The sequence below is a fragment of the Actinoallomurus vinaceus genome (genome assembly GCF_039542055.1).
Classification (GTDB): domain Bacteria; phylum Actinomycetota; class Actinomycetes; order Streptosporangiales; family Streptosporangiaceae; genus Actinoallomurus; species Actinoallomurus vinaceus.
On record NZ_BAABHK010000001.1, the window covers coordinates 1,123,659 to 1,239,001 of the forward strand.

At 71.9% G+C, this 115,343-nt stretch carries 104 protein-coding genes and 1 tRNA gene (2 of these 105 cut by a window edge); 68 read left to right on the forward strand and 37 right to left on the reverse strand.

Features of this window, described 5'->3' with window-relative positions:
- Positions 1–405: the 3' portion of a dihydroxyacetone kinase subunit DhaK gene (gene dhaK / locus ABEA24_RS05235; RefSeq protein ID WP_345429458.1), read on the forward strand. The gene continues 591 nt to the left of window position 1, outside the view; only the last 405 of its 996 coding nucleotides appear in the window; its start codon lies beyond the left edge, outside the window; the stop codon is at positions 403–405.
- Positions 393–1,016 carry a dihydroxyacetone kinase subunit DhaL gene (gene dhaL, locus ABEA24_RS05240; RefSeq protein ID WP_345429459.1) on the forward strand — a complete coding sequence of 208 codons (624 nt, stop codon included), beginning with the start codon at positions 393–395 and terminating at the stop codon, positions 1,014–1,016. Before dhaK ends, dhaL begins: the two co-directional genes overlap by 13 nt.
- 181 nt (positions 1,017–1,197) lie before the next feature.
- Here the strand turns inward: dhaL and ABEA24_RS05245 are convergent, their stop codons facing one another.
- Positions 1,198–1,869, reverse strand: coding sequence for a choice-of-anchor C family protein (locus tag ABEA24_RS05245; RefSeq protein WP_345429460.1), 672 nt, complete (start codon positions 1,867–1,869; stop codon positions 1,198–1,200).
- Between the two features lie 506 nt (positions 1,870–2,375).
- Between ABEA24_RS05245 and ABEA24_RS05250 the strand changes: the two genes are divergently transcribed.
- The 7 genes from ABEA24_RS05250 to icmB all read left to right on the forward strand — a co-directional run bounded on the left by ABEA24_RS05250 (position 2,376) and on the right by icmB (position 9,725).
- The gene (locus ABEA24_RS05250; protein WP_345429461.1) at positions 2,376–3,545 is read left to right on the forward strand and encodes a monodechloroaminopyrrolnitrin synthase PrnB family protein; all 1,170 of its coding nucleotides are present in this window, start codon (positions 2,376–2,378) and stop codon (positions 3,543–3,545) included.
- Between the two features lie 193 nt (positions 3,546–3,738).
- On the forward strand, positions 3,739–4,350 hold the full coding sequence (locus ABEA24_RS05255; protein ID WP_345429462.1) for a MerR family transcriptional regulator: 612 nt from the start codon (positions 3,739–3,741) through the stop codon (positions 4,348–4,350).
- A 91-nt stretch (positions 4,351–4,441) separates the two neighbouring features.
- The gene (dhaM, locus tag ABEA24_RS05260) at positions 4,442–4,861 is read left to right on the forward strand and encodes a dihydroxyacetone kinase phosphoryl donor subunit DhaM (protein ID WP_345429463.1); all 420 of its coding nucleotides are present in this window, start codon (positions 4,442–4,444) and stop codon (positions 4,859–4,861) included.
- Between the two features lie 206 nt (positions 4,862–5,067).
- Positions 5,068–7,377 carry a DNA helicase PcrA gene (pcrA, locus tag ABEA24_RS05265; RefSeq protein WP_345429619.1) on the forward strand — a complete coding sequence of 770 codons (2,310 nt, stop codon included), beginning with the start codon at positions 5,068–5,070 and terminating at the stop codon, positions 7,375–7,377.
- 111 nt (positions 7,378–7,488) lie between these two features.
- Positions 7,489–8,940, forward strand: coding sequence for a right-handed parallel beta-helix repeat-containing protein (locus ABEA24_RS05270; protein WP_345429464.1), 1,452 nt, complete (start codon positions 7,489–7,491; stop codon positions 8,938–8,940).
- A gap of 45 nt (positions 8,941–8,985) precedes the next feature.
- A complete protein-coding gene (locus ABEA24_RS05275; RefSeq protein ID WP_345429465.1) occupies positions 8,986–9,288 on the forward strand; it encodes a hypothetical protein in 303 nt (100 codons plus the stop codon).
- 38 nt (positions 9,289–9,326) lie between these two features.
- Positions 9,327–9,725, forward strand: coding sequence for a coenzyme B12-dependent isobutyryl CoA mutase small subunit (gene icmB / locus ABEA24_RS05280; RefSeq protein WP_345429466.1), 399 nt, complete (start codon positions 9,327–9,329; stop codon positions 9,723–9,725).
- Between the two features lie 63 nt (positions 9,726–9,788).
- On the opposite strand, the gene ABEA24_RS05285 is transcribed toward icmB, so the two are convergent.
- On the reverse strand, positions 9,789–11,168 hold the full coding sequence (locus ABEA24_RS05285) for a glycoside hydrolase family 15 protein (protein ID WP_345429467.1): 1,380 nt from the start codon (positions 11,166–11,168) through the stop codon (positions 9,789–9,791).
- Between the two features lie 248 nt (positions 11,169–11,416).
- On the opposite strand from ABEA24_RS05285, the gene sucC reads away from it, so the two are divergent.
- The 3 genes from sucC (at position 11,417) to ABEA24_RS05300 (ending at position 15,156) form a co-directional block, all read left to right on the forward strand.
- Positions 11,417–12,607: an ADP-forming succinate--CoA ligase subunit beta gene (gene sucC, locus ABEA24_RS05290; RefSeq protein WP_345429468.1), complete on the forward strand. Its 1,191-nt coding sequence runs from the start codon at positions 11,417–11,419 to the stop codon at positions 12,605–12,607.
- 1 nt (position 12,608) lies between these two features.
- Complete coding sequence (gene sucD, locus ABEA24_RS05295; RefSeq protein ID WP_345429469.1) at positions 12,609–13,493, forward strand: succinate--CoA ligase subunit alpha; 885 nt, start codon at positions 12,609–12,611, stop codon at positions 13,491–13,493.
- Positions 13,494–13,749: 256 nt separating this feature from the next.
- On the forward strand, positions 13,750–15,156 hold the full coding sequence (locus ABEA24_RS05300; RefSeq protein WP_345429470.1) for a cell division protein PerM: 1,407 nt from the start codon (positions 13,750–13,752) through the stop codon (positions 15,154–15,156).
- 40 nt (positions 15,157–15,196) lie between these two features.
- Here the strand turns inward: ABEA24_RS05300 and ABEA24_RS05305 are convergent, their stop codons facing one another.
- Positions 15,197–15,745, reverse strand: a complete 549-nt coding sequence (locus ABEA24_RS05305; protein WP_345429471.1) for a hypothetical protein — start codon at positions 15,743–15,745, stop codon at positions 15,197–15,199.
- 85 nt (positions 15,746–15,830) lie between these two features.
- Between ABEA24_RS05305 and purN the strand changes: the two genes are divergently transcribed.
- The 4 genes from purN to ABEA24_RS05325 are packed head-to-tail and all read left to right on the forward strand — an operon-like array spanning position 15,831 to position 19,106.
- Positions 15,831–16,436, forward strand: coding sequence for a phosphoribosylglycinamide formyltransferase (purN, locus tag ABEA24_RS05310; protein WP_345429472.1), 606 nt, complete (start codon positions 15,831–15,833; stop codon positions 16,434–16,436).
- The gene (purH, locus tag ABEA24_RS05315) at positions 16,433–17,983 is read left to right on the forward strand and encodes a bifunctional phosphoribosylaminoimidazolecarboxamide formyltransferase/IMP cyclohydrolase (protein WP_345429473.1); all 1,551 of its coding nucleotides are present in this window, start codon (positions 16,433–16,435) and stop codon (positions 17,981–17,983) included. The genes purN and purH overlap by 4 nt, the downstream gene beginning before the upstream one ends.
- A 56-nt stretch (positions 17,984–18,039) precedes the next feature.
- The gene (locus tag ABEA24_RS05320) at positions 18,040–18,228 is read left to right on the forward strand and encodes a hypothetical protein (protein WP_345429474.1); all 189 of its coding nucleotides are present in this window, start codon (positions 18,040–18,042) and stop codon (positions 18,226–18,228) included.
- Between the two features lie 26 nt (positions 18,229–18,254).
- The gene (locus ABEA24_RS05325) at positions 18,255–19,106 is read left to right on the forward strand and encodes a bifunctional methylenetetrahydrofolate dehydrogenase/methenyltetrahydrofolate cyclohydrolase (protein WP_345429475.1); all 852 of its coding nucleotides are present in this window, start codon (positions 18,255–18,257) and stop codon (positions 19,104–19,106) included.
- Between the two features lie 105 nt (positions 19,107–19,211).
- Here the strand turns inward: ABEA24_RS05325 and ABEA24_RS05330 are convergent, their stop codons facing one another.
- Positions 19,212–19,928 (reverse strand): FHA domain-containing protein, encoded by a 717-nt coding sequence (locus ABEA24_RS05330; protein WP_345429476.1) that lies wholly within the window; start codon positions 19,926–19,928, stop codon positions 19,212–19,214.
- Between the two features lie 169 nt (positions 19,929–20,097).
- Between ABEA24_RS05330 and ABEA24_RS05335 the strand changes: the two genes are divergently transcribed.
- The 5 genes from ABEA24_RS05335 to ABEA24_RS05355 all read left to right on the forward strand — a co-directional run bounded on the left by ABEA24_RS05335 (position 20,098) and on the right by ABEA24_RS05355 (position 25,946).
- Positions 20,098–21,219, forward strand: coding sequence for a citrate/2-methylcitrate synthase (locus tag ABEA24_RS05335; RefSeq protein ID WP_345429477.1), 1,122 nt, complete (start codon positions 20,098–20,100; stop codon positions 21,217–21,219).
- 34 nt (positions 21,220–21,253) lie between these two features.
- Complete coding sequence (locus ABEA24_RS05340; protein ID WP_345429478.1) at positions 21,254–21,652, forward strand: DUF3017 domain-containing protein; 399 nt, start codon at positions 21,254–21,256, stop codon at positions 21,650–21,652.
- A gap of 314 nt (positions 21,653–21,966) precedes the next feature.
- A complete protein-coding gene (locus ABEA24_RS05345) occupies positions 21,967–24,189 on the forward strand; it encodes an NADP-dependent isocitrate dehydrogenase (protein WP_345429479.1) in 2,223 nt (740 codons plus the stop codon).
- Positions 24,190–24,556: 367 nt separating this feature from the next.
- Entirely contained in the window at positions 24,557–25,546 is a 990-nt protein-coding gene (locus ABEA24_RS05350) for a malate dehydrogenase (RefSeq protein WP_345429480.1), read from the forward strand.
- Between the two features lie 244 nt (positions 25,547–25,790).
- Positions 25,791–25,946, forward strand: a complete 156-nt coding sequence (locus ABEA24_RS05355) for a hypothetical protein (RefSeq protein WP_345429481.1) — start codon at positions 25,791–25,793, stop codon at positions 25,944–25,946.
- Between the two features lie 75 nt (positions 25,947–26,021).
- On the opposite strand, the gene ABEA24_RS05360 is transcribed toward ABEA24_RS05355, so the two are convergent.
- Positions 26,022–26,690 carry a type 1 glutamine amidotransferase domain-containing protein gene (locus ABEA24_RS05360; RefSeq protein WP_345429482.1) on the reverse strand — a complete coding sequence of 223 codons (669 nt, stop codon included), beginning with the start codon at positions 26,688–26,690 and terminating at the stop codon, positions 26,022–26,024.
- Positions 26,691–26,797: 107 nt separating this feature from the next.
- Between ABEA24_RS05360 and ABEA24_RS05365 the strand changes: the two genes are divergently transcribed.
- Positions 26,798–27,658: a LysR family transcriptional regulator gene (locus ABEA24_RS05365; RefSeq protein WP_345429483.1), complete on the forward strand. Its 861-nt coding sequence runs from the start codon at positions 26,798–26,800 to the stop codon at positions 27,656–27,658.
- A 27-nt stretch (positions 27,659–27,685) separates the two neighbouring features.
- Here the strand turns inward: ABEA24_RS05365 and ABEA24_RS05370 are convergent, their stop codons facing one another.
- The 3 genes from ABEA24_RS05370 to ABEA24_RS05380 all read right to left on the reverse strand — a co-directional run bounded on the left by ABEA24_RS05370 (position 27,686) and on the right by ABEA24_RS05380 (position 30,456).
- Positions 27,686–28,045: a hypothetical protein gene (locus tag ABEA24_RS05370; protein WP_345429484.1), complete on the reverse strand. Its 360-nt coding sequence runs from the start codon at positions 28,043–28,045 to the stop codon at positions 27,686–27,688.
- A gap of 159 nt (positions 28,046–28,204) precedes the next feature.
- Positions 28,205–29,314, reverse strand: coding sequence for a galactokinase (galK, locus tag ABEA24_RS05375; protein ID WP_345429620.1), 1,110 nt, complete (start codon positions 29,312–29,314; stop codon positions 28,205–28,207).
- Positions 29,315–29,325: 11 nt separating this feature from the next.
- Positions 29,326–30,456, reverse strand: coding sequence for an ROK family protein (locus tag ABEA24_RS05380; RefSeq protein ID WP_345429485.1), 1,131 nt, complete (start codon positions 30,454–30,456; stop codon positions 29,326–29,328).
- A gap of 85 nt (positions 30,457–30,541) precedes the next feature.
- Between ABEA24_RS05380 and ABEA24_RS05385 the strand changes: the two genes are divergently transcribed.
- Together ABEA24_RS05385 and ABEA24_RS05390 are read left to right on the forward strand one after the other, a co-directional pair.
- Positions 30,542–31,810 carry a Gfo/Idh/MocA family protein gene (locus ABEA24_RS05385; RefSeq protein ID WP_345429486.1) on the forward strand — a complete coding sequence of 423 codons (1,269 nt, stop codon included), beginning with the start codon at positions 30,542–30,544 and terminating at the stop codon, positions 31,808–31,810.
- A gap of 38 nt (positions 31,811–31,848) precedes the next feature.
- Positions 31,849–33,111 (forward strand): ABC transporter substrate-binding protein, encoded by a 1,263-nt coding sequence (locus tag ABEA24_RS05390; RefSeq protein ID WP_345429487.1) that lies wholly within the window; start codon positions 31,849–31,851, stop codon positions 33,109–33,111.
- Positions 33,112–33,170: 59 nt separating this feature from the next.
- Here ABEA24_RS05390 and galE read toward each other — a convergent pair whose 3' ends face one another.
- A complete protein-coding gene (gene galE, locus ABEA24_RS05395; protein WP_345429488.1) occupies positions 33,171–34,118 on the reverse strand; it encodes a UDP-glucose 4-epimerase GalE in 948 nt (315 codons plus the stop codon).
- A gap of 113 nt (positions 34,119–34,231) precedes the next feature.
- Here galE and ABEA24_RS05400 point away from each other — a divergent pair, with 113 nt between their 5' ends.
- The 4 genes from ABEA24_RS05400 to ABEA24_RS05415 are packed head-to-tail and all read left to right on the forward strand — an operon-like array spanning position 34,232 to position 38,082.
- Positions 34,232–35,521, forward strand: a complete 1,290-nt coding sequence (locus ABEA24_RS05400; protein WP_345429489.1) for a hemolysin family protein — start codon at positions 34,232–34,234, stop codon at positions 35,519–35,521.
- Positions 35,522–35,533: 12 nt separating this feature from the next.
- Positions 35,534–36,562, forward strand: coding sequence for a tryptophan--tRNA ligase (trpS, locus tag ABEA24_RS05405; RefSeq protein ID WP_345429490.1), 1,029 nt, complete (start codon positions 35,534–35,536; stop codon positions 36,560–36,562).
- Positions 36,555–37,097: a 2'-5' RNA ligase family protein gene (locus ABEA24_RS05410; protein ID WP_345429491.1), complete on the forward strand. Its 543-nt coding sequence runs from the start codon at positions 36,555–36,557 to the stop codon at positions 37,095–37,097. Before trpS ends, ABEA24_RS05410 begins: the two co-directional genes overlap by 8 nt.
- A 49-nt stretch (positions 37,098–37,146) precedes the next feature.
- Positions 37,147–38,082, forward strand: coding sequence for a YihY/virulence factor BrkB family protein (locus ABEA24_RS05415; RefSeq protein WP_345429492.1), 936 nt, complete (start codon positions 37,147–37,149; stop codon positions 38,080–38,082).
- Between the two features lie 91 nt (positions 38,083–38,173).
- Here ABEA24_RS05415 and ABEA24_RS05420 read toward each other — a convergent pair whose 3' ends face one another.
- Entirely contained in the window at positions 38,174–39,946 is a 1,773-nt protein-coding gene (locus ABEA24_RS05420; RefSeq protein ID WP_345429493.1) for a D-alanyl-D-alanine carboxypeptidase family protein, read from the reverse strand.
- 67 nt (positions 39,947–40,013) lie between these two features.
- On the opposite strand from ABEA24_RS05420, the gene ABEA24_RS05425 reads away from it, so the two are divergent.
- The 11 genes from ABEA24_RS05425 to ABEA24_RS05475 all read left to right on the forward strand — a co-directional run bounded on the left by ABEA24_RS05425 (position 40,014) and on the right by ABEA24_RS05475 (position 52,589).
- Positions 40,014–40,151: a hypothetical protein gene (locus tag ABEA24_RS05425; protein WP_345429494.1), complete on the forward strand. Its 138-nt coding sequence runs from the start codon at positions 40,014–40,016 to the stop codon at positions 40,149–40,151.
- Between the two features lie 202 nt (positions 40,152–40,353).
- On the forward strand, positions 40,354–41,967 hold the full coding sequence (locus tag ABEA24_RS05430; protein ID WP_345429495.1) for an acyl-CoA mutase large subunit family protein: 1,614 nt from the start codon (positions 40,354–40,356) through the stop codon (positions 41,965–41,967).
- 151 nt (positions 41,968–42,118) lie between these two features.
- Positions 42,119–42,898, forward strand: a complete 780-nt coding sequence (locus ABEA24_RS05435) for a maleylpyruvate isomerase family mycothiol-dependent enzyme (protein ID WP_345429496.1) — start codon at positions 42,119–42,121, stop codon at positions 42,896–42,898.
- A 275-nt stretch (positions 42,899–43,173) separates the two neighbouring features.
- Positions 43,174–44,340: a glutamate--cysteine ligase gene (locus tag ABEA24_RS05440; RefSeq protein ID WP_345429497.1), complete on the forward strand. Its 1,167-nt coding sequence runs from the start codon at positions 43,174–43,176 to the stop codon at positions 44,338–44,340.
- 19 nt (positions 44,341–44,359) lie between these two features.
- Complete coding sequence (locus ABEA24_RS05445; RefSeq protein WP_345429498.1) at positions 44,360–45,589, forward strand: amidohydrolase; 1,230 nt, start codon at positions 44,360–44,362, stop codon at positions 45,587–45,589.
- Between the two features lie 291 nt (positions 45,590–45,880).
- Complete coding sequence (locus ABEA24_RS05450) at positions 45,881–46,927, forward strand: BMP family lipoprotein (RefSeq protein WP_345429499.1); 1,047 nt, start codon at positions 45,881–45,883, stop codon at positions 46,925–46,927.
- 75 nt (positions 46,928–47,002) lie between these two features.
- Positions 47,003–48,523: an ABC transporter ATP-binding protein gene (locus tag ABEA24_RS05455; protein WP_345429500.1), complete on the forward strand. Its 1,521-nt coding sequence runs from the start codon at positions 47,003–47,005 to the stop codon at positions 48,521–48,523.
- Positions 48,520–49,614 (forward strand): ABC transporter permease, encoded by a 1,095-nt coding sequence (locus tag ABEA24_RS05460; RefSeq protein WP_345429501.1) that lies wholly within the window; start codon positions 48,520–48,522, stop codon positions 49,612–49,614. Before ABEA24_RS05455 ends, ABEA24_RS05460 begins: the two co-directional genes overlap by 4 nt.
- 43 nt (positions 49,615–49,657) lie before the next feature.
- Positions 49,658–50,914 (forward strand): ABC transporter permease, encoded by a 1,257-nt coding sequence (locus ABEA24_RS05465; RefSeq protein WP_425551151.1) that lies wholly within the window; start codon positions 49,658–49,660, stop codon positions 50,912–50,914.
- Positions 50,914–51,312, forward strand: coding sequence for a cytidine deaminase (locus ABEA24_RS05470; protein WP_345429504.1), 399 nt, complete (start codon positions 50,914–50,916; stop codon positions 51,310–51,312). Before ABEA24_RS05465 ends, ABEA24_RS05470 begins: the two co-directional genes overlap by 1 nt.
- A complete protein-coding gene (locus ABEA24_RS05475; RefSeq protein WP_345429505.1) occupies positions 51,309–52,589 on the forward strand; it encodes a thymidine phosphorylase in 1,281 nt (426 codons plus the stop codon). The genes ABEA24_RS05470 and ABEA24_RS05475 overlap by 4 nt, the downstream gene beginning before the upstream one ends.
- A gap of 22 nt (positions 52,590–52,611) precedes the next feature.
- Here the strand turns inward: ABEA24_RS05475 and ABEA24_RS05480 are convergent, their stop codons facing one another.
- The gene (locus tag ABEA24_RS05480; protein WP_345429506.1) at positions 52,612–52,902 is read right to left on the reverse strand and encodes a DUF4190 domain-containing protein; all 291 of its coding nucleotides are present in this window, start codon (positions 52,900–52,902) and stop codon (positions 52,612–52,614) included.
- Positions 52,903–53,032: 130 nt separating this feature from the next.
- Here ABEA24_RS05480 and ABEA24_RS05485 point away from each other — a divergent pair, with 130 nt between their 5' ends.
- The 3 genes from ABEA24_RS05485 to ABEA24_RS05495 all read left to right on the forward strand — a co-directional run bounded on the left by ABEA24_RS05485 (position 53,033) and on the right by ABEA24_RS05495 (position 56,684).
- A complete protein-coding gene (locus tag ABEA24_RS05485; protein WP_345429508.1) occupies positions 53,033–54,901 on the forward strand; it encodes a Xaa-Pro dipeptidyl-peptidase in 1,869 nt (622 codons plus the stop codon).
- 83 nt (positions 54,902–54,984) lie between these two features.
- Positions 54,985–56,070, forward strand: a complete 1,086-nt coding sequence (locus tag ABEA24_RS05490) for an adenosine deaminase (protein ID WP_345429509.1) — start codon at positions 54,985–54,987, stop codon at positions 56,068–56,070.
- Complete coding sequence (locus ABEA24_RS05495) at positions 56,052–56,684, forward strand: PH domain-containing protein (RefSeq protein ID WP_345429510.1); 633 nt, start codon at positions 56,052–56,054, stop codon at positions 56,682–56,684. Before ABEA24_RS05490 ends, ABEA24_RS05495 begins: the two co-directional genes overlap by 19 nt.
- Positions 56,685–56,710: 26 nt before the next feature.
- On the opposite strand, the gene ABEA24_RS05500 is transcribed toward ABEA24_RS05495, so the two are convergent.
- From ABEA24_RS05500 to ABEA24_RS05510, 3 genes are all read right to left on the reverse strand, one after another.
- Positions 56,711–56,872 carry a hypothetical protein gene (locus tag ABEA24_RS05500; protein ID WP_345429511.1) on the reverse strand — a complete coding sequence of 54 codons (162 nt, stop codon included), beginning with the start codon at positions 56,870–56,872 and terminating at the stop codon, positions 56,711–56,713.
- A 204-nt stretch (positions 56,873–57,076) separates the two neighbouring features.
- The gene (locus ABEA24_RS05505) at positions 57,077–58,474 is read right to left on the reverse strand and encodes an RNA-guided endonuclease InsQ/TnpB family protein (RefSeq protein WP_345429512.1); all 1,398 of its coding nucleotides are present in this window, start codon (positions 58,472–58,474) and stop codon (positions 57,077–57,079) included.
- A gap of 214 nt (positions 58,475–58,688) precedes the next feature.
- Complete coding sequence (locus ABEA24_RS05510) at positions 58,689–58,874, reverse strand: hypothetical protein (protein ID WP_345429513.1); 186 nt, start codon at positions 58,872–58,874, stop codon at positions 58,689–58,691.
- 34 nt (positions 58,875–58,908) lie between these two features.
- Here ABEA24_RS05510 and ABEA24_RS05515 point away from each other — a divergent pair, with 34 nt between their 5' ends.
- The gene (locus ABEA24_RS05515; RefSeq protein WP_345429514.1) at positions 58,909–59,871 is read left to right on the forward strand and encodes an NAD(P)H-dependent flavin oxidoreductase; all 963 of its coding nucleotides are present in this window, start codon (positions 58,909–58,911) and stop codon (positions 59,869–59,871) included.
- 367 nt (positions 59,872–60,238) lie between these two features.
- Here ABEA24_RS05515 and ABEA24_RS05520 read toward each other — a convergent pair.
- The 6 genes from ABEA24_RS05520 to ABEA24_RS05545 form a co-directional block, all read right to left on the reverse strand.
- A tRNA-Gly gene (locus ABEA24_RS05520) sits at positions 60,239–60,311 on the reverse strand.
- A 30-nt stretch (positions 60,312–60,341) separates the two neighbouring features.
- Positions 60,342–60,983, reverse strand: a complete 642-nt coding sequence (locus ABEA24_RS05525) for a response regulator (protein WP_345429515.1) — start codon at positions 60,981–60,983, stop codon at positions 60,342–60,344.
- A gap of 52 nt (positions 60,984–61,035) precedes the next feature.
- Positions 61,036–62,307, reverse strand: a complete 1,272-nt coding sequence (locus ABEA24_RS05530) for a sensor histidine kinase (RefSeq protein WP_345429516.1) — start codon at positions 62,305–62,307, stop codon at positions 61,036–61,038.
- A 92-nt stretch (positions 62,308–62,399) separates the two neighbouring features.
- Positions 62,400–64,049: a phospho-sugar mutase gene (locus ABEA24_RS05535; protein ID WP_345429517.1), complete on the reverse strand. Its 1,650-nt coding sequence runs from the start codon at positions 64,047–64,049 to the stop codon at positions 62,400–62,402.
- 49 nt (positions 64,050–64,098) lie between these two features.
- Complete coding sequence (locus tag ABEA24_RS05540) at positions 64,099–64,899, reverse strand: purine-nucleoside phosphorylase (RefSeq protein WP_345429518.1); 801 nt, start codon at positions 64,897–64,899, stop codon at positions 64,099–64,101.
- 139 nt (positions 64,900–65,038) lie between these two features.
- Positions 65,039–65,491 carry a gamma-glutamylcyclotransferase family protein gene (locus tag ABEA24_RS05545; protein WP_345429519.1) on the reverse strand — a complete coding sequence of 151 codons (453 nt, stop codon included), beginning with the start codon at positions 65,489–65,491 and terminating at the stop codon, positions 65,039–65,041.
- A 70-nt stretch (positions 65,492–65,561) separates the two neighbouring features.
- Here ABEA24_RS05545 and ABEA24_RS05550 point away from each other — a divergent pair, with 70 nt between their 5' ends.
- Positions 65,562–66,947, forward strand: a complete 1,386-nt coding sequence (locus tag ABEA24_RS05550; RefSeq protein WP_345429520.1) for an NAD(P)H-quinone dehydrogenase — start codon at positions 65,562–65,564, stop codon at positions 66,945–66,947.
- A 295-nt stretch (positions 66,948–67,242) separates the two neighbouring features.
- The gene (locus tag ABEA24_RS05555; protein WP_345429521.1) at positions 67,243–68,571 is read left to right on the forward strand and encodes an aminopeptidase P family protein; all 1,329 of its coding nucleotides are present in this window, start codon (positions 67,243–67,245) and stop codon (positions 68,569–68,571) included.
- On the opposite strand, the gene ABEA24_RS05560 is transcribed toward ABEA24_RS05555, so the two are convergent.
- The 12 genes from ABEA24_RS05560 to ABEA24_RS05615 all read right to left on the reverse strand — a co-directional run bounded on the left by ABEA24_RS05560 (position 68,572) and on the right by ABEA24_RS05615 (position 81,423).
- Complete coding sequence (locus ABEA24_RS05560; RefSeq protein WP_345429522.1) at positions 68,572–69,324, reverse strand: GntR family transcriptional regulator; 753 nt, start codon at positions 69,322–69,324, stop codon at positions 68,572–68,574.
- Between the two features lie 16 nt (positions 69,325–69,340).
- Entirely contained in the window at positions 69,341–70,144 is an 804-nt protein-coding gene (gene trpA / locus ABEA24_RS05565; RefSeq protein ID WP_345429523.1) for a tryptophan synthase subunit alpha, read from the reverse strand.
- Positions 70,141–71,358 carry a tryptophan synthase subunit beta gene (gene trpB, locus ABEA24_RS05570; protein ID WP_425551142.1) on the reverse strand — a complete coding sequence of 406 codons (1,218 nt, stop codon included), beginning with the start codon at positions 71,356–71,358 and terminating at the stop codon, positions 70,141–70,143. The genes trpA and trpB overlap by 4 nt, the downstream gene beginning before the upstream one ends.
- A 191-nt stretch (positions 71,359–71,549) precedes the next feature.
- Positions 71,550–71,891 carry a DUF5313 family protein gene (locus ABEA24_RS05575; protein ID WP_345429622.1) on the reverse strand — a complete coding sequence of 114 codons (342 nt, stop codon included), beginning with the start codon at positions 71,889–71,891 and terminating at the stop codon, positions 71,550–71,552.
- A gap of 12 nt (positions 71,892–71,903) precedes the next feature.
- Positions 71,904–73,235: a hypothetical protein gene (locus tag ABEA24_RS05580; RefSeq protein ID WP_345429524.1), complete on the reverse strand. Its 1,332-nt coding sequence runs from the start codon at positions 73,233–73,235 to the stop codon at positions 71,904–71,906.
- A gap of 48 nt (positions 73,236–73,283) precedes the next feature.
- Positions 73,284–74,465 carry a hypothetical protein gene (locus tag ABEA24_RS05585; RefSeq protein ID WP_345429525.1) on the reverse strand — a complete coding sequence of 394 codons (1,182 nt, stop codon included), beginning with the start codon at positions 74,463–74,465 and terminating at the stop codon, positions 73,284–73,286.
- Positions 74,458–75,579, reverse strand: a complete 1,122-nt coding sequence (locus ABEA24_RS05590; RefSeq protein WP_345429526.1) for a hypothetical protein — start codon at positions 75,577–75,579, stop codon at positions 74,458–74,460. Before ABEA24_RS05590 ends, ABEA24_RS05585 begins: the two co-directional genes overlap by 8 nt.
- Entirely contained in the window at positions 75,569–76,783 is a 1,215-nt protein-coding gene (locus tag ABEA24_RS05595) for a hypothetical protein (protein ID WP_345429527.1), read from the reverse strand. The genes ABEA24_RS05590 and ABEA24_RS05595 overlap by 11 nt, the downstream gene beginning before the upstream one ends.
- Positions 76,732–77,577, reverse strand: a complete 846-nt coding sequence (locus tag ABEA24_RS05600) for a hypothetical protein (protein WP_345429528.1) — start codon at positions 77,575–77,577, stop codon at positions 76,732–76,734. Before ABEA24_RS05600 ends, ABEA24_RS05595 begins: the two co-directional genes overlap by 52 nt.
- An 81-nt stretch (positions 77,578–77,658) precedes the next feature.
- Complete coding sequence (locus ABEA24_RS05605; RefSeq protein WP_345429529.1) at positions 77,659–79,419, reverse strand: acetyl/propionyl/methylcrotonyl-CoA carboxylase subunit alpha; 1,761 nt, start codon at positions 79,417–79,419, stop codon at positions 77,659–77,661.
- A 130-nt stretch (positions 79,420–79,549) separates the two neighbouring features.
- A complete protein-coding gene (locus ABEA24_RS05610; RefSeq protein ID WP_345429530.1) occupies positions 79,550–80,275 on the reverse strand; it encodes a class I SAM-dependent methyltransferase in 726 nt (241 codons plus the stop codon).
- A gap of 122 nt (positions 80,276–80,397) precedes the next feature.
- On the reverse strand, positions 80,398–81,423 hold the full coding sequence (locus ABEA24_RS05615) for an NADP-dependent oxidoreductase (protein WP_345429531.1): 1,026 nt from the start codon (positions 81,421–81,423) through the stop codon (positions 80,398–80,400).
- A 295-nt stretch (positions 81,424–81,718) separates the two neighbouring features.
- Between ABEA24_RS05615 and ABEA24_RS05620 the strand changes: the two genes are divergently transcribed.
- Both ABEA24_RS05620 and ABEA24_RS05625 read left to right on the forward strand, forming a co-directional pair.
- Positions 81,719–82,978 carry an MFS transporter gene (locus ABEA24_RS05620; protein WP_345429532.1) on the forward strand — a complete coding sequence of 420 codons (1,260 nt, stop codon included), beginning with the start codon at positions 81,719–81,721 and terminating at the stop codon, positions 82,976–82,978.
- Positions 82,979–83,371: 393 nt separating this feature from the next.
- Positions 83,372–83,641: a WXG100 family type VII secretion target gene (locus tag ABEA24_RS05625; RefSeq protein ID WP_345429533.1), complete on the forward strand. Its 270-nt coding sequence runs from the start codon at positions 83,372–83,374 to the stop codon at positions 83,639–83,641.
- Between the two features lie 308 nt (positions 83,642–83,949).
- On the opposite strand, the gene ABEA24_RS05630 is transcribed toward ABEA24_RS05625, so the two are convergent.
- Positions 83,950–88,200, reverse strand: a complete 4,251-nt coding sequence (locus ABEA24_RS05630; protein WP_345429534.1) for a type VII secretion EssC family protein — start codon at positions 88,198–88,200, stop codon at positions 83,950–83,952.
- 437 nt (positions 88,201–88,637) lie between these two features.
- Between ABEA24_RS05630 and ABEA24_RS05635 the strand changes: the two genes are divergently transcribed.
- The 10 genes from ABEA24_RS05635 (at position 88,638) to ABEA24_RS05680 (ending at position 98,679) form a co-directional block, all read left to right on the forward strand.
- A complete protein-coding gene (locus tag ABEA24_RS05635) occupies positions 88,638–89,501 on the forward strand; it encodes a CpaB family protein (protein ID WP_345429535.1) in 864 nt (287 codons plus the stop codon).
- Positions 89,501–90,403: a hypothetical protein gene (locus ABEA24_RS05640; RefSeq protein ID WP_345429536.1), complete on the forward strand. Its 903-nt coding sequence runs from the start codon at positions 89,501–89,503 to the stop codon at positions 90,401–90,403. The genes ABEA24_RS05635 and ABEA24_RS05640 overlap by 1 nt, the downstream gene beginning before the upstream one ends.
- A complete protein-coding gene (locus tag ABEA24_RS05645) occupies positions 90,384–91,685 on the forward strand; it encodes a TadA family conjugal transfer-associated ATPase (RefSeq protein ID WP_345429537.1) in 1,302 nt (433 codons plus the stop codon). The genes ABEA24_RS05640 and ABEA24_RS05645 overlap by 20 nt, the downstream gene beginning before the upstream one ends.
- Positions 91,682–92,647 (forward strand): type II secretion system F family protein, encoded by a 966-nt coding sequence (locus ABEA24_RS05650; protein ID WP_345429538.1) that lies wholly within the window; start codon positions 91,682–91,684, stop codon positions 92,645–92,647. The genes ABEA24_RS05645 and ABEA24_RS05650 overlap by 4 nt, the downstream gene beginning before the upstream one ends.
- Positions 92,644–93,558: a type II secretion system F family protein gene (locus ABEA24_RS05655; RefSeq protein ID WP_345429539.1), complete on the forward strand. Its 915-nt coding sequence runs from the start codon at positions 92,644–92,646 to the stop codon at positions 93,556–93,558. Before ABEA24_RS05650 ends, ABEA24_RS05655 begins: the two co-directional genes overlap by 4 nt.
- A gap of 40 nt (positions 93,559–93,598) precedes the next feature.
- The gene (locus tag ABEA24_RS05660) at positions 93,599–93,820 is read left to right on the forward strand and encodes a Flp family type IVb pilin (protein WP_345429540.1); all 222 of its coding nucleotides are present in this window, start codon (positions 93,599–93,601) and stop codon (positions 93,818–93,820) included.
- Positions 93,821–93,827: 7 nt separating this feature from the next.
- Positions 93,828–94,250 (forward strand): TadE/TadG family type IV pilus assembly protein, encoded by a 423-nt coding sequence (locus ABEA24_RS05665; RefSeq protein WP_345429541.1) that lies wholly within the window; start codon positions 93,828–93,830, stop codon positions 94,248–94,250.
- A gap of 287 nt (positions 94,251–94,537) precedes the next feature.
- Positions 94,538–94,963 carry a TadE family protein gene (locus tag ABEA24_RS05670; RefSeq protein WP_345429542.1) on the forward strand — a complete coding sequence of 142 codons (426 nt, stop codon included), beginning with the start codon at positions 94,538–94,540 and terminating at the stop codon, positions 94,961–94,963.
- Entirely contained in the window at positions 94,960–95,400 is a 441-nt protein-coding gene (locus ABEA24_RS05675) for a TadE/TadG family type IV pilus assembly protein (protein ID WP_345429543.1), read from the forward strand. The genes ABEA24_RS05670 and ABEA24_RS05675 overlap by 4 nt, the downstream gene beginning before the upstream one ends.
- Positions 95,401–95,586: 186 nt before the next feature.
- Entirely contained in the window at positions 95,587–98,679 is a 3,093-nt protein-coding gene (locus ABEA24_RS05680) for a hypothetical protein (RefSeq protein WP_345429544.1), read from the forward strand.
- 179 nt (positions 98,680–98,858) lie between these two features.
- Here the strand turns inward: ABEA24_RS05680 and ABEA24_RS05685 are convergent, their stop codons facing one another.
- Positions 98,859–99,482, reverse strand: a complete 624-nt coding sequence (locus ABEA24_RS05685; protein ID WP_345429545.1) for a TetR-like C-terminal domain-containing protein — start codon at positions 99,480–99,482, stop codon at positions 98,859–98,861.
- Between the two features lie 69 nt (positions 99,483–99,551).
- Here ABEA24_RS05685 and ABEA24_RS05690 point away from each other — a divergent pair, with 69 nt between their 5' ends.
- Positions 99,552–100,886 carry an alpha/beta fold hydrolase gene (locus tag ABEA24_RS05690; protein WP_345429546.1) on the forward strand — a complete coding sequence of 445 codons (1,335 nt, stop codon included), beginning with the start codon at positions 99,552–99,554 and terminating at the stop codon, positions 100,884–100,886.
- 67 nt (positions 100,887–100,953) lie between these two features.
- Here ABEA24_RS05690 and ABEA24_RS05695 read toward each other — a convergent pair whose 3' ends face one another.
- The 3 genes from ABEA24_RS05695 to ABEA24_RS05705 form a co-directional block, all read right to left on the reverse strand.
- Positions 100,954–102,153, reverse strand: coding sequence for a YncE family protein (locus tag ABEA24_RS05695; RefSeq protein WP_345429547.1), 1,200 nt, complete (start codon positions 102,151–102,153; stop codon positions 100,954–100,956).
- 148 nt (positions 102,154–102,301) lie between these two features.
- The gene (locus tag ABEA24_RS05700; protein WP_345429548.1) at positions 102,302–102,517 is read right to left on the reverse strand and encodes an acyl-CoA carboxylase subunit epsilon; all 216 of its coding nucleotides are present in this window, start codon (positions 102,515–102,517) and stop codon (positions 102,302–102,304) included.
- Positions 102,518–102,527: 10 nt separating this feature from the next.
- Positions 102,528–104,132 carry an acyl-CoA carboxylase subunit beta gene (locus ABEA24_RS05705; protein WP_345429549.1) on the reverse strand — a complete coding sequence of 535 codons (1,605 nt, stop codon included), beginning with the start codon at positions 104,130–104,132 and terminating at the stop codon, positions 102,528–102,530.
- Between the two features lie 164 nt (positions 104,133–104,296).
- Between ABEA24_RS05705 and ABEA24_RS05710 the strand changes: the two genes are divergently transcribed.
- The 10 genes from ABEA24_RS05710 to ABEA24_RS05755 form a co-directional block, all read left to right on the forward strand.
- The gene (locus tag ABEA24_RS05710; RefSeq protein WP_345429623.1) at positions 104,297–106,873 is read left to right on the forward strand and encodes a phosphoenolpyruvate carboxylase; all 2,577 of its coding nucleotides are present in this window, start codon (positions 104,297–104,299) and stop codon (positions 106,871–106,873) included.
- A 47-nt stretch (positions 106,874–106,920) separates the two neighbouring features.
- Complete coding sequence (locus ABEA24_RS05715) at positions 106,921–107,364, forward strand: GNAT family N-acetyltransferase (RefSeq protein ID WP_345429550.1); 444 nt, start codon at positions 106,921–106,923, stop codon at positions 107,362–107,364.
- Positions 107,365–107,436: 72 nt separating this feature from the next.
- Positions 107,437–108,405 (forward strand): NYN domain-containing protein, encoded by a 969-nt coding sequence (locus tag ABEA24_RS05720; RefSeq protein ID WP_345429551.1) that lies wholly within the window; start codon positions 107,437–107,439, stop codon positions 108,403–108,405.
- A 77-nt stretch (positions 108,406–108,482) separates the two neighbouring features.
- On the forward strand, positions 108,483–109,328 hold the full coding sequence (locus ABEA24_RS05725) for a biotin--[acetyl-CoA-carboxylase] ligase (RefSeq protein WP_345429552.1): 846 nt from the start codon (positions 108,483–108,485) through the stop codon (positions 109,326–109,328).
- A 213-nt stretch (positions 109,329–109,541) separates the two neighbouring features.
- Complete coding sequence (locus ABEA24_RS05730; protein WP_345429553.1) at positions 109,542–109,802, forward strand: hypothetical protein; 261 nt, start codon at positions 109,542–109,544, stop codon at positions 109,800–109,802.
- 73 nt (positions 109,803–109,875) lie between these two features.
- Positions 109,876–112,422 (forward strand): FtsK/SpoIIIE domain-containing protein, encoded by a 2,547-nt coding sequence (locus tag ABEA24_RS05735; RefSeq protein WP_345429554.1) that lies wholly within the window; start codon positions 109,876–109,878, stop codon positions 112,420–112,422.
- Entirely contained in the window at positions 112,419–113,051 is a 633-nt protein-coding gene (locus ABEA24_RS05740; protein ID WP_345429555.1) for a hypothetical protein, read from the forward strand. Before ABEA24_RS05735 ends, ABEA24_RS05740 begins: the two co-directional genes overlap by 4 nt.
- Before the next feature lie 52 nt (positions 113,052–113,103).
- The gene (locus ABEA24_RS05745; protein WP_345429556.1) at positions 113,104–113,613 is read left to right on the forward strand and encodes a PH domain-containing protein; all 510 of its coding nucleotides are present in this window, start codon (positions 113,104–113,106) and stop codon (positions 113,611–113,613) included.
- On the forward strand, positions 113,614–114,594 hold the full coding sequence (locus ABEA24_RS05750) for an adenylate/guanylate cyclase domain-containing protein (protein ID WP_345429557.1): 981 nt from the start codon (positions 113,614–113,616) through the stop codon (positions 114,592–114,594).
- Between the two features lie 215 nt (positions 114,595–114,809).
- On the forward strand, positions 114,810–115,343 hold the 5' end (the start) of the coding sequence (locus tag ABEA24_RS05755; protein WP_345429558.1) for an RNA degradosome polyphosphate kinase. 1,536 nt of this gene lie beyond the right edge of the window; the window shows 534 of its 2,070 coding nt (coding positions 1–534); the start codon lies at positions 114,810–114,812; the stop codon falls past the right edge of the window.

Genomic DNA, 115,343 nt, shown 5'->3' on the forward strand with positions numbered 1-115,343 from the left:
GCCGCCGGGCGCCCGACGTTCGAACTCGGCGACGACGAGATGGAGCTGGGCATCGGCATCCACGGCGAGCCCGGCCGGGAGCGCACCAAACTCCGCCCCGCCCCGGAGATCGTCGACGTGGCGCTGTCGGCGATCAACGACGACATGCCACTGTCCGGGTCCGAGGTGCTCGTCATGGTCAACGGCATGGGCGGCACGCCGCTCATGGAGCTGTACGGCGCGTACGCGGCCGCGGCCGAATGGCTCGGCGGGCACGGCGTGACGGTGGCGCGCTCGCTCGTCGGCAACTATGTGACCAGCCTGGAGATGGCCGGCGTCATGGTCTCGGTCCTGCGGCTGACGCCCCAGCTCACCGAGCTGTGGGACGCGCCGGTGGAGACGCCCGGCCTGCGGTGGGGACGCTGATGGACCTGCGCCGCTGGATGGAACGCTTCGCCGAACTGGTCGCGGCGGACGCCGACCGCCTCACGAGGCTCGACGCCGCGATCGGGGACGGAGACCACGGCGCCAACCTCAACCGCGGCCTGCGGGCGGCGGTCGAGGCCCTCGGCCCCGACCTGCCGCCCGGCAAGGTGCTGATGACCGCCGGCCGGGCACTCGTGTCCAAGACCGGCGGGGCGTCCGGGCCGCTGTACGGCGGCGCGCTGCGCCGGGCGGGCAAGGCCCTCGGCGACACCGCCGACGTGGACGCCCCCGCTCTCGGCACGGCCCTGCAGGCCGCCCTGGACGCCGTACGGGAGCTGGGCAAGGCCGTCGAAGGGGACAAGACGATGGTCGACGCCCTCGCCCCCGCGGTGGAGGCGTACGGGGCCGCCGCCGGAGACGGGGTGGCGACCGCCGCGCAGGCGGCCCTGGAAGCCGCGGAGAAGGGCGCTGAGGCGACGGTACCGATGCAGGCGCGCAAGGGCCGGGCCAGCTACCTCGGACCCCGCAGCGTCGGCCACCTGGACCCCGGGGCCGCCTCCACCGTCCTGCTGTTCCGCGCCCTCGCCGAAGTGGCCGGCGACGCAGCCTGAGGAGAACGCCCGGGAAGACCTCCCGGCGCGGCCGCCGTACGGGCGCCCGCGGGGACGGCGAAAGGCGTCGCCGGGCGACCGTTCGTGCCCGCCGACGCCTTACACCGAAATGACCTGGGTCCGGTTTGACGCACCTACGACCGGGGTCCCTGCCCGGTCGGCGTGCTCATGACCGAGGGACCTATTCGGCGCCTTGTACGCCGCATCCGCAGCGGTCGACTCCGACGTCGTCGATGACCGGGCCGAAGGCGGTATTCGTGGTGCTGGTGAACTGTACGGTGGTGGACACGCCGGTCGCGCGGAATGTCACCGCCCTCGTGACATATCCCATGTTGGCGATGGTGTGGCCGGTGACGTCGAAGGAGAAGTTCTGGGCGAGAGCACCGTTGATGAAGACCTGTCCGGTCTTCACCGCGGGCGGGCCCTGCGGATTTCCGGCGAGTGAATAGATCACCTCGTATCGTACGCCCGGGCGCGTGCTGAAGGTCTGGATGACCCCGCCGGCGGCACCGCCGCTCAGGTCCAGCGACTGGCGTCCGTCCGCGGCCTGCCAGAAGCCGGCTCCGATCAGGTCGACGCTTGCGCCGGTCACCCGCCACGGCCCGATGAACTGTCCTCCGGCGAAGGTCTGGAAGGTCCCCGGCCTCACCACCGGCGTCTCGAAGCTGCCGTTCGCCAGCCCGGACGTCGCACTTGCCGGCGCCGCCGCGAAGGCCGCCGCCCCGGCCATCGCGCCCGCGAGCCCGATGCCGGCGAAGAGCCGCCGCCCCGTACCGGCGGGAGCGGGCCGGTGCCCGCGGGGACGCGGTGTACCCGAGAAACGGCGGTCGGCAGCAGATATGTCGACAGTCATGGTCTTCCTCCGGTTGTGCGATTCTTCGTGCCCTGGCGGGTGGGTCACCCATTCCAGTTCTCGCCGCAATGGATCGGTTGACGACCGTTCGCATCGAGCGGGCGACTCCAAGTAATCATCGAAAAGCCGTCCGGTCCAGAAAGGACATGCGCTTTCTCCGCCGCCCGATCGCGGCGGCCAAATGCGACCCGAAGGAATGATTTCCGTTATGCCGCGTCGTAATTCCGCTAACGCGTTCGCGTTTACGGAACCGGAATCCGAAAAATCCCGCCCGTCTCCGCAGTGGCGCCTCAGGCGGTGACCGACAGAGCCTGAGCGGGATGCCGGCGCCGGGTTATGGACCGGTGGAGAAGGCCTCTTTTGGACCTGTTCGCCGGGCCGTTACGGGCGCCAGGGTGGAGCGTGCGCCGCGAGGCCCGGTGAGGTGTCGGCGGCGCGGTGACCGTGCGGGCGCGGCGTGAGGATCCGCCGCGACCTGCCTCTTTTCCGAACCGCGGAGGCCGGTCGTGGAAGAAGTGATCAACGAGTTGGACCGATGGCTCAGGCACGAGTTCGTCGACCTCAACACCGAGCTGGAAGAGGCGTACTTCGCGGCGCGAAGTGAGATCCTCGACGGCCCTGACCTCGACAAGACCAAACAGGCGATCCTGGAGGACGGCGGGACGCTGATCGCCCGGGTCGCCGGCACCGGCCGGATCCCGGGCGACGCCCGGGAGAGATACCGGCTCCTCGGCGCCGTCGGCTTCTACCTGGCGGCCTGCCGCAGGCACGAGGTGGGCGCCGACGGAGAGCCCCTCACGACCGCGTGGTCGCTCGCGAACCGGCTCGGCTCGTCGCTCGGCGTCGCCCCCAGATTCGTGTTCGCGCACCAGTCGATCCACAATCCGGCGGTCCGCGGCACGTTCCTGACCTTCACCTCGCTCCCCGACGAGGAGGTGTTCATCCGGGGCAACGCGCTGGCGGTCCTGGCCTACCAGCGGGCGGCCGACGCCCTGCGGCGGATCCCGCCGATGGGGGTCTCGAGCCCGATGGCGACATACCTGTTCGAACAGGCGCGGGCGGCGCTCGACGACGTGCTGCGGTTCAACCAGGCGCTCGGCGGCGAACTCGACGCAGACCGGTTCTTCCTCAACATCCGCCCGTACTTCAAGACCTACCGCGTCGGCACGGTGGAGTATCGGGGCGCCAACGCCGGTGACTTCGCCGCGATCAACGAGATCGACCTGCTGCTCGGGCTGTCTGACGCCACGGACCCCTTCTACCAGCACGTCCTCGCCGAGAAGTACCCCTACGTCCCGCCCGAGGACCAAGGCCCCCTGCGGGCCGCCGCCCTCGCCGAACCGCTGCTCGAGGCCTTCCTCCGCGAGGCGGCGACGGGACCGGCCGGCGAGCGGCTCCGGCGGAACGGGGGGCTGTTCCTCGCGGTCTGCCGGGCGCACGCGGCCGCGTACACCTACCACCACCACCGCCTGGTCAAGCCGTTCCTCGAACGTCCGGCCGAGGACGCGCCCCAGGACCGTCGGGAGGGCATGACGGCCAGCGGGCCGCCCCTCGACGTCGTGATCGGCGGCCTCGCGCGGCTGAGCGACCTCCGCGCGGCCCGCGACCGGGCGGGCCTGGCGACCGCCCGAGCCGCCCTGGATCGGCTCCAGGCCCTCCTGGCGGCCGGTGCGTGAGGTGGGCCGCGGTTAAGCGACCTTCGGGCGGCCCGTGACCGGGCGGGTCTGATGACCGCCCGAGCCGCCCTGGATCGACTCCTGGCGGCCTGTCCTTGACGCGATCCGGCGGCGCTACCTGGTCGACGCGGCGCCGGGCCGTTCGAACGCGAGCCTTGCACCTGACGCGACGTCACGGCCTAGCGTCCGGAGCATGACGCCGACAGAGACGGGTCCGGACCGGCCGCTGTCCGTGGGAGAGCTGGCCCGAAGCACCGGGCTGACCGTACGGGCCCTGCACCACTACGACCGGCTCGGCCTGCTCTCGCCCGCCCGGGACGGCGCGGGGCGGCGGTGCTACGGCCCGGCCGAGGTCCGGCGTCTGCACCGGATCCTCGCCCTGCGGGGATTCGGGCTGTCGCTGGCCGAGATCGCCGAAGTGCTCGACGGGGCGGGAACCGATCTGCGGGGGCTGCTGCGCCGGCAGCTCGAACAGACCGAGGAACGCATCGCGGCGGCCCAGCGGCTCCGCCGGACCCTGCTGCGCGTCATCGACGCGCTGGCCCCGGACGACGAGGGGGCCGGCCCGTCGGCCGAGGAACTCGTCGAACTGATCGAAGGGATGGTCGCGATGGACCGCAGATTGACACCCGAGCAGCTCGAGCAGATGACGCGGCAGCGAGAAGAGGTGATGGCCAGGCTGACCACGGCCGAGGTCGAGGAGCTCCAGCGGCAGCGGGCCGAGGCGGCGGCCATGCTCAGCCCGGAGGAACTCGAGAGAATGCGGCAGCAGCGCCAGAGCCTCCTCCCGGACGGCACCGTCTGACCGAGTGCGTGGCCGTGCGGGTGCCTGACGGAGCACCGTCGGGGCGGGGTGCTGTGCACCAGATACCGATATATGCGGCAACATCGGGTCCATGAGCACCGTGGGAATCGTGCTGATCTCGCACAGCCGGGCGCTGGCCGAGGGGGCCGCCGAACTCGCCGCCCAGATGGGCGTCGGCGAGGTCACCGTACGGCCCGCCGGAGGCGACGGCGAGGGCGGACTGGGCACCAGCATCGACCTGGTCGAGCGGGCCGTACGGGAGGCCGACGGCGGCGCCGGGGTCGTGCTGATCGCCGACCTCGGCTCCTCGGTGCTGACCGCCCGGACGTACCTGGAGGATCTCGAGGACACCCGCGCCGGCAGTCCCGGCGAGTCCGAGACGGACATCGTGCTGGCCGACGCGCCCTTCGTCGAGGGCGCCGTCGCGGCGGCCTCGGCGTCGGCCGGGGGAGCCGACGTCGCCGCCGTCGCCCGCGCGGCCTACGAGGCGTACGACTTCCGCAAGACCTGACGCCCACCCCGCGCGGTGGCGCACGACCTCCGCGCGAGACCCACGACGCGTACGACTTCCGAAAGACGTGACACCCACGCGGTGGCGTTCGATCTCCGGAGCCCGTCGGCAGCGCACGACCTCGCGAAACGCGGTGTCCAGTGGGGCCGGATGGGCGCATCGGACTCGCAGTGTCCGCGTCAGGGAATACCCTTCCTTGAGTGTCGATGCTCGTAAGCCACCCTCTCCTTGACGGCCTCAACGACGCCCAGCGCGCGGCGGTCGCCCATCAGGGCGGTCCGCTGCTGATCGTCGCGGGTGCGGGGTCGGGTAAGACCCGGGTCCTCACCCACCGCATCGCCTACCTGCTCGGGGAACGGGGCGTACAGCCCGGTGAGATCCTCGCGATCACGTTCACCAACAAGGCCGCCGGGGAGATGAAGGAGCGCGTCGACGCGCTTGTCGGGCCGCGGTCACGGGCGATGTGGGTGATGACGTTCCACTCCGCCTGCGTGCGGATCCTGCGCCGGGAGGCGAAGCGGCTCGGCTTCCCGTCCGGCTTCTCGATCTACGACCAGGCCGACTCGCAGCGGCTGATGGCGCTGGTCTGCCGCGAGCTCGACCTGGATTCCAAGCGTTACCCGCCGCGGAGCTTCTCCGCCCAGGTCTCCAACCTGAAGAACGAGCTGATCGACTACGAGACCTTCCGCGGTCAGGCCTCGACGCACATGGAGAAGACCCTCGCCGAGGCGTACGAGACCTACCAGACCCGGCTGCGGCAGGCCGGGGCGATGGACTTCGACGACCTGATCATGACGACGGTCAACCTGCTGCAGGCCTTCCCCGACGTCGCCGAGCACTACCGGCGGCGGTTCCGGCACGTCATGGTCGACGAGTACCAGGACACCAACCACGCGCAGTACGTCCTGGTCCGCGAGCTGGTCGGGCAGCCCGGCGACGAGGACGACCTGCCGCCCGCCGAGCTGTGCGTGGTCGGTGACGCCGACCAGTCGATCTACGCCTTCCGCGGCGCGACGATCCGCAACATCCTGGAGTTCGAGCGCGACTACCCGGACGCGGCCGTCATCCTGCTCGAGCAGAACTACCGCTCGACCCAGACGATCCTGTCGGCGGCCAACGCGGTGATCGAGCGCAACGCCGACCGCAAGCCCAAGCGCCTGTGGTCCGACCAGGGCGAGGGCCCGAAGGTCGCCGGATACGTCGCCGACAACGAGCACGACGAGGCGGCCTTCGTCGCCCAGGAGATCGACCGGCTCAGCGACGAGGAGGGCGTCGCGGCCGGGGACGTGGCGGTGTTCTACCGCACCAACGCCCAGTCGCGTGTCTTCGAAGAGGTCTTCATCCGGGTCGGCCTGCCGTACAAGGTCGTCGGCGGTGTCCGGTTCTACGAGCGCAAGGAGATCCGCGACCTGCTCGCCTACCTCCGGGTGCTCGCCAACCCCGAGGACGCCGTCAGCCTCCGCCGCATCCTCAACGTTCCGAAGCGGGGCATCGGTGACCGGGCCGAGGCGTGCGTGGAGGTCCTCGCCGGCCGCGAGCGCGTCTCGTTCTGGCAGGCGCTGCGCCGCGCCGAGGAGGCCCCCGGCATCGCCACCCGCTCGCTGAAGCAGATCAAGGACTTCGTCGCGCTCCTGGACGAGCTGGGCGAGATGGTCGACACCGCGACGCCGACCGAGCTGATCGAGGCGATCCTGACCAGGAGTGGCTACCTCGCGGAGCTGGAGGCCTCCCGCGACCCGCAGGACGAGACCCGCATCGAGAACCTCCGCGAGCTGGAGTCGGTGGCGGCCGAGTTCGAGGAGCGCCTCGCCGCCGGGGTGGCCGCCCCGGCCGCCCCGGCCGATGACGAGGAGGAGGCCGCGGCGCCCACCGGTGCCGAGGGACGCCTCGTCGAGTTCCTGGAGCAGGTGGCGCTGGTCGCCGACGCCGACCAGATCCCCGGCGGGGAGGCGGGCGTCGTGCCGCCCAGCGACCGTGGCCAGGAGGGCGTCGTGACGCTGATGACGCTGCACACCGCCAAGGGCCTGGAGTTCCCGGTCGTGTTCCTCACCGGGATGGAGGACGGCGTCTTCCCCCACCTGCGCTCGCTCGGCGACGCCAAGCAGCTGGAGGAGGAGCGGCGGCTCGCGTACGTCGGCATCACCCGCGCCCGGCAGCGGCTCTACGTCTCCCGCGCGACGATGCGCAGCTCGTGGGGCGCCCCCTCGTACAACCCGCCGTCGCGGTTCCTCTCCGAGATCCCCGACAAGCTCGTCGAGTGGAAGGGCGGCGGTCAGGGTGCGCAGGCCACCCCGGCCATGGCGTCGCTCGCCCAGCGGCCGGGGGTGCGCTCACCGGGCAACCGCGCGGTGCCCGCTCTGTCCGCCGGTGACCGGGTTTCCCATGACTCGTTCGGCCTCGGTACGGTCGTGGCGGTCGACGGGGCCGGGGAGAAGGCCGCGGCGACCGTCGACTTCGGCGGCGAGTACGGGGTCAAGCGTTTCGTCCTCCGGTACGCACCGATCGAGAAGCTGTAAAAAAAGTTCACGGCTTTCGTGGCCGGATGCGGGCGTCGACATGAGACGCGTGGACCTGCATGATGCACGTGGGGAGCACTGCGGCCCGTTGGGAGGAAAATGGGGCGGTTCGTGCGGCGTCTCCTTGTCGCGGTCGTGTCCGCGCTGAGCACGGCCGTTCTCACGTCATCGGTCCTGGCGTCGCCCGCCGCGGCCTCCGCCTACCGGCCGGTCGCGCCTCCGGCCGGCACGTACCACGTGCCCGCCTACCGGCCGGCTCCGGCCACGCCGAGGCTGGTCGTCTGCAAACCGGGCGAGAACCTCACCGGCGTGGCGCAGCAACTGGCCGGGGAGTGCGCCTACCACGACATCCAGGCGGCCGTCGACGCCGTCCGGCAGCGCGGCACGACGATCTACGTCCTGCCGGGCACCTACCAGGAGCGGCCGAGTCTGGCCACCCCGTCCAAACCGTGCAGCGCGCTCGCCGGCCAGGCCACCCTGTCGTACGAGCAGCAGCGGGCCTGCCCGCACCTGCGGAACCTGATCAGCGTCTCCGGGCTGGGCGACCTCCAGATCGAGGGCGTCGGCGCCGGGGTCGTCGTCGAGGGCGACAAGCCGATCGGCATCCGCGCCGACCGCGCCGACGGCTTCTACCTGCGCAACATCACGGTCAAGGGCTTCGCCGAGGACGGCGTCGCCGTCGTCGAGACCGACGGATTCGTCCTCGACCGGGTCGCCGCGCTGAACGACCGCGAGCACGGAATCGCGGCGTACGGCACCGACCACGGAGTGATCGCCGACTGCGAGGCGGCCGGCAACGGTGACGCGGGCATCGCCACGGCCTCCGCCTCCGACCAGCGCGGTAATCGGCTGTCCGTGGAGATCCGCGGCTGCCGCTCCCACGGCAACCTCGTCGGCTACTCCGGGACGGCCGGCGACTCGGTGTACGTCCACGACAACGAGTTCTCCGGCAACGCCACCGGTGCGGTGCTCGACAGCAGCGTGCAGGCGGTGGGCATGCCGCAGAACCACGCGATGTTCGTCGCCAACCGGGTGTTCGGCAACAACGCCGACCCCTACCGTGACTGCGGGACGAAGTGCCCGGCACGGGCGGTCCCGGTCGGCACCGGCATGCTGCTGGCGGGCGGCGACGAGAACACCTACGCGAGCAACTTCGTCTACGACAACTGGCGCTACGGCATCGCGCAGCACTGGATCCCGGCGAGCCGCCGGGGCGAGACCGACCCCGCCAAGCAGCGGGACACCTCGCACGGCAACCGGTACGTCGGCAACCTGATGGGCGTGACGCCCTCCGGCGGGCGCGCGCCGAACGGCGTCGACTTCTGGTGGGACGAACAGGGCGACGGCAACTGCTGGCAGAACAACGCCTCCTCGTGGGGACGGCCGCGCAGCGACCCGGCGGTACTGCCGGACTGCGACCACCCCTCCGCCGGCGGCCCGTACGCCCAGCAGGGCAACCCCGCCAAGACCTCCGTGGTGACGGCCTGCGCCACCTACACGCCTCGCCGCCGAGACCCGAAGGGCTGCACCTGGCTCACCACGCCGCCGCGCCCCGCCGCCTGATCCGCCGGCACCCGCCCGCGAACCCCAGGAGCGGCGTGCGGTCTGGTGGACGGCCGGTTGTGCGCGGTGACGACGCGGCCGCCCGCCGAGGCCGCGATCCTGGTCACCGGCGCCACCGGAAACGTCGGCCGTGAGCTCGTCCGGGAGCGCAGCCAGGTTCGGCGCAGTCCATCGGACGGCCGCCGGAGAGCGTGCGGTGTGTCGGGCGGCGGCACGTCGAAGCCGGCCAGGAAGCTCGGCGTCGCGCCGCCGCCCGCGGCGCATCGTCCACGTTTGACGGCGGTCCGCCGGGTGCCGTACCAGGCCGGAGCGCGGGGCCGTCGGCGCGGCCGCGCGTGGTACGACTAACCTGCGGAACATCTCATGCACCCCGGTAGGAGGCAGTAATGGCGGGTCCGATCCGCGTCGTCATCGCCAAGCCCGGTCTCGACGGTCATGATCGCGGCGCGAAGGTCGTCGCCCGTGCGCTGCGCGACGCCGGCATGGAGGTCATCTACACCGGGCTGCACCAGACCCCCGAGCAGATCGTCGAGGCGGCGCTGCAGGAGGACGCCGACGGCATCGGGCTGTCCATCCTGTCCGGCGCGCACATGACGCTGTGCGCCAAGGTCCTGGAGCTGCTCAAGGACCGCGACGCCCTCGACATCACCGCCTTCGTCGGCGGCATCATCCCCGACGCCGACATCCCCGAGCTGGAGAAGCTCGGCGTCGCGAAGGTCTTCACGCCCGGCGCGACCACCCACGAGATCGTCGATTGGGTCCGCGCCAACGTCGGCGAGGACTGAGCGTGACGATGTAGAGGAGCGCCTTCCGCTCCGGCGGCGGCGCGCGGGATGGGCGCCGACCGCTCAGCTCGGCGGGACGGGCAGGGGAGAGGCCTCGGCCGCGAGCGCCAGGACGACCAGCGACGAGGTCCAGCCGAGCGGGGCGACCCCGGCCTGGTTGCCGTGGTCGTCGACCTTCTCCGGGAAGGACCCCAGCGAGGTCCGGTGCGTGATCAGCCAGCCGAGCCAGTCCCGTACGCCCTTGGTGTCGCCGGTCGCCGCGGCCTCGAGCGCGAACAGGCCCGTCTCTGGGGTCCACGCGGCGCTGGCGCCGAACACCTCGCCGGGCACCGCCCCGCCGTACGGCAGCCGCAGCCGGTCCCGGATCCGGGCCACCGCGGACAGTACGCCCGGCGCGGGTGTCCCGAACGGCGGGGCCAGGAAGGCGACGGAGGCGTCCACCGCGCCGCCGCGGATCGGTGACCGCGGATAGCCGTACGGTGCGAACCGCCGCTCGATGCCGGCGGCCAGCCGGTCGGCGGCCCGGTCCCAGCGCTGCGCCGCGTCGGCGTCGCCACGGGCGCCGGCCAGTGCGGCGGCGGCCCGCAACCCGGCCAGCATGGGCGCGCAGACGCCGAGCGTCGCCGCGTGCGGCGCCTGCTCCCGCGACGGGCTGCGCTCCCAGTAGTCCGGCGACGGCGGCGGCAGGCCGTCGGCGCGCAGGGCGGACGCCGACCGGTTGGCCGCACGGCGGACCATCGGCCACAGCGTGTCCAGATTGGCCGCCGCCGGGTCCTTCTCGTACAGGAACCAGGTCGCCCACAGCACCCAGCCGAGGCTGTCGAGCTGGACCTCCCGGCCGTCCGCGACGGCCGTGCCGTCGGGCAGGTACCGGGCGGCCCACAGTCCCGTCGGGGCCTGGGCGCGGGCGAGGAAGTACAGCACCCGCTGGGCGTCGCCGCCGTGACCGGTGGCGGCGAACGCCGCCGCGGTGAACGCGCCGTCGCGCGGCCACACGTAGTTCCACGCGCCGTACCAGGACGCGGTGGAGGCGCCGTTCGGCAGCGTCAGCATGCGCAGGTCGAGCAGGGCGCGGCCGGCCGCCTCGCGCTCCTCGGCCGTGCGGCCGGGCACCGCGCCCGAGGCCAGCCACGCCTGGTCGGAGCGCACCGCGTCGGCCACCCGGGGATCGTCGCGGCGCAGCGTCTCCGGCGCCCGCCCGCCGAACGGGATCAGCCGCGCCCTGCCGTCCGGGAGCAGCAGGACGGCGCTGCCCGGGATGTACGCCGCGCCCGCCGCCTCATCCGGGGTGACCGCGACGCGGGCGAACGGCCAGCCCGTGCCGATCAGGCCGGGGCTGCGCCATGGCGGGTCGCCGGCCCGGGGCAGGGTCGCGGCGCAGGTCGCGCTGAGCGCGGCCACGATGAGGAGGAGGGCGACGCGGCGCACCCTCCGTGCCGTCATCCGCGTCACCGGCGCACCCCCCGTACCCTGTCGTGTCTCACCGACGGCTCCTGCAATCCTTGGCGTTCCAGTACACCAAAGCCTGACGGCCACTTTGACGACATCAGTTCCTTACCCGCCCGTCATCTACCGAACGGGCTCCGCCGGACCCACGGCCCGGCGTGTACGCCGGAAGGACTAGGCTGCCTGGTCGGAGCGGACCGCTGGACGCGGTCGTTATCTGTCGATCCCGTTAAGGACGGACCCCCGTGGACCTGTTCGAACATCAGGCGAAGGAGCTCTTCGCGGAGTACGGCGTCCCGGTCCCCACCGGCAAGATCGCCACGACGCCGGAGGAGGCCCGCGCGATCGCCGAGGAGTTCGCCGCGGCCGGCACCTCGCGCGTCGTCGTCAAGGCGCAGGTGAAGACCGGCGGCCGTGGCAAGGCCGGCGGCGTGAAGGTGGCCGACTCACCCGCCGACGCCGAGGAGAAGGCGCGGCAGATCCTCGGCATGGACATCAAGGGCCACACGGTCCACAAGGTCCTCGTCGAAGAGGCCAGCGCCATCGCCCAGGAGTACTACTTCTCTTTCCTGCTCGACCGCGCGAACCGGACGTTCCTGTCGATCTGCTCGGTCGAGGGCGGCATGGAGATCGAGGAGGTCGCCGCGACCAACCCGGACGCGGTGGCCAAGGTGGCGATCTCGGCGCTGGCCGGTGTCGACCGGGCCAAGGCCCGTGAGATCGCGAGCGCCGGGCGGCTGCCGGCCGAGGCCCTGGAGGGCGCGGCCGAGCTCATCGAGCGGCTGTGGGCCGCCTTCGTCGACGAGGACGCCACCCTGGTCGAGGTGAACCCGCTGATCCTCACGGCGGACGGCCGGGTCATGGCCCTCGACGGCAAGGTCACCCTCGACGACAACGCGACCTTCCGCCAGGCGGAGCACGCGGCGCTGGAGGACAAGGCCGCGACCGACCCGCTCGAGGCGAAGGCCAAGGAGAAGGACCTCAACTACGTCAAGCTCGACGGCAGCGTCGGCATCATCGGCAACGGCGCGGGCCTGGTCATGTCCACGCTCGACGTCGTCGCCTACGCGGGCGAGCAGTACGGCGGGCAGAAGCCGGCCAACTTCCTCGACATCGGCGGTGGCGCCTCGGCCGAGGTCATGGCCAACGGCATGGAGATCGTGCTCGGTGACCCCAGCGTCAAGAGCGTCTTCATCAACGTGTTCGGCGGCATCACCTCCGGTGACGCCGTCGCGAACGGCATCGTCCAGGCCGTCAAGCTCCTGGGCGACCGCGGCGAGACCGTCGACCGGCCGATCGTCGTCCGGCTCGACGGGAACAACGCAGAAGAGGGCCGGCGCATCCTCAATGAGGCCGCGATCCCGGTCATCGAGCAGGTAGAGACGATGGACGAAGCGGCGCGTCGTGCCGCCGAGCTGGCCGCGCAGGGGGCATGAGATGGCGATCTGGCTGACCGAGAACAGCAAGGTCATCGTCCAGGGGATGACCGGCGGCGAGGGCTCCAAGCACACCGCCCGCATGCTGCGCGCCGGCACGAACGTCGTCGGCGGCGTCAACGCCCGCAAGGCCGGGCAGACCGTCACGCACGAGGGCCGGAACCTGCCGGTGTTCGGCACCGTCGCCGAGGCGATGGAGCAGACCGGCGCGGACGTGTCCGTGGTCTTCGTGCCGCCGAAGTTCACCAAGGACGCCGTCGTCGAGGCCATCGACGCGGAGATCCCGCTGTGCATCGTGATCACCGAGGGCATCCCGGTGCACGACAGCACCTGGGCCTGGGCGCACGCGGTCGAGAAGGGCGGCAAGACCCGCATCATCGGCCCCAACTGCCCCGGCATCGCCTCGCCGGGCAAGTCGAACGCCGGCATCATCCCGGCCGACATCACCACGCCCGGCCGCATCGGCCTGGTCAGCAAGTCGGGCACGCTGACCTACCAGATGATGTACGAGCTGCGGGACATCGGCTTCTCGACGTGCGTCGGCATCGGCGGTGACCCGGTCATCGGCACCACGCACATCGACGCCCTCGAGGCGTTCCAGGCCGACCCCGAGACCGACGCCATCGTGATGATCGGTGAGATCGGCGGTGACGCCGAGGAGCGCGCGGCCGCGTACATCGAGCAGCACGTCACCAAGCCGGTCGTCGGGTACGTCGCGGGCTTCACCGCGCCCGAGGGCAAGACGATGGGCCACGCCGGCGCGATCGTCTCCGGCTCGTCCGGCACCGCCCAGGCCAAGAAGGAGGCCCTGGAGAAGGTCGGCGTCCGGGTCGGCAAGACCCCGAGCGAGACCGCCCGCCTCATGCGCGACATCATGTCCGCCTGATCCACGGGCACTCACCGAAGACGCTCTGCCGGGGTTTCCCGGCACGGGCGTCTTCGCGTGTGTGCCGCCCTCCGGCTTCGCGTGTGTCCATCCATCGGCCGCGTGTGCGTCCAGCCTCCGACTCGGCGGGTGACCCGGGACATTTCGGGCGGCAGGGAAGGGCGACACGCCGGGCGGGTGCACGAGATCGCCGGTGCGGCGCTGCCAGCATGGTGAGGCCGTGGACCGCGAGCGAGTGAGGATCGGTGAGCGCCCCATGTCCACCACCGAGCACGGCGAGCCGGATCTGGACGACGAGGACTTCGACGACCTGGACGAGGTCGAACCGCCCCTGGTGGCCGACCCCGTCACCCGGCCGCTCGCCGTCACCGGCATCGTCGCCGCGGTGTGGTCGGCGGGCATCGGCCTGACCGTGCTCACCACGATCACGCTGATCGGCTGGATCGCCGCGCCGCGCAGCGCGCTCGGCACCGGCCTGCCGGGCGTCTTCCGTACGGCGGTCGGGTTCTGGCTCGTGTCCCACCACGCGGGGTTCACGGCACCGCACGGCCGGGTGGGGCTGCTGCCGCTCGGGCTGATGGTGCTGCCCGGCACGCTGCTGTTCCGCGGCGGTGGATGGATCGCGCGGACCGGGCGGGTCCGTGGCCGTTACCGGATCGGCGTCGTACACGCCGCGCTGGCCCTGGCCGTCCCGTACGCGGTGCTGTCAGGGCTGCTCGCCCTCGCGGCGCGCTCGTCGGTCGTACGGCCGTCGGCGTGGCAGGCGCTGCTGCTGTGCTTCCTCCTGGCCCTGTGCGCCGGAGGCCTCGGGGCGGCGCGCGCCCTCGTTTCGACGACCAACCGCGCCCCCTGGGTGGCGATGCTCGGGCTGCTGCCCCGGCGCGCCCGCTCGGTGGCCGCCGGGGCCACCGGAGCGACCGCCGTGCTGCTCGGCTCCGGGATCCTGATCTTCCTGGCCTCCCTGCTGTACCACCTGCCGCAGGCCAAGAACCTCTTCGACGTCCTCAAGCCGGGCGTGGTCGGGGGCATCCTGGTGTTCCTCATCGGACTCGTCTACCTGCCCAACGCGGCGCTGTGGGCGGTCGCGTACGCGGTGGGCCCGGGTTTCTCGGTGGGGGCGGGTACGAGCGTGTCGCCGTCCGGCGTGTTCGTCGGCATGATCCCGGCGTTCCCGCCGCTCGCCGCGCTTCCGGAGCCGGGACCGGCGCCGATCATCTCGTTGTTCGCACTGGCCGTGCCGTTCATCGCCGGCGCCGTCGGCGGCGTCTTCACGATCCGGTACCTGCCCACGTCGACGACCGAGGCGGCGCCGCTGTGGGGGTTCGTGTCCGGGGTGCTGACCGCCGGCGTGATCGCCTTCCTGGCGGCGCTGTCGGGCGGGCCGCTCGGCGGCGGGCGGATGGCCGTCATGGGGCCCTCCGCGTGGCAGACCGGGCTCCTGGCCGCGCTGGAGGTGGGCGTCTCGGCCGCGATCGCCGCCTGGATCGCCAACTGGCGGGTGTTGCGGCGCGTTCCGCCCGCCGAGGCCGCCCCGGCCGACGAGCCGGAGACCGAGGAGGTCGAGTTCGAGGACCCGGAGCCGGTGCTGGCGTCGATCGACGAGCCCTCGCTGCCCGAGGGGGTCATCCCGATCGACGAGCGGCGCAGGAGGCAGCCGCGCTGACGGGTGCGCTCCTGCGGTCGGCGGGCGTCGAACGACCGGCTCAGAACCAGGAGTCGTACCGGTGCAGCGAGTCCTTCGGCATGTGCAGTCGGCGCTCGATCTTCGGGAAGTACGTGTTCTGGCAGGTCTGCTTGTCGTCGACGGTGAGGGCCGACTCGCGGCACTTCGTGTAGCCGCTCAGCTCGTTCCACATCACGGCGGTCAGCACGATCGAGAAGGCGCAGAAGACCAGCCCGATCGAACCGAGGACCGCGCCGGCGATCGCGCCCGGCGCCGGGGCCAGCACCCGCCGGGCCCGCTTGCGGGACCGCACGCCCGTGACCACCGCCGCGACGGACAGCAGCAGCCCGGCGGGGAGGAACAGGAACGTCAGCACGAGCCCCGAGATGCCCAGGATCAGCGCGCGCGGGCCGCCGCGCTCGGGCGCGGTCGGCGGCAGCGGCGGCCGGGACGGAGGCTCGGGACGCTGCGTCTCCGGCCCGGCCTGATCGCGGCCTGACGCGTCGTCACTCGCGGGGCGCATGACGGGCGGCGACTCGGGGAGCTGCGTCTGCGGCCCGGCCTGGTCGGGGCCTGGCGCGTCACTCACTGGTCCTCCTGGTGTCGGCTGAGCCGAGCCGAGCGGCGGCCGATAGGCTGGTACACCCGCCCACCAGTCGTTCCTGGGAGTCACGGTGTCCGCCCGGCTCGTCGTCCTCGTCTCCGGTGCGGGGACCAACCTACAAGCGCTGCTCGACGCGTGTGTCGATCCAGCTTATGGCGCTCGGATCACTGCCGTGGGCGCTGATCGCGACGACATCGAGGGGCTGCGGCGTGCCGAGCGCGCCGGTGTGCCGACCTTCGTCGTCCGACTCAAAGACCATCCGACGCGGGACGCGTGGGATGCCGCGCTGACCGGCGCGGTCGACGCGTACGCTCCTGACCTGGTCGTCTCCGCCGGCTTCATGAAGATCCTCGGCAAGCGGTTCCTCGATCGCTTCGCCGGCCGGGTCATCAACACGCACCCCGCGCTGCTGCCGTCCTTCCCCGGCACGCACGGCGCGCGCGAGGCGCTGGAGTACGGCGTGAAGGTGGCCGGCTGCACCGCGCACTTCGTGGACGCCGGGGTCGACACCGGCCCGATCGTCGCCCAGGAGGCCGTTCCCGTCCTGGACGACGACGACGAGGATTCGCTGCACGAGCGGATCAAGGCGGTCGAACGCCCGCTGCTCGTGCGGACCGTGGGCCGTCTGGTCCGCGAGGGATGGACCATCGAGAACAGGAAAGTGAGGATCGGGTGACCCGCATCGCGATCAAGCGGGCGCTGATCAGCGTCTATGACAAGACCGGTCTCGAAGGGCTCGCCAAGGGCCTTCACCAGGCCAGCGTGGAGATCGTCTCGACCGGGTCGACCGCCGCCCGGATCGCCGAGGCGGGCGTCCCGGTCATGAAGGTCGAGAAGCTCACCGGCTTTCCCGAGTGCCTCGACGGCCGCGTCAAGACCCTGCACCCGAAGGTGCACGCCGGGCTCCTCGCCGACCGCCGCAACCCGGACCACGTCCAGCAGCTCGAGGACCTGCACGTCGAGCCGTTCGACCTGCTGATCTCCAACCTGTACCCGTTCCGGGAGACGGTCGCCTCCGGCGCCACCCCGGACGAGATCGTCGAGCAGATCGACATCGGCGGCCCGGCCATGGTGCGCGCCGCCGCCAAGAACCACCAGAGCGTCGCGGTGGTCGTCGACCCGACCGCGTACGACCAGGTCCTGGAGGCCGTCCGGCGCGGCGGGTTCGAGCTGGAGCAGCGCAAGCGGCTCGCGGCGGCGGCCTACGCCCACACCGCGGCGTACGACGTGGCCGTGGCGTCGTGGTTCGCGAGCGCGTACGCGCCGGACAGCGACGCCCGCTGGCCGGACGTCATCGGCGCGGTCCGGACCCGCAAGGCCGTCCTGCGCTACGGCGAGAACCCGCACCAGGAGGCGGCGCTCTACACCGACGGCGAGGGCGGCCTGGCCGGTGCCGAGCAGCTGCACGGCAAGGAGATGTCCTACAACAACTACGTCGACGCCGACGCGGCCCGCCGCGCCGCGTACGACTTCGCCGAGCCGTGCGTCGCGATCATCAAGCACGCCAACCCGTGCGGCATCGCGATCGGCGCCGACATCGCCGAGGCGCACCGCAAGGCGCACGCCTGCGACCCGGTCTCGGCGTACGGCGGCGTGATCTCCACCAACCGGCCGGTCTCGGCCGAGATGGCACGCCAGCTCGCCGACATCTTCACCGAGGTGATCGTCGCCCCCGGGTTCGACGAGGAGGCCCTGGCGCTGCTCACGGCCAAGAAGAAGAACCTCCGGCTGCTGGTCTGCCCGGAGGGCCCGGCCGGTCAGGTCGACACCCGGCAGATCGACGGCGGGCTGCTCGCCCAGACGCGGGACCGGATCGACGCCCCCGGCGACGACCCGACGACGTGGGAGCTCAGGACGGGTGAGCCCGCCGACGAGGCCACGCTCCGCGACCTGGCGTTCGCCTGGCGGGCCTGCCGGTCGGTGAAGTCCAACGCCATCCTGCTCGCCGCCGACGGCGCGACCGTCGGCGTCGGGATGGGCCAGGTCAACCGGGTCGACTCCGCGCGCCTCGCGGTCTCGCGGGCCGGCGACCGCACCACCGGGGCGGTGGGCGCCTCCGACGCCTTCTTCCCCTTCGCGGACGGTCTGCAAGTGCTCGTGGACGCCGGAGTCACGGCTATTGTCGAACCCGGCGGGTCCATCCACGACGAAGAGGTGATCGAGGCGGCCGCCAAGGCCGGTATCACCCTCTACTTCACCGGGGTCCGCCACTTCTTCCACTGACCCCATCAGGTCGCCGGGGCCCCGTCCCCGGCGACCGCAGCCCCCAGGGAGACATCGTGCCCAACGGGTTCCTCGAGTTCAGCGTGGCCGTCATCGCCCGGAGCGCGGCGCTCACCGACCAGGTCCGTCCGCTGATCGGCCTCGTCGCCGCCGTGCTGGCCGCCGTTCTCGCGGGGTCCGCGAGCTGGCACGTCACCGACCGCGTCGTCGCCTGGCGGCAGCGGGCCGACCAGGACGAGCTGTAGGTTTCCCACGCTGAGAGGATTGACCCGTGAGCGCACGAATTCTCGACGGCAAGGCGACCGCCGCGGCGATCCGCGCGGAGCTGAAGGTACGCATCGACGCGTTGCGCGAGCGGGGGATCGTCCCCGGTCTGGGCACCGTGCTCGTCGGCGAGGACCCGGGGAGCATGGCGTACGTCGCGGGCAAGCACCGCGACTGCGCCGAGGTGGGGATCGCCAGCATCCGGCGTGACCTCCCGGCGACCGCCACCCAGGCCGAGGTCGAGGCGGTCGTCGACGAGCTCAACGCCGACCCGGCGTGCACCGGCTACATCGTCCAGCTGCCGCTCCCGAAGGGCCTGGACGAGCAGCGGGTCCTCGAGCGCATCGACCCGACCAAGGACGCCGACGGCCTGCACCCGGTCAACCTCGGGCGTCTCGTCCTGATGCAGCCCGGGGCGCTGCCGTGCACCCCGCGCGGCATCGTCGAGCTGCTGCGCCGCCACGACGTGCCCCTGCGGGGCGCCGACGTGACGGTCATCGGCCGGGGCATCACGGTGGGCCGCGCGCTGGGCCTGCTGCTCACGCGCCGGTCGGAGAACGCCACCGTCACCACCTGCCACACCGGGACGAAGGACCTCGCCGCGCACACCCGCGAGGCCGACATCATCGTGGTGGCCGCCGGCGTTCCGGGCCTGCTCACCGCGGACATGGTCAAGCCCGGCGCGGCCGTGCTCGACGTCGGCATCACGCGCACCGACGAGGGCCTCGTCGGCGACGTCCACCCCGGCGTCCGCGAGGTCGCCGCCTGGGTCGCGCCGATGCCCGGGGGAGTGGGTCCCATGACCCGGGCGATGCTCCTGGCCAACGTCGTCGAGGCCGCGGAGAAGTCCGCGATCTGAGGCTTCCCCGCACGGGCGTGTTCGGTCCCGGCGCGCACCGCAGTTGCGGGCCGCCGGGCCGTACGGCTTCTTCCCAGAGCGGGCTCGTGGGCTCTTCTCGCGACGTCAGCTGGCGCGGCGTCCCGGAGCGGTCGGCTGGCCGGGAGCGGTCGGCTGACGCGGCTGCGGGGGCGTGCCCGGCCGGGTGGCCTCCGGGCGACGGGCCGGCTCCGGCGGTCGGCCGCCCTGGGGCGGCACGTGGACCGGCGGCAGCGGGCGGACCAGCCCGAGCGCGATGACCTCGTTCGCGAGCCGGGTGCGGCGGTTGGCGCCCTCCGGGATGCGGAACTTCTGGTACAGCCGCAGCAGGTGCTGCTTGACCGCCGCCTCCGTCACCACCAGATCGGTGGCGATCTCCCGGGCCGTGGCCGGCGCGACGAACGCCTCGTCGGACAGGGCGGGGCGGCACAGCGCCGTCAGCACGTCGATCTCGCGACGCGTCAGCTCCGGGGCGACGGCACGGCGCAACTCGACGTCCGGGTCGACGTCCTCGCGCGGTATGCCGCCCATCCGGCAGCGTGCCGCGCCGAAGCTCACCACGTCACCGTCCTCGAGCACACGGCGCGCGATCGGCCGCCCGTTCACCCGCGTGCCGTTGCGCGACAGTCCGAGGTCCACGACGTAGACGTACGGACCACGGCGGACCAGTTCGGCGTGCAACCGCGAGACGCTCGGTTCGTCGAGGCGTATGTCAACGCCACGACCTCGCCCGATCGTCGTGACCTCGGAGCGCAGTGGCAGTACCGTGCCGGTTTCTTCGATCCGTATGTACGGGCCCTCCACAGCGGTCCCTCCAGTAGTTAGCGACCCCTGTCTGCCTGGTTACCCGGACCGGCCATGGTCACACCCGCCTACCGGTGGGTAGGACCGAGTACACCGGAGATTACGGGACATCCGACCCGTCCGGAAGGGGCCACCAAGACCGCTGGGACGGGGAAGGAGTGAGGGGCCCATGAGCACGCCGTCGAAGGGACTCGCCGATGTCGTCGCCGCCTCCACCGCGCTCAGCGACATCGACGGCGCACGCGGCCTCCTGTCCTACCGGGGGTACGACATCCACGACCTGGCAGGGAGAATCTCCTTTGAGGAGTGCGTGCATCTCCTCCATTACGGGTCGCTGCCCGACCTCGCCGCGCTCACGGCCATGGAGGACGGCCTGGCCGAGGGCAGGGCGCTCGGCGGCCTCGTCACCGGCGCTCTCGACGACGTCGCGCGGAGCCAGACGCCGATGGAGGCGCTGCGGACGCTCGTCTCCCTGTCCAGCGCGGACGACCCCGACGCCGGCAGCAACGAGCGGGCCGCCGACCTGCGCAAAGCGGCGCGGCTGACGGGCCGGCAGCCCGTCCTCGTGGCGTGCTACCACGCCGCCCGCCGCGGAGCGACCGTCCCCGACCCCGACCCCGCCCTCGGCGTCGCCGGCACCTTCCTGCTCCAGCTCACCGGACGGCATCCGCCCCGCCGCGACGTGGAGATCTTCGACGAGTGCCTGGTCCTGCACGCCGACCACACGATGAACGCCTCCACCTTCGCCGCCCGCGTCTGCGCGGCGACCCTGTCGGACATGCACTCGGCGATCGTCGCCGCGATCGGCACACTGAAGGGCCCCCTGCACGGCGGCGCCAACGAACAGGTCATGCGCATGCTGGAGACCATCGGCAGCGCCGACGAGGCGCCGCCGGCCGTACGGGCCCGGCTCGACGCCGGGCAGAAGATCCCTGGTTTCGGACATCGCGTCTACAAGACCGAGGATCCCCGCGCCACCCACCTGCGCCACCTGGCGCAGGAACTCGCGGACCGCACCGGCGACGACCGTTGGTGGACCGTGTCCCGCCGGGTCGAGGAGGCCGTCTTCGCGGCGAAGGGCCTCTTCCCCAACGTCGACTTCTACGCCGCGTCCGTCTACCGCCTCCTGGGGATCCCCACCGACCTGTTCACCGCGGTGTTCTCCATGAGCCGGATGTCCGGCTGGACCGCCCACGTCATCGAGCAGCACGCCGACAACCGGCTGATCCGGCCCGACAGCGAGTACGTCGGCGAACACGACCGTACGTGGGTCCCTCTCGAGCAGCGGTGAGCGGGCACGCGCGGGCGCTGCCAAGATAGAGGACATGTCGGAGCAGTACGGGCCACCGGAGTCATACGATGCGCCCCCGGCGGGCGTCCCCTCGGCGGGACAACCTGTGCCGGGGCCGCGGACGCCGCCGTCCCCCCGCCGGGCGCAGCGCGCCCAGGCCCGCCCGGCCGTGCCGCGGTGGCTGGGCCAGCTGCCGTACGTCTTCGTGCTCTGCGGGGTCGCGGCCGGCCTGGCCGTCGTCGCGACCGACCACTTCCGGCGCGGCAGCATGCTGATCGCCGCCGCGGTGTTCATCGGCGCGCTCGCCCGGCTGGTGCTCCCGGAGAGCCAGACCGGCATGCTCGCCGTACGCCGCAGGTGGGTGGACGTCCTTCTCATGACGGCCGCCGCGGTCGGCGTCACGCTTGTCGCGTTCGTCGCGAAGGGGCAGTGAAAGGCCACGCATGAGCAGTGGGATGATGCAGGCTGCAGGTAAGGAGCCCGTAGCGTTACTGGAAAATGTGCCCCAGGTCACTCATGCTGATCGAAATGTCCACCCCATCGCGGTCCCCGCACGTCACGACGTGTCGCCCCGGGCCGGGGTGCGGCGCATTCCAGCCCGCTGGACACCTGGGCTCTGCGAAACCCACCTGGCCGATACGAAACGCGAGGGATCGACTGAGACCTGCTGAGGGCGGCCGACCCCGCCCATCTGTCTCGATTTGAGAGTTGCTGACGAATGTTGTTGAGCGTGAAGCGGAGTACCCGGTGACTGATTCGACCATCATCTACACGCACACGGACGAGGCACCCGCCCTGGCGACGTATTCGTTCCTGCCTGTGATCCAGGCATACGCCTCGACCGCCGGCGTCACCGTGGAGACCCGTGACATCTCCCTGGCCGGGCGCATCATCGCCGCCTTCCCGGAGTACCTCACGGAGGACCAGCGCATTCCGGACGCGCTCGCCGAACTGGGCGAGCTGGTCAACACCCCCGGTGCGAACGTCATCAAGCTGCCGAACATCTCGGCCTCGATCCCGCAGCTGAAGGCCGCGATCGCCGAGCTGCGGGAGCAGGGCCACGCGCTGCCGGACTACCCCGACGATCCGAAGACCGATGAGCAGCGCGAGGTCCGAGCCCGGTACGACAGGATCAAGGGCAGCGCGGTGAACCCGGTGCTGCGCCAGGGCAACTCCGACCGCCGGGCCCCCGCGTCGGTCAAGAACTACGCCAAGACCCACCCGCATCGCATGGGCGCCTGGACGCCGGAGTCGAAGACGAACGTCGCGCACATGACGGCCGACGACTTCCGCTCCACCGAGAAGTCCGCGGTGATCGCCGAGGCGGGCTCGCTGCGGATCGAGCTCGTTGGCGACGACGGCTCCACCACCGTCCTGCGCGAATCGGTACCCGTCCGGGCGGGCGAGGTCGTCGACGCGTCCGTCATGCGCGTCGCGGCGCTGCGGGAGTTCCTCACCGCGCAGGTCGCGCGCGCCAAGGCCGAGGGCGTGCTGTTCTCGGTGCACCTGAAGGCCACGATGATGAAGGTCTCCGACCCGATCATCTTCGGCCACGTGGTGCGCGCCTTCTTCCCGAACACGTTCGCCAAGTACGCCGAGACGTTCGCGGCGGCCGGCCTGACCCCGAACGACGGCCTCGGCGGCATCTTCCGGGGCCTGGAGTCGCTGCCCGACGGCGAGGAGATCAAGGCGTCCTTCGACGCCGAACTCGCCGCGGGCCCGGAGCTCGCGATGGTCGACTCCGATCGAGGGATCACCAACCTGCACGTCCCCAGCGACGTCATCGTCGACGCCTCGATGCCGGCGATGATCCGCACCTCCGGTCACATGTGGGGCCCGGACGGCCAGGAGCACGACACCCTCGCCGTCATCCCGGACAGCAGCTACGCCGGTCTCTACCAGGTCGTCATCGACGACTGCCGGGCGAACGGCGCCTTCGACCCCTCGACGATGGGCTCGGTCCCGAACGTCGGCCTGATGGCACAGCAGGCCGAGGAGTACGGCAGCCACGACAAGACCTTCGAGATCCCGACCACCGGTACGGTCCGGGTCCTCGACGAGGCCGGCAACGCCGTCCTCGAGCAGACCGTCGGCGCCGGCGACATCTTCCGCATGTGCCAGACGAAGGACGCCGCGATCAAGGACTGGGTCAAGCTCGCCGTCACCCGCGCCCGCGCGACCGGCGACCCGGCCGTGTTCTGGCTCGACCGGGACCGCGCGCACGACGCCTCGCTGATCGCCAAGGTCGAGCGGTACCTGCCCGAGCACGACACCGAGGGCCTGCAGATCGAGATCAAGTCCCCGGTCGAGGCGACCGCCTTCTCCCTGGAGCGGATCCGCCGAGGCGAGAACGCCATCTCCGTCACCGGCAACGTGCTGCGGGACTACCTGACCGACCTGTTCCCGATCCTGGAGCTGGGCACCAGCGCCAAGATGCTGTCGGTCGTGCCGCTCATCAACGGCGGCGGTCTGTTCGAGACGGGCGCCGGCGGCTCGGCGCCCAAGCACGTCCAGCAGCTCGTCAAGGAGAACTACCTGCGCTGGGACAGCCTCGGTGAGTTCCTCGCGCTCGCGGTCAGCTTCGAGCAGTTCGCGCAGACGACGGGCAACGCCCGCGCCCAGGTCCTCGCTGACACCCTCGACCGGGCCACGGAGACCTTCCTCAACGAGGACAAGTCCCCGACTCGTCGCGTGGGTGGCATCGACAACCGCGGCAGCCACTTCTACCTGGCCCTGTACTGGGCGCAGGAGCTGGCCAAGCAGGCCGACGACGCCGACCTGGCCAAGGCCTTCGTCCCGCTCGCCGAGACGCTGACCTCGCAGGAGCAGAAGATCGTCGAGGAGTTGCTCGCGGTTCAGGGTTCCCCGGCCGACATCGGCGGTTACTACAACCCCGACCCGGCCAAGGCCGCCGCCGTCATGCGCCCGTCGCCGACGCTCAACCAGGCTCTCGCGACGCTCGCCGTGTGACCCGCGTGACCGCCCGCAGCGGCGTCGCGTGACCTAGGGCGTGTCCTAGCCGAGCCGACCGGCCCGACGAATCCCTCAGGATCGTCGGCGCCCGGTCGGCTCGTCCGATTTCCGGCACCTGGGCGCCCACTCCGTAGGCGCGTGGTCGCGGTCAGAACAGCGCCGGCGGCTCGGCGGGCGCCGGTTCGGGCCGGGCTACCACCTCGGGCACGCGGGTCCGTACGTCGTCGTCGGTATGCACGCCAGGCGGTGCGGGCGGGGGACCGGGCGCGCGGTAGCCTGACGGCTGGAATATCTCGACGACGAGAGACCCGATCGAAGCTCCGCTCGGCGCTCGGCACGGGCCTCGTACCAGCTGGAGATCACGATGACTCGCACTCCCGTCAATGTCACCGTCACCGGCGCGGCCGGTCAGATCGGCTACGCGCTGCTCTTCCGCATCGCCTCCGGGCAGCTGCTCGGTGCCGACGTACCCGTGCACCTGCGCCTCCTGGAGATCCCGCAGGCCGTCAAGGCCGCCGAGGGCACCGCGATGGAGCTCGACGACGCCGCCTTCCCGCTGCTCGCGGGCATCGACGTCACCGACGACGTGAAGCGGGCGTTCGACGGGACCAACGTCGCGCTGCTGGTCGGCGCCCGCCCGCGTACGAAGGGCATGGAGCGCGGTGACCTGCTCGAGGCCAACGGCGGCATCTTCAAGCCGCAGGGCGAGGCGATCAACGCCGGCGCCGCCGACGACGTACGGGTGCTCGTGGTCGGCAACCCGGCCAACACCAACGCGCTGATCGCCAAGTCGCACGCGCCGGACGTCCCGGCCGACCGCTTCACCGCGATGACCCGCCTGGACCACAACCGCGCGATCGCGCAGCTGTCCAAGAAGCTGCAGGCGCCGGTCGCGGACATCAAGAAGATCGCCATCTGGGGTAACCACTCCGCGACGCAGTACCCCGACATCTTCCACGCCGAGGTCGGCGGCCGGAACGCCGCCGAGGCCGTGAACGACGAGGCCTGGCTGCGCGACACCTTCATCCCGACCGTCGCCAAGCGCGGCGCGGCCATCATCGAGGCCCGCGGCGCGTCGTCCGCGGCGTCGGCGGCCAGCGCGGCCATCGACCACGTCCACGACTGGGTGAACGGCACCCCCGAGGGCGACTGGACCTCCATGGCCGTGGTCTCGGACGGCTCGTACGGCGTGCCGGAGGGCCTGGTCTCCTCCTTCCCGGTGGTGTGCAAGGACGGCAAGTGGGAGATCGTCCAGGGCCTGGACATCGATGCCTTCTCGCAGGAGCGCATCGACGCCTCGGTGCGCGAACTGGAAGAGGAGCGCGACGCCGTCCGCAAGCTCGGCCTGATCTGACGAGCTCCCGCTCTCTCCGATGTCTCCCTGTGTGATCGAGTTGACGCGATGAGTGACTCCTGTGATCCTTCCCGCAGGAGGAACCTCATCGGGCCAAAGAGCCGATCCAAAAGTGGTCGGTTCCGCGAAGGCCGCCTGTTCGGGGCTGACGGGCGGAGACAGGGGCCTGGAGGGAAGAACTCACCGCAGCCAGCGGTCGCCCCTTCGGTACCTGTCAACCCCCGACCGAGGAGGCGGAAACACCGTGGGAGTAATGGAGGACATCCAGGCCCGGGTCACGAACCTAGAGCGGCGCATGGATGAGCATGACACCGTCCACGTGCTTGTGGCCGGGCAGGTCGAGCTCCGCCAGATGGTGGCGAAGCTGCTGGCCCAGTCCGAGGCGGACGGCCGCTCCTGACGCGGTCTCATGCGAAGCGGTGAAAGGCCGCCGGGTCCCCGGTTACGGGGTCCGGCGGCCTTTCGCGTGCCTGGATCACTTGCCCGACAGGGCGGCGACGACCTGTTCCGCGACGCCGCGGGCGGAGGCGGGGTTCTGGCCGGTGACCAGGCGGCCCTCGCGTACGACGTTGGCCTGGAAGTCGTCCGCCGCGACGTGGAGCGCGCCCAGCTCCTCCAGCCGCGACTGGAGGAGGAACGGCACGACGTCGGTCAGGCCGACCGCCTTCTCCTCGGAATTCGTGAACGCGGCGACGCGCTTGCCGGCGACGAGGGGCGAGCCGTCGGCGAGCGTGAGGCCGACCAGTGCCGCGGGGCCGTGGCAGACGGCCGCGACGACCCCCTCACCGTCCTCGTAGATCGTCCGGGCGAGCTTGGCCAGGGCGGGGTTGTCGGGGAAGTCCCACATCGTGCCGTGGCCTCCGGCGAACAGGATCGCGTCGTACCGCGTGGCGTCGACCTCCTCCGGGCGTGGTGTGGCCGACACCGGCGCCTCCGCCAGGAACGCCTCCTGCGCCGGGTCGGACGGGTCGAGACCGTCCTTCGGCGGCTCGCCGCCGGCCACGCTGACGAGGTCGACCTCGTACCCGGCCGCGCGGAAGATCTCCCAGGGGTGGGCGGCCTCGGAGACGTAGAACCCGGTGGTCCGTCCGGTCGCGCCGAGCTCGCCATGGCTGGTCAGGGCGATGAGCACCCGCTTCGACATCTGTCCTCCTCCATCGGTACCCCCAGATCATCGCGGCTGGGTCCCATCGCTGACCAATGGTGCTCATCGGGGACGGGTATCGGATTTCCGATGGCACGATGGGATGCATGGCCGTCTCCCTCGACCTGCTCCGCACCTTCCTCGCCGTCTACCGCGCGGGGTCGGTGACTCAGGGGGCCGCGCTGTTGCGGCTCTCGCAGCCCACGGTGACGGCGCAGGTCAAGGCGCTCGAGGAGGCGCTGGGGCGTCCGCTGTTCGAGCGACTGCCCCGGGGGATGGCGCCGACGCCGGCCGCCGACCAGCTCGCCCGGCAGATCGCCGACCCGCTCGACACGCTGGCGGAGCGACTGGACGGCGAGCTGGAGGAGCCGGTGTTCGGCCGCACGGTGCACCTGGGCGGCCCCGCGGAGCTGGTCTGCGTGCGCGCGCTGCCCGCACTCGCCGACCTGGTGGCCGACGGGCTGCAGCTCCGGGTCACCCTCGGCCTCACCGACGACCTCCTCGCGGGCCTGGCCGCCGGAGCCCTGGACCTGGTGATCTCGACCGTACGGCCTCGACGGCGGGGACTGCGGTCCGATCCGCTGTGCGACGAGGAGTTCGTCCTGGTCGCGGCCGAGCGCTGGGCGGACGCCGACCCGGCACGCGCACCGCTCGTCGCGTACGCGGAGAACCTCCCGATCATCCGCCGCTACTGGCGGACGGTCTTCGAGACCCGCCTGACCCGGGCACCCTCGCTGGTCGTGCCGGATCTGCGGGGAGTGCTGGCCGCGGTGGCGGCCGGGGCCGGGGTCACCGTCCTGCCGCGCTACCTGTGCGCGACGGAGCTGGCCACCGGTGTCCTGCGGCCGCTGCTGGAGCCGGAGCTGCCCCCGATCAACACGCTGTTCCTCGCCACCCGTGACGGACCCGCGCACCAGGCGGTGAGCGCCGTACGCGCCCGGTTGCTGCTGCAAGGCCGGCTGTGGTGATCACGCCGGCGCGGTCAGCGGCCCTGGTCAAGCGGCCCGGCGGGCGCGCCAGACCAGGTAGCCGGCGGTGACCAGCGGGCCGACGACCGCGACGGTGAGAAGCGGGACGCCCAGCCAGCCGGACAGGGCGGTGCCGGTGCACTGTCCGCCGTGGTGGTGCCCGCTCACATCGTCCACGTACACGCACTCCCGGGTCGGAGCGAAGGCGACGAGCGCGGTGGCCGCGGCGAGCCCACCCGGCCAGACGAGCAGGCCGGCCAGCTTGTCGCGGGTCGACCAGCGCGACGAGCCGACGAGCATCACCGCTCCGATCAGCCAGCCGACCACCGGAAGCAGCACTCCTCCGACGAGGAGCAGGAACACCGTTATCGCCTCATAGCGCCGCATGTCACCAAGGATGGCGCTGCCCGGCGATTCCGGCGTGTCAGGACACGCGGCGATCCCCGGAGCGGGGTCTCAGCACACCGCGGGCGTCGCGCGAGGGCTCTGGACACGCGGTGATCCCCCGAGTGGGGTCTCAGGACACGGCGGGCGTCGGGCGAGGGCTCAGGACACGCGGCGGGCGCCGGGTGAGGGAGAGGCCTCGAGGAAGCGCGGTGCCTCCCAGGAACGCTCGGCGTAGGCCGCGGTCACGGCCTCACGGACCTGCTCGTCGCGGTCCACCGGCACCAGGGCGATCACCGAGCCGCCGAAGCCGCCGCCGACCATCCGGGCGCCGCGCGCCCCGGCTCGTACGGCCTCCTCGACCGCGACGTCCGCCTCCGGCCAGGAGATCTCGAACTGGTCGCGCAGCGACAGGTGTGAGGCGGTCAGCAGCGCGCCCACCTCGGCGACGGCGCCGGCCCGCAGCAGGCCGACCACGGCCTGGACGCGGTGGTTGTCGGTCACGACGTGCTGGGTGCGGCGGCGCAGGACCGGGTCGTCGAGCACCCGGAGCGCGGCGGCGAGGTCCTCGACGTCGCGCAGTGCCGGGACGCCGAGCAGCTCCGCGGCCTTCTCGCAGGCGGCACGGCGGGAGGCGTACCCGCCGTCGACCAGTTCGTGCTCGGCGCGGGTGTCGATGACCAGGAGCGAGAAGCCGGTGAGGTCGAGCGGCACCTGCGAGGACAGGCCGCTGCGGCAGTCGAGCAGCAGGGCGTGGCCTTCGGTGCACAGCAGGGAGGCCGACTGGTCCATGATCCCGCACGGCATACCGACGAAGTCGTTCTCGGCCCGCTGGGCGATGCGGGCCAGCTCCGGCCGGGGCACCTCGATCCCGTACAGGTCGCACAGGGCGAGCCCGACCGCGCACTCGAGCGCGGCGGACGACGAAAGGCCGGCCCCTTGCGGCAGGTCGGAGTCGATCAGCACGGACGCGCCGCCCACCTTGTGTCCGGCCTCGCGCAGCGCCCAGGCCACCCCGGCGGCGTACGCGGCCCAGCCGGTGACCTCCCTGGGCCGCAGGTCGGTGACGCGCACGGCGTCCGGTGACTGCAGGGAGCGGAGTTCGAGGACGCCGTCGTCGCGGCGGGCCGCCGTGGCCGTGACGCCCTGGGCGAGGGCGAAGGGCAGGACGAAGCCGTCGTTGTAATCGGTGTGCTCACCGATGAGGTTGACGCGGCCCGGAGCGCGCCAGACCCCTTCCGGGTCGCGCCCGTAGAACTCGCGGAAATCCATGATCACCGTGCCTATCGTGGGGGCAGCGATCCTACCGGCAGCCCGTCGGGGAACAGGTCCTCGGTCGCCCGCTCGAGAGCGACGCGGATGGCGCCGGTCGCGACCGCCTCGTCGCCCAGCGCGGACACTCTGACCTCGGGCGGAGGCGGGCAGAGCGCGGCCAGGCGCTCGCGCAGCCCCCCGGCGATCAGATCGCCGGCGCGCGACAGCCCGCCGCCCACGACGACGACGGCGGGGTCGACGGCGAGGAGCAGTGCCGCCGTGCCGGTCGCCAGGTCGTCGGTGAACCCGTCGACGGCGGCCGTCGCGCGCGCGTCGCCGGACCGGGCGGCCGCGAAGACGGCGGCCAGGTCGCCGGTGCCGGGGCAGGCGGCCAGCAGGCGGTCGGGCGCCTCCTCCCAGCGGAGCGCCGGCAGCAGGCCGAGCTCTCCGGCGCCGCCCCGGTGCCCGCGGTGGAGCCGGCCGCCGATGAGGACGCCCGCGGCGACGCGGTTGCCGGCGAGGACGCAGACGGCGTCCCGGACGTCCTGGGCCGCCCCGCGCCAGTGCTCGGCGATCGTGGCGAGGTTCGCGTCGTTCTCGACGACCACCGGGACGGGGCTTTCGGTCATGAGCGCCCGCCCGAGGTCGAGACCGGTCCAGTCGGGCAGGACGGTGCACAGGGTGACCGCGCCGTCGTGGACGACGCCGGGCGTCCCGGCGCCGATCGCGCGCAGGCGGCTCGGGGCCACCCCGCTGTCGTCGAGGCAGCGGGCGAGGGCGGTCCGGGCCACCGCGAGGCGCTCGGGGCGGCCGAGGTCCGGGTCGACCGTGGAGCGGCGGACCTCGCGGACCTCGCCCTCCAGGTTGGCGAGGATCACCAGGACCTTGTGGACGCCGATGTCGATGCCGGCGACGAAGCCCTCGTCGGCGCCGAAGCGGAAGCGGCGGGCGGGCCGTCCGGTGCCGCCGGGCTCGGGCGGCAGCTCGCGGACGATCCGGTCGCGGACGAAGTCCTCGACGACGTCCTCGACCGTCGGGCGTGACAGCCCGGTGACCGCGCTGACCTCGGTGAGCGTGCAGGGGCCCTGGGCGTAGAGGGCCGCGAGCACGTCCGTGGAGTTCAGCCGGCGCAGCCGCGACGGATCGCCGCCTCGTCTCACCTGTACCCCCTTGACATTCGCGTTCCGCAGCATAGATCCTCCCACTTATTAAACAAAGTTCCTTTAATAAGTGGGAGGGAGACGCATGCCGGTCACCCTGGCCCTCGTCGGAGCGGGCATGCGCGGGTCGGACTACGGCCGCCGCGCGGTCCGCGACGGCCGCGCGCGCGTCGTGGCCGTGGCCGAGCCCGTCGCCGAGCGCCGGGAGCGGGCCGCCGCCGAGCACGGGCTCGGCCCGGACCAGGTCTTCACCGACTGGCGGGAGCTGGCGGCGCTGCCCCGCCAGGCCGACGGGGTCCTCGTCGCCACCCGGGACATCGACCACGTCGAGCCCGCCGTCGCCTTCGCCGAGCGCGGCTACCACCTGCTGCTCGAGAAGCCGATGGCGCCCACCGAGGCCGGATCGGCGGCGATCGCGGAGGCCGCCGAGCGCGCCGGCGTGATGCTGGCCGTCTGCCACGTCATGCGCTACTCCGCCTACACCCGCGCGCTGAAGGCGCTGATCGACGCGGGCCGGATCGGCGCCGTCGTCAGCGTGCAGCACCTCGAGCCGATCGGCTGGTGGCACTTCGCCCACTCGTACGTGCGCGGCAACTGGCGGCGGGAGGACGAGTCCTCCCCGATGCTGCTGGCCAAGTGCTGCCACGACATCGACTGGCTGGCCCACATCATCGGCCGGCCGGCCCTGCGCGTGTCCTCCTTCGGCGGGCTCATCCACTTCCGCCCCGAGAACCGCCCCGAGGGCGCGGCGGACCGGTGCCTCGACTGCGCGGTCGAGTCCTCCTGCCCGTACTCCGCGTCCCGCACCTACCTCGGCTTCGTCGGCGACCCCGACCGCGTGCACTGGCCGCTCAGCGCGCTGACCTTCGACCCCTCGCCGGAGGGGGTGCGCGAGGCCCTGCGGCACGGGCCGTACGGCAGGTGCGTCTACTCCTGCGACAACGACGTCGCCGACCAGCAGGTCGTCACGATCGAGTACGAGGGCGGGGTGACCGCGTCGTTCACCGCGACCGCCTTCACGCCCATGGGGTTCCGCAAGACCCGGATCTTCGGCTCCCACGGTTCCATCGAGGGCGACGGGGTCCGGCTCGTCGTCGAGGACTTCGTCTCCGGGACCCGTGAGGTCGTCGAGACCGACGAGGGGGAGGAGGTCTCGCTCGCCGGGGACCACGGCGGGGCGGACCAGGCCCTCACCGACGCGTTCGTCGCCGCGCTGGCCGCCGGTGATCCGTCGCCGCTGCTCTCCGACGCCCGTACGTCCCTCGCGAGCCACCGGCTGGTGTGGGCCGCCGAGCGGGCCCGGCGCACCGGCACCGTCGTCTCCCTCGCCGGCGACGGGAGCCCCGCCCCCTGACGCACCCGTTCCACCCCCATCGCACCAGCGGAGTCACCATGAAGCACCGTTTCCCGCGTCGCGGCCTCATCGGCGCCGTCCTGGCCCTCGGACTGTGCGCCTGCGGATCCTCCGGCACCTCCCACGACTCGGCCGACCGCGGGCCGATCACCTGGGCCAGCTTCAAGGACCCGACCGGCACCCTCCGGAAGCTCGTCGACGGCTGGAACTCCTCGCACCCCGACGCCAAGGTGACCCTGGTCGACCTGCCCGAGGCGGCCGACGCCCAGCGCCAGCAGCTCGTCCAGAACGCCCAGATCAAGTCCACCGCGTACGACGTCGTGACGCTCGACGCCGTCTGGACCGCCGAGTTCGCCGCGAACCGGTGGGTCGACCCGATCACCGGCCTGGACACCGGCGGGTTCCTCGGCCCGTCGCTGCGCACCGGCCAGTACCGCGGGAAGCTGTACGCCGCGCCGTGGCTCACCGGCGCGGGGCTGCTCTACTACCGGACGGACCTGCTGAAGAAGGCCGGGATCGCCAAGCCGCCGACGACCTGGCAGGAGCTCACCGACGACTGCGCCAAGGTGCGCAAGACCGCCGACGTCGGCTGCTACGCCGGCCAGTACGACAAGTACGAGGGCCTCACCGTCAACGTCACCGAGGCGATCGGCAGCGCGGGCGGCCAGGTCCTGGACGCCTCCGGGAAGCCCGCCCTGAACACCCCGGAGGCCCTCGCCGGGCTGCGGTTCCTCACCGACGGGTTCAAGAACGGCCTGATCCCCAAGGCCGCCCTCACCTATCAGGAGGAGAACGGCCGGCGCGCCTTCGAAGCCGGCGAGCTGCTGTTCCACCGCAACTGGGCCTACGTTCACTCCCTCGCGAGCAAGACCGACGGCTCCAGCAAGGTCGCGGGGAGGTTCGACGTCGCGCCGCTGCCCGGGCGCACCGGCCCGGGCGTCTCCACCCTCGGCGGGAACAACGTGGCGATCTCCGCCTTCTCCAAGCACAAGAAGACGGCGCTCGACTTCGTCCGGTACGTCACGGGCCCGGAGGCCGAGAAGACCTTCGGGCTCGGCAGCGCGTACCCGATGTCCCGCGCCGCGCTCTACTCCGACCCGGACATGGTCAAGGCGCAGCCGTACCTGCCCACGCTGGCCACGTCGATCCAGAACGCCCGGCCCCGGCCCGAAGCCGTCCGCTACGGCGACGTCACCGCGGCCATCCAGGAGGCGGCCTACGCGGCCCTGCGGGGGCAGCAGAGCCCCGAACAGGCCCTTGCCGGTCTGCGGACCAAGCTCGGGCCGCTCACCGCGAACTGAGGCCGCTCAGGGACACGGCGGCGGTCGTCGCACCGCCGCCCGTGCCCTGACCACCGCTTTCACCGCCGCGCGAACGCCCAGGCGTCCGTGACCATCGCCCGCAGGTCCCGCTCGGGCTTCCAGCCGAGCCGGTCGGAGATCTTGGTGGAGGAGGCGATCAGCACGGCCGGGTCGCCGGGCCGCCGCGGGCTCTCCACCGCCGGGATCTCGTGCCCGGTCACCTCGCGGCACACGCCGATGACCTCGCGGACCGAGTAACCCGAGCCGCTGCCCAGGTTGAAGATCTCGTGCGTTCCCGGCGCGCAGGCGTCGAGGGCCAGCAGGTGGGCCTCGGCGAGGTCGACGACGTGGATGTAGTCGCGGACGCAGGTGCCGTCCGGGGTGGCGTAGTCGGTGCCGAAGACCGCGACCGACTCGCGCTCGCCGAGCGGCACCTTCAGCACGTTGGGGATGATGTGGGTCTCGACGGTGTGCCGCTCTCCGTAGCGGCCGTAGGCGCCCGCGACGTTGAAGTAGCGCAGGCTCACCCCGCCGAGGCCGTACATCCGGGCGTACTCCGCGAGCGTCGTGTCGATGGCGAGCTTCGAGGCGCCGTACGGATTGGTCGGACGGGTCGGGTCGGTCTCCAGGATCGGCGTGCGCTCGGGCTCGCCGTAGGTCGCGGCGGTGGAGGAGAACACGATGCGCGGCGTCCCGTGCGTCCGCATCGCGTCCAGCAGGGCCAGCGACTCGCCGAGGTTCTTGTCCCAGTACAGGCCAGGCTTCTCGACCGACTCGCCGACCAGGGACTTGGCCGCGAAGTGCAGGACGCCGTCGAACCCCTCGGAAAGGGTCTCGTGCGCCGCCTCCCGCAGCGTGCCGCGCACCAGCCGCGCCCCGTCCGCGACCGCGTCGGCGTGCCCGGTCGAGAGGTCGTCCAGCACGACCACCTCGTGCCCGGCCTCCAGCAGCCTGGCCGAGACCACGCTGCCGATATAGCCGGCGCCCCCCGTGACAAGAAGTTTCATCGGACCTCCAGCGAGAATGAACCTGTACGCTTTCAGCTCTAATCTTTCCGAACAACCCGACTGGACATGGACGACCCACATAGTCTTGGGCGTTTCTCATGAGGGAAACGCTGGTGAGCGCCGCGATCGTCCTCGCGCTCATTCTCGTCGAGGGCCTTTTCGTGGCCTCCGAGATCGCTCTCGTCTCGCTGCGCGACAGCCAGGTCCGCCGGATCGCCGATCGCGGTCGGCGCGGCCAGGCGGTGGCGAGGCTCGTCGGCGATCCCAACCGCTTCCTGGCCGTGGTGCAGATCGGTGTCACGCTCACGGCCCTGCTGTCCTCGGCCTACGGCGCGATCACGCTCTCCGAGACGGCCAAGAAGGCCCTGATCCGGCAGGGGATGTCCGACGGGATCGCCGGGTTCATCGGCGTCGTCGGCGTCACCCTGATCATCTCCTACGTCACGCTGGTCGTCGGCGAGCTGGCGCCCAAGCGCCTCGGCCTGCAGCGGGCCGAGGGCACCGCGCAGATGGTGGCGCCGTTCCTCGACCGGATGGCGAAGGGGGCGCGGCCGGTCATCTGGCTGCTGTCGAAGTCGACCAACGTCATCGTCCGCATGCTCGGCGGCGACCCGAACACCTCCCGTGAGGCGATCACCGCCGAGGAGATCCGCGCGCTCGTGGCCGGCACCACTGAGATCGCCCCGGACGAACGGAGCCTGATCGAGGAGGTGTTCGGCGCCGGGGAGCGCCAGCTGCGCGAGGTGCTGGTGCCGCGCACCGAGGTGGAGTTCCTCGACGCGTCGACGCCGCTGGCCAAGGCCGCGCACACGACCACGGGCAGCCCGCACTCCCGGTACCCCGTCTACCGCGACTCCCACGACGACGTGATCGGGTTCGTGCACGTCCGGGACCTGCTCGATCCGCAGCTCTCCGGGCGCTCCACGCCGGTCGGCGAGCTGGTCCGGCCCGTCCTGTACCTGCCCGCGAGCAAGCGGGTGCTGGCCGCGCTGTCGGAGATGCGGCGCGAGGGCCACCATCTGGCGATCGTCGTCGACGAGTACGGTGGAACGGCGGGGATCGTCACCCTCGAAGACCTCGTCGAGGAGCTCATCGGCGACATCCGCGACGAGTACGACGTGGAGGACGACCACGCTCGCCGGCTGCACGGCGGCGCGCTGGAGGTCGACGGCCTGCTCAACCTCGACGCGTTCGCCGACGAGACCGGCCTGGAGCTGCCCGAAGGGCCGTACGAGACGGTCGCGGGCTACCTCATGGCCGTGCTCGGGCACCTGCCGCAGGTCGGCGAGAACGTCGAGGTCGACGGGCATCGCCTCACCGTCACCGAGGTGGACGGCAGACGCGTGTCGCGGGTCCGCCTCACCCCGCCGCCCGCCTCCCCGGCGGACGCCGACGAATCCTGAGAGAATCCACGTATGCCCATCGAGCCCAGCACGTCCACGGCGCGCCGGCGGGTCCTGTCCGGCATCCAGCCGACCGCCGACTCCTTCCACCTCGGCAACTACCTCGGCGCGCTCCGTCAGTGGGTCGCCCTGCAGGACACCCACGACGCGTTCTACTGCATCGTCGACCTGCACGCCATCACGGTGGAGCACGACCCGGAGGCGTTGCGGCGGCGCACGCGGGTGGCCGCGGCGCAGCTGTTCGCGATCGGCCTGGACCCGGAGCGCAGCACGGTCTTCGTGCAGAGCCAGGTGCCCGAGCACACGGAGCTGCAGTGGGTGATGGCCTGCCTCACCGGGTTCGGCGAGGCCAGCCGGATGACGCAGTTCAAGGACAAGACCGCCAAGCAGGGCGTGTCCGCGGCGTCCGTCGGGCTGTTCACGTACCCGATCCTGCAGGCCGCCGACATCCTGCTCTACCAGGCCGACCAGGTGCCGGTCGGGGAGGACCAGCGGCAGCACCTCGAGCTGACCCGGACGCTCGCGCAGCGGTTCAACCACCGCTTCGGCGAGACCTTCGTCGCGCCCGAGGCGTACATCCCCAAGGCCACCGCGAAGATCACCGATCTGCAGGAGCCGACGGCGAAGATGAGCAAGTCCTCGTCCTCGCCGCAGGGCATCCTCGACCTGCTGGACGAGCCGGGCCCGCTGCGCAAGAAGATCATGCGGGCGGTCACCGACACCGGCACGGAGATCAAGGCCGACGAGGTCGGCAAGCCCGGCGTCACCAACCTCCTGCGGATCCACTCCGCGCTGTCCGGCACCTCCATCGAGGACCTCGAGCGCCACTTCGAAGGCCAGGGGTACGGCGCGCTGAAGAAGGAGCTCGCCCAGATCGTCCTCGACACCTTCGAGCCGATCCGCGAGCGCACCGGCAAGCTGCTCGCCGACGAGGCGCAGCTCGACCGGATGCTGTCCGTCGGCGCCGACCGCGCCCGCGAGGTGGCCGGGCGGACCATGGAGACCGTACGCGACCGGGTGGGGTTCCTGGGCCGTGCCTGACGCCGAGGAGCGCACGATCGGAGTGGCCGTCGCCATCCCCGAGCCGTACGGTCCGGAGCTGCAGCGCCGCCGCGCGTCGTTCGGCGACCCGCTGGCCGCGTCCATCCCGACGCACATCACGCTGGTGCCGCCGACGCGGGTGCCGGTCGCCGAGCTCGGTGACATCCAGGCGCACCTGCGCGCGGCGGCCCAGGGCGAACACCCCTTCGACATCCACCTGCGGGGCACCGGCACCTTCCGGCCCGTGTCCCCGGTGGTGTTCGTGGCGCTCGCGGAGGGCATCGCCGACTGCGAGCGCCTCGAGCGCAAGGTCCGCCGGGGCCCGCTCGCCGTCGAGCGCGCCTTCCCGTACCACCCGCATGTGACGATCGCTCACCACCTCGCCGACGACGTGCTGGACCGGGCGTTCAAGGAACTGGCCTACTACGAGGCCAAGTTCCGGGTGCGCGCCTTCTGGCTGTACGAGCACGGGGCGGACGGTGTGTGGCGGCCCCGGCGGCACTTCCCGTTCGGCGGCCGTGCGGACGTCTCATGAACGTTCACGCGCGGTGAATCTTTTCCCGTTACGCGGGTAGTGCCCCACCATGGCGCCGCTGATCGGTGGGGTGCAGCGAGGGGTCACATCGATAGAGGAGCGCGGCAAGGCGTTCCTGCGCGGGCTGCGGGCCCGCTGGGCGTGGTTCGACCATCTGGGCCGGGCCTACGACCGGTATCAGGGCTGCCGCGGCAATCGGCTGGCGGCCGCCCTCACCTTTTACGGGTTCCTGTCCTTCTTCCCACTGGTCGCACTGGCCTTCGCCGTCATGGGGTACGCCGTCGCGATCAGCCCCGGAGCCCGCGAGTACGTCACCAAGGCGATCTACGAGGTCCTGCCCGGCATCGCCGACCGGCTCCCCGTGCAGCAGATCGCCGACGCCAAGGCGGGCGCGAGCGTGTTCGCGCTGATCGGCCTGTCCTGGAGCGGCCTGGGCTGGATCGGCGTCTGGCGCGAGTTCCTGCGCACGATGTGGAAGGGCAGCCCGGAGGACGACATCAACCCCGTCCTCAAGAAGCTCGCGGACCTGGCCGTCCTGCTCGTCCTCGGCCTGACCCTGCTCGCCTCTGTCGCCCTCTCGGGGCTGGCGACCTCGGCGACCCACGCCGTCCTCCACTGGGCGGGGCTGGCTCGGGTGGCCGGGGCCGGCACGCTCCTCCGGCTGGTCGCGATCGGCGTCGCCATCGCCGCGAACACCTTCCTCTTCCTCGTCCTGTTCTCCCGCCTGTCGGGCACCCGCGCGCCCTGGCGGCGGCTCCTGCGCGGCTGTCTGTTCGGCGCCGTGGGCTTCGAGGCGCTGAAGCTGATCGGCACCTACCTCGTCGGGCACGTCATGCGGAACCCGCTGTACGCGTCGTTCGCCGTGATCGTCGGCCTGCTGATCTGGATCAACGTCGTGTCGCGGTTCATCCTGTTCGCCGCGGCGTGGACGGCGACGCGCCGGGTGGTGCTGAAGGCGGACGAGCCCCAGACCGCCGACGTCTGACGGCACGTCGACCGCGGGGCGCACGGCTCCGCCGACGAACGCGCCGTCCAGGAGGGTGTCCGGTGGCGGAGATCCACCGGACACCCCTCAGTCAGTCCCGGCTTCCTGCCTCGGTCGCGTCGTCGTCCACCGCCCGCGACGGCGCGGTGTCCGGCCCGTCCACCGCCCGTGAGGGCGCCGTGTCCGGGCCGTCCAGCGGCTCGAACGGCCCCCGCGGATTCACGCCCGCCTCCCCGCCGTCGCCGGCCACGGCCCGTACCGGCGATACGCCGTCCTGGACGGTCCGCTCGGCGTCCGCGGCCCCGAAGGCCGCGTCGACCTCCGTCCGCTCGGCCTCGCCGATCGCCGGCTCCTCCTCGCGTACGGTGCGCTCGGCGTCCCCCGGGTTCCGGTCCTCGTCGAGCACGGTGCGCTCGGCGTCGTCCCACCCGGCCGGGGCCTCGTCGTCCCGCCGGTCGGCGGTCTCCTCGCGGTGGCGGTCGGACGCCCACCTGCCGTCCACGGGCTGCACCGGGTTCGGCGCCGTCTGCCCGGCGGACGAGCTCTCGCCACCGGAGGACCGCGGGGCGCCCGCGACCTTGACGTCGCCCGGATGAGGAAGCCCGGGGTCGGCGCCCTCATCGGTATCCGGTGCGTCCGGGTCGGGCGGCGCGGCCGTCTCCGGAGTGAAGGTGCGGACGTGGCCGCCGCTGGGCAGCGGCGGCGGTGGCGCGCCGACGAGCGCCGCGCGCCGGCGACGGCGCACGCCGATCGTCAGCCCGACGACGATCGCCAGGAGGGCGGCGCCCCCGCCTCCGGCGAGGCCGAACTTCCGCCAGTCGGGGCCGCCGGCGGGGGAGACGTGGACGATCTGCGGTCGCTTCGCCGCGACCGGGGCGGTCTTCTTCGGCTGCGGCGGCGGGATCGGATCCACGAGCGTCCCGACCGAGCCGGCCTTCGCCCGCTCGTCGAAGCCCCAGTCCAGCAGGGACCGGGCGTCGTCCCAGAAGTCGGACTGGGCGTGCATCAGCGAGATGATGATCGTGTGGCCGTTTCGGGTGGCGGCTCCGACGAAGCTGCCGGACGCGTGGCTGGTCCAGCCGTTCTTACCGCCGATCATTCCGCGGTAGGGCTTGCTGCCGATGAGCAGGTGGTCGTGCGTGCCGATCTGGTAGCCGCCGGTCTTCTTGCCCTTCGCCCGCTCCTTCTTGTCCGGGGGAGCCGGCCAGTCGTAGAGCGTCGCACCGACGTACTTGCGGAAGTCGGGCTGGGTCAGGCCCTGCTTCATGATCAGCGCGAGGTCGTACGCGGAGCTGTGCTGCTGCGCGAGCGTGAGCGGCGGGTCGTCGTCGAGGCCGTTGGGCGTCCGGGCGACTGTGTCCAGGGCCTGGATCCGGTGGGCCTCGGCGTTCATCTGGTCGATGGACGGATTGAGGCCGCCGTTCGCCTCGCACAGCGCGATGGCCGCGTCGTTCCCGGACTGCATGAGCAGCCCGTGGAACAGGTCGCGCACGCTGTACTTCCACTTGGTGTCCATGCCGACCGCCGAGCCGGACGCGTTGACCGCGTTCTGGGACGGCTTCATCTCCTTGGCCGGATCCAGGCGCGGGATCAGCGTGATCGCGGTAAGCGTCTTCAGCGTGCTGGCGGGCCGGTAGTGGCCGTGCGGGTCCTTCGCCGCCAGGATCCGTCCCGTCTCCAGATCCGCGATGACGTACGACGACGCCTGGATGTGCGGCGGGGCGGACGCCCCGGAGGACTTGTCCCAGAGGTAGCCGTGACCGCTCAACCCAGGACCGCCGACGACCGTGTCGGCCTGGGCCGGCGTGGCGTACAGCGGCACAGCACCCACGGAAAGGGTGAGGATGGCGATTAACGTTCGCATGGCGGCCCAACGGTAGACGACGGGTACGTGCACGACACAGGGGGTGTACCCCCAATAATGACGGCTGATGAAGCTCTCTCGGTTCGCCTCCGGTTTTATGATCGGCCTTGCCGCATTCATGATCGTCGAGTGGCCGATGCTTGCCAAGAACTTGGGCGGCGGCCCGGCTCGATCCACCGCGTTCTACGTGATCCACCGATTCTGATCTGTGTGAACATCGTCCTGGCCGTCGTGCTCGGGATCATCGGCCGGCGCGGGTGGAAGGCCGGCCGCGGTGTGAAGTAGGCCACCATGTAACCGAACGGCGATCGGTCGTACGATCGCACAAGGGCGAGGTGGAGCCGCGCACCCTTCGCCGCTGAGAGCGTTCCGGCAGGTCGGCGGCCTAATGGGAAGGTGATGACGGCATGCGTTCCGAGTCGGGGCTGCCGATCGAACGCGTCTACGGGCCCGAGGCGCTGGAGGGATTCGATCCCGCGGAGCGACTGGGCGAGCCGGGCGCGTTCCCCTTCACCCGCGGGGTGTACCCGACGATGTACACCCAGCGGCCGTGGACGATGCGGCAGTACGCCGGGTTCGGCACCGCCGCGGAGTCGAACCGCCGCTACCACCAGCTGATCGAGGCGGGCACCGCCGGCCTGTCGGTGGCCTTCGACCTGCCCACGCAGATGGGCTACGACTCCGACGCGGAGATCGCCCGCAGCGAGGTCGGCAAGGTCGGCGTCGCGATCGACTCGATCGAGGACATGCGCGTGCTGTTCGACGGCATCCCGCTCGGCGAGGTGTCGACGTCCATGACGATCAACGCGCCCGCGGCCGTGCTCCTGCTGCTCTACCAGCTCGTGGCCGAGGAGCAGGGCGTCCCCGCCGAGCGGCTCACCGGCACGATCCAGAACGACATCCTCAAGGAGTACATCGCGCGGGGCACCTACATCTTCCCGCCGAAGCCGAGCCTGCGCCTGGTCGCCGACACGTTCCGGTACTGCAAGGACGAGATCCCCAAGTGGAACACGATCTCGATCTCCGGCTACCACATGGCCGAGGCCGGGGCGACGCCCGTGCAGGAGATCGCGTTCACGCTCGCCAACGCCAAGGAGTACGTCCGGGCGGCCGTCGAGTCGGGGCTCGACGTCGACGCGTTCGCGCCGCGCCTGTCGTTCTTCTTCGTGGCCCGCACGACGCTGCTGGAGGAGGTCGCGAAGTTCCGCGCGGCCCGCCGGATCTGGGCGAACATCATGCGGGACGAGTTCGGGGCGAAGAACCCCAAGTCCCAGATGCTGCGGTTCCACACCCAGACCGCGGGCGTCCAGCTCACCGCCCAGCAGCCCGAGGTCAACCTCGTCCGCGTCGCGATCCAGGCGCTCGGCGCGGTCCTGGGCGGCACGCAGTCGCTGCACACCAACTCCTACGACGAGGCCATCGCGCTGCCCACGGAGAAGGCCGCCCGTCTCGCCCTGCGCACCCAGCAGGTGATCGCGCACGAGTCCGACCTGACGCGGACCGTCGACCCGTTCGCCGGGTCGTACGCCGTCGAGTCGATGACCGAGGAGATCGAGGAGGCCGCCCGCGCGCTCATCGACCAGGTCGAGGAGATGGGCGGGGCGGTCAACGCCATCGAGAAGAGCTTCCAGAAGGCCGAGATCGAGCGGTCGGCGTACCGCACGGCGCTGGAGATCGACGGTGGCGAGCGCGTCGTGGTCGGCGTGAACCGCTTCCGGACCGACGGCGAGGAGCCGTACGAGCCGCTGCGCGTGGACCCGGCCATCGGGGAGGCGCAGGCCGAGCGGCTGGCCCGCCTGCGCGCCGAACGCGACAACGACGAGGTCCGCCGCCGCCTCGACGACCTGCGCCACCTCGCGGAGAAGGAGGGCGAGCAGGCCGCGTCCGGTGACGTCTCCGCCGGCGACGGCAACCTGCTGTACCCGCTGAAGGAGGCGTTGCGGGCCCGCGCCACCGTCGGCGAGGTCTGCGACGCGCTGCGCGACGTCTGGGGGGTGTACGCCCCCGCCGACGCTTACTGAGCCGACGGTGACGAGCGAGCGGAGTGACCGGTGAGGAACGAGCCGGTCGCGGAGCGAGTGAGGAGCCGGAGGCGACCAGACGTGAACTGAGCGGCCCCATCCGTCCCCGTCGCGGGCCCCGCGTCGGGCGATGATCCCCCGGGAGCGACGCATGTCCGAGATGAGCGACGAGTGGCGGGCGAACATCGACGCCATGGAACAGACGGCCCGTTCGATGATCGCGCTGGGCGATGAGCTCGGCCCCTCCGACTGGGTCCGGCCGACCGACTGCCCCGGCTGGTCGGTCGTCGACCAGTACTCGCATATCGTGGGAATCGAGCGCTGGCTGCTCGGCGAGGCACCGGACGACGAGCCGCGGACGGCGGCCAACACCGCCCTCGACGTGGAGGCGTTCCGCTCCTGGCGGCCGGAGAAGGTCCTCGACGAGCTGCGCGGGGTGATCGACCGGCGGATCGCGGCGCTGCGATCGGGGGCGGTGGACCTGACGTCGGTGGTGACCACTCCGTTCGGCGCGCGGATGCCGTACGGCGACTTCATGGCGCACCGGGCGTTCGACGTGTGGATGCACGAACAGGACGCACGCCGCGCCACGGGGCGTTCCGGCAACCTGGACGGTCCCGCCGCGGAGGTCTCCGCGCGGATCCTCGGCGGCGCGCTGCCGTACGTCGTCGGCAAGCGGGCGGCGGCCGAGCCGGGCCGGACCGTGGTGGTCGAGGCGCCCGGGCGTCGCTGGTGCGTCGAGGTCGGCGCCGACGGCCGGGGCCGCTTCGCCGAGGAGCCACGCGAGCCGACCGTGCGGCTCCGCATGGAGTGGGAGACGTTCGTGCGGCTCGGCGGCGGCCGGGTGGACCCGTCCGAGGCCGACGTACGGATCACCGGCGACCGGGACCTCGCGGGCCGGGTGCTCGCGGGCATGTCCGTGACGCCGTAGTCAGGGGACACGGCTGAGGCTGATGATCAAAATGGTCATTAGTGAGGATTGCTCGTAGCCGGAACGGATGGCGGTGGTCGCTCGGTGGGTGCCCCAGAAGAGTCAACCGCGCATCGCGGGGCAAAGACCTCCGAAGACGGCACGCCGTCGACGGGCATGATGGTCACCGGATCGAGGCGATTTCGGTGGTCACCCGAGGCACCCGACGTGCTGGCCGAATTACGCCACACGAGCGGCATTAACCTGCAAGGATTGAGGGACGACGGAGGTTGGCCGTGGCCATCGAGTTCAACGCCTCGCGGGGCGCGACTCTGGGCGTCGAGTGGGAGCTTCAGCTCATCGACGACCAGACACGGTGCCTCCGTCAGGATGCCGGACAGGTGCTGGGGGCGCTGCCCGGGCTCAGTGAGGCCGAGCGCAATCCCAAGATCCGCCATGAGCTCATGGAGTCGACCGTGGAGATCGTCACCGACGTGTGCCACACGGTCTCCGAGGCGCGCGCCGACCTCGCCGCCACGATCGCCGAGCTGCGCTCCGTCGCCGAGCCGCGCGGCATCGGGCTGGCCTGCACGGGAACGCACCCGATCAGCGACTGGCGCGACGCGGAGATGGCGCCGATCCAGCGCTACGCCGAGCTCGTCGAGCAGTACCAGTGGCTGGCCCGGCGCATCCAGACGTTCGGCGTGCACGTCCATGTCGGCGTGCGCTCCGCCGACAAGGCCATCCCGATCGTGAACGCCCTGTCCGCCTATCTCCCGCACTTCCTCGCCCTCACCGCGTCGAGCCCGTTCTGGTGCGGCGACGACACGGGACTGGCCTCGAGCCGGGCCATCGTCTTCGGCGCGCTGCCCACCGCCGGCCCGCCGCACCTGCTGGCGGACTGGGCGGAGTTCGAGGCGTACATGGACACGCTGCTGCGCTCCAAGGCGATCAGGAGCATCAAAGAGGTCTGGTGGGACATTCGGCCGCATCCTGATTTCGGCACGATCGAGATCCGGATGTTCGACGGCATTCCGACGCTCCGCGAGGTCGGAATGGTCACGGCGCTGTGCCAGTGCCTCGTCGAACTCTTCGATCACCAGCTCGATCGCGGATACACTTTGCCCAGCCCAGCCGCATGGGTCGTACGCGACAACAAATGGCGAGCGACCCGGTACGGCCTGGACGCCATCGTGATCACCGACGATCAGGGGACGACCGCTCCGCTCCGCGACGAGTTGTACGAACTGGTCCGGGAGTTGGAGCCGATAGCGGACCGGCTCGGCTGCGCCGAAGATCTGAAGGTGCTCTCCGACGTCCTCGACCATGGCGCCTCCTATGAGCGGCAGCGTGCCATCGTCGCCGATGGCGGTGGCCTGGAGGACGTCGTTACCGCGGCTCTCACGGAGTTCCGGGAGGACCGGTTCGTCAATCCACGGGAGGTGACACATGCGGGGGCCTGAATTCCCCGGTAATGAGCCAGTGGGAGGAGGGCTGAGACCGCAACTCGACTCCTTTCTGGCCGAGCACGAGAACGATCTCATCGCCTTCCGCCGGGACATGCACATGCACCCGGAGCTCGGCTTCGCCGAGCACCGCACGACGCAGCGCCTCATCGAGGTGCTGACCGCGGCGGGGCTGCGGCCGAAGCGGCTGCCCAAGGGCACCGGCCTGATCTGCGACGTCGGCAACGGAGACGGGCCGGTCGTCGGCCTGCGCGCCGACATCGACGCGCTTCCCCTGGCCGACGAGAAGGACGTCCCCTACCGCTCGACGGTGCCCGGCGTCTGCCACGCCTGCGGCCACGACGTGCACACCACCATCCTGCTCGGGGTGGGGCAGTTCTTCGCCCGGCAGGCCGCGGCCGGTCTCGTGCCCGGACGGGTCCGCCTGATCTTCCAGCCGGCCGAGGAGACGCCGGGCGGCGCCCTGGACGTCCTGGCCGCCGGAGGCATCGCCGGAGTCGACCGCATCTTCGCCCTCCACTGCGACCCGCGCCTGGAGGTCGGCCGCCTCGGCCTGCGGGTCGGCCCCATCACCGCGGCCTGCGACAAGGTGAACGTCCGGGTCGCCGGACCGGGCGGCCACACCGCGCGCCCCCACCTCACCGCCGACCTGGTGTACGCCCTGGCCAAGATCGTCACCGAGCTGCCGGCGGCCCTGTCGCGGCGCGTCGACCCGCGCTCCAGCCTCAGCCTCGTGTGGGGCCGGGTGTCGGCCGGGTCGGTGGCCAACGCCATCCCCGACGACGGCATCGCCCAGGGGACCGTGCGCTGCCTCGACGAGGAGGCGTGGCACTCCGCGCCCGAGCTGATGAAGACCCTGCTCGACTCGGTGGCCAGCGCCTACGACGTGAAGGCCGAGCTGGACTACGTCCGCGGCGTCCCCCCGACGGTCAACGAGAAGACGAGCGTCGACATGTTCCGCACCGCCGTCGGCAGCGTCCTGGGCGAGGACGGCGCCACGGGCACCCCGCAGAGTCTCGGCGGTGAGGACTTCGGCTGGTTCCTCGAGTCGATCCCCGGCGCGCTCGCCCGCCTCGGCGTCGCGGCACCCGGCATGGCCGGAGGGTACGACCTGCATCGTGGCACCTTCGACGTGGACGAGCGGAGCATCGGCATCGGCGTGCGGATCATGGTCGCCACGGCGCTGACCGCGCTGTGGGAGAGCCGCGCCGACGCCACCGAGCCGATCGGCGAACCCGCCGCGTAACGATCACGTGTTCGTGGGTCGCTCGACCCTCCTCACTCGCTGCGCGGGCGGCTTCGTTCCTCAGCCGCCCACTCCGCTCGCTGCGTCGGGCTCGCTCGGGGCGGCCATGACCCCCGGCCGCCCCCGTACGTCCCCCTCTGACGGCCTGACCAGTGACGATGCGCTCTCGCCTTGATAACGGACGCGTTGCGACACGGTAGCTTTGGTCCGCTCAGCCCCTGGCTCCCACTAAGGTCCGAGAGATTCGTGCCAAGAAGCACATTTCGGGCGGGGCAAATTGGAGGAGCTACCTTGCGCCGTGCAGTGAAGATGACCGCCGTGGTCGCGAGCGCGGTGCTTGCACTGAGCGCTGCCGGCTGCGGCGGCAAGAAGGCCAGCACCGGCGGTGACGGTGGCGGCGACGGCAAGAAGTCCCTCAAGGTCGGTCTCGCGTACGACGTGGGCGGCCGTGGCGACAAGTCGTTCAACGACGCCGCGTACGCCGGTCTGCAGAAGGTCCAGAGCGACCTGAAGCTCGACGTCAAGGACATCGAGGCCAAAGAGGGCGAGAGCGACAACGACAAGATCCAGCGGCTGCAGCTGCTGGCTCAGTCGGGCTACAACCCGGTGATCGCGGTCGGCTTCGTGTACGCGACGGCGCTTGGCAAGGTCGCGCCGAAGTTCCCGAACACCAAGTTCGCCATCATCGACGACAACTCGGTCCAGCAGGCGAACGTCTCCGACCTGCTGTTCGCCGAGCAGGAGGGCTCCTACCTCGTCGGCGCCGCGGCGGCCAAGAAGTCCAAGACCGGCAACATCGGCTTCATCGGCGGCGTCGAGACCCCGCTGATCAAGAAGTTCGAGGCCGGGTACGTCGCGGGCGCCAAGAAGGTCAACCCGAGCGTCAAGATCCAGATCAAGTACATCTCCCAGCCGCCGGACTTCGGTGGCTTCAAGGACCCGGCCAAGGGCAAGACGATCGCCCAGGGCATGTACGACCAGGGCGCGGACGTGGTCTACGCGGCGGCGGGCCTGTCGGGCACCGGTTCGCTGCAGGCGGCCACCTCGCAAAAGAAGTGGTTCATCGGCGTCGACTCCGACCAGTACCAGACGGCGTCCGCGGACCAGAAGCCGTACGTGCTGACCTCGATGCTCAAGCGCGTGGACACCGCGGTGTTCAACTTCGTCAAGGACGTCGGCGACAACAAGTTCCAGAAGGGCGACCAGCGGTTCAGCCTCAAGAACGACGGCGTCGACTACTCCAAGTCGAACCCGTCGGCGCTGGGCGACCTGTCGGCCACCCTCGACGACCTGAAGCAGCAGATCGTCTCCGGAAAGATCACGCCGCCCGAGAAGTGACGGCGGTAAGGGCTCGGGCCCGGGTGGGCGGCCGTCGCGGCCTCCCTCCCGGGCCCACTGGCGCGGGAGCAGGGCATGTCCACGACTGAGCCGGCGGTCGAGCTGCACGGCATCACCAAGCGCTTCCCCGGCGTCGTGGCCAACCACGACATCGACATCACGGTCGCGGCGGGCACGGTGCACGCGATCGTCGGGGAGAACGGCGCGGGCAAGTCGACCCTGATGAAGATCCTCTACGGCATGCAGCGGCCGGACGAGGGGACGATCAAGGTCAATGGCGCGGTGGCGGATCTCCATTCGCCGTCCGACGCCATCGCACGCGGCATCGGCATGGTGCACCAGCACTTCATGCTCGCCGACAACCTCACCGTCCTGGAGAACGTCGTCCTCGGCGCGGAGAAGCTGCACGGCATCGGCGGCGGGGCGCGCAAGCGGATCCGGGAGATCTCCGACCAGTACGGCCTCGGCGTCGAGCCGGACCACCTGGTCGAGGACCTCGGCGTCGGCGCCCGCCAGCGCGTGGAGATCCTCAAGGTCCTCTACCGCGGGGCGAAGATCCTCATCCTCGACGAGCCGACCGCGGTCCTCGTGCCGCAGGAGGTCGACGAGCTCTTCGCCAACCTCGAAGACCTCAAGCGCGAGGGCCTGACCGTCATCTTCATCTCGCACAAGCTCGACGAGGTCCTCAAGGTCGCCGACGCGATCACGGTGATCCGCCGGGGCACCACCGTCGCCTCCGCCGATCCCACGGAGGTCTCCGCCCGGCAGCTGGCCGAGCTCATGGTCGGCAGCGAACTGCCGGTCCCCGAGCTGCGGGAGTCCACCGTGACCGACGTCCCGGTGCTGACCCTCGAGGACGTCACGGTCCGCAACGCGAGCGGCCGCGCCGTCGTCGACGACGTGTCCCTGACCATCCACGAGGGCGAGATCCTCGGCATCGCCGGCGTCGAGGGCAACGGCCAGGCCGAGCTCGTCGAGGCGATCATGGGCATGCTGCCGGTCGAGTCCGGCGTGATCCGGCTCGGCACGGAGGACCTGGTCGGCCGCTCGACCCGGCACCGCCGGGAGATGGGCATCGGGTTCATCCCCGAGGACCGGCACCGGCACGGCCTGCTGCTGGAGTCCCCGCTGTGGGAGAACCGCATCCTCGGCCACCAGACCCGCTCGCCCAACGTCAAGGGCCTCCTCATCGACCGCGCCGGCGCCCGCCGGGACACCGAGCGGATCGTCAAGGAGTACGACGTGCGGACCCCCGGCATCGACGTCACCGCGGCGTCCCTGTCCGGCGGCAACCAGCAGAAGCTCATCATCGGCCGGGAGATGTCCGGGGAGCCGAAGCTGCTGATCGCCGCGCACCCGACGCGCGGCGTCGACGTCGGCGCGCAGTCCGCGATCTGGGACCACCTGCGGCACGCCCGGGCCGAGGGCCTGGCGGTGCTGCTCATCTCCGCCGACCTCGACGAGCTGATCGGCATGTCGGACACCCTGCGGGTGATCCTGCGCGGCCGGCTCGTCGGCGAGGCCGACCCGGCCACCATCACCCCGGACGCACTCGGCTCCCTCATGACCGGCGCCGGAGAGGGGAGCGCGGCATGATCTCCAACCTGCTCGCGAAGTCGTACGCGCGGACGGCGGTCGCGGCGCTCGTCGCGCTCGTCTTCGCGATCGTCGTGACCTCGATCGTGCTGTCGGCGAGCGGGTTCAACCCGCCGTCGACGTTCCAGGCGATGTTCTCGTTCGGCAAGCAGCCCGACAGCGTCGTCAACACCGTGAACCGCGCGGCTACGTACTACCTGTCCGCGCTCGCCGTCGCGATCGGGTTCCGGATGAACCTGTTCAACATCGGCGTCGACGGCCAGTACCGCCTCGCGGCGATGCTCGCCGCCGCGGCGGGCGGCGCCTGGGCGCTGCCGGCCGGCCTGCACCAGCTCGTGATCATCCTCGTCGCGGCCGTCGTCGGCGGCGCGTGGGCGGGCATCGCCGCGATCCTCAAGGTGACGCGCGGCGTCAGCGAGGTCATCTCGACCATCATGCTGAACTTCATCGGCACCGGGGTGATCGCCTTCCTGCTCAGCCCGGACCGGCTCGCGGTGAAGGTCGCCGGCAGCAACAACATCGGCACCAAGCCGATCTCCTCCTCCGGCCGGGTGCCGGGGATCTCCTACCCGGGCAGCGACCTGCAGATCTACGGCCTGGTCTTCCTGGCGGTGCTGGCCGGTCTCGGCTTCTGGTTCATGATCAACAGGACGCGGTTCGGCTTCGACCTGCGGGCCACGGGCCTGTCCCAGAGCGCCGCGGTCGCCAGCGGCGTCGACGCCAAGCGCATGGTCGTCATCGCGATGGTCCTGTCCGGCGCGGTGGCCGGCCTCGTCGGCATGCCGCAGCTGCTCGGCGGGTCGTACTCCTACTCGCTGGACTTCCCGACCGGGATCGGCTTCACCGGCATCGGCATCGCGCTGCTCGGCCGGAACAACCCGGTCGGCATCGCGTTCGCGTCGTTGCTGTGGGCGTTCCTCGACCAGTCGTCGCAGATCCTCGAGTTCAACGACATCCCGAAGGAGATCGTCGCCATCACCCAGGCGGCCGTGCTGCTGTCGGTAGTCGTGGTGTACGAGATCGTCAACCGGGTGGGCCGGCGTGTGGACCAGCGGCGCGTCGCCGCGCAACTCGGCGAGGTGGCGGCGTGAACACGGCATACGGCTCTGAGCAGGCAGACGAGGTGGCAGCATGATTGACCAGGAGGTCCGTACGCCGACCCCGCGGACCGGCGGGGCACGCGCGGCGCGCGGCCGGCGGGCGCTGACCATCGGCCTCGGCGTCTTCGCGGCTCTCATCGCGCTGCGGCTGATCACCGGCGAGACCGACATCACCTCCAGCGGCACCATCAGCGCCACGCTCGGCCTCGCCGTGCCGATCGGGATGGCCGCGATGGGCGGCCTGTGGTCCGAACGCTCCGGCGTGGTCAACATCGGCCTCGAGGGCATGATGGTCTTCGGCACCTGGGGCGCGGCCTTCGCGGCGTACTTCAGCGGCAGTCCCTGGCTGGGCCTGCTCGGCGGGATCATCGCCGGAGCGGTGGGCGGCCTGTTGCACGCGGTGGCGACCGTGACGTTCGGGGTGGACCACATCGTCTCCGGCGTCGCGATCAACATCCTGGCGCCGGGCGTCACGCGCTACCTGTCGGACCTGCTCTTCACCCACGAGACCGGCGGCGGGGCCACCCAGTCGCCGCCCCTGCCGGACTTCCCCACGTGGAGCGTGCCCGGCGTCGGCGGTCCGCTGGGCGACCTCGAGAAGCACCACTGGTTCCTGATCTCCGACCTCGCGGGCATGGTCCGCGGGCTGCTGACGAACCTGTCCCCGGTGACCCTCATCGCGGCCGCGCTCATCCCGATCTCGTTCTTCCTGCTGTGGCGCACGGCGTTCGGCCTGCGGCTGCGGTCCTGCGGGGAGAACCCGCTCGCCGCCGAGTCGCTGGGCGTGAAGGTCTACACGATGAAGTACGCCGCGGTCGTGATCTCCGGGGCGTTCGCCGGGGTGGGCGGGACGTTCCTGGCCATGGTGGCGTCCTCCAACTACCAGGAGGGCCAGGTCAACGGCCGTGGCTTCATTGGCCTCGCCGCGATGATCTTCGGTAACTGGCGGCCGGGCGGCGTCGCGGCGGGCGCGGGCCTGTTCGGGTACACCGACGCGCTGCAGCTGCGTGGCGGCGCGGGCGCGGTGCACGCCATGCTCCTCCTGCTCGGCGTCGGCCTCCTGGCCCTGGCGGTCTGGCACGGCTACCAGCGCCGGATGGTCACGGCGGCGGTCTCGGCGGTCGTGGCGGTCGGCCTGCTCGCGTGGTTCTTCCTGACCGACGAGCTGCCGCGGGAGATCGTCACCTACAGCCCGCACATCACGACGCTGCTGGTGCTGGCCTTCGCGGCGCAGCGGCTGCGCATGCCGGTCGCCGACGGGCTGCGTTACCGTCGCGGAGGGGGACACTGATGGCCGACATCGACTGGGACGCCCTGCGGGAGGCGGCCCGTGCGGCGATGGCGAAGGCCTACGCGCCGTACTCGAACTTCCCGGTGGGCGCCGCCGGGCTGACCGACGACGGCCGCGTCGTCGCCGGCTGCAACGTGGAGAACGCCTCGTACGGCGTCGGCCTCTGCGCCGAGTGCGGCCTCGTCTCGGACCTGCACGGCACGGGCGGCGGCCGGCTGGTCGCCGTCGCCGTCGTGGGCCGCGACGGTACGCCGCTCATGCCGTGCGGGCGCTGCCGTCAGCTGCTGTGGGAGCACGGCGGCCCCGACATGCTGCTGGAGACCGTCCGTGGCATCCGGCCGATGCGCGAGGTGCTGCCCGACGCCTTCGGCCCCGACGATCTGGAGAACCGAGCGTGACCTTCGACGCCGTCGACGTCATCCGCACGAAGCGGAACCGCGGGGAGCTGTCCGACGCGCAGATCGACTGGACGATCGACGCCTACACCAAGGGCGTCATCGCCGACGAGCAGATGTCCGCCCTCGCGATGGCGATCCTGCTCAACGGCATGACCCGGCGTGAGGTCGCCCGCTGGACCGACGCGATGCTCCGCTCCGGCGAGCGGATGGACTGGTCCGGGCTCAGCCGCCCCACGACGGACAAGCACTCCACCGGCGGCGTCGGCGACAAGATCACGCTGCCGCTGGCGCCCACGGTGGCCGCCTGCGGCGCGGCCGTCCCGCAGCTGTCCGGACGCGGCCTCGGCCACACCGGCGGCACCCTCGACAAGCTCGAGTCGATCCCGGGCTGGCGGGCGTCGCTGTCCAACGAGGAGATGCTGTCCGTCCTCGACCGGGCCGGCGCGGTGGTGTGCGCGGCCGGCTCGGGCCTGGCCCCTGCCGACCGCAAGCTGTACGCCCTGCGCGACGTCACCGGCACGGTCGAGTCGATCCCGCTGATCGCCAGCTCGATCATGTCCAAGAAGATCGCGGAGGGCACGGGCGCGCTCGTGCTCGACGTCAAGGCCGGTTCCGGGGCGTTCATGAAGAGCGTCGAGGATGCCCGCGAGCTGGCCCGGACGATGGTCGACATCGGCACCGACCACGGGGTCAAGACCGTCGCGCTGCTGACCGCGATGGATACCCCGCTCGGCCGTACGGTCGGCAACGCCCTCGAGGTCGACGAGTCCGTCGAGGTCCTCGCGGGCGGCGGACCGGAGGACATCGTCGAGCTGACCGTCGCCCTGGCCCGCGAGATGCTGGCCGCGGCCGGCCTGACGGGCGCCAAGGACCCGGCCGACGCGCTCCGCGACGGCTCGGCGATGGACGCCTGGCGGAGCATGATCAGCGCGCAGGGCGGCGACCCGGACGCCCCGCTCCCGGTCGCGAAGGAGACCCACGAGGTCCTGGCGACGGAGTCCGGCGTGCTGGCCCGGCTCGACGCCTACGGCGTCGGCGTCGCGGCCTGGCGCCTCGGCGCCGGACGGGCGCGCAAGGAGGACCCGGTGGTCCACGCGGCGGGCATCGTCCTGCACGCCAAGCCCGGCGACACCGTACGGGCGGGGCAGCCGCTGATGACCCTCCACGCCGACGACCTGGCCCGCTTCGAGCGTGCGCTGGCCGCCCTCGAGGGGGCGTTCGCGGTGTCCTCCGCGGCGGTCTTTCCCGGGCCGCTACTGATCGACCGGATCGCCTGAGCGGCTGACGGACGCCCCCGGGTCAGCGGTTGCCGGTGGACGCGGCGGCGGCGATGAGGAGGATGACCACGATCACGAGCCCCAGGACGATGAGGGCCGTGCCGATCGCGCCCATCACGACGCCGGCCGTCGCCTGACCGTCGCCGCCGAGGTACCCGCCGCTCTCGCGGATCCGTCGCTTGGCCGACAGCCCCATGAACAGCGCGATGGGCGCCAGCAGGCCGCACAGCACGAGCCCGAGGATGCCGAGGACCATCGAGGTCGTCGCCCCACTGTCATCCTGCGGGGGCGGCGGAGCCGGGTACTGGTACATGAACCGCACCATAGACGAGCGGTCATGGGCCGTGTCCAGGAGTGGCCGAGTCAGTGTGGCCGGTTGACCGGTGTCGGACTTCCCCGGAAGGCTGACCGATGATCATTCGTCGGCGCCAGGGGAGCTGCTGATGCGGCCTCAACGGTTCATGATCCTCCTAGCGGGTGCGACCGGCCTTCTGGCCGGAGCGTTGCCGGCCGCGGCGGCCGAGCGCGCCGCTCCGCCCCACGTGGTGATCCGGGACGGCGTGACCCAGCCGGCCTTCTCCTTCCAGGACGCGATCCGCCAGACCGTCTACGTCGAGACGCCGGTCGACAGCGACCACGACGGTAAGAAGGACCGGGTGGCGGTGTTCGTGACCCGCCCCAAGGAGACCGACGCCGGCCTGAAGGTCGCCTCCATCCTCGAGGGCAGCCCGTACTTCAGCGGCACCATCGACGACCCGTACCACCCGGCCGACGTCACCGACTACCCGCGGCTCGCGCCCTGGTCGCCGTCGACCGCGCCGTGGACGCCGCCGAACTACAACAGGGTCTACTACGACAACTACTTCGTCTCCCGCGGCTACGCCGTCCTGGCGGCCAGCACCCTGGGCACCGGCGAGTCCGACGGCTGCCCCGGCGCGGTCAGCCCCGCCGAGACCACCGCCATGAAGACGGTCGTCCAGTGGCTGACCGGCAAGGCGAAGGCGTACGCCGCCGACGGCAGCCCCGTCACGGCGGGCTGGTCGACTCACAACGTGGCGATGGCCGGCAAGTCCTACGACGGCACCCTCCCGCTCGCCACCGCAGCCACCGGCGTCGCGGGTCTGAAGACCGTCGTGTCGATCTCCGGTGTCGCCAGCTGGTACGACTACTACCGCGGCAACGGCGGGGTGATCGCCCCCGGCGGGTACGAGGGCGAGGACGCCGACCTGCACGCCAAGGTCGTGCTGACCCGCAAGAACCCGGCCGCCTGCGCCGCCGCCATGCACGAGATCGAGAAGCGCATGGACCGGGTCAGCGGCGACTACAACGCCTTCTGGGACGAGCGGAACTTCGCCGAGGAGGCGGGCCGGTTCAAGGCGAGCGTCCTCGTCACCGGCGGCCTGAACGACTGGAACGTCAAACCGAACCAGTTCCTCAACCTCTGGCAGGCCCTCGGCCGCGCCGGGGTGCCGCGCAAGCTGTGGATCCACCAGGCGGAGCACGACGACCCGATCGACGTGCGCGGGCAGGCCTGGCTGGACACGGCGAACCGGTGGTTCGCGCACTGGCTGTACGGCGTCCCCAACGGCGTCATGTCCGAGCCGAAGGTCGACTTCGAACGCGCGCCCGGCCAGTGGACGACCGCCCCGGACTGGCCGGCGCCCGGCGCCCGCCCGGTCACCCTGCGCCTGGGCGGCGGCCAGCCCGGCACCCTCGGTGCCGGAGCGCCCGCCGGACAGCAGGGCTTCGTCGACGCGCCCGCCCGTACGGCCGAGCAGCTCACCGCCGAGCCCGACAAGGCGGACCCGAACCGGCTGATCTACCTCACCCCGAAGCTGGACAAGGCGCTGCGGCTCAGCGGCACCCCCGAGGTCCGGGTGAACGCCTCGGTGGACGGGAGGTCGCCGTACCTGTCGGCGCTGCTCGTCGACTACGGCACCGACACCCGCTTCGCCGACTTCGCCGCGACCGACCAGAAGTGGTGCTTCGGCGACAGCATCCCGGCCGACCCGGGCTGCCGGACCGTCAAGAAGTACGTGACGAAGGAGACGCCGTACCAGATCGTCACGCGCGGCTGGCTGGACGTGCGCAACCGCCACTCCGCGTCCCGGACGGAGCCGATCACGCCCGGCCGGGCGTACGCCTTCGACTGGAAGCTGGTGCCGTACGACTACGTCTTCAAGCCCGGCCACCGCATCGGCCTCGTGATCATGGCCACCGACCACGACTACACGCTGCGGTACCCGGCCGGTACGAAGGTCTCCGTCCGGCTCGGCGGCTCGACCCTGCGGCTACCCCTCACGACCGGCTGAACGCCGCCGTACGGGCCCCTCAGCGCCGCGCCGAGGGGCCCGTACGGCGATGGGAGGGGCGTACGGCGGGTAATGTGCGAGGCGTGACGAACCGCCCTGTGCTCGACGACATCCGGCGGGCCCCCAAGGTGCTCCTCCACGATCACCTCGACGGCGGCCTGCGGCCGGAGACCATCGTGGACCTCGCCCGCGAGACGGGCTACGACGCGCTCCCCACGACCGACCCGGGCGCTCTGCGCACGTGGTTCGCCGAGGCGTCCGACTCCGGCTCGCTGGAGCGCTACCTGGAGACGTTCGACCACACGGTCGGCGTCATGCAGACCGCCGAGGCCCTCACCCGCGTCGCGTACGAGTGCGCCGAGGACCTGGCCAAGGACGGCATCGTCTACGCCGAGGTCCGCTACGCGCCCGAGCAGCACACCCGCAACGGCCTGACGCTGAACCAGGTCGTCGAGGCGGTGCTGAAGGGGTTCGCCGACGGCGGCCGGGACCACGGCATCCGGGTCGGCACGCTGCTCACCGCGATGCGGCACCAGGCCCGCAGCATGGAGATCGCCGAGCTGGCCGTCCGCTACCGCGACGAGGGCGTGGTCGGCTTCGACATCGCCGGCGCGGAGGCGGGATATCCCCCGACCCGGCACCTCGACGCGTTCGAGTACCTCCAGCGGGAGAACGCCCACTTCACGATCCACGCGGGCGAGGCGTTCGGCCTGCCGTCCATCTGGCAGGCCATCCAGTGGTGCGGCGCCGACCGGCTCGGCCACGGCGTGCGCATCATCGACGACATCGCCGAACGCGACGCGGAGAGCCCCCGGCTCGGGCGGCTCGCGGCGTACGTCCGGGACAAGCGGATTCCGCTGGAGATGTGCCCCAGCTCCAACGTCCAGACCGGCGCGGCCAAGTCCATCGCCGAGCACCCCATCGGGCTGCTCCGCCGTCTGTACTTCCGGGTGACCGTCAACACCGACAACCGGCTGATGAGCGGCACGTCGCTGTCGGAGGAGTTCGCCAAGCTCGTCGAGGCGTTCGACTACGGCTGGGACGACCTGCAGTGGTTCACGGTCAACGCCATGAAGTCCGCCTTCATCGGCTTCGACGAGCGCCTCGAGCTGATCAACGGCGTCATCAAGCCGGGGTTCGCGCAGCTGAAGTGGCGATCGCACCCGTGACCGCCGCCGTGTTCCCGAAGACCCCCGCGGGTGCGAAGGTGTTCCGGCCGCCGGCCGCGCGTTTCTTCGGCTGGGCCTGGATGGTCTTCGCCGCCGCGAACCTCGTCGACATCATCTGGCGGGGCGACGACGCCGCCTCGCTGATCGCCGCGACGGTCATGATCGTCGGCTGCGGCCTCGCGTACGTCATCGCGCTCCGGCCCCGCATCGTCGCCGACGACGAGGCCGTCCGCCTCCACAACCTGATCCGCGACGTGCGGGTGCCGTGGGGCGCGGTCGAGCGGATCGAGGGCGGTGACGGCGTGTACGTCCACGCCGGTGAGCGGCGGTTCCGGGCGTTCGTCCTCCAGGTCTCCCCGCGTAACCGCATGCGCCTCGAGGCCAAGGCCCGCCGCGAGGAGCGGAAGCTGCCCGACAAGGTCGCGGAGTACGTCAAGGGACGAACCCAGACGGACTACGCGGTCGAGCAGCTCGGCGAGATGGCCGAAGAGCGCTCCCGCCGATCCGGCCAGGACGGGACCGAGCCGGCCGTGACATGGGCCTGGCCCGCCATCACCGCCCTGGCCCTGCCCGGCCTGGCCTTCGTCGTCGCCGTCGTCATCGCCCTGGTCTGACGCCGGGCCCTGCGTCGAGAGGCCGCTCAGCGGGTCACCGCCTCCACCGCCGGCATCCGGATCGCCCGCCGGGCGGCGGTCAGACCGGTGCCGAGGGTCAGCGCCGCGGCGATGACGACGACGCCCAGGTACGTCCCGGTGCCCACGTCCGGCAGTGCCCGTCCCGTCCGGGCGATGCTGTAGGGCACGATCGTGAACAGGGACCGTCCCGGACGGTCGCAGCCGATCGTCGAGCCCCCTCTTCGTAAGGATCTCGCGCGCGTACCGGCCGTCCGCCTTCCGGCCGGTCAGCCGCAGCGGAAGCGTCACGTTCTGCAGTACGCCGGGGTGGGAAGCGGGTTGAATTGTTGAACGACGAAGCCGATCCGCCGCATGTGCGCCGCTCGATGGGCTTAGTGCCGTGTCAACCAACGTTCGTCGCGGTGTGACCGTGTTGGTTGATCCTCGCCAGGGGCGAGCGACTCCCCACCGGGTGGTGGGGCGGGCCGCGGCCGGCCAACGGACCCTGCGATGGCGCCGTGATGGGGGCGTCGTCTCGGATCACGCCGGGCTGGTCCGGTACCGGGGAGGTGCCGTCCGGCTCGACGGTGCGTGATCACCACCGGGAACTTGTTGGTGGTGGTGATGGTGCCGCCCGGTGCGCGCCGGGCGATGTTGGCACCACCGACCAGGTCGCGGTGCCCAGTAAAACCACAACGCATGCAGGTGAAGCGGCGGCCGGTGGGTTTGGGTACCCGTCGCCCGCAGGCCGGACAGGTCGAGGACGTGCCGCGCTCATCGACCAGTACGACGCGGATCCCGGCCTGTTCGGCTTTGTCCTTGAGGCAGCGGAGCAGGTAGTCGACCCGCCAGTCGTTGATGCGTTTGTTGTGCAGCCGCCCGGCCTTGATCTCCAGCACGCCGCGCGGGTCACCGACCACGAGCGTCCCGATCCGGCGTTGCACGGCCCAGTCGACGACGGTCTTGGCGGCCTCGTGCTGGGCCTGCTTGACTCGGCGTTTGTGCCGGGCTTCGAGTTTGCGCTGGCGGGCCCGGTATTTACGCCATCTGCGCGACCCAACCTGGCCCGGCTTCGGAGCTCTGGTGGCCATCGTCCGGCGGCGGTGTTTGGTGTCTTTGAGGTGCAGATGTGTTTCGGCGCGGATCGCCCGCCCCGACACCACCAGTCCCTCACCGTCCGGACCGGACGCCGCGAACGGATGGATCACCCCCGGATCCACGCCCGCCACCCGGTCACGGTCGGGTTCAGTGCCGGGCGCGTAGGTGGCGATGGGGACTTCGGCGGTCACCTCGACGAACAACCGGCCGCCCTCGTTGAGCAGGGTGACCGACCGCACCTGCTCCACCGGGTAGGGCACCTCTCGGTCCAGGCGCACCCACAATGGCGCGCACCCCCGGCTGACCGGGAGTCGTAACCGCTGCCCATCGAGGGTGAAGGTGCCGTGGTAGTACCGGACCGGCATCAACCGGCGTTTGCGGCGGGGGAATCGGGCCGAGACATCGCCGCTCTTGCGGTTTTTGGCGGCGGCGAACCATGCGTCGCTGTAGCGGCGAAGCACCGACCGCGCCCCTTGAGCGTCCAGCTCACCGAAGGTGCCCGGACCGGCGGCCGACAATTCCCGGCACAACGCCTGGTATGACACCACGGCAGGCAGGCCGCGCTGTCGCCGCCACCGGTTCATGTCCAAGACACAGGCCCATACGTCCCCGGCCGAGACCAGCAGCCCGAAACACCGCTTCCGTTGGGCGGGCGTGAGGCGCAGGCCGACCCGGGCGGTGCGTAGCACCACCCGGAGAGCATCCGGATCAACACGTCGAGGCACGAGGCGATTACAGCAGGTGCCTACGACAAACCAGCGACCGTCGGCGACACCGCACGTTTCCTCGTCCGGATCAGGTGATCGCCAACATCCCGTTAACCGACCCAACGATTCTGGACACGGCATTAGCAGGCCAAGAGGGGTGTGCCTGAGGACACCATCCGTCCCGGCCGGACCGCCCCCCTTACTCGCGGCCCTTGCTCTCCCAGTTCTCCGTGACACGGGTCTTCTCGGCCTCGATGAGGGGACGGACGACGTCCTCGACCGTCCGGTGGGAGATCTCGGCGAACGCCCAGACCCACTCGACGAGCTCGGCGGGCAGTTCGAGGGTCAACCGGCGCGTGCCGGAGTCCGAACGAGACCCGGTCATGAGAGGTCTCCTTCCAAAGAGAATGATGACGGTCATGGCATTGTCGACGGCATTCACGGAGTTGTCCGGTGTGCAGCACCCGATCGCGCTGGCGCCGATGGGCGGGTCGGCCGGCGGCGCGCTGGCGGCGGCCGTGTCCAACGGCGGAGGGCTCGGGTTGCTGGGCGCCGGCAGCGGGGATCGGGACTGGCTGGCCCGCGAGTTGCCCATCGTCGCGGAGGGCACCGGGAAGCCGTGGGGTGTCGGGTTCCAGACCTGGGCGATCGATGTCGGCGCGGTCGAGCGGGCGCTGGAGTACGACCCCAGGGCGGTGATGTTGTCCTTCGGCGACCCGAGCCCGTTCACCGAGCGCATCCGCGCGGCCGGCGCGCTACTGATCATCCAGGTCACCGATCTGGAGGAGGCCAGGCAGGCCGTGGACCTGGGCGCCGACGTCATCGTGGCCCAGGGGACCGAAGGCGGTGGACACGGCGCCCGGCGTGGGCGGTCCACGCTTCCGTTCGTACCCGTCGTGGTGGATCTGGCGGCGCCGGTGCCGGTGCTGGCGGCCGGCGGGATCGCCGACGGGCGCGGTGTGGCCGCGGCCCTGGCACTGGGTGCCGCCGGGGCCCTCCTCGGCACCCGCTTCCAGGCCACGGCCGAGGCCCTCGTCGACCCGTCGATCGCCAAGGCGATCATCGAGGGACGCGGGGAGGACACCGAGCGCAACAGGGTCCTTGATATCGCTCGAAGCTCACGGTGGCCTTCGAAGTACACCGCCCGCACCCTCGGCCACCCCTACCTCGACCGATGGCGAGGCAGAGAGGCGGAACTCGCCGCCGACCCTCAGGCCAAACAGGCCTATCAGGATGACGTGGCCCGCGGCGATCTACTCCCACTGCCGGTCTGGGCCGGCGAGGCCGTCGATCTCATCACCGACCTGCCATCCGCGGCCGACCTCGTCAGCGCTCTCGCCGCCCAGGCCGAGGACGCACTTTCCCGAGCGGGCAGACACTGACGCAACGGCTTCGCCAGAAACGGCCAAGCCATTGTGGGAGGGCGCGCCAGGCCCGGGTCGCACAGGCACCAGGAGACGACGAAGCCGTGGTGGGAGGGGTACGCGGACCGACGTAGCCCGGCGTCAGGAGTTCCAGGGAGCCGTCCCCTTGGACGGACACCGGGAGCCAGCGAAGCCGTTGTGGGAGGGTGCACGGGTTCCAGGGCTCGCCCCCTTGGACGGACGCCAGGGGATGGCGAAGCCGTTGTGGAGGGGTGCGCGGGGGCCGGGCGCAGCCCGGCACCGGGGGTTCCAGGGGGTCGTCCCCCTGGACAGATACCCGAAAACGGCGAAGCCGCCCCAAAGGGGCGGCGAGCACGATGATCCGAGCGGACGACGGGATTCGAACCCGCGACCCTCACCTTGGCAAGGTGATGCTCTACCAACTGAGCCACGTCCGCGTGACCCCTTAAGAGTACCGGATCCGGGGACTAGAGGAGTCCGGCGTCGTGGGCGAGGAGGGCGACCTGGACGCGGTTGTTGAGTTCGAGCTTGGCCAGGAGGCGGGAGACGTGGGCCTTGACGGTGGCGACGCTCATGTAGAGCTCGGAGCTGATCTCGGCGTTCGACTTGCCCTGGCCGATGGCGATGACGACCTCGCGTTCGCGGTCGCTGAGGCGAGCGAGGCGTTCCTCGGCGGGGTTGTGGCGGGTATGGGCGACGTGGGCGATCAGGCGCCGGGTGACGCTGGGGGAGAGGATCGGTTCGCCGGCGGCGACGCGCCGGATCGCGTTGATGATCTCGCCCGGCGGGGTGTCCTTGAGCAGGAATCCGGCGGCGCCCGCCCGGAGGGCGCGCAGGACGTGCTCGTCGGCGTCGAACGTGGTCAGGATGATGATCTCGGGAGCGCCGCCGCGAGTGCGGAGGGCCTCGGTCGCGGCGAGACCGTCCACGCGGGGCATCCGGATGTCCATGAGGACGACGTCCGGCGCATGCTCGGCGACGAGCGCGGCGACCTCGGAGCCGTCGCCGGCCTCCGCGACGATCCGCAGATCGTCGGCTCCGGCCAGCATCATCGACAGGCCCGCACGGACCAATGCGTCATCGTCGACGATCAGCACGCGAATGGTCACGGGGACACAGTAATAGGGCTCGCCGCCGGGCGGTGTGACGGATGGACCAGGATCAGGCGTTCACGTCGGATGCGTTCGCTCGGGCCGCCTCGCCGCGCCAGGGCAGCGATGTCCGGACGCGGAACTCCCCGTCCGGCGTCGGGCCGTGTTCGAGCCGACCGCCGGACAGCATGGCGCGTTCGGCCAGCCCGATCAGCCCCGTGCCCGAGCCCGGGATCCCCGACGCGGCGTTCACGAGCGGGTTGCGCACCTCGATCGTGAGCTCGGAGCCCGCAGACCCGTCGACGACCACGCTCACCGTGGCGTTCGGGGCGTGCTTGCGGGCGTTCGTGAGCGCCTCCTGGACGGTGCGGTAGGCGCTGCGGCCGATGCCGGTGGGCACGGCGCCCAGGTCGTGCAGCCGGTTCTCGTACCGCACCGTCATGCCGGCGCGCCGCGACTCGTCGATGAGCGTGGGCAGGTCGGCGATGTTCGGCTGGGGGCGTTCCGGGGTGTCCTCCGCCTCGTCCTCACGGAGCACGCCGATCACCTCGCGCAGGTCCTGCAGAGCCTGGTGCGCGCTGGCCCGGATCACGCCCGCCGCCTTCGCGATCTCCTCCGGGGGAGCGCCGGGCCGGAACTCCAGCGCGCCCGCGTGCACGCTCAGCAGGGAGATGCGGTGGGCGAGCACGTCGTGCATCTCCCGGGCGATCCGCGCGCGCTCCTGGTGCCGGGCCTGCTTCACGCGGAGCTGCTGCTCGGACTCGGCCCGTAGGGCGCGATCGCGCAGGGACAGGATGAGCTGCCGTCGGGCGCGGACGAACATCCCCCAGGCGACGATCGCCGCGCTGATGATGACGCTGTATACCGCCCCGCTCCCGACCTCGGCCCAGTAGGACTTCTTCGGGTCGGGGAACGTGGCTGCGTACACCAGGCCGGTGGCCAGATTCACCATCGCGACCAGTGCCACCGTGCGGAAACGCCGGTGCACGGCGACCGTGAACAGGGCGATGCACCCCGCCCCGGCGACCGTCGCGGAGACGCTGCTCAGCAGGCTCAGGGTGATCGCGAGCTCGACCGGCCGGCGCCGGCGTATCCACAGGGCGAGGCAGCCCAGCGCGCCGATGGTCACGTCAAGGAGCCTTGGCGGGTGACCGGGCGGGGGCGATCCCTGGGAGGTGAGGACCAACATGAGCGCCCCGAACAGCACTGCCAGGACGAAGCAGGCGACGTCCACCGCCCAATCGCGGCCCGACCGCCGGATTCGCTCCGTCGGTTCAGGTGCGAGGAGGAGGGCGGGCAGGAGGGACGGGTGGTCGGGGCGGGACACCGCCATACCGCTCATGGACGTCAACGGTAGGTTCTCGCAGGGCGGACCGGCATCGGCCGAAAGTCGACGCCGATGCGACCTCGGTCGGCAGCGGCCGGACCGACGGGTCACAGTCCGAGGACGCCCGCCAGGTCGGCGCGGAGTGCCGCCAGTGCCGTGTCGGCCCTCGTACGGGCGTCGGCGACCGAAGCGGTCACCGGTTCGACGACCTCGAGGTAGCACTTGAGCTTCGGCTCGGTGCCGGACGGGCGGACGACGACGCGGCCGCCCTCGGACAGCCGGAAGCGCAGGCCGTCCGTCGGCGGCAGACCGCCCAGCCCGGCGGACAGGTCGTCCAGCGCCGTGACCGTACGGCCGCCGAGGCGGTCCGGGGGCGTCGCGCGCAGCCGGGCCATGGCGTCCGCGATGAGCGACAGGTCGGCGACGCGTACCGACAGCTGGGAGGTCGCGTGCAGGCCGTACCGGCGCGCCTGGTCGTCGAGGAGGTCGATGAGCGTCCGGCCCTCTACCTTCGCCTCGGCCGCCAGCGCGGCGACGGCGAGCGCCGCGCCGATGCCGTCCTTGTCGCGCACGGGTACGCCGTCGTCCCCGCCGACGCAGTGGCCCAGGGCCTCCTCGTAGCCGTACACCAGACGGTCGCGGGCGGTGCCCGCCTTCATGATCCACTTGAACCCGGTCAGCGACTCGGCGTAGCGGACGCCGTGCGCCGCCGCGATCTTGCCGAGCAGTGACGAGGACACGATCGTCGTGACGACGAGCCGGTCGGCGCCGCCGGTGTGCCGCAGGACGTGCTCGGCCAGCAGCCCGCCGACCTCGTCCCCGGTCAGCATCCGCCCGCCGACGGCCACGGCGCAGCGGTCGGCGTCCGGGTCGTTCGCGATCACCAGGTCGTGGCCCTTGCCCAGGTCGAGGGCCAGGTCCATCGCGCCGGGCTCCTCCGGGTTGGGGAAGGCCACGGTCGGGAAGTCCGGGTCGGGCCGTTCCTGTTCGGCGACGACGTCCGGGACCGGGAAGCCGCTCCACTCGAACGCGCGGCGCAGCACCTCCCCGCCCACCCCGTGCAGCGGCGTGTACGCGACGGACACGTCCCGCGCGGAGCCCAGCGGCAGCCGTGCCAGCGACCGCAGGTAGGCGTCGACGATCTTCTCGTCGAGGACGTTCCAGTCCGCTCCGCGCGGCAGCTCGTCGACCCGTCCCACGGCGTCGATCGCGCGGGAGATCTCCGAGTCGAGCGGCGGGATGATCTGGGCGCCGTCGCCCCAGTAGACCTTGTAGCCGTTGTCCCGCGGCGGGTTGTGGCTGGCGGTCACCATGACGCCGGCGTCGGCGCCCAGGTGACGGACGGCGTACGCGAGGACCGGCGTCGGCAGCGGCCGCGGCATCAGGTGCACCGTGAGACCCGCCCCGGCGAGCACGGCCGCGGAGTCCTCGGCGAACGTGTCGGACTTGTGCCGCGCGTCGTACCCGATCACGACGGAGCCGCCGTTGTCGGCCCGCTCGAACCGCTCCGCCGCCTCGTCGGAGGTCAGGACGGCGGCGAGGCCGGCGGCGGCCCGCATCACCGTCACCCGATTCATCCGGTTGGGTCCGGCGCCGAGCTCTCCGCGCAGACCCGCCGTGCCGAACTCCAGCTTCGCCCCGAACCGTTCGGCCAGCGCCGCCTCGTCGCCCAGCAGCGCCCGCAGCTCCGCCCGGGTCTCCGGGTCGGGGTCCTGGTCCAGCCATTCCGCGGCCTGCCGCCGGTAACCGTCGCTCACGTGTCCGTCCCGTCCACTCCGCCCCGGCCGGGGCGCTCGCCTCGTACGCCTACAGGGCCCGGAGGGCCTTGCCCAGGAGTGCGCCCATCCGCTCGGCGGCGGCCCGCCCGGCGGCCAGCACCTCGAGGTGGTCCAGGGGCTCGCCGGTCAGCCCGGCGGCGATGTTCGTCACCAGGGAGATGCCCAGCACGTCGGCGCCGCCCTCCCGGGCCGCGATCGTCTCCAGGACCGTGGACATGCCGACCAGGTCCGCGCCGAGCGTGCGCAGCATCCGGATCTCCGCCGGCGTCTCGTACGACGGGCCGGGCAGCGCGGCGTAGACGCCCTCGGCCAGCGACGGGTCGATGTCCTTGACGAGGGACCGCAGGGCCGGGGAGTACGCCTCCGTCAGGTCGACGAAGGTCGGCCCGGTGATCGGGTTGTGGCCGGTGAGGTTCAGGTGGTCGGAGATCAGCACCGGGTCGCCGACCTTCTGCCACTCCGGGCGGGTGCCGCCCGCGGCGTTGGTGAGCACGACCGTCTTGACGCCGGCGGCCAGCGCGGTGCGGACGCCGTGCACGACCGGCTGTACGCCCCGGCCCTCGTACAGGTGGGTGCGGCCGAGGAAGACCAGCGCGCGCTTGGTCCCCACCTCGACGACGCGGATCGCGCCCGCGTGGCCGGGCACGCCGGGTTCGGCGAAGCCGGGGAGTTCGGTCACGGGGATCTCGTCGGCGGGCGCGCCGAGGGCGTCGGCCGCCGGAACCCAGCCGGACCCCATGACGAGGGCGACGTCGAAGGAGTCGGCGGTGAGGCGTCGTTTCAGGACGTCGGCCGCTGATCGGGCCAGCTCGTAGGCGTCATTGCTCACAAGCGCCCAGATTACCCACGTCGCGTACCGGTCAGTCGCGGGGCGACGTGCACGGACGAAAGCGCAGGCCGCTTCAGCCGCGGGGCGACGTGCACCGAGAGAAGCGCGGGCCCTTTCAAACGCCGATTCAGCCGCCGATTCAGTCGCCGAGCGACTTGCACGGGCGCGTGCGCAGGTCCTTGACGTAGTCGTCGGGTCCCCCGGCCTTCTCCGCGGCGTCCGCGAGGATGCCGAGATACCGCGCGGACGGCAGGCCTCCCTCGTAGGCGTCGAGAACGTAGAGCCAGGCGAGGACGTCGCCGTCGAGGGTGGCGATCCGCACGCGGGTCTTGCGGTAGACGCTGAGGGCGGCCCCTTCCCACTCGTCGAGCGCCTGCTCGTCGCAGTCCGGAACGTCGTACAGCACGACGAAGACGTGCTCGTCCGCGTCCTCGACCACGGTGGCGAGGGCGCCTTCGAAGCCGACGTTCTCGCCGCCGAAGGTCAACCGCCAGCCCTTCAGCCAGCCGGTGGTGCGCAGGGGCGAGTGCGGTGCCCGCTGCGCCATCTGTGCGGGATCCATGTTGGAGGCGTACGCCGCGTACAAGGCCACGGTCGCCCAGCGTACGGGCTGCGGGGACGCGACGGCGCGTCAACCCCGGGAGTGCGGGAGAATGACCGATATGACACGCGTAGCCATCATCGGAGGCGGCCCCGGCGGCTACGAATCCGCCCTGGTCGCGGCACAACTCGGCGCCGACGTCACGCTGATCGAGCGGGACGGGCCCGGCGGGGCCTGCGTCCTGACGGACTGCGTGCCGTCCAAAACCCTCATCGCGACCTCGACCCGGATGGCGGTCCTGTCGGAGTCGGCGTCCCTCGGCGTGCGGTTCTCCGGCGGCGGCGACGGCGAGGTCGGCGGACCGGAGGTCGACCTCCCGCTCGTGAACAAACGGGTCAAGGAGCTGGCCTGGGCCCAGTCCGCCGACATCGAGCAGCGGGTCGCGGACGAGGGCGTGCGGATCATCCGCGGCGAGGCCCGCCTCGTCGACCCGCAGATCGTGGCGGTCGGCGACGAGCGGATCCACGCCGACGTCGTGCTCGTCGCCACGGGCGCGACACCGCGCGTGCTGCCCGGCGCGGAGCCCGACGGCGAGCGCATCCTCAACTGGCGTCAGCTGTACGACCTGCCGGAACTGCCGGAGGACCTGATCGTGGTCGGGTCGGGCGTCACCGGCGCCGAGTTCGCCAACGCGTACCTCGCGCTCGGCTCGCGTGTCACGCTCGTGTCCTCCCGCGACCACGTCCTGCCCAACGAGGACGAGGACGCCGCGCGGGTGCTGGAGGAGGTCTTCCAGCGGCGCGGCATGAACCTCCTGGCCCGTTCCCGGGCAGCGGGGGTGAAGCGCGTCGGCGACAGCGTCGAGGTGACGCTCACCGACGGCCGTACGGTCAGCGGCTCCCACTGCCTCATGACGGTCGGCATGGAGCCGAACACCCGGGGGCTCGGCCTGGAAGAGGCCGGCGTACGACTGGACGACTGCGGGTTCATCCAGGTCGACAAGGTCTCCCGCACGTCCGCGCCGCACGTGTACGCCGCGGGGGACTGCACCGGCGTGCTGATGCTCGCCTCGGTCGCCGCCATGCAGGGCCGCATCGCGATGTGGCACGCCCTCGGCGAGGCCGTCCAGCCGCTCAAGCTCGGCTGGGTGGCGGCCAACATCTTCACCGATCCGGAGGTCGCCACGGTCGGCGTCTCCCAGGCGCAGATCGACTCCGGTGAGGTCCCGGCCCGCATCGTGAAGCTGCCGCTGGCCACCAACCCGCGCGCGAAGATGCAGGGCTTCCTCGACGGCTTCGTGAAGCTGTTCTGCCGGCCGGCGACCGGCATCGTGCTCGGCGGCGTCATCGTCGCGCCCCGGGCGAGCGAGCTGATCCTCGGCCTGTCGATGGCGGTGCAGCAGCACCTGACCGTCGACCAGGTCGCGCACACCTTCGCGGTCTACCCGTCCGTGTCCGGCAGCATCACCGAGGCCGCCCGCCGCCTCATGCAGGAATCGGCCTACTGAGCGGTCCGATCGGGGACGGTCCCGTCGTCGGAGCGCACCTCCACCTGCGCCGCGCGGAACCGTCCGGCGAGTGCGCCGACGATGGCGTCACCGGGCCGGGTTCGGGCAAAGTTTTCGGAATCCGTCGAGTTGCGCGATAAATTCCTTTGCCCTCTCTTGGCAGCTGCCTTCCAGCGCCTTATGGTTCAGTGCAATGCCACATCGTACTGGAGTGCTCGATGGTATTTGGGCAGCTCAGAGCGCATGCGAAAAAGCGAGCGGGAGATGGTCCGCGAGACAGGAGGAGGAATCACCAGTGAGTGAGGGCAGGCCCCCGAAGCTGAAGGACATCCCCGCGTTCGTCGAGTACATGGACACGGGCTGGGACACCCCCGACCGCACCCCGCACGTCGTCCCCGGCGCCGCCGAGGCCGCCGCCGCCCACCGGGACCGTCTCGCCGCCGCCCTCCCCGGCCGGACCATCGCGCTGGCCGCCGGTGAGGCTCCCACCCGCAGCAACGACACGACGTACGACTTCCGCCCGAACAGCGACTTCTACTGGGTGACGGGCTGCTCCATCGAGAACGCCGTCGTGGTGCTCCACGGCGCCGACGCCACCCTCTACGTACCGCCGCCCGCCTATCCCGGCGAGCCGGGTTTCTGGACCGACGCCAGGCACGGCGAACTCTGGGTCGGATCCGCGCCGGGTCCGGACGACTGGGCGCGGGTACTCGGCATCGACGTCCTGCCCCTCTCGGAACTCTCCGAGGAGGTGACCGTCGATGAGGAGGTCGGCCGGACACTGGCCGAGCTGCGCATGTTCAAGGACCCGTGGGAGATCGGTCAGCTGCGCGAGGCGGTGGATCGCACCGTCGAGGGCTTCGCGGCGGTCGTCCGGGAGATCCCGGCCGCGATCGCCGGGCCGGGAGAGCGGTGGCTGCAGGGCACTTTCGACCGGTACGCCCGTGCGTACGGCAACGGCCCCGGCTACGCCACGATCGTCGGAAGCGGCAAGCACGCGCCCACCCTGCACTGGGTACGCTGCGACGGCCCCGTACTCCCGGACGAACTGGTCCTGCTCGACATGGGCGTCGAGGTCCGCAGTCACTACACCGCCGACGTCACCCGTACGTTCCCCGCCTCCGGCCGGTTCTCCGCCGCCCAGCGGCAGGTCCACGACCTGGTCGAGAAGGCCCACCGGGCGGGGATGGCGGCGGTGGCGCCGGGCCGCCGGTTCTCCGACTTCCACCACGCGGCCATGGAGGTGATCGCGCACGGCCTGGCCGACTGGGGACTGCTGCCGGTCTCCGTGGACGAGGCGCTGTCCGACACGGGCCAGCACCACCGCCGCTACCTGGTGTGCGGCATCGGCCATCACCTGGGCCTGGACGTGCACGACTGCCATCGGGCCAGTGAGGATGCCTACCAGGGTGCCGTCATGGCGCCCGACATGGTGCTCACCGTCGAACCCGGCCTGTACTTCCACGCCCACGATCGAACCGTGCCACCGGAGCTGCGGGGGATCGGCGTACGGCTCGAGGACGACCTGCTGGTCGTACCCGACGGCGCGGAGGTCCTGTCCGAGGCTCTTCCCCTGGACGCCGACGGCCTGGAGAAGTGGATGGCGCGTCAAGCCGCCACCTGATCACTGACCTGTCGCTCCCCAGGTGAGCGACAGGCCGGTCGCGGCCCGCTCGGTGCCGATCTCCATCATGCTGCCGAGGATGGTGGCGCGGTCGTCGACGATGGCGGTGCCGTCGAGCGTGTAGGTGATCCGGTCGCTGGTGAAGACCGGGCTGCCCACCGGCTCCTTCAGGTGCTCCGAGAGGGCGGCGTCGAGCAGGCCGGGGCGGATCGACTCCGAGGCGCGCGCCACGGCGACGCCGGCGTCGGCGAGGGCGCCGTACAGGGAGACGCCGGTGAAGTCCCGGTCACGGACCTGCTCGGCGTACGGCTGCCGGACCCAGGAGACCTGGTGGATCGCCGGACGTCCGGCGAACTCCCGGAGCCGCTCCAGCCGGAGCGCGGTCTCCCCGGGACGGCTGCGCAGCCGCGCGGCGACCCGGGCCGGCGCCCGGCGCACGGACCGGCCGAGCACGACGGTGCGCACCTCGTGGCCCTGCTCCCGCAGATCGTCGGCGAAACTCCGGAGCGAGCCGAGCGCCAGGTGCGGCGGCGCGACGAACGTGCCCCGGCCCGGCCGCTGAACGATCAGCCCCTCGTCGCTGAGCCGGCGCAGCGCCTGGCGGAGCGTCATGAGGGTGACCCCGTACGAGGCGCTCAGCTCGCGCTGCGGCGGGAGCGCCTCGCCGGGGGCGTAGTGGCCTGCCTTGATCTTCGCGGCGAGGTCGGCGGCGATGGTGCGGTACCTCGCCTCGTGGCCGGTGTCGCGGGCCATCTGCCTCCTCCGCGGTTCAGATCTCCTTGTCGAGCGCTCGGCGAATACTAGCCAGGAAGGCGCCGACGGGGCGCGGGCCGGACCCGTCGAGCACCTGCCGCATCAGCGCCGCGCCGATGACGACGCCGTCGGCGCCGCGGCCGGCCGCCACCGCCTGTTCCGGAGTGGAGATGCCGAACCCGAGGAGAACCGGGCGGTCCGTGCTCCGCTTGATCCGTTCGGCCAGTGCCGTCGCCGACTCGGCGAGGGCGGCCCGCTCGCCGGTCGTGCCCATCAGCGAGACGGCGTAGACGAACCCGCGGCTGCGCCGGCCGATCTCCGCCAGGCGGGGTTCCGGGGTCGCCGGGGAGGCCAGCAGTGCCAGGTCGACGCCCGCGGCGGCCGCGACGTCCGTCAGCTCGCCGGCCTCGTCCAGCGGCAGGTCCGGCACGATCAGCCCGGTGATCCCGGCCTGCCGCAGCGCCGCGCAGAACGCCTCCGGCCCGTCCCGCAGGACCAGGTTGTAGTACGTGCTGGCGACCAGGGGCACGGCCGGTTCGCCCAGGCCGGCGACGTCGGCGAGGATCCGGCGCACCGTCGCCCCGCGCGCCAGCGCCGCGTTCGACGCCTCCTGGATGGTGACGCCGTCGAGGGTGGGATCGGAGAACGGCAGCCCGACCTCGATCGCGTCGGCGCCGGCCTCGGCGTACGCCCGCAGGTGGTCGGTCCAGTCCGGGGTGATCCCTCCGGTCAGATACGGCATGAGCAGCGTACGGCCGTCGTCGCGGCGGCTCCGCAGGTGCGTTTCCAGCGTCCCCGCGGTCATCGTCGGGCCGGTCATTTCATGACCTCCATCAGCGTCGAGATGTCCTTGTCGCCGCGCCCGGACAGCGTGAGCAGGACCGTCGCACCGGGTGGCAGCTCACCCTCGCCCGCGGCGCGGATCACCCAGGCGACGGCGTGCGCGGACTCGAGCGCGGGAACGATCCCCTCCGTACGCGCGAGCCGCACCGCCGCGTCGACCACCTCCTCGTCGGTGACCGTGACGTACCGGGCCCGGCCCAGGTCGCGCAGGTGGGCGTGCTCCGGGCCGACCCCCGGGTAGTCCAGCCCGGCGGCGATGGAGTGCGCCTCGGTGATCTGGCCGTCGTCGTCCTGCAGGAACCGTGAGCGGAAGCCGTGCAGCACGCCGATCCGGCCGTGGGTCGCGCCGGAGCCGCCCTCGGCCTCGACCCCGACGAGCCGGGCCGGGCCGTCGGCGAAGCCGGCGAAGGTGCCCGCGGCGTTGGACCCTCCTCCGACACAGGCCACGACGTAGTCCGGCGCGCCGACGGCGAGCTCGGCGGCGCACTGCCCGCGCGCCTCGTCGCCGATGACCCGCTGGAACTCCCGGACCATCCACGGGTACGGGTGGGGCCCGACGACGGACCCCATGCAGTAGTGGGAGTCCTCGAGCGCGCCGACCCAGTGGCGCATCGCCTCGCTGGTGGCGTCCTTGAGCGTCCGGCTGCCCGTCGTCACCGGGATCACCTCGGCGCCGAGCAGGCGCATCCGGAAGACGTTCAGCGCCTGCCGCTCGATGTCGCGTTCGCCCATGAAGACGGTGGCCCGCAGGCCGAGCAGGGCGGCGGCGGTCGCGGTGGCCACCCCGTGCTGCCCGGCGCCTGTCTCGGCGATCAGCCGGGTCCGGCCCATCCGGGCGGCGAGCAGCGCCTGCCCCATCACATTGTTGATCTTGTGTGAGCCGGTGTGGGCCAGGTCCTCGCGTTTGAGCAGGAGGTCGATGCCCAGCTCGGCGGAGAGCCGCCGGGCCCGGGTCAGCGGCGTCGGGCGGCCGACGTGCTCGGTCAGCAGCGCCGCGAGGGCCGCGCGGAAGGCCGGGTCGGCCCACGCCGCGCGGAATGCCTCCTCGACCTGCCCGCACGCCGCCACCAGCGACTCCGGAACGTACCGTCCGCCGTGGTCGCCGAACCTGCCGCGCGGCCCCGGATCGCTCATCGTCGCGGGCCGCGCCACCGCCTCCCGCGGCGTTTGCGGCCGTACGTCCGTCACCATGCCAGCCCTCCTCATGAGTTATATATCTCCCTGCAATAGTTCTATAACTCTGACACAGGATGTGGCGGACGCGCCAGCCTGATTCGGGCAGGGGCGAGCGGGTCAGGGCCGTCGCCATGGCGAGGAGAAGTTATCCACAGGTTGTGGACGATTACTGTGGACGGCCCCTGTGGATGACGTGAAACCCCAGGTCAGTGGGGTGGATGGCCGCGTTCCGGGTCGTCGGGAACGGGCAGGCCGTGTTGGCGCAGCCGCGCCTGACGGATGTCGGCCGCGTTGACGGCGACGACGAAGGTGCTGCTCACCAGCGCGAGGGCGGCGACGGCCAGCCGGATGCCCCACTCGGCGGGGAGCAGCGCGAGCAGCACGCAGATCGGGAACATGAGAACGAGGTGGCGGGCCATCATGCGGCCACGCCACCCCGCGTCGGTCAGGTCATGCCGGACCCAGCTCCGGTTCTCCGGAGGGAGCCGGAATCCGACGGTGTACAGCGCCCTCCGGAGGAGGGTCGGGTCACCCGGCAGCCGGGTCAGTGGGGGCCTCCATCACCAGTCACCCCCGCCGCCGAAGTCACCGCCGCCGTCGAAGCCGCCGAAGTCGCCGCCGCCGATGTCGAAGCCGCCACCGCCACCGCCATCTCCGCCGCCGAAGCCCCAGCCGCCGTCGTTGCCGGCATCGACGCCGGCCGCGTAACCCGCGTCGTACCCACCGTGGCCGCCGAAGCCACCGCTGAACAGCGAACCCAGGGCCGTGCCGATGAGCAGGCCGCCGAGCATGTCGCCGCCGCCGAAGCCGGAGTAGTAGCCGCCGGCGTACGGCGCGTAGGCCGGTCCGGCGTCCCAGTACGGGCGACGGTGACCGCCGACCGTGACCAGGCGGGCGTCCGGGTCGTGGCCGGACAGCACCGCCTGCGCGTCGGCGGCACAGGCCGGGACCGAGCGGGGCGCGCCGCCCGGGGGCGCCCACATGACGTCCTGCACCGACGGGCCGTGCTGCGGGTTGAAGAAGCAGGGCGCGCGCCGTTCGGGCGCCGGCCGGCCGTCGAGGCGGGCCCGTACCGCGGTCATGTAGTAGCGGCCGTCCTCGAGGGCCTCGGTGACCTTGCGCATGTCCTCCGGGCGGCGTGCCGAGTCGGCGGCCGCCTTGGCCCGGTCGTAGGAGTCCATGGCCCGCTGGTAGTCGTCCCGGGCGGCCGAGTCGAGGTTCGGGTCCATGACGTTGAGGTTGAGCCCGGTGATGTCCTCACCCAGCCGGGTGACGTCCTCGTAGACGCTCTCCTTGAGCTCGGCCAGCTGCTTGGCCTCGCGCTCCCGGCGCCGCTTGCGGGCGACGAAGATCAGGCCCACGACGCCCGCGACGACGAGCACGAGGATGCCGAGCACGACGAACCCGGCCGTCGCCGAGCCGGACTTCTTGTCCGCGACCGCCTTGTCGAAGCGTTTGTCCAGGTTGAGCAGGAGGTCCTTGAGGTTCGAGGAGTCACCCCGCGCCTGGGACACCAGCGTCTTGATCTTGTCGCTGCCCAGGCCCTCGTGGGATCCCGCGAGGATCCGCTGGCCGCTCGCGTCGAGCAGGATCAGGGTGCCCTTCTTGCCCAGGGCGGTGTCGAGCTGGCGCAGACCTGCGGTGGTGACCCGGCTCTGCTTCACGACGGCCATCCGGATCGTCGACTCGTCGGCCTTGAGCGCGCTGACGACGCTCTGCTGGTCCGAGCTCGACATCGTCGCACCCGAGTCCTTGGACAGGTAGAACCCCTGGGTCTTCAGCCCGTGGACCACGTCCTGGAACCCGTCGGCGCTCGCCGGCGCGGCGAACGCGAACAACAACGCGACGACGGCAGCCACCGCGGCGGGAATCGTCGAACGGCGAATCTTCATGGCGGCCTTCATATGATCAGAGTGGTTGCTACGACTACCTTCGACGAATCAGTGGTCGGGATGGTTCCTTACCCGCGACGTGAGGTCACCGCGCAGCACCCGCTGCACCAGGTCGTCCCTGAGCTGACCGTAACCAGTAGCTGACCATACGCTACCCCTCGGATCGACCTCGTAGTAGGGGATCGTCCCGTCGATCAGCGCATCGGGGGTCTCGCGGTCCCGCACGGCCTTCGCGCACGCGGCGCAGGCCCGTACGTCGATCCGGTCGCGGCCGCCGACGGCCCGCCATCGCACCGGCACGGGGCCGTCGCCGTGCAGCGGATTGAAGAAGCACAGCGGGCTGGGCCGCAGGACCTTGCCCTTCCGGGCGGCCTCGTACGCGTCGCGTCCCATATCGATGAGCACCAGGGCCCCGGCCAGCCCCGGTACGGTCCGGTCCGTGTCGAGGACCTTCCCGGCCGCGGCGTACGCGTCGAGGGCACGCTGGAGCAGGTCCGCGTCGCCTCGCGCGTCCTCCAGAGAGTCCCCGAGCCGGATGAGCTCGGCGGTGGCGTGCTCACGCAGCTCGGCGGCCGACCGCGCGGTGGTCGCCGCCGGCCGGGAGGCGGGCCGCCGCGACGCCGGGCCGTGGATCTGCGCCATCCGGCGGCGTCGCCACAGGAGCAGTGCGGCGACGCCGGACAGCACGACCGCACCGCCGCCCACCGCGTACGGGAGGGCCTCGCCGTGCCCGCTCCGTCGTGGCGTCTTCGGCTGTGCGCCGTCGCCCCGGTTCAGGGCCTCGGTCTGCCGCTGGTAGGCGGCGTGCGCCTGGCCGGTGGCCATCAGCCGCACGCAGCGGATCAGCTTGTCCGTCAGCGACGCGCTGTCCATGGTGCGGTCGAGCGAGACGGCGCCGGCCGCCTCGATGGCGTCGCGGTCGACGCCGTACTCGTACGCGCGGATCCGGCCCGGCGAGTCCGCGTCCAGGGTGAGGTAGACGCCGTCGCGGCCGAGCCTGTGGTGCACGTCCTCGGCGAGATGACCGGAGTCCGGCCACTCGCCGCCCGGCACCAGCGGAACGATCACGGCGAACACCGGCATCGGCGCCCGCTTGATCTCCTCGACCAGGCGTTCCGGCCCCGGGACGGCGGAGGCGAACGAGGGCGCCACGTAGACCGGCGAACGCCGCAGCGCCGCCGCGATCCGCCTCGCGTCAGCCGCGTCAGCCGCGTCAGTGGCGTCAGTCACGGAGGATCCTTCCGACCAGGTCGCCGAACTGGCCGTAGCCGGTCTCCGCCCAGATCGTCGCGGCCTCGTAGTAGGGACGGCCGTCGTCGAGCAGCACGTCCGGGACCTCCCGGTCGCGTACGGCCCGGGCGCATCGCGGGCAGACCCGCACGTCGCGCCTCGTACGCGTGCCGGGGGCCCGCCACGTGACCGCGATCGCGCCCTCGCCGTGCCGCGGATCGAAATAGCACAGCGGCGGAGCGTCCTGCGGCGTCCGGCCGAGGTGAACGAGCACGAGCACGCCCGCCAGGTCGGCGAGCGACCCGGCCCGGTCGAGCGCCTTCCCGGCCGCCGTGTAGGCGTCCAGCGCGCGGCCGAGCTCGGACGGGTCACCCTGGGCGTCGTCGAGCAGCTCGCCCAGCGCGATCAGCTCCCGCTCGGCGCGGGCCCGCAGCTCGTCCTCGTCCGCCTGCCGCGCCGTACCGAACACCCGGTGCGGCAGCGCGAGCCTGTCGTGCGCCGCGCGCGCCCGCCGGCGGCGCAGCAGCCACAGCAGCGCCCCGCCGCCCGCCAGCACCGCCGCCGCGACCGCGACGGGGAGGGCGACGGGCGTCCCGTCGCCGTGCCGGACGCCGTGCGGACCGGGCGCGTTCGTCTTCGTCCGGGTCGGGGCGCCGGGCGGGAACGCCTGGTCATGGGCCTGGTCGTACGCCTCGGTGCCCTTGCCGGTCGCGATCAGCTCGACGCAGCGATCGAGCCGGTCCGCGAGGGAGGACTTGTCGTACCGCCGATCGAGCGACATCGCCCACCCGGCGGCATGGGCCGACCGCCGCTGCTCCTCGCTCCCGCCCCACATCACGACGTCGAACACGTCGCCGAAGTCGGTGTTGAGCGTGACGTACGCGCCGTCCCGGCCCAGGTGCGACCGGACGACGGTGGTGACCTGCTCCGAGCTCTGCCAGGTCCCACCGGCGACGAGCGGCACCAGGACCACGTAGATCGGGATCGGAGACCGCCGGATCCGCTTCACGAGACGCTCCCGGCGCGCCGTCGGCAGCGCTCCCTCGTACGCGGGATCGACGTACACGGGGGAGCGCCGGAGCGCTGCGGCGATCGCGGCTCCGTCACTCGACACCGAGGTACTCCAGAACATCCTCGGGGAGGCTCGCGTGCCGGCCCCGGATCCTCTCCCACAGACCGGGCGCCTGGTAATAGGGGCGTTTCTCGCCGTCGATGATCAGCATGAGGGGCCGGCGTTCCTCCTTCGCGGCCTGCCGGCAGGCCTCGCACAGCGGCAGCCTGCGGTCGGGCAGGCCGGGCAGCCAGACCCGGACCGTCCCGGGCGCCGGGCCGTGCAGCGGGTCGACCATGCACCGCGGGTCCGGCGTCGCCGTGTCCGCCCGCAGCGCGTCCTGCCCGTCGAGCGCCAGCACGATCACCCCGAACAGGCTGCCGGGGTCGCTCTTCTCGTCGTACAGCAGCCGGGCCGCGTCGTAGTCGGCGGTCGCGCGGCCGCGGCCACGGTCGTCGCTTGCGTGACCGAGGGCCTCGGCCAGCCGGGTGAGCTCCGCGGCGGCCCTCCTCCGCAGCCTCCGCCGCCCGAGCGTGCGCGAGTCGCCGCGAACCGCCCGGCGCACCCCGCCGAAGACCAGCCGCCCGATCAGCCACAGCGGCCACAGCACCAGGGCCGACACGATCAGTACGGGGAAGAAGACCTTGGCGAACTCCCCGGCCAGCCTCCCCGCGGACGGCCTCTGGTGTCGTCCGTCCGGCTCCGGCGCAGCGGGCGTCTGCGGCGTGGACGGCGCGGCCGACGGAGCACGGGCGAACGCGTCGATGACGTCGTGCAGGCACCTGGGCAGCGACGTGTCGCCGTGCGCGGTGTCGAAGTCGAGCGACGCCTTCCGCGGGACCTGGTAGGACGTCCAGTCCAGGTCGCCGCGCTGGTCGGCGACCAGGTAGACGCCGGGCCGCCCAAGCCGCTGATGCAGCAGGTAGAGGAAGTAGTCGGCCTCACCGCCGGACTCGTCCTCGCTCAGCAGCGGAACGCCGACCAGGTACATCGGGATGCCTGCCGCGCCGATCTGCTTCCCGAGGGCCGCCCGGTCCCGGGCGTCCAGCAGGTAGGAGACGTCCGGGTCGACGAAGACCGGCGACCGCCGCAACGCGGCCGCGATCCGGTCCAGGCGGTCCGCGGCCGACGTCGCCCCGGCCGATGCGACGGACGCCAGGAGCGACAGGGCGAGCAGCCCCACAGCGAGCGACCGGCTCACCCCCGCGCGGCGCATCAGCGGACCCTCTTTCCGCGAGTGCGGGCCGGTCTTCTCCGGGATCGCCACGCGACAAAGGCCACGCCGAGAGCCGCCACGACCAGGCCCGAGATCGCTCCGGCCTGCTGGGCGTCGTCGATCGTGTCGCGGGCCTCCCGATACGGCTTCGGCTCCCACCCGGACTTGCTCCTGGCGTGCGCCTCGTCGTAACGCTGCTGCGCCCGCCCGGACCGGATGTTGTCCACGAAACGCTGGATGGCGCGCACGGGACCGGCGTTGTACGGCTGGGAGTAGATGATCTCGTCCGCCGCCGGCCCGATGGGCAGGTTGGTACCGAACTGCTGTGCGTCCACACCGATGCCGTTCGAGGGCATGACGACGTACACGCCGGGCCGCTGCAGCTTGTCGTGCAGCAGGGCGATCAGGGCCGTCGGGCTCTTGAGCGGATCGTCCTCCGCCTGCGTGTCGGCCACCACCGCGAGGTAGGTCGGCACCGGCATCCCGCGCACCGCCGCCCGGATCCTCTCGGCGTCCTCCGGGGACACGTCGCGCGGCACATGGTCGCTGATGAAGACGGGGTCGTGAGCCAGCTGCCCGGCGATGTAGTCGGCCTTGGTGACCACGGCCGGGGCCGGCGTCGTTCCGTCCGGCGACCGCCGCGCACCCGGCCCTCGCGTCCGATCGGTGGGCCCCGGAGACGCGAGCGCCACGACGGCAGTGGGAACCCGCGGCGGCACGGCAGTCTGACCGACCCCGGCGGCCTGGGCGAATTCCCGTACGGGCACGGCCGCGCGGGGCAGAGCCTGCACCGGGACCGCCGACGCGAAGGGCCCGAACCCGGCACCAAGCGCCACAGCAGTCACAACTGGGACAAGACGCACTGGCCACACGCCCCCGAAGCCTACCGGCGAGCGTACGTGAGGATCATTCCGGCCGTTGCAGTACTACGAGTCCTTGATCTCGCAGATGACGGCGCCGTTGGAGACCGTCTGGCCGACCTCCGCGGACAGCCCGGTGACGGTGCCCGCCTTGTGCGCCGTGAGCGGCTGCTCCATCTTCATGGCCTCCAGGACCACGATGGTGGCTCCCGCCTCGACCGTGGCGCCGTCCTCGACGAGGATCTTGACGATCGTGCCCTGCATCGGGCTGACCAGGGCGTCTCCACCGGCGGCCGCCGCGCCGCCCTTCTTGCCGCCACGCCGCCGGGCCGGGGTCGCGCGGCCGGATCCGGAGGCGCCGGCGGAGGCGGAGGCGCCCAGCCCGGCGGGGAGCACCACCTCGATGCGCTTGCCGCCGACCTCGACGGTCACCCTCTCCCGCTCGGCGGCCTCTTCGGTCTCCACCGCCGCGTCGTACGGCGCGATCGTGTTGTCGAACTCGGTCTCGATCCAGCGCGTGTGCACCCGGAACGGCGCGTCGACGAACGCCGGGTCCTCGATGACCGTGCGGTGGAACGGGATGACCGTCGGCATTCCGCCGATCTCGAACTCCGCGAGCGCGCGCCGGGCCCGCTGGAGCGCCTCCGTCCGGTTCGCGCCCGTGACGATGAGCTTCGCGATCATCGAGTCGTACATCTGCGGGACCGTCATGCCCTCCTCGAAGCCCGAGTCCAGGCGCACGCCCGGACCGCTCGGGGGGCTCCACCGGGTGATCGTTCCCGGCGCGGGCAGGAAGTTGCGGCCGGCGTCCTCCGCGTTGATGCGGAACTCGATCGAGTGCCCGCGCAGCGCCGGGTCGTCGTACCCCAGCTCCTCGCCCTCCGCGACGCGGAACTGCTCGCGGACCAGGTCCACGCCGGCGACCTCCTCGGTCACCGGGTGCTCGACCTGTAGACGGGTGTTCACCTCGAGGAACGAGATCGTGCCGTCCTGGCCGACGAGGAACTCGCACGTGCCCGCGCCGACGTACCCGGCCTCGCGCAGGATCGCCTTCGAGCTGGAGTACAGGGTCGCCAGCTGTTCCTCGGACAGGAACGGCGCCGGGGCCTCCTCCACCAGCTTCTGGTGCCGGCGCTGCAGCGAGCAGTCACGCGTCGAGACCACGACGACGTTGCCGTGCCGGTCGGCGACGCACTGGGTCTCGACGTGACGCGGCCTGTCGAGGTACCGCTCGACGAAGCACTCCCCGCGCCCGAACGCGGAGACCGCCTCGCGGACGGCCGAGTCGAACAGTTCGGGGATCTCCTCGAGCGTGCGGGCGACCTTCAGGCCGCGGCCTCCGCCGCCGAACGCCGCCTTGATGGCGATCGGCAGCCCGTGCTCGCGGGCGAACTCCACCACCTCGTCGGCGTCCCGTACCGGATCCTTGGTGCCCGCGACCAGCGGAGCACCGACCTTCTGCGCGATGTGCCGCGCCTGCACCTTGTCGCCCAGCGCCACGATCGCGCTCGGCGGCGGGCCGATCCAGATCAGCCCGGCGTCGATCACCGCCTCGGCGAACCCGGCGTTCTCGGCGAGGAACCCGTACCCGGGATGCACGGCGTCGGCGCCGCTCTCCTTGGCGATCCGGAGAAGCTTGTCGATGTCGAGGTAGCTCTCGGCGGCCGTCTGCCCGCCCAGCGCGTACGCCTCGTCGGCGACCCGAGTGTGGAGCCCGTCCAGGTCCGGCTCGGAGTAGACGGCAACACTGCCGATCCCCGCGTCCCTGCACGCCCGCGCGATACGGACGGCGATCTCACCTCGGTTGGCGATCAGGACCTTGCGCACGTACGACTCCTCGCTCTCGCCGATCGACCTGAGTGTAGGCAACCCGGCTTCGCCCGTGCTCAAGGGCCGTCGGGTTGTGGCGATCTCCAATGTAACCAATCACTTGCTCGGGCGTCTGCCGTGGGGGCCGTCAGGCCAGGGCGATGAGCCGGTAGACAGGGTCGGCCCGAGCCACCTCCTGGTCCGGCAGCGAGGACAGTTCCTCGGCGATCCGCGCCGGGTCGGCCGCGCGGGCCCAGCGGATCCGGCCCTCCATGATCCGCTCGCGCCACTGCCGCGGACTCCGGCCCTGGCCGACCCCGGCGAAGGTCGTCTCTCCGACCACCCGAAGCCCGAGCCCGGCCGCCGACGCCACCACGCGGTCCACGTGGTCGGGCCCCTTCGGCGCGTACGCACGCCGCGCGGCCGCCGTCACCGCGGCGACATCGCTGTCGACGGCGAAGGCGGCCTGGTCCTTGTCCACCGTGGTGATCAGGGCGCCTCCGGCCCGGAGTACGCGCGCGGCCTCGGCGAGCACCGGCGCAGCGTCGTCGAGCAGGTGGAGCAGCCAGATGAGCACGACGGCGTCCGTACGGTCGGACCCGACCGGAAGGCGCGCCGCGTCGCCCAGCACCACGGCACCGGGGAGCCGAGTCGAGGCGACCGCGGCCATGCCGTGCGAGCGATCTATGCCGACCACCAGACGGCCGGGGCGAGTCAGCCGCCTGGTCACGATCCCCGTACCGCACGCGACGTCCAGCACGACGCGCGTGTCCTCCGGCAGCAACCGCTCGACCGCCTCGGCGGCGGCCACCGCCCGCGCCTCTCCGCCCCGGGACGCGTCGTACCCCGCGGCCTCGCGGTCATAGTCGAGCACGACAACAACGTATCGAAATCAGCCGCGAACGGTGCATCAGGTGCTATGTAGGTATGAATTCGTCCTTTTGGGATGTTCGGGCGGCCATCGCGCGTCGCCGGGGATCGAGACGTGCAAGAAATTCAGTCGTTCGCGTTACCGAGCCGCACGAGCGATTTGCCGATTTTTGCGCCGGACAAGAGCCGACTGTATGCGGTCAGAGTGTTCTCGAGGCCGTCCGTCACGTCGAACGTCATCCGCAAGTCGCCGGCCTCGTACCAGGGACGAAGGCGCCGGTTGACGTCCGGGCCACGGTGATAGAAGTCCGGTGAGAAGAATCCAGTGAAATTCAACCGCTTCATCAGCACCTGATCGAACTTATACGGGCCCGGTATCGGCCCTTCTTCGCCGTAGCTGGTCAGGAGCCCACAGATCGCGACCCGCCCGAACAGCGCCATGTTCTCGAGCGCGGCGTCCAGGATCTCTCCGCCGACGTTGTCGAAATAAAGGTCGATTCCATCTGGGCACAGGGTGCGCAACTGCTCGGCGACGTCGCCGTCCTGGCGATTGACCGCGGCGTCGAATCCCCAATCCTCGGTGATCCACGCGGCCTTCTCCGCTGAACCGGTGATGCCGATGACCCGGCAGCCCAGCCGGGCGGCCACCTGGCCGGCGAGCGCGCCGGTGACCCCCGAAGCCGCCGACACGACGAACGTGTCACCCGCCTTGGCCGCGCCGTACTCGGCCACGCCGAGATAGCCGGTCCAGCCGTTGGGCCCGAACACCGCCAGGTGCTGGCGAACATCGTCAAGACGCCGGCTCACCCGCTCGACATACGTCTCATCGGGCCGGGACACCGAGAAGTCCGACCACTGCCCGTAGGCACGTACGAGGTCGCCCTCACGGAAATCAGGATGGCGGGAGGCGATGACCTCGCCCAGCACCATGCCGATCACTGGGCACCCCAGCGGTGTCGGCGGCGAGTACGAGTCCTCGCGCGCGGTCATCCACATCCTCGTGCCCGCGTCGAGCGAGAGGTAGGTGTTACGTATCAGCACGTCCCCGTCGACCAGGTCGGGCGTCTCCTCCTCGACCAGATCGAGGGCGGACGCGTAGTCGTCCCCGATCGGCCTCCGGGTGAGCCTCCAGTAGCGGTTCTTTTCGCCCACCGCGCATCCTTTCCGCCGCGGTCGCCGACGACCGTTCAGTGGCTGAATCGCGCGTGGAGCCTATGATCGCCGCCCGATCGAGCACCACGTCATGTGATCGGACTCACAGAGATCATTCGGTTGCACCGATATGGCCGGCAGGTGATCGTGGGGACCGGCGGACGGTCGCGAGCCGACTGTTCGGTGCCCGGCTCCTACGAACTGAGCTCTCTGACGGTCGCCGCCCGTGGGCGATCACGGGGGACCAAGAAAGGCCCTGAGCGAATTCCTCGCACGGACGTCGGAGGGAGATGCGATGCGCCTGGGCGCCGCTGGGGCGCTCGCCGTCCTGCGAGAACCGGAATTCCGGCGATTCTTCATCGGTCAGTCGGCGTCGCTGCTCGGCGACGGCATGGTCGGCGTCGCACTGGCGTTCGCGGTCCTCGACCTCACCGGGTCGCCCGCAGATCTCGGGTACGTTCTGGCGGCTCGGACGATCTCCCTCATCGCGGGCCTGCTGGTCGGCGGGGTCATCGCCGACCGGCTGCCCCGCCGCCGGATCATGGTGGTCGCCGACCTGACGCGCTTCCTCGGCCAGGGAACGATGGCCGCGTTGCTGATCGGCGGTCATGCGACGATCTGGGAACTGGCGGTCCTCCAGGCCGTGCACGGCGCGGCGAGCTCCCTGTTCAACCCCGCGTCCACCGGCCTCGTTCCCGCCATCGTCACCGGCGGGCACCTTCAGCAGGCCAACGCGCTGCGTGGTCTGGCGATCTCGATCGGGAAGATCGCCGGCCCCGTCCTGGCCGGCCTCTTGCTCGCGCTCGCAGGCCCCGGATGGGCGATCGCCGCCGACGCGGCCACCTTCGCGCTCAGCGCGATCATGCTCACCCGGCTACGGCTGCCCAGGCACCGGCCGCCGCCGGCCCAGTCCGTCATACGCGACCTGCGGGATGGCTGGACGGAGTTCAGCTCCAGGCCCTGGCTGTTGACCCTTGTCGCCGCGGCGTCGCTCAGCAACCTGCTGTTCGCGGCGTTCTACGTCCTTGGACCGGCGATCACTGCCCGGTCATCCGGTGGGCCGGCGGGATGGGCCGCCGTCCAGGCCGTCCTCGGCGCCGGGTCCCTCATCGGTGGCATCGCCGCCCTGCACATCCATCCGCGACGCCCACTGCGGACCGGCGTGCTCGCCCTCGCCCTCTGCGCGCTGCCCCCCGTCGGTCTCGCCGCCCACCTCCCCGTCATCGCCGTTGCCGGCCTCGCTCTCCTCTGTGGTCTCGGGATGACGCTCTTCAACACCTTCATGGAGACGGCCCTCCAGCACCATGTCCCCGAAGGCGCCCTGTCCCGGGTCAGCGCCTACGACTGGTTCGGTTCCTTCGCCTGTCAGCCCATCGGCCAGGCCTCGGCCGGCCCGCTGGCGGCGGGGATCGGCACCCACCCGGCCCTCTGGCTGACGGGCATCCTCCAGTTCCTCGTCGCCCTGTGCGCCCTCACAGTCCCCGCGATCCGCCGCCTCCCGGCGGGAGTCGGCGTCCGCGAAGCGGCTACGGCGACGGCGCCTCAAGAATCCTGACCAGTGCTGCCCGGTGACGTGGCCATCGCGACCGGGCACGTCCGTGGAGTCCCATACATCGGGCGGCTTTTTGATCGGAAGCCAGCCTTAAGCCCGGATATGCGGCAACTGTCGAGATAGTGCTGTCCTGCGCGTCACGGCTGCTGTCGCGCTTGTTTGTGCAGTCCCATGACCAGAAGTGGACAGGTAGGAGACTTTGTCGCAGCACCTTCCCGTGCTTGATTGGCACGGCAATATAGAAAGAGGATGCAACCAGTCGTTAAGTCAACGCTTTACGACCTGGCTGAGCGGCCTCTTGTCGAGGAACCCGGTCCACGTGATGTCATCGATCTTCGCTGCGGACCGCACTCGATCATCGGCCGACGACACGGAGCGAAGCGGAAGGGAAGCCCGATGAGCGGCATCTACGGCGGTGACCCGGAGGCCATGAAGAGACTCGCCAGTCTCTTCCAGAAGCACGGGCAAGAGCTCGACCAGATCATCAGGGACCTCAACACCAACACGCAGAGCAGCCAGAGCATCTGGCAGGGCCCCGGAGCGAATCGCTTCCGCGAGGCCTGGGCGCAGGCCAAACCATCGTTCGACAAGATGGTCACGGCCTTCCAGGAGGCCCACCGGGACATCAACAGCCGTGCGGAGGGCTTCCGCAACGTGGGCCAGTAACTCCACGTGTCTAGGGGGCGCCGCAGACCTGCGGCGCCCCAGTCTTGCCATCACGAAGGACGTTGCCACGCCACGCATCGCCGTGGATCATTCCGGCCGGCAAGGAGAAATCAAGCGACTCGTATTCCGTGGTCAGTCGACTGCAGTGGTCTCTTAGCCAGTAATGCTCAGGGTTTCCTGTTGCTGCTGACTCCGCTCGCCGATGCTCTTGTGCGTCATGTATGAGGCGTCGACCTGCGCCCTCAGTTCCTGCGTTCACGCCACAGTTCTCGCTTCTGGCAAGGGGCGAGGGCTCGGCAGAGTCGGCACTAGATCCCTTGTACGGCTGTGGCGGCCTGGATGGGAGCGGTCTGGCCGAGGCGGACGAAGAGGCCGCGACCTGTGGGGCCGTCTACGGAGATCTGGCGCGGGAGGCGGAGGTTGAAGACGTCGCCGTCGTCGGGGGAGTTGACGGCGAGAAGGACGCCGGTGCGGGAGCGTCGCGTGTCGGCGATGAAGCCGCTGTACCCGCGGGAGAGGTCCTGGGTCGTACCGCCGATGATGACGGCCTGTTCGACGTCCCTGGCCTCCCGGAGCACCCGGACGAGTACGTCGTCGAACGGGGTGGTGTCCAGCAGCTCCGCGTCGTCGACCACCACCACGAACCGGCTCACTCCGCCGACGACCTCCTCGAACCGGTAGGCGTCGTCCGGCGTCTCCAGCATCGCGAGCACGCCGGGCTCACCGCGCAGCTCCCGAAGTGGCGACCGACGGGGGCAGATCAGAACCACCGGCACGACGCCATCGCCGATCTTCGGGTCGAGCAGCGAGGTGACCATGGTCATCAGGACCGTAGAGCGGCCTGAACGGGGCGGGCCGGCGACGGTGAAGCCGGGGCCTTCGGCCAGGAGGTCGACGCCGACCGGGCCGAGTTCGTCGCCGCCCGCGCCCACCAACGCCCACAGCGGGGACGGTGCGACGAAGTCGGGGTCCAAGGCCAGCGCCTCGCCGTAGGTGACCCGGACCGGGAGCTCGTCCACGTGCAGTGGCCGCTGGCCGCGTGCCGGGCGGTCGTACGATCGCTCGGCCTCGCGGGCGAGCCGTTGCAGGGCGGCGACCTGGGCGGTGCCGGAGGCGACCTCGGTGAGCAGCGCGATCTGGGATTCCCGCAGCGCGGCGCCGCCGGGGCCGACCGGCTCGAGCACGCGGCCGGGTGGCATGTCGCCCGGCACCTGGCGCTCGTTCACGCCCGCGTACGTGTAGTCGTTCGGGTCGGCCATGCGCAGGACGAGGCGGTCGTCGAACACCGTGGAGACCTGGCCGGTGAGGCCGGTGCGGTCGCCGGTGAAGACGGCGCGGAGGCCTACGGCGGCGCCTTCGCGGAGGAGGCGCAGGACGGAGTCGATGAGGCGGCCGTAGTCGTAGTTCTCGAAGGCGGCGACGAAGCCCTCCCAGCGGTCGAGCATGAGGAGCATCCAGGGCAGGCGTTCGGTCGGGGCGACGGCGGCGCGCTGTTCGGACAGGGAGGAGAAGCCGGTCGCGGCGAGGATCTGCTGGCGGCGGCCGACCTCGGCGTGGAGGCGGGCGAGGAGGCGTTCGACGCGTTCCGGCTGGTCGCGGGCGACTACGACGCCGCAGTGCGGAAGGGCTACGAGGGGGAGGAGGGTGTTCGCGCCGCAGTCGATGGCGTAGAGGTGGACGTCGGCGGGTCCGCAGGTCGAGGCCAGGGAGCCCGCCAGGGTGCGGAGCACCGTCGATCGGCCGGAGCGGGCCGCGCCCGCGACGTACAGGTGACCGCCCTGCACGAGGTCCAGTGCGAGGACGGAGCGTGACTGGGCGGACGGCAGGTCGGTCAGGCCGTACGCGAGCGGTGGCACGTCGTCGTGGTCGGTGAAGACCGCGGGCAGGTCCTCGAGGGTGACGCGGGACGGCAGCGGCTCCAGCCAGGGCGGTGGCTGGTCGTCGAGGCCGGCGCGGTCGGCGGCCTCGCGGATCGCGGCGACGAGCGTCTTGAGGTCGGTGACGGTCGTGGCCTCGTCGTCGGGGGCTTCGGTGAAAGAGAGAAGTCGGCCGAGGCCCGGCCAGGGTAGGGGGACGACCTCGGCGGGGACGGCGGTGTGGGCGCCGGGGCGGCGGCCGCCGATGCGTGCCGACTGGACGGCCTGTGGTGCGGCGGCGCCGGACCGTACGTAGCAGCGGCCGGGGGTGGACTTGGAGATCCGGGCGGCGGACGGGTCGTCGATGACGTCGGTGGAGTGTTCGGCGTTGGTGACGCGCAGGGCGATCCGCAGGTTGGTGTTGGCGCGGATGTCGGCGGTGACGACCCCGGCGGGGCGCTGGGTGGCGAGCAGGAGGTGGACGCCGAGGGAACGGCCGCGGCGGCCGATGTCGACGAGGCCGTCGACGAAGTCGGGCAGGTCTTCGGCCATCGTGGCGAACTCGTCGATGACGAGGACGAGGCGTGGCATCCGTGACAACGCCCGGGGGTCGCCGTCGTCGTGCAGTTCGCAGTAGTCCTCGATGTCCTTGGCCCCGGCGTACAGGAGGATCTCCTCGCGGCGTCGCAGTTCGGCGCCGAGGGACTCGAGGGCGCGTTCGGTGAGGTGGCCGTCGAGGTCGGTGACCATTCCGGAGACGTGCGGCAGCGACGCGCAGTCCTTGAACGCCGCGCCGCCCTTGTAGTCGATCAGCACGAACGTCATCTCGTCGGGGCGGTTGGCGACCGCGAGCGACGCGATGACGGTCTGCAGCAGCTCGGACTTGCCCGCGCCCGTCGTGCCGGCGATGAGGCCGTGGGGCCCGTCGACGCGCAGGTCGATGGTGAACACCCCGTCGGCGGACAGTCCGATCGGCGCCGTGGTCGTACGGCCCCCGGCCGCCCAGATCGCCTGGACGTGGGCGGCGGTGGGCGTCGGCATGCCGAGGATCTCCAGCAGCCGGGCCTCGCGCGGGACCATCGACTCGGCGTCGTCGCGGGACACGTCGCGTACGGGGGCGAGGGCGCGGGCCATGCGGTCGGACCAGCCGGTGGAGACCTGGTCGGCCAGGATCGGGCCGATGGAGTCGAGACCGTGGCCGCGCAGCCGTACGTGATCAGGCCGGTCCCAGTCCCAGACGGCGACGGCGGTGCACTCTTCGGGCAGGAGGCGTTCGTCGTCGTCGACGCAGATGGCGTGCAGCCCGTACGCCGGGCCGCGCGACAGGACCTGGGGCATGCCGGGCACCCGGCGCAGCTGCCGCGCGCCGTCCATGACCAGGAGGATGTCGTACGGGCCGGAGCCCTGGCCGGCGCCGAGCAGTCCGCTCGAGGAGCCGTCGGCGGCGCGTCGGCGTTCGGTGATGCGGATCGCCAGTTCGGTGATGCGCCGTGCGACCGATTCGGGGTCGGCGCCGATGAGCGCGACGCACTCCTCGCCTTCGCGGGGGGCGGAGTGCGGCAGCCAGCGCACCCAGTTCCAGTGCTCGCCGCCGTCCGGGTCGGCCGACAGCACGACGATCGCCAGGTCGCGGGGGCTGTGCAGCGCGGCCGCCTGGGCGACCAGCCAGCGGGCGAGGGCTCGGGAGCGGTCGCGCGGCCCGGCCAGCCCGATCACGCCGAGGTCGGCGAGCGGCAGTGTGACCGGGACGGTGCGTGCGACGGGCGGCTCGGGCATGACGGGCTCGGTGTCGCCGCCGCGGCCCGGGGTGAGCTCGATGCGGGCGGGCCGGTCGGCCACGCCGACGCGCAGGTGCAGCGCGTCGGCGTCGGTGCGTCGGCGCTCCCAGAGTCGCCGCCGGGGGCCCGTGGCGGTCAGCAGCACCTCGGCCGGGTCGGGGGCGAGGGCGCGGCGGTCGTCCTCGTCGGCGCGCCGCAGGGCCTCCAGGGTCTCGTCGAACTCGGCCTTGGCGTGCCGGTAGTCCTTCATCGCCTTCTTGTAGGACCTGCGGCCGTACAGCCGGTCGCCGATCCACTCGCCGACCTGGATGACGGGGTACGCCAGGGCCATCAGCACCCAGTACCACTGGCGGGTGACCACGGCCATGACGATGCCGGTCGCGGCGAACAGCAGGGACCCCAGCAGCCGGAGCCGGTCGCGCCGGCTGGGCGGGGGCTGCTGCGGGACCTCGAGCGTGGACCGCCGCTCGGGGGGCAGCAGGCGCGGTGGCCGGTTGTAGGCGAGCCCGCCGTCCTCGATGGGCGACAGGTGCGCGTCCGGGGCGGTGGACGGGACGTACGTCAGCACGGACGACCCGACCACGAGCATTCCGCCGGGAGGCCACTCGGCGGTGCCGTCGAGGGGCTCGCCGTCGAGGGCGGCGTGCCCGTTCACGGTGACGCGGTGCGACTCGACCGTGATCAGCAGGGCGTGCGGAGGCACGGACGGGTCGCCGAGGCGTACGTCCACGTCGGGACCGCTGCCGACGGTGGTCTCGCCGATGCCGATGCGGTGCACCGCGCCGGCGGCGGGGCCGCCGGTCACGCGGATCTCGGCGCTGCCGGTGGGCTCGGTCAGGACGGTCGCGACGGCGCCGGCCGGGTCGAGGGCCACGACCGCGCCGTCGCGCAGCACCCGCGCGGCGGGCGTGGCCGGATCGAGCATGCGCCCGCCCGCCCAGAGGGGCGGCGCGGATTCGGTAACCCAGCGTGCGCTTGGTAGGTGAACGACTTCCGCGAGGGCCTCTTTGACCGGCTCGGTGTTCAGCGCCGTAATAAGTGATCTCGTAACGGTTTCTACCGTCATATCGGAATCACCGTTGACCACGACGTCACGGGGACCGTGATCGGTCATCACCGTGAGCGAGATTCGCATTACCCCTCCGGATTCGCCGTCTGCCGGACCAGGATAGAGAGGGTGCCGGGGTCTCTCCAGCGGGTCGGGCCGAGTACTCGCTTGATCGCCTTACTAGTTGGTGACATCCGTGACCGAAACAATCTGTCGTTGCCGCATTGACGCCGGGCGGTAAGGGCGGAACGATGGTTCGCCGCGTCCCGTCAACGCCGACAGTCCGCAATCCCCCCGAATTGGCGGAGTATCCAGTGACGACGAGCAGTGATCGCAAGAGCGTCGCCGACACCTCCGGGCGGCCGTCGCTCGCGGTGGCGGCCGGCCACCGGATTCCCGTGCCGCCCCGGGAGCGCAAGCCGGCGATGGCGGCGCTGGCCGTCCTGCTCATCGTCGGAGGTGCGCTGGTCAGCGCCTATCTGGTGATGGCCAGCGGGCAGCGGGTCCCCGTCATCCGGGTCGCCCAGCCGGTGGCCGCGGGCCAGCGGATCCCGGCGGCCGCGCTGGAGGAGGTCCAGGTCTCGGCGACCGGCGGCCTCGACTACATCCCGTGGCGGGACCGCGCGAAGGTCACCGAAACGTACGCGACCGTCACCCTCGTCAAGGGCTCGCTGCTGACCAACGGAATGATCAGCACGGCCGCCTCGGCGGCCAAGGGCACCGTCGTCGTCGGGCTGGCCCTCAAGCCCGGGCAGCTTCCGGCGGGCGGCCTGCACCCGGGCGACCGCGTCGCGGTGTACTCCGTGGCGGTGCAGGGGCAGACCGGCATCCAGGCCGGGGCCGTCCTCGCGCCCGCGGCGATGGTGTACGACGTCGCCGAGCCCGGCCAGAACGACGTCCAGAGCGACCAGGTCCAGGTGTCGGTGACCGTGCCCACCGACGAGGCGCCGCTCGTGACCCAGGCCGCGTCGGCGGGCGCGGTGGCGGTCGCCATCCTCGCGCCCGGCGAGCAGGCATCGGGAAAGCGGCCGCGGGCCACCGCCCCGCAGACGGCCGTACCCCCGACACCGCAGCAGTCGACGACCGAGCAGCAGCCGACCCCGAGCCGGCCGACCCCTGAGCACACCACGCGCCGGCCCACGGCGGGCACGCACGGCGGCTCGACGGGCAGACCCTGATGGCGCTCATCGTCCTGGCGGCCGACAAGGGAGCGCCGGGCGTCACGACCGCCGCGGTCGCGATCGCGGCGGTCTGGCCGCGTCCGGTGCTGCTGGCCGAGTGCGACCAGGCGGGCGGCGACCTCGTCTACCGGCTGCCCGGCGAGGACGGCGGCATGCTGAACCCCGCGCGCGGCATGCTGAGCCTGGCCGCCACCGCACGGCGCGGGCTGCGCACCGAGCAGGTCTGGGAGCACACGCAGCGGCTCGTCGGCGGCCTGGACGTGCTCGCCGGCCTCGCCAACGCCGAGCAGGCGCACGGTCTGACCTGGCTGTGGGGGCCCCTCGGCCGCGCGTTCGCGGGCCTCACCGTCCCCGGGCCTCCCGGGGAGGGCGCCGCACCGGGCATGGCTCCGCCGGTCAACGGCGGTCCTCCCCCCACGGTCCCACCCGGCGCGGTCCCGGTCGACGTGGTCGCCGACTGCGGGCGGCTGGGCGCCGGATCGGCCGTGACCGATCTGCTCCGTGAGGCGTCCACCATCGTCCTGTTCACCCGCGCCACCCTCGAACACGTCGCTCACCTGCGCGAACGTATAAATGCCCTCGCATCCGAACTCGGCGGCCACGCCGCGCCGCCGATCGGTGTGGTCGTTGTGGCCGATCCCCGCGAATACCGCACCTCACTCACCGAGGTCGGCCGGATCATTTCCAATGCCAAATTGCCCGCGAGCGTTCTGGGGGGTTTCGCGCTGGATCCGAAGGGTGCTGAAATGCTGAGGGGGCGATGGGGCGGAAGGCTTGACAGATCACTGTTGATTCGTTCGGCCCGGCAGATCGCGGGCGGGCTCGCCGCGCGGGCCGCAGGCGGCCCGGAGACGGGCCGCGAGGCGCAGGGAGCGGCTGGTGGATCACAGTCTCGTTAAGCGACTGCGGCAGGAGGTCGGCGGGCGGCTCGCCGACCAGCGCCGCCTCGATGCCGCCAACGGCATCGCGCCCATGAGCCCGGAGGACGAGCGGCAGTTCGCCCGCGCCCTGATCGGGCAGGTCCTCGAGGAGTACGCCCGGGCGGAGATCGGCGCCGGTCGCCGGCCGCCGAACGCCGAAGAGGAGGAGCAGCTCGCGGCCGGCGTGCACGCCGCCCTGTTCGGCGTCGGCCGGCTCCAGCCGCTGCTCGAGGACCCCGAGATCGAGAACATCGACGCCAACGGCTGCGACCGGGTGTTCATCGGGTACGCCGACGGCAGGGAGGTCATGGGCGAGCCGGTCGCCGAGTCCGACGAGGAGCTCGTCGAGCTGATCCAGATCCTGGCGGCCTACAGCGGGCTGTCCAGCCGGCCGTTCGACTCCGCCAACCCGCAGCTGGACCTGCGGCTGCCCGACGGGTCCCGGCTGTCGGCCGTCATGGACGTCACCGTACGGCCCGCGCTGTCGATCCGCCGGGCCCGGCTGGGCAAGGTGTTCCTGTCCGACCTGGTGGGCAACGGCACGCTCAGCACCGAGATCGGGCTGTTCCTGCGCGCGGCGGTCGCCGCCCGGAAGAACATCATGATCGCCGGGGCGACCAACGCCGGGAAGACGACGCTGCTGCGGGCCATCGCCAACGAGATCCCGACGAACGAACGCCTCATCACCGTCGAGCGCGCGCTGGAGCTCGGGCTCGACCAGTTCCCCGAGCTGCACCCCAACGTCGTCGCCCTGGAGGAGCGGCTGCCGAACTCCGAGGGCCAGGGCACGATCACCATGGCCGAGCTCGTCCGCAGGTCGCTGCGCATGAACCCCTCCCGCGTGATCGTCGGTGAGGTGCTCGGCGACGAGATCGTCACGATGCTCAACGCGATGACGCAGGGCAACGACGGCTCGCTGTCCACGATCCACGCCAACTCCTCGTGGGAGGTCTTCAACCGGATCGCGACGTACGCCCTGCAGTCCGACGAGCGGCTGCCGATCGAGGCGACGCACATGCTGATCGCAGGTGCCATCGACTTCGTCGTCTTCATCGAGAAGCGCAACGACTACGTCCACGGCGGGCGGCTGCGCCGATTCGTCTCCAGCATCCGCGAGGTGACCGGCTGCGACGGCCGGGTCCTGTCCAGCGAGATCTTCGAACCGGGCCCGGACGGCACCGCCGTGACCGCCGCCCCCATCGCCTGCGCCCAGGAGCTCGTACCCTTCGGCTACGACCCGACCCTCGGGGTCTCCTGGTGACGGGCGGTCTCGCCGACATCGCCACGCTTCCGGCGATCCTCGCGGGCGCGATGATCGGCGGCGGCGTCTTCCTGCTCATCGTCGCGATACGCGGCGTGCGGCCCCACCCCGGCCGGCCCACCGGGCGGAGCCGCGAGGAGATCATCCGTACGCTCAGCACGCGTACGGCGCTGGCGGTCATCGCCGGTGTCGCCGCGTTGATCGTCACCCGCTGGCCCGTCGCGGCGCTCGGCACCGGCCTGCTCGTCTTCGGCTGGAACACCATCGGCGGTGGCGCCGCCGAGGAGCGCCGCGCGATGGCCCGGCTGGAGGCCCTCGCCGCCTGGACCGAGTCGCTGCGCGACACCATCGCCGGCGCCGTCGGCCTCGAGCAGGCCATCCCGTCGTCCCTGCGGGCCGTGGCACCGGTCTTGGAACCGCACGTACGGAGCCTCGTCGACCGCCTGCACACGCGTGTGCCGCTCGCCGACGCGCTCCGCGGGTTCGGCGACGACCTGAACGACCCGTCCGCCGACCTCGTCGTCGCCGCGCTCATCCTCAACGCGCGGCTGCGGGGTCCCGGCCTGCGCGACATGCTCGGGGCGCTCTCGACGTCCGCCCGCGCCGAGCTCGACATGCGGCGCCGCGTCGAGGCGAACCGCCGCACCACGCGCCGCAGCGTCCAGATCGTCGTCGGCGTCTCGGTGGGCACGGCCCTGCTGCTGGCCGTCTTCAACCGGTCGTACGTGAAGATGTACGACTCGTTCACCGGCCAGCTCGTCCTCGCCGTCGTCGTCGGCCTGTTCGCCCTCGGGTTCGTCTGGCTGCGGCGCCTGGCCAAGTACGAGATGCCGCAGCGGTTCCTCGCCGGGACCGACACCGACCGGCCCGGCGTGCCCGCCGAGGTGCCCGAGACGGTCGCGCGCTGGCAGGGCCGGTCGGGGACCGGTCCCAACCCCACGGTCAAGGGAGGCACGCGGTGACCACGGCACTGCTGGCCGGGGCGTTCTTCGGGCTGGGCGGCTACCTGCTGTTCCGCGCCCTGTTCCCGCCCCGGCCCGGCCTGGCGGCGCGCCTCGCCGCCTTCGACGCGGCCCGCCGGCGCGGCGAGACCGAGCCGGAGCGCCGCGCGTCCGGCGACTCGCGCCGGTTCGCCGGGCTGCGCGCCCAGGTCGGCCGCTCCCTGGCGGCCTTCTACGAGGCCCGGGGTTGGCAGCAGCGCTCCGCCCGCGCGGATCTCGCGCTGCTGGACCGGTCGTTCGAGGCGTTCCTCGCCACGAAGTTCCTGCTGTCGGCGGCGGCGATCGTGTTCATCCCCGTCCTCGTCGGCTACTTCGCCGTCCTGGGTCTGCGGGTCGCGGTGGCCATCCCAGTGTGGGTCGGCCTGCTGTTCGCGTTCATCTTCTTCCTGCTGCCGGACCTGCAGCTGCGCCAGGAGGCGGCGGCGCGGCGCCGCGACTTCCGGCACGCCGTCAGCGCCTTCCTCGACCTGGTCGCGATGAACCTCGCGGGCGGGCGCGGCGTCCCCGAGGCCCTCATGACCGCGGCGAACGTCGGCGACGGCTGGGCCATGCGCCGCATCCGCGACGCCCTGTCCAACGCCCGCATCACGGGCATGACGCCCTGGCAGGCACTCGGCCGGCTGGGCGAGGAGGTCAGCGTCGACGAGCTCCGCGACCTGTCCGCAGCGCTCGCCCTGGTCGCCGACGACGGAGCGAAGGTGCGCCAGTCGCTCTCCGCCCGCGCGGCGAGCATGCGCAGCCGCGAGCTGTCGGACGTCGAGGGCCGCGCCGGCGAACGCTCCCAGTCCATGCTCGTCGCGCAGCTCCTGCTGTGCGCCGGCTTCCTGGTCTTCCTGGCCTATCCGGCGGTGATGCGGGTGATGGCCGCGTGACGTCGATCTCCACAAGTCCCCGCTCTGCGCAAGGAGTGCCATGCAGTCGCTCAATCCGATGAACGATCCCTTTGTCGCCTACGTCTGGTCGTCGGTGCAGCTGCGCATCCAGCGGCTCCGCGACGAAACCGAGCGCTCCCGCGGGGCCTCGGCGATCGAGTGGGCGATCATCACCGGCCTCCTGGCGATGATCGCGCTCGGCGTCGGCGTCGTCATCTACCGCAAGGTCCGGTCCGCCGCGAACGACATCAAGACCAAGTGACCACCCGATGGACAGGCGGACGGACCGTGGCGCGAGCACGCTGGAGCTCGCGCTGCTGACCCCGGTCCTGCTGCTCGTCATCCTGCTGGTGGTCCAGTTCGCGATGGTCTACCACGCCCGGCACGTGGCGCTCGCCGCCGCGCAGTCGGGCGCCCGGGTGGCGCGCGAGAGCGGGAGCGGCGACTGGAAGGGGGAGGCGGAGGCGAAGGCGCGCGAGTACGTCGGGCAGATCGGCCCGGAGCTGCTGAGCGGCGTCACGCCACAGGCCGGCGGCGACCAGAACCAACGCTGGGTCACCGTCACCGGCACGGCCGTGCGCGTCGTGCCGTTCCTCACCTTCCACGTCAGCCAGCGCTCGGGCGGACCGATCGAGTGCTACCGGCCCGACGTCGGCACCGGTGCCGCCTGCGGGGACCAGCCGCGCCCATGAGCACTCACGCGACCGGGTCGCCGCGACCGCGCACGGACACGAGCAGGGAGCAGGCCTCGTTCCGCCACCCGGGTACGGCACGAGCCTCCCGCACCGACGCGGGCGGGGCGTCGGCTTCGCGTGCCGACGCGGGCGCGGTGGCGCTTTCGGGTACGGCGCGGACCTCGCGGGCCGGCGCATGGGCCGCCGGTGCGGACACGGATGGGGCGCTGGCTTCCTGCGGTGGCGCGGACGGGGCGCCGGCTTCGCGTGGTGGCGCGGATGGGGCGCCGGCTTCGCGTGGTGGCGTGGAACGGGCGTCGGGTCCGCGTGGTGACGCGGGCACGATGTCGCTGGAGCTGGTGCTGCTGACACCGATCCTGGTGGCGTTCATGATGCTGATGGTCGGGCTCGGCCGGATCGTGGAGGCACAGAGCCAGGTCGACGGTGCCGCCCGTGACGCGGCCCGGGCCGCGTCGGTCGCCCGCGACCGCGGAAGCGCGCGGGTCGACGCGGACAACGCGGCGAAGGCGACCATGAGCGGGAACAAGTGGTGTCAGGGCGGGCCGCAGGTCGACCCCGACTTCCGCGACTGGCGCCAGGGCGGCCAGGTCTCCGTCACGGTGCGCTGCGACATCGACCTCGGCGGCCTGTCGCTGATCGGCCTGTCCGCCTCGAAGACCATGGTCGGTACGGCGACGGCTCCCCTCGACACGCTGCGGAGGATCGATTGAGCCGGTGGCGTAGGGCGGTGGACGAGGGCCGCGACCGGGGGACGGTCGCGATGTTCACCACGATCTTCGCCCTCTTCGTCATCGTGCTGGCCGGCCTGGTCGTCGACGGCGGCCTGGCGATCCACGCCCGCCAGCGCGCCGCGGACATCGCCGAACAGGGCGCCCGCGCCGCCGCCGACGAGGTGGACCAGGACGTCCTGCGGCAGACCGGCGAGGCACGGATCACCGACCCGCGCGCGGCCTGCGCCCGCGCCGAACGCCTCGTCGCCACCTACCCCGAGGTGACGGGGCGGGCCAAGTGCCAGATCGAGGGCGGCCGGACCGCACGGGTCGTCGTACAGATCAAGGTCCGGCTCCAACTGCTCGCGATCGTCCCCGGCTTCAGCGACTTCACGATGACGTCCGCGGCGACCGCCCACCCTCAGGAGGGGATCTGATGAGAAGGGTGCGCGACCGATGAGCGAGCGAATCATCAGCACAGGGCCGCTGGTCGCTCCTCCGACGCCGGGAGATCAGCCGGGGTGGGTTGGTCGGGCGAGGCCGGGAGGTCGGCCGGGGTGGGGTGGTCGGGCGAGGCCGGGAGGTCGGCCGGGGTGGGTTGGTCGGGGAAGAAAGGAGGGCGCATGAGCGCCATACGGCGGCAGCCCGCGCGGATCGACCGCCGGCGAGGGCCCGGTGACGTGATCGTCGGCGTGCTCGCGCTCGCCGCCATCGCCGCGCTACTCGCCGGTGTCCCGTTCGCGCTGCTCACCTTCTTCGGCTCGCCGATCCCGAGCCGGATGCCGTCGATGGAGACGTTCACGCAGCGCCTGGACACGACCGCGCTGATGCGCATCCTCGTCCTCGTCGTGTGGCTGGCCTGGGCGCAGCTGGCCGCCTGCGTGATCGTGGAGGTGTACGCCGGGATCCGCGGCGTGGGCGTACCGGCCCGGGTGCCGTTCGCCGGCGGCCCGCAGGCGGTCGCGCACCGGCTCGTCGTCGCCGCGCTGCTGCTGTTCACCGCGACTACCGTCGTCGTACCGGCGTTGACCGCTCCTCGCTCGACGCACGTCCAGGTCAAGGACCCGCCGCGCCGGCAGCCGCAGCCGGCCGAACGCCCCGAGGCCGCCACCCGGCAGGCTCCGGAACCGGACTCCGCCGCGCCCGCCGCCCCCATGGACCAGAACGCCGTCCGCAAGATCTACCGCGTCCGCCCGCCGGAGGGACGGCACCACGAGAGCCTCTGGGAGATCGCCGAGAAGTGCCTCGGTGACGGCCGCCGCTATCGCGAGATCTACACGCTGAACAAGGGCAAGCTGCAGCCGGACGGCACCCGGCTGACCATGGCGAGCCTGATCCGCCCGGGCTGGGTGCTCGACATGCCGGCCGACGCCACGCACGTGGAGGTTGTCCACCGGGGCCCGCACGACGGGCAGCACGAGCACGGGGTGCCGCACTCCGAGGTCCCCGGCGGCGCGCACCACCACGGCTTCGTCAACACCGAGAAGCAGGCGATCGAGGCGGCCCGGCGGGCGGCGCGCGAGGAGGCGCGGGAGGAGCACGCGAAGCAGGAGAGCCATCACGGCACCGGCTCCCAGGACGGCAACGGCACCGGCTCCCACGGCACCGGTTCCCAAGGCAGCCACGGCACCGGCTCCCAGGACGGCCATGGGCGACAGGGCGGTCAGGCCCCCGGGCAGGAGGCCGGTCGCCCACCGGCCGCACCGGCGCCGCACCCAACGGGCGCGGCGCCGTCCGTACGGCCGCCCGCCCAGACGCCCCCGCACGCCGAGCGGACGACGCCCGCCCACCCCGAGTCGCCGCAGCACCCGTCACAGTCCCCAGCCGAGCGGCAGCCCTCGCACCTGCCGGCGTTCGGGTGGCCCGAGGAACTGGCCGTGGCGTCGCTGCTCGCCGCCGGGTTGCTCGCCGTGCTCGGCCGGCGGCGTCGCGAGCAGTTGTGGCGCCGGGCGTTCGGCACCAGGATCGCCCGGCCGGACGGGGAGGCCGCGCTCGCCGAGCAGGCGCTGCGCATCGGCGCGGACACCGACGCCACCCGCCTTCTCGACCTCGGCCTGCGCCAGATGTCGAAGGCCCTCGCCGCCGAAGGGCGCACACTGCCCACCGTGTACGGGGTGCACCTCGGCGCCGACAGCCTCGACCTGTGGATCGCCCCCGCCGACCGCAACCCGCCCGCGCCGTGGGAGGAGTACGACAATGGGCAGGTCTGGCGGCTGAGCGCCGGCGCCCTCGACGTGATGGCCACCGCGGACCTCGCGGACGTCCTCGCGCCGTACCCGGGACTGGTCTCGATCGGCACGAACGACACCGGCCGGATCCTCGTCGACCTGGAGACCGCGCACGGCCTGATCTCCCTGCAGGGCCCGGACGAGTTCCGTCGCGCCGCGCTCGCCGCCGTGGCGGTCGAGCTGGCGACGAATCGCTGGTCCGACCACATGCGGATCACGCTGGTCGGCTTCGGCGAGGAGCTGTCGCTGATCGCTCCGGACCGCATCCGCGCCGTCGCCACGCTCGCCGAGGCGCTGCCGGAGCTGGAGAGCCGCACCGAGGAGGTACGCCAGGCCCTGGCGGCCTCGGGCGCGGACTCCGTTCTCACCGGCCGCTGCCGCGGCGTGTTCGGCGAGGCGTGGATGCCGCACTACCTGATCATGGCCGACCCGCCGACGCCCGAGGAGGCCGAGCGCCTGGTCGCCCTGGCCCGTACCGGCCAGCGGATGGCGGCCGGGTACCTCGTCGCGGGCGAGACGCCGGGAGCGACGTGGACCTGGGACGTCACGTCGGACGGGCGGCTCCGCGCCGGGGTCCTCGGGTTCGACGTCGAGGCGCAGCTCGTCCCCGAGCGGCACTATCGGGCGGTCGTCGAACTGTTCCGTACCGCCGGGCGGGCGGACGGCGTCCCGTACGGCGGTATCGACGCGGAGCCGGCCGTGCCGCCCGCGATGGGGGAGACCCGGCCGGCGGTCGACATCCGGCTCCTGGGCCCCGTCGAGGTGGACGCGCCGGGCGTCGTGGAGGAGAGCCGCCGGGCGCTGTGCACCGAGGTCCTCGTCTACCTGGCGACGCGTCCCGAAGGGGTGCACCCGACCGTGCTGGGCGGCGCGGTGTGGCCGCGCGGGGTGACCTCGCCGGTGCGCGACGCGACCGTCGCCCGCGTCGCCGACTGGCTCGGACGCGACTCACGCGGCCGCCCCAACCTGTACCACGACGAGAACGGTCGGATCCGGCTGGGGTCGGAGGTCCGGGTCGACTGGGAGATGTTCCGCTGGCTCGTCTGGCGGTCGGCCGCCGAACCCGCCTCCGAGACGGCCTACCTGACCTACGCCCTCGACCTCGTACGCGGCCCGCTCATGGACGGTCGCCCGCGCGGCCGGTACGGCTGGCTGGCGACCGAGGACCTGGAGTACGAGGCGACCGCGCGCATCGCGGACGTCGCGCACCGGCTCGTCCTCATGCGGCTCGACGACGGCGACGCCCGGGGCGCGGTCTCGGCGGCCCGCGCCGGGCTCCGGCTCGCGGTGGACGACGAGGGCCTGTGGCGGGACCTGCTGCGCGCCACCCACGCCACCGGCGACCACGCCGCGGTCCGCGGCGTCGTGGAGGAGTTGAGCGAACGCGTCGGCGCGGACCCGTTCGCCGCGCAGATGCAGCCCGAGACCGAGGCCCTGGTCGAGGAACTGGTCCCCCAGTGGCGCGGCGTCGCCGAGGGCGCCGGCTGAGCACTGCCGGGGACCGCTCAGCCGTATGGCGTCGCTGAGGGTGCGTTGAGCACTCCTGAGGGACCGCCCCGGCCGCGTGGCGTGGCCGAAGGAGCCGGCTGAGCGCCACCGATCCGGGTGGGGGTCTCATCCGCCTGAGGGAGCACCCCCTCGGCCGGCGCGCCGGCCGAGGGGGTGCGTCACCGCGACGGGGCGGGTTCGCCGCGCCGGAGGGTGCTGAACACCGTCGGAGTCGTCCAGCCGCGCAGCGTGGCGAGGATCGTCGACCGGAACGTGGTCTCGGCCGTGGCGGTGTCGAGCGCCCCGGCCAGTTCGAGGGTCATGAGCCCGTGCAGCGTCACCCAGATCGACAGGGCGATGGACGTCGCGTCGCCGGCGAGCACGGACGCCGACAAGGCGCGATCTATGGCGGCGATGAGCGGTCGGACGGGGTCGCCGGTGCCGACCACGCCCGACGGCTCGAAGGACTGCACGCCACCGAACAACACCGTGTAGAGGTGGCTGTGCTCGCGCCCCCATCGCCGGTACGCGACGGCGAGCGCGTAGAGGTCGGCCAGCGGGTCGTCGGAGGTCGGCGCCGCGGACAGGTCCTTGAACAGCCCGGTGACCGCCCTGTCGCGTACCTCACCGATCAGCCCGTCCTTGCCGCCGAACAGCGAGTACAGGGCGGCGGTCGAGGTCCCGGCGGCAGCGGCCAGGGCACGGACGGTGATCGACTCCCGTGGACGGGTGGCGAACATCTCGGTCGCGGACTCTACGAGGCGTTCCCTCACGGTGTCGTCGTTCGTTCTCGGCCTACCCACGACAGCAGCCTAGCCGCAGCTGCTAACGTTGTTTTGAAACAGCGTTTGGAAACTATCCACGGGGTCGTGATGCTGAAAACCCTCATCCGTCTTGTCCGCTTCACGGGTCGTCTGGGCTTGGCCCTGGCCGCCGTCGTGGGGATGATCGTCCTGTTCCTCGCGTTGATCGTCCTGACCGACGGGGCGGGCTCGGGGCTGGCCGCATGGCTGACGACGCTCGGCGTCGGGGCCGTCGCCGCACTGTGGAGGTTCCGCCGCCGTACCTGGCCGAACCGGCTGGCGCGCCTCCTGCCGGTGGGCGTCGCCGCGGCGCTGACGGCGTCGGTATGCGTCCCGACCGTCCCCACGGAGCGGCGATACCCGGCCGCACTACCGTTCGTGGCGACGCAACATTGGAACCTGGCTACCGGAAGCCGGGTCGCGGTGTACCACTATCCGCCCGCCCCCGGCGCCATCCGGCACCCGACGCCCTTCGTGTACCTCAACGGCGGACCCGTCCGCGGCATCTCGGTGCTCGACCACCGGTTCCTGCGACTGCTGGCACGGCAGGGCTACGACGTCTACACCTACGAGCAGGCCGGCGGCGGACGAAGCGACCTGCTTCCCATGGAGCAGTACACGATCTCCAGGCCGGTCGGCGACCTCGCCGCCTTCATCGACCATTTGGGCAAGGGACGGGTCGACGTCCTCGGCTTCTCCTCAGGCGGGGTCGTGCTCACGCGCGCCCTGGCCGACCCGCACGTCGCCGCCCACGTACACCGGGCGATCATCGCCGAGCCCGGCCCGATGGACGGCCCCACCGCGCGGATCACCGGGCAGAAGGGACGACCGTCCGCGCGCGGCTTGGCGCCGGCCATGACCGGACCGCGGTCGACGCGTGTCCCCCGGTACGCCGTCGCATTCGGCCTCATGCGACTCGGGCTCCTCACCCCTGGCACCGGCCTGATCGGGCAGGCCGAAGGCGACAACGCCTTCCGGGCAGCCGATCTCGGCAGCGACACCGCCTCCGGCTACTGCGCGCGGGACGCGCATCGCATCCCCACCGAGGACACGGCGCAGAACTTCTCCTTCAGCGCCGCCGCGAGCCTCCATGCCGAGCGGACGGTCAAGGACTCACCCTCCATCGCCCCGCAGCTGAGGCGTTCCCGCACTCCCGCGATGTTGATGATCGCCGAGTGCTCCGCGCAGGTCCGTCAATGGGAGACGACCGTCCTCGCCGAGGATCCCGCCATCCAGCGCACCCAGTACATGCCCGGGGTCGGACACCACATGTGGAACGGCCTCGACGACAACAACGAGCGAGCCGCCGCCGTCATCACCGCATTCCTCCAGGACAAGCGGGCTCCGTTGCCGAACTACCCGACCCGCGCCGACATCCCCGCGTTCCTGCATGGCCACAGGTGACGCGGCAGGAGCGGCGGCGCGCGGCGGCCGGGCCGTACGAGGGTCGACGGCCGCAGGGCCCTGAGCGCTACCGATAGATGCCGGTATGTCCCAGAGAGAACCGGCCGGGCTGCGGGAAGACGCACAGGCCGTGCGGCCCCGGGCCGACCGGGAGGCGCCGGACGATCCGCCCGGTCTCGGTGGAGACGGCGAAGACCGTGTCGGCGTCCCGAGCCGACAGCCACAGCATCCGGCCGTCCGCCGACACCCCGCCCATGTCCGGGACCGTCGGAACCCGCCAGCGGCCCACCGGCCGCCGCTCGGAGAAGGAGATCAGGGAGACGCTCCGCGACGAGCCGCCCACGACGTACAGGGTGCCGGCGTCACGGCTGGGGTAGAGGGCGTGGGCGCCGCGCCCGGTGGCGACGAAGCCGTCCGTCTGGAACCGCTCGGCGTCCACCAGCCACACGCCGCCGCGACCGGCGTCGGCGACATAGAAGGTCTCGCCGTCCGGGGACAGGCGGACGTCCCGCGGTCGCGACCCGGTCGCGAGCCGGAGCGTGCCCGTGACCCGGTGCCGGATCAGGTCGACACGAGCGAGCCGCCCTGATCCCGAACACCCCACCACCAGACTGGACCCGTCGGCGGACAGGTCGGCTCCGGCCGGGTCGGGGCAGGGCAGGCGGACGGCCGACCGGAGCCGCATGGTCCGCGGGTCGCGGAGCTGGAGGCGCCCCGGCCGCGCGCCCAGCACGAGGGCGTCCCGGCCGTCGAGCGTGAAGTAGAGGTCCACCGGGTTCGCGACGGGCACGGTGCGGCCGACGGTGCCGGTCCGCGAGTCGATCGGCACGAGCCCCGCCGCCTCGGTGACCCACAGCGTTCGCAGGTCCCACGACGGGACGACCTGCCGTGGCGCGCGGCCGACCGGGACGCGGCGGAGCAGGCGGTACGTGCGGCCGTCGACGACGTCGATCGCCGCACCGCCGGTGACCGGGACGTACACGCGGGGCGGCAGACGCCGGGCCACGGGGCCGAGCATGCCCGCCCGGGTCGCGGCGTAGACGCCGGTGCCGCGGTCGGCCACGCGACGCCGGTCCAGCGGAGGCGGAGGCGTGACACGAGGCCGGATGTACGGCGCCGGCCCACCGAGCACCAGGACGGGGGAGTCGGGCCCCGGCCGGCCGCGGAAGGGCACCGGCGAGCGGCACCCGCCGAGGACCGCGCATCCGACGGCCAGCGCCACGGCGACCGCGACCCTGCCGCGCGCCGCCGGTCTGCACCCCTCCATAGCTGCCGGACTCTAACCGGTTGAGGGCGGATCGTGAGCGGATAACTACGAACAGGTTGCCATCGGCTCGAACGGATCGAGCGTCCGCACGCCTGTCTGGGCGACGTCCTTTGTATTGCGGGTGACGAACGTCCAGTGTGATGAACCCCTACGGCAGGGTGCTGGTGCGCCAGGCGCCGGGGCCGTGGGGGAGGGGGCGGCGGAGCTGCCGGGAAGGGGCCGACCACGCGGAACGGCGGGGCGGGGGTGTCGCTCCGGCGGCCTCGGCGGCCCGGGCGCGGGCGGTCAGCACCGCGACCAGGGCGGCGATCTCCTCTGGCGTCGCGTCGCCGCGCACCACCTGCAGGAAGGGGCGCTCGCTCATCGATCCTCTCCTACAGCGGGATGTTGCCGTGCTTCTTGGGCGGCAGGGTCTTGCGCTTGTCGCGCAGGGCGCGCAGCGCCTTGACGACCTGGCCGCGCGTCTCCGACGGCTTGATGACCGCGTCGACGTAGCCCCGGGAGGCGGCGATGTAGGGGTTGGCGAGGGTGTCCTCGTACTCGGTGATGAGCTCGGCCCGCCGGGTGTCCGGGTCCTCGGCGGCGGCCAGCTCGCGGCGGTAGAGGATGTTGACCGCGCCCTGCGCGCCCATGACGGCGATCTGCGCCGTCGGCCAGGCCAGGTTGATGTCGGCGCCGAGGTGCTTGGAGCCCATGACGTCGTACGCCCCGCCGTACGCCTTGCGGGTGATCACCGTGACGAGCGGCACGGTGGCCTCGGCGTAGGCGTACAGGAGCTTGGCGCCGCGCCGGATGATGCCGTTCCACTCCTGGTCGGTGCCGGGCAGGAAGCCGGGCACGTCGACGAAGGTCAGCACCGGGATGTTGAACGCGTCGCAGGTGCGGACGAACCGGGCGGCCTTCTCGGACGCGTCGATGTCGAGCGTGCCCGCGAAGTGCATCGGCTGGTTGGCGACGATCCCGACCGACCGGCCCTCGACCCGGCCGAACCCGCAGACCATGTTCGGCGCGAACAGCGCGTGGACCTCGAGGAACTCCCCGTCGTCGAGGACGTGCTCGATGACGGTGTGGATGTCGTACGGCTGGTTCGGCGAGTCGGGGATCAGCGTGTCGAGCTCGAGGTCCTCGCCGGTGATCTCGAGTGCCGCGTCCGCGTCGTAGGCCGGCGGGTCGGACAGGTTGTTCGACGGCAGGTACGACAGCAGCGCCTTGACGTACTCGATGGCGTCCTGCTCGTCGGAGGCCTGGTAGTGCGCGACGCCGGACTTGGTGTTGTGGGTGTGCGCGCCGCCGAGGTCCTCGAAGGTCACCTCCTCGCCGGTGACCGTCTTGATGACGTCCGGTCCGGTGATGAACATGTGCGAGGTCTGGTCGACCATGACGATGAAGTCGGTCAGGGCGGGCGAGTAGACCGCGCCGCCCGCGCAGGGGCCCATGACGAGGGAGATCTGCGGGATCACGCCGGACGCGTGGGTGTTGCGCTTGAAGATCTCGGCGTACAGGCCGAGCGCGACCACGCCCTCCTGGATGCGCGCGCCGCCGGAGTCGTTGATGCCGACGACCGGGCAGCCGGTCTTCAGCGCGTGGTCCATGACCTTGACGATCTTCTCGCCGAACACCTCGCCGAGCGAGCCGCCCGCGACCGTGAAGTCCTGGGAGAAGACCGCGACGGGCCGGCCGTCGACCGTGCCGTGGCCGGTGACGACGCCGTCGCCGTACGGGCGGTTCTTCTCCACTCCGAAGCCGTACGCGCGGTGCTGCGCCAGCTCGTCGAACTCGACGAACGACCCCTCGTCGAGGAACGCGTCGATCCGCTCGCGGGCGGTCATCTTGCCCTTGGCGTGCTGCTTCTCGACCGCGCGCGCGGAGCCGGCGTGGACGGCCTCGTACCGGCGGCGCTCCAGATCGGCGAGCTTTCCCGCCGTGGTGTGGATGTCGATCTCTGCCGCGGGCAGGGGCTCGGGCGCTTGCGTGGCCATGCAGGCCAGCGTAGCCAGCCCGCCGATCGGGCTGCCACGAGGGGCACGATCTCCGCCGCACACGATCTCTGCGGGATCTCAGGGAGCGAGACGGGACTCTGACCACCTCATGAGGACGAACTACCCTGAGCTGCGTGTCGACTCGAAACTCCGCTCGGCAGGAGATGCCCGAGCCACTGCGCCGTGACGTCCGGTTGCTGGGTTCCCTCCTGGGCAACGTTCTCGTCGAGTACGGCGGGCAGAGCCTGCTCGACGACGTGGAGGCCCTGCGCCACGCGGTGATCGCCGCCCGCCGTGGTGAGACGTCCGTGGACGACGTCGCCGCGATCGTCGGCGGCTGGCCGATCGACCGTGCGGAGCTCGTCGCCCGGGCGTTCACCGTCTACTTCCACCTGACGAACCTCGCCGAGGAGCACCAGCGGATCCGCACGCTCCGGGAGCGGGACACCGGCGAGACGCCGCAGCGCGAGTCGGTCGCCTCCGCCGTGGCCGAGATCGGCGCGGAGCGAGTCCGCGAGCTGCTGGAGGAGCTGGAGTTCCACCCGGTGCTGACGGCGCACCCGACGGAGGCGCGCCGCCGGGCGGTCGTCACCGCGATCCTGCGGATCAGCGCCCTCCTGACGGACCTGCACGACCCGCGCGCGGGCAGCGGGGAGCGCGACGAGATCACCCGCCGGCTCGTCGAGGAGATCGACCTGCTGTGGCGCACGTCGCAGCTGCGCCGGACGAAGCCGGACCCGCTCGACGAGGTCCGCACCGCCATGGCGATCTTCGACGAGACGATCTTCCGGGTCGTCCCGGCGATCTACCGGTCGCTCGACGCGGCCCTGGCGCCCGGCACGGGCGAGCGGCCGCCGCTGGCCCGGCCGTTCGTGCGCTACGGCAGCTGGATCGGCGGCGACCGCGACGGCAACCCGTACGTCACCGCGCAGATCACCCGCGAGGCGATCGGCGTCCAGGCCGATCACATCCTGCGCGCGCTGGCCAACGCCTGCACGCGGATCGGCCGGACGCTGACCGTGGACGAGACGACCACCCCGCCGTCGCGGGCCCTCACGGGCGCGCTCGCCGCCGCCCGCGCCGCCCAGCCCGACCTCGAAACCGAGATCGCCAAGCGCTCGCCGGGCGAGCCGCACCGGCAGTTCCTGCTGTACGCCGCCGAGCGGATCCAGGCCACGCGGCTGCGCGACGCCGACCTGGCGTACGGCGGCCCGGCCGACCTGCTCGCCGACCTGCGCATCGTGCAGGACTCCCTCGTGGAGGCGGGTGCGCGGCGTCAGGCGTACGGCGAGCTGCAGCACCTGATCTGGCAGGTGGAGACGTTCGGGTTCCACCTGGCGGAGCTGGAGATCCGCCAGCACTCCCAGGTGCACGAGAAGGCCCTCGCCGAGGTACGGGCCGGTGGCGCGCTGAGCGAGCAGACCGAGGAGGTCCTCGACACGCTGCGGGTGGCCGCGTGGGTGCAGGAGCGGTTCGGCGTCGACGCGTGCCGCCGCTACGTCATCTCCTTCACCCGCACCGCCGACGACGTGGCCGCCGTGTACGAGCTGGCCGAGGCCGCCGCGATCGGCGGCCGGGCGCCGGTCCTCGACGTCGTGCCGCTGTTCGAGACCGGCGAGGACCTCGACCGGTCCCCGGCCGTGCTGGACGGCATGCTCCACCTGGCGGCGGTGCGCCGGCGCCTCCTGGAGACCGGCCGCCGCATGGAGGTCATGCTCGGCTACTCCGACTCGGCCAAGCAGCTCGGCCCGACGACGGCGACCCTCAAGCTGTACGACGTGCAGGCCGCCCTCGCGGCCTGGGCGTCCCGGCACGACGTGAAGCTGACGATGTTCCACGGGCGCGGTGGCGCGCTCGGGCGCGGCGGCGGCCCGGCCCACCGGGCCGTGCTGGCGCAGGCGCCCGGCTCGGTCGCGGGCCGGTTCAAGGTGACCGAGCAGGGTGAGGTGATCTTCGCCCGGTACGGCCACGCCGAGATCGCCCAGCGCCACGTCGAGCAGGTCGCCAACGCGGTCCTGCTCTCCTCCACCTCGGCGGTGCAGGAGCACGCGCTGGCGGCCGCCGAGCGGTTCCGGCCGCTGGCCGATCGGATCAGTGAGGCCGCCGAGCGGACGTTCCGGTCGCTGGTCGAGTCGCCGGGCTTCCCGGAGTGGTTCGCCCGCGTCAGCCCGCTGAACGAGCTGTCCAACCTCCGGCTCGGCTCCCGGCCGTCCCGGCGCAAGTCCACCACCTCGCTGGACGACCTGCGGGCGATCCCCTGGGTCTTCTCCTGGACGCAGACGCGGGTCAACCTGCCCGGCTGGTACGGCCTCGGCAGCGGCCTGGCCGCCGTGGACGACCTCGACGCGCTGCGCGAGGCGTACGGCTCCTGGCCGCTGTTCGCCGCGCTGCTGGACAACGCGGAGATGAGCCTGGCCAAGACGGACCGCGCGATCGCCGAGCGCTACCTCGCCCTCGGCGACCGCCCGGAGCTGGCCGAGACGGTCCTCGCCGAGTACGACCGGACGAGCTCGCTGGTCCTGCAGGTCACCGGGCACTCCCGGCTGCTGGAGAACCGCCGGGTGCTGTCGCGCGCGGTCGAGCTGCGCAACCCGTACGTCGACGCCCTGTCGCACCTGCAGCTGCGCGCGCTGCAGGAGCTGCGGGCCGGGATCGAGGACGACGCGGAGCGCGAGCGGATCGAGGACCTGCTGCTCCTGGCCGCCGCCGGGGTCGCGGCCGGCCTGCAGAACACCGGCTGATCGACGAGAATGGATGATTCTCGTCGAACTGACGGTTAGAGGAATGCATGGGTATCAGGCTGGCCGAAGCCGTCGATCGTGAGTCGGTGGAGGCGATCGTCAAGGCGGCGTACGACCCGTGGACCCCGGTGATCGGCGTGGAGCCGCTCCCGCTCACCGCCGACTACGCGGAGTTGATCGAGGCGGGGCTCGTCTACGTGCTCGAGAACGAGCGGACGATCGACGCGCTGATCGTTCTGCGCCCCGAGGACGACGTTCTCCTTGTGGAGAATGTCGCGGTAAACCCGGATCGTCAGGGGCGCGGACTCGGGCGGCGGCTGCTGACGTTCGCCGAGTTCCGCGCCCGGTCGCTCGGGTTGCCGGCGGTGCGGCTCTACACGAACGAGAAGATGATCTCGAATATCGGCCTGTACGAATCCCTGGGTTACCGCGAGACCGACAGGGCGGGAATCGACGACCGTAGCGTCGTCCACATGCGAAAGCGGCTCTGAGCGGCGAGAAAGGCCGCACATCCGCCCCACATCCCAGGACGGGGGGCTGATCTTCACCTAAAGTCATAGGTGATGACTGTTCGCGAGCCTGTGTCTCACCTATCGCCGCTGCCGCGCTACGCGATCCTCGTAGACGTGGGGTATCTCTACGCCGCAGCGGGTGACCTCCTGTTCGGTGTCTCCTCCCGTCGCTCGTACCGGGTCGACGCCGAGGGGCTCATCAAGGCCCTGGAGGGCCGCGCGGCGGCGTGCATGCGCGGAGAGTTGCTGCGCATCTACTGGTTCGACGCCGCGCGCGACCGCGTGCCGACGATCGACCAGCGGGTGGTCGCGCCGCTGCCCTTCGTGAAGCTCCGGCTCGGCAATCTCAACAAGCACAACCAGCAGAAGGGCGTCGACGCCCAGATCCGCGAGGACCTGGAGACGCTCGCCCGGCACGGCGCCGTCACCGACGCCATCCTGCTGGCCGGCGACGAGGACATGCTTCCGGCCGTGGAGGCCGCGCAGACCTACGGGGTCCGCATCCACCTGTGGGGCGTCGAGCCGCCGTACGGCACCAACCAGGCCGAGCGGCTGATCTGGGAGGCCGACACCGTCGACGTCGTCAACGCCGACTTCGTCAAGCCGTACTTCGCGCTCGACACCTCCCGCGAGACCCCGTCGGAGACGCCGGTCCCCCCGCCGATCCCGTCGCCCACGGCGGTCTTCGGCACCCGGCCCAAGCCTGCGCCGCCGCCCGTCCGCCAGCCCAACCCCGTCGCCAAGCTCGGCCCGAGCCGCGACCGCGTGGAGGAGATCGGCGAGCACGTCGCGCACAAGTGGATCCTCACCCGCGGCCGCGACAACATCCGCGACCTGCTGCCCGGCCCGATCCTGCCCACGGTCATCGACAAGGAGCTGCTGATCGAGGGCGAGAAGGAGCTCGGCCACTCGCTGCGCCCCTACAAGGAGGCCCGCGACTGGCTGCGCGAGGGCTTCTGGGCGCGCGTCTACCGCGAGTTCGACTTCAACGTGGGCATCTCCGGCAAGGCCCCCCGCTGACCGGGGAGCTCTCCCGGCCGGGGGTCCACGTGAGCTCCCGTGCCGTGGGAACCGCATCGGCCTTCTAGGCTGAGGCCGTGAGCCCTTCGCCGTACAACGACCTGGATCGTCCGCCGCTGAACGAGCGGGCGCTGAACCGCGCCCTCGTCCGCCCGGGCGGGCTGTGGCGCGAGATCCGGGTGGTGGCCGAGACCGGCTCGACCAACGCCGACCTGGTGGCGGCAGCCCGGGACGGCGCGGACGAGGGCCTGGTGCTCGTCGCCGAGGCGCAGACGGCCGGGCGCGGCCGCCTCGACCGGGCCTGGACCGCCCCGCCGCGTTCGGGGCTGGCCTTCTCGGTGCTCCTGCGCCCGCAGGTCCCGCTCGCCCGGCTCGGCTGGCTGCCGCTGATGACCGGAGTCGCGGTGGTCGGCGCGCTGCGCGGGTTCGCCGAGGTGGAGGGGATCGAGCGGGGCGGGATGGCCGACGCCGCCCTGAAGTGGCCGAACGACGTCCTCATCAATGGCCGGAAGCTGGCCGGGATCCTCGCCGAGCGTGAGGGGGACGCCGTCGTGCTCGGCATCGGGCTCAACGTCAGCCTGCGCGCCGACGAGCTGCCGGTGCCGACCGCGACGTCCCTGGTGCTGGAGGGTGCCCCGGCCGACCGCGACCCGCTGCTCCGCGCGATCCTGCGGGAGCTGGCGGCCCGGTACGCCGACTTCTGCGGGGAGTGGGTCGAGGGGTCGCTGCGGGAGGCGTACCGCGCGGTGTGCGCGACGCTCGGCCGGCAGGTGCGCGTGGAGCTGCCCGGCGCCGCCCCGGGCGAGCCCGACGGCGTCCTCACGGGCGAGGCCGTGGACATCGACGAGAACGGGCGGCTCGTCGTCCGCGCGGCCGACGGCGACCACGCGCTCAGCGCCGGCGACGTCGTGCACGTTCGATGAGCCGGAGTCGGCATCGTCCGCGCGGCCGACGGTGACCATGCGCTCAGCACCGACGGTGTCGTGCATGTCCGGTAAGTCGGAATCGCCATCGGGCGTGCGATCTCCGCGCCGCACATGCGTCGCGCATATGCGCGTCCGGTAGGCGGACCCAACTGGACCGGTCCGCGACACGCCGGTTTAATTGGGCTATCCCCATCCTCCGGAGGTCGTTGCATGGCCAGTGTGGCTGAGCTCAAGGGCGCCATCGCCCAGGCCGGCGAAGAGGCCGAGCAGGCCGTGCAGCTGCTCGTCCAGGCCGGAGGCCGAGCCGAGTCGGCGCTGCAGTACCTGATCGCGGTGGCCCAGGGGAGCGAGCACGACGCCCTGAGCGGCGCGCTGGGCGCGATGGGGCAGGCGGTCGAGAGCATCGAGGAGACCCAGAACCAGATCGGCGCCGCGATCGAAGAGGCGAACACCTACGCAGAGGGGCTCTGAAGCGCCCGCCCGTCACGTCCCCGACCGAGGTACCCGCCCACCGCCGTCTGCGTGAAAGCCGCAGGATCCCCACATGACGCTCAAGCCCGGCGATCTCGTTGCCGCCGTGCGCAAGGACATCCGGCAGGCGCGCAGGGCGATCCGCGCCCGCCGGAGCGAGCTCGACGAGATGATCGCCCGCGCCGAGGCCGCCGTCGAGCAGGGCCGCCACGACGTCGCCGCGACGAGCGGTCCGGAGACGGCCGCGGCGGTCGACGGCTGGCGGGAGCTGGCCGGCGAGGCCGCCCCCGGCGCGGCGTCCGCCGCCTGGTCCGACTGGCCGGCCGAGCCGGAGCCCGCCGACGCGGGGCCGTGCCTCTACCGGGTCGGGACGGCCGCGGGGGACGTCCCCGCGCTGATCCCGCTGCTGGACACCGGTCACCTGAAGATCTCCGGCGGCCAGACGCCGCTGGCCGACGCGATCGTCGACTCGCTGCTCGTCCGGATCGTGGCGACGACGCGGCCCGGCTCCGTGCGGATCAGCCTGTACGACCCGCGGCGGCTCGGCGCGGGGCTCGGCGGGTTTCACGCCCTGTCCCGGCCGGGGTTGCTCACGGTCTACGGCGTGGAGGAGTTCAAGGAGCTGCTCGGCTCGCTGGACCGTGACATCCGGCGGATCCAGCGTGACGTGCTCGGCGGCGGGCACTCCTCGCTCGCGGCGCTCGCCGCGGCCACGAGCCGGCGGCCCGAGCCGTGGCAGGTCGTGATCGTGCAGAGCCCAGTGCGCGGGTTCCGGGACGACGAGGTCGCCCACCTCAACAGCGTGATGCACGCCGGGGCGGCCTGCGGCATCCATGTGGTGTGCCGCGACGTGCCCGTCGACGACGCGCCGGGCATCGAGACGGTCGACATCGCGGCGGACCGGCGCGTCACGACCTCGATGACGGGCGAGCTGGAGGTGACGGTCGAGCCGCCGCCGCCCGAGCTGGTCCGCGCGGTCTGCGAGCGGGCCGCCCGCTGGGCGGGCATCGAGCGCGACCCGCCGCGGTTCGCCGAGCTCGTCCCGCACCGGATGTGGAGCGAGTCGTCGGCGGCCGGGGTCCGGGCGCCCATCGGCGAGGACGTCGACCGGTACGAACCGGTCGAGGTCTTCCTCGGCGACGACCCGGTGCACGCGCTGGTCGGTGGCCCGCCCGGCTCCGGCAAGACCAACTTCCTCTACGCGATGATCGGGTCGATGGCCGCCCGCTACTCGCCGGAGGAGCTGGAGTTCTACCTGCTGGATTTCAAGGAGGGCGTGTCCTTCGCCCGCCTGGCCAGCGGCCGTACGGACAAGACGTGGCTGCCGCACGCCCGGCTCATCGGCGTCAACATCAACAACGACCGGGAGTTCGGCCTGGCGCTGCTGCGCTTTCTGGCCCGTGAGCTCGAACGCCGGGGCGCCGCCGCCCGCGAGCACGAGGTCACCAAGCTGGAGGAGCTGCGGGCCGTCGACCCGGACGGGCACTGGCCGCGCATCGTCGCGGTGGTCGACGAGTTCCAGGTGCTCATCCAGCAGCAGGACAAGATCACCGACGAGTCGCTGTACCTGCTCAACGATCTGGCCCGCCGCGGCCGCTCCCAGGGCATCCACCTCGTACTGGCCAGCCAGAACGTCGGCGGCGTCCAGTCGCTGTGGGGGCGCGGGGCCATCCTCGACCAGTTCACGCTGCGGATCGCGCTGCCGAAAGCACGCCGCATCCTCGCCGACGACAACACCGCCGCGCTCCAGGTCGCGCGCTTCTGCGCGGTGGTGAACGCCGAGTCCGGGGCGCGGCAGGCCAACCGCATCGCCCGGCTGCCGGACGCGGGGACGGCCGGGACGTTCGACGCGCTGCAGCGGGAGCTGTGGCAGCGTCGTCCCGAGCACCTCGAACCTCCGCGGATCTTCGACGGCGCGCACGTCCCCGAGCTGATGACCGCCCCGACCCTTCCGCCGGGGGAGAGCGCGGTCGGCCAGCGGATCGATCTGGCCGGCAGCGCCGCGACCGTGCGCTTCGACCGCGCGCCCGGCCGCAACCTCGCGGTCCTCGGCACCCGCGCCGACGAGGCGTACGACGTGCTGGCCGCGGCGGTGCTGTCGCTGGCCCGCGGGCACGCGCCCGGGTCGGCGGTCTTCCGGCTGTACGCGCTGGACGAGCAGCTCGAGCCCCGGGTCGGCCTGCTGCTGCGGCGCCTGCTCGACGACGGCCACGAGGCCACCCTCGGCGGGGAGCTGCCCGAGGTCGCCGACCGGGACGTGCCCGAGTACCTCGCGCTGTTCGCGGTGGACGCCGCGACCGCCCGCTCCGACGAGATGCGCCGGTCGGTGCGCCGCCTGGTCGAGTACGGTCCGGAGCACCGCATGCACGTGCTCGGCTGGTGGCGTACGACCGACCGGCTCAAGGCCGACGTCGTCGAGCGCGTCGGGTCGGTGCGCAACATCGACTCGTGGGTCGCCCTGGACCTACGGGACGGGGAGCTGTCGCCGCTGCCGGGCGGCCAGATGCTCGGCTGGACCCCGCGCCGCCGCCGCGCCCTGTTCCACGACCAGCGCACCGGCGAGCCGCCCCAGCCGATCATCCCCTTTGAGGTCATGAGCGAGACGGCGGAGGGCCGATGACGGATCCGCAGGCGGCGCGGCGGGCGTACAAGGAGTACGCCGCCGAGGCCGGCCGGAGGCTGCTCGCCGCCGAGGAGGCACGGCGCCGGCTGGAGGAGGCCGAGGAGCGGCGGACCGAGGCGTACGCCTCGGTCGAGCAGGAGTGGGCGCGTCTCGACGGGCTGGAGGAGCGGGCCGTCGGCGTCTGGCGCGAGCTGACGACGCGGTTCGGGCCCCACGCGGTGGGCACGCTTCCCGATCCCGGCGACGACGCACGGCCGGACCGGGACGCGGCGGAGGTGCTGGGCGACGCGCACAAGCGGGTGCGCGAACCCGTGCACTACCCCCTCACCGGTCGCTACATCCAGATGGCGGTGCTCGGGTTCGTCGCGGCCGTGGTGGTCACCGCGGTCGGCTTCGAGCTCGCCAAGAGCCTGCGCGGCCTGGGCCAGGTGCGGCTCGTCCTGGCGTACGGGCCGGTGCTGGCGGCGCCGTTGATCGGGCAACAGGCGGCGAAGGCGTGGATTCGGCTGCGCACGTCCCACGAGGAGCAGGAGTACGCCGTGGACACCGCGACCGGCGGGCTGGCCGGTGGTGGCGGCGTGTGGCTCATCGCGCTCGTCTTCGTCGTTGTCCACTTTGTGACGTGATCGGCGCACTGATCGTCACTGGCCGACAGACGGTTTCTGCCAGGATTACGCCATGGGTCTTGCGAAGAACGCGTTGGGCGAGGACGAAGAGATCGTCCTCGAGTTCCACCCCCACTGGTCGACGCTGGTCGGCACTATCTTCTGGGCGGTCGTCGCGGTCGCCGTCGCCGGCGTCGCGATCTTCTTCATTCCGGGCGGCAGCGCGCAGACGCTGATCCGTCTCATCATCGCGGCCGTCGGTGTCGTCGCGATCCTCGTGGTCGGGCTGATCCCCTTCCTGCGGTGGGTGACGACGTCGTACACGCTGACCAACCGGCGGTTCGCCATGCGCGACGGCATCCTGTCCCGCTCGCACCGCGACATCCCTCTCACACGGGTCAACGACGTGTCGTTCCGGCAGACCCTGATCCAGCGGATCTTGAGGTCCGGCACGCTCACCGTCGAGTCGGGCGGCGAGCACGGCCAGCTCGTGCTGAAGAGCATCCCCCGCGTCGAGTTCACCCAGAACCAGCTCTACCGCATCGTCGAGGAGCTGACCGACGGCGACGACGTACGGCCGTAGATGCGCGACGCGCCGGACCCGCGGGAGATCGAGGAGCTGCTGCTCGGCGGCGAGCTCCGCTACACCCGGATCGACGCGATCAAACGGTCCGGGGTGTCGGAGGAGTTCACCCAGCGGCTCTGGCGGGCCTTCGGTTTCCCGCATCTCGCCGACGAGACGATCGCCTTCACCGAGGGCGACCTCGACGCCCTCGTCCGGATCCGGGACCTCCTCCGCGCGGGCCTGCTGGACGAGGACATGGTCCTGCGGATGGTCCGCGCCGTCGGCCAGACGATGGCGCGGCTCGCCGAATGGCAGATCGACATCATCATCGGCGCGCTCACCGACCCCCTCGAGCCGCCGTCGCCCGAGATCGTTCGCCTCATCATGGACCACGCCCAGAACCACATCGCCGCGCTGGAGCCTCTCCTCGTCCACGCGTGGCGACGGCAGCTCGCCGCCGCCGGCACCCGCGCGCTGACCGCGTCGTCGGCGGAGGACGCCCTGCCGGGGCGGCCGCGGCTGGTCGTGGGCTTCGCCGACATCGTGGAGTTCACCGAGACCAGCCGGAACCTCGACGAGCGCGAGCTGGCCCGGCTGGTCGAACGCTTCGAGGAGACCGCCTCCGACATCGTCGCCGAACACGGCGGCCGGATCGTCAAGACCCTGGGCGACGAGGTCCTCTACACCGCCGACACGCCCGCGCTGGGCGCGGAGATCGGGCTGCGCATCGCCGAGGCGGTCCGCGCCGGCGGGGACACGGACGTGCGCGTCGGCATGGCGTACGGCCTGGTGCTCACGCTGATGGGCGACGTCTTCGGCACGACCGTGAACCTCGCGAGCCGGCTCACCTCGATCGCCCGGCCCGGCACCGTCCTCGCCGACGCCCGCCTGGCCGAGAGCCTGCGCGGCGACGGCGCGTACGAGCTCGTCCGCATCGGCCGCCGCCCGGCCCGCGGCCTCGGCATCGTCCAGCCGTACGTCGTCCGCAGGGCACGTTAGCGGTCAGGTCCGCGGCATCGCCCGGCCGTACGTGGTCCGCCGGGCGGGTCAGCGGTCAACTCCGCGGCCTCGGTCGGCCGTACGTGTCCTCCCAGGCCGCTGACCTGCGGTCCAAGCCCGTAAGCTGGGGATTTAAGGTGGTTGGCGAGTCCAAGTAACAACCAGGCAACACATGCTTCGCTTGCCGTTCACGAAAAATGGGGATCATATACCTCATGAGTGTTGAACCAGGGCATTTCGCTCGATCTGTGGACGGCCTCCCGGACGACCGTTTCCTCGACCGGGAGGAGAGCTGGCTCCGGTTCAACCAGCGCGTTCTGGACCTGGCGGCAGATCCCACCCTGCCGCTGCTTGAGCGCGTGAAGTTCCTCGCGATCTTCGCGACCAACCTCGACGAGTTCTTCATGGTCAGGGTCGCCGGGCTGGCCCGGCGCATGGCCACCGGCATCGCGGTCCAGACCGCGAGCGGGCAGCAGCCCCGTGAGCTCCTCGCGCGCACCTCCGAGGTGGCGCACGAGCTGATGCTCAAGCACGCGGCGCTGTTCCAGCAGGAGATCCGTCCGGTCCTCGCCAAAGAGGGGATCGAGCTGCTGCGCTGGGACGAACTGGCCGACACCGAGAAGGAGAGCCTCAACCGGCTGTTCCGGCGGCAGATCTATCCGGTGCTGACCCCGCTGGTGGTCGACCCGGCGCACCCTTTCCCGTACATCTCCGGGCAGTCACTCAACCTGGCGGTACTGGTCCGCGAC

Coding starts and splice junctions, on each gene's coding strand:
- ABEA24_RS05420 (WP_345429493.1), bottom strand. CDS start 39,946: ATGCGAACGTTAATCGCCATCCTCACCCTTTCCGTGGGTGCTGTGCCG.
- ABEA24_RS05480 (WP_345429506.1), bottom strand. CDS start 52,902: ATGTACCAGTACCCGGCTCCGCCGCCCCCGCAGGATGACAGTGGGGCG.
- ABEA24_RS05460 (WP_345429501.1), top strand. CDS start 48,520: ATGATCTCCAACCTGCTCGCGAAGTCGTACGCGCGGACGGCGGTCGCG.
- ABEA24_RS05695 (WP_345429547.1), bottom strand. CDS start 102,153: ATGGAGGGGTGCAGACCGGCGGCGCGCGGCAGGGTCGCGGTCGCCGTG.
- ABEA24_RS05745 (WP_345429556.1), top strand. CDS start 113,104: ATGGGTCTTGCGAAGAACGCGTTGGGCGAGGACGAAGAGATCGTCCTC.
- ABEA24_RS05365 (WP_345429483.1), top strand. CDS start 26,798: ATGGCCGTCTCCCTCGACCTGCTCCGCACCTTCCTCGCCGTCTACCGC.
- ABEA24_RS05560 (WP_345429522.1), bottom strand. CDS start 69,324: ATGGCCCGCGACACCGGCCACGAGGCGAGGTACCGCACCATCGCCGCC.
- ABEA24_RS05485 (WP_345429508.1), top strand. CDS start 53,033: ATGCGGCCTCAACGGTTCATGATCCTCCTAGCGGGTGCGACCGGCCTT.
- ABEA24_RS05665 (WP_345429541.1), top strand. CDS start 93,828: ATGGACAGGCGGACGGACCGTGGCGCGAGCACGCTGGAGCTCGCGCTG.
- ABEA24_RS05700 (WP_345429548.1), bottom strand. CDS start 102,517: ATGAGCGAGCGCCCCTTCCTGCAGGTGGTGCGCGGCGACGCGACGCCA.
- ABEA24_RS05730 (WP_345429553.1), top strand. CDS start 109,542: ATGGCCAGTGTGGCTGAGCTCAAGGGCGCCATCGCCCAGGCCGGCGAA.
- ABEA24_RS05435 (WP_345429496.1), top strand. CDS start 42,119: ATGTCCGAGATGAGCGACGAGTGGCGGGCGAACATCGACGCCATGGAA.
- ABEA24_RS05350 (WP_345429480.1), top strand. CDS start 24,557: ATGACTCGCACTCCCGTCAATGTCACCGTCACCGGCGCGGCCGGTCAG.
- sucD (WP_345429469.1), top strand. CDS start 12,609: ATGGCGATCTGGCTGACCGAGAACAGCAAGGTCATCGTCCAGGGGATG.
- ABEA24_RS05285 (WP_345429467.1), bottom strand. CDS start 11,168: ATGACGGCACGGAGGGTGCGCCGCGTCGCCCTCCTCCTCATCGTGGCC.
- ABEA24_RS05340 (WP_345429478.1), top strand. CDS start 21,254: ATGTCGGAGCAGTACGGGCCACCGGAGTCATACGATGCGCCCCCGGCG.
- ABEA24_RS05300 (WP_345429470.1), top strand. CDS start 13,750: ATGTCCACCACCGAGCACGGCGAGCCGGATCTGGACGACGAGGACTTC.
- galE (WP_345429488.1), bottom strand. CDS start 34,118: ATGAAACTTCTTGTCACGGGGGGCGCCGGCTATATCGGCAGCGTGGTC.
- ABEA24_RS05735 (WP_345429554.1), top strand. CDS start 109,876: ATGACGCTCAAGCCCGGCGATCTCGTTGCCGCCGTGCGCAAGGACATC.
- ABEA24_RS05620 (WP_345429532.1), top strand. CDS start 81,719: ATGCGCCTGGGCGCCGCTGGGGCGCTCGCCGTCCTGCGAGAACCGGAA.
- ABEA24_RS05630 (WP_345429534.1), bottom strand. CDS start 88,200: ATGCTCGATCCGGCCACGCCCGCCGCGCGGGTGCTGCGCGACGGCGCG.
- ABEA24_RS05680 (WP_345429544.1), top strand. CDS start 95,587: ATGAGCGCCATACGGCGGCAGCCCGCGCGGATCGACCGCCGGCGAGGG.
- ABEA24_RS05425 (WP_345429494.1), top strand. CDS start 40,014: ATGAAGCTCTCTCGGTTCGCCTCCGGTTTTATGATCGGCCTTGCCGCA.
- trpS (WP_345429490.1), top strand. CDS start 35,534: ATGCCCATCGAGCCCAGCACGTCCACGGCGCGCCGGCGGGTCCTGTCC.
- ABEA24_RS05415 (WP_345429492.1), top strand. CDS start 37,147: ATGGCGCCGCTGATCGGTGGGGTGCAGCGAGGGGTCACATCGATAGAG.
- trpA (WP_345429523.1), bottom strand. CDS start 70,144: ATGACCGGCCCGACGATGACCGCGGGGACGCTGGAAACGCACCTGCGG.
- pcrA (WP_345429619.1), top strand. CDS start 5,068: ATGCTCGTAAGCCACCCTCTCCTTGACGGCCTCAACGACGCCCAGCGC.
- ABEA24_RS05690 (WP_345429546.1), top strand. CDS start 99,552: ATGCTGAAAACCCTCATCCGTCTTGTCCGCTTCACGGGTCGTCTGGGC.
- ABEA24_RS05625 (WP_345429533.1), top strand. CDS start 83,372: ATGAGCGGCATCTACGGCGGTGACCCGGAGGCCATGAAGAGACTCGCC.
- ABEA24_RS05510 (WP_345429513.1), bottom strand. CDS start 58,874: ATGACCGGGTCTCGTTCGGACTCCGGCACGCGCCGGTTGACCCTCGAA.
- ABEA24_RS05715 (WP_345429550.1), top strand. CDS start 106,921: ATGGGTATCAGGCTGGCCGAAGCCGTCGATCGTGAGTCGGTGGAGGCG.
- ABEA24_RS05470 (WP_345429504.1), top strand. CDS start 50,914: ATGGCCGACATCGACTGGGACGCCCTGCGGGAGGCGGCCCGTGCGGCG.
- icmB (WP_345429466.1), top strand. CDS start 9,327: ATGGCGGGTCCGATCCGCGTCGTCATCGCCAAGCCCGGTCTCGACGGT.
- trpB (WP_425551142.1), bottom strand. CDS start 71,358: ATGGTGACGGACGTACGGCCGCAAACGCCGCGGGAGGCGGTGGCGCGG.
- ABEA24_RS05705 (WP_345429549.1), bottom strand. CDS start 104,132: ATGGCCACGCAAGCGCCCGAGCCCCTGCCCGCGGCAGAGATCGACATC.
- ABEA24_RS05245 (WP_345429460.1), bottom strand. CDS start 1,869: ATGACTGTCGACATATCTGCTGCCGACCGCCGTTTCTCGGGTACACCG.
- ABEA24_RS05550 (WP_345429520.1), top strand. CDS start 65,562: ATGACACGCGTAGCCATCATCGGAGGCGGCCCCGGCGGCTACGAATCC.
- dhaM (WP_345429463.1), top strand. CDS start 4,442: ATGAGCACCGTGGGAATCGTGCTGATCTCGCACAGCCGGGCGCTGGCC.
- ABEA24_RS05335 (WP_345429477.1), top strand. CDS start 20,098: ATGAGCACGCCGTCGAAGGGACTCGCCGATGTCGTCGCCGCCTCCACC.
- ABEA24_RS05430 (WP_345429495.1), top strand. CDS start 40,354: ATGCGTTCCGAGTCGGGGCTGCCGATCGAACGCGTCTACGGGCCCGAG.
- ABEA24_RS05530 (WP_345429516.1), bottom strand. CDS start 62,307: ATGAGCGGTATGGCGGTGTCCCGCCCCGACCACCCGTCCCTCCTGCCC.
- ABEA24_RS05515 (WP_345429514.1), top strand. CDS start 58,909: ATGGCATTGTCGACGGCATTCACGGAGTTGTCCGGTGTGCAGCACCCG.
- ABEA24_RS05640 (WP_345429536.1), top strand. CDS start 89,501: ATGGCGCTCATCGTCCTGGCGGCCGACAAGGGAGCGCCGGGCGTCACG.
- ABEA24_RS05580 (WP_345429524.1), bottom strand. CDS start 73,235: ATGAAGATTCGCCGTTCGACGATTCCCGCCGCGGTGGCTGCCGTCGTC.
- ABEA24_RS05385 (WP_345429486.1), top strand. CDS start 30,542: ATGCCGGTCACCCTGGCCCTCGTCGGAGCGGGCATGCGCGGGTCGGAC.
- ABEA24_RS05660 (WP_345429540.1), top strand. CDS start 93,599: ATGCAGTCGCTCAATCCGATGAACGATCCCTTTGTCGCCTACGTCTGG.
- ABEA24_RS05710 (WP_345429623.1), top strand. CDS start 104,297: ATGCCCGAGCCACTGCGCCGTGACGTCCGGTTGCTGGGTTCCCTCCTG.
- ABEA24_RS05455 (WP_345429500.1), top strand. CDS start 47,003: ATGTCCACGACTGAGCCGGCGGTCGAGCTGCACGGCATCACCAAGCGC.
- ABEA24_RS05740 (WP_345429555.1), top strand. CDS start 112,419: ATGACGGATCCGCAGGCGGCGCGGCGGGCGTACAAGGAGTACGCCGCC.
- ABEA24_RS05720 (WP_345429551.1), top strand. CDS start 107,437: ATGACTGTTCGCGAGCCTGTGTCTCACCTATCGCCGCTGCCGCGCTAC.
- ABEA24_RS05255 (WP_345429462.1), top strand. CDS start 3,739: ATGACGCCGACAGAGACGGGTCCGGACCGGCCGCTGTCCGTGGGAGAG.
- ABEA24_RS05750 (WP_345429557.1), top strand. CDS start 113,614: ATGCGCGACGCGCCGGACCCGCGGGAGATCGAGGAGCTGCTGCTCGGC.
- ABEA24_RS05370 (WP_345429484.1), bottom strand. CDS start 28,045: ATGCGGCGCTATGAGGCGATAACGGTGTTCCTGCTCCTCGTCGGAGGA.
- ABEA24_RS05360 (WP_345429482.1), bottom strand. CDS start 26,690: ATGTCGAAGCGGGTGCTCATCGCCCTGACCAGCCATGGCGAGCTCGGC.
- ABEA24_RS05390 (WP_345429487.1), top strand. CDS start 31,849: ATGAAGCACCGTTTCCCGCGTCGCGGCCTCATCGGCGCCGTCCTGGCC.
- galK (WP_345429620.1), bottom strand. CDS start 29,314: ATGGATTTCCGCGAGTTCTACGGGCGCGACCCGGAAGGGGTCTGGCGC.